Source organism: Sediminicola luteus (genome assembly GCF_002514735.1).
In the GTDB taxonomy this organism is placed as follows: Bacteria; Bacteroidota; Bacteroidia; order Flavobacteriales; family Flavobacteriaceae; genus HQA918.
In genome coordinates, this window is the sequence record NZ_KZ300476.1 from 115,343 (window position 1) to 230,685 (window position 115,343).

The 115,343-nt window shown below is 44.4% G+C and carries 82 protein-coding genes (2 of these 82 running past the window's edge); 44 read left to right on the forward strand and 38 right to left on the reverse strand.

Annotated elements, in window-relative coordinates:
• From B7P33_RS00345 to B7P33_RS00360, 4 genes are all read right to left on the reverse strand, one after another.
• On the reverse strand, nt 1–266 hold the 5' portion of the coding sequence (locus tag B7P33_RS00345; RefSeq protein ID WP_097439985.1) for an efflux RND transporter permease subunit. The gene continues 2,929 nt to the left of window position 1, outside the view; 266 of the gene's 3,195 nt are visible here — the first part of the coding sequence; it begins with the start codon at nt 264–266; the stop codon falls past the left edge of the window.
• 9 nt (nt 267–275) lie between these two features.
• Nucleotides 276–1,358: an efflux RND transporter periplasmic adaptor subunit gene (locus tag B7P33_RS00350; RefSeq protein WP_097439986.1), complete on the reverse strand. Its 1,083-nt coding sequence runs from the start codon at nt 1,356–1,358 to the stop codon at nt 276–278.
• A 36-nt stretch (nt 1,359–1,394) separates the two neighbouring features.
• Complete coding sequence (locus B7P33_RS00355) at nt 1,395–2,708, reverse strand: TolC family protein (RefSeq protein WP_097439987.1); 1,314 nt, start codon at nt 2,706–2,708, stop codon at nt 1,395–1,397.
• Nucleotides 2,709–2,792: 84 nt separating this feature from the next.
• Entirely contained in the window at nt 2,793–4,241 is a 1,449-nt protein-coding gene (locus B7P33_RS00360) for a hypothetical protein (protein WP_097439988.1), read from the reverse strand.
• Between the two features lie 142 nt (nt 4,242–4,383).
• Between B7P33_RS00360 and B7P33_RS00365 the strand changes: the two genes are divergently transcribed.
• The 6 genes from B7P33_RS00365 (at nt 4,384) to B7P33_RS00390 (ending at nt 16,384) form a co-directional block, all read left to right on the forward strand.
• Nucleotides 4,384–6,189 (forward strand): pyruvate kinase, encoded by a 1,806-nt coding sequence (locus B7P33_RS00365; RefSeq protein WP_097439989.1) that lies wholly within the window; start codon nt 4,384–4,386, stop codon nt 6,187–6,189.
• A 231-nt stretch (nt 6,190–6,420) separates the two neighbouring features.
• Nucleotides 6,421–9,522: a sensor histidine kinase gene (locus B7P33_RS00370; RefSeq protein ID WP_097439990.1), complete on the forward strand. Its 3,102-nt coding sequence runs from the start codon at nt 6,421–6,423 to the stop codon at nt 9,520–9,522.
• Nucleotides 9,523–9,608: 86 nt separating this feature from the next.
• Nucleotides 9,609–12,617 (forward strand): sensor histidine kinase, encoded by a 3,009-nt coding sequence (locus B7P33_RS00375; protein WP_141402355.1) that lies wholly within the window; start codon nt 9,609–9,611, stop codon nt 12,615–12,617.
• Between the two features lie 316 nt (nt 12,618–12,933).
• Complete coding sequence (locus tag B7P33_RS00380; RefSeq protein WP_097439992.1) at nt 12,934–13,674, forward strand: LytR/AlgR family response regulator transcription factor; 741 nt, start codon at nt 12,934–12,936, stop codon at nt 13,672–13,674.
• A gap of 10 nt (nt 13,675–13,684) precedes the next feature.
• Nucleotides 13,685–14,848 carry a hypothetical protein gene (locus B7P33_RS00385; protein ID WP_141402356.1) on the forward strand — a complete coding sequence of 388 codons (1,164 nt, stop codon included), beginning with the start codon at nt 13,685–13,687 and terminating at the stop codon, nt 14,846–14,848.
• A 99-nt stretch (nt 14,849–14,947) separates the two neighbouring features.
• The gene (locus tag B7P33_RS00390; protein WP_172435811.1) at nt 14,948–16,384 is read left to right on the forward strand and encodes an amidohydrolase family protein; all 1,437 of its coding nucleotides are present in this window, start codon (nt 14,948–14,950) and stop codon (nt 16,382–16,384) included.
• Here B7P33_RS00390 and pdxR read toward each other — a convergent pair.
• A complete protein-coding gene (gene pdxR / locus B7P33_RS00395; protein WP_097439995.1) occupies nt 16,381–17,844 on the reverse strand; it encodes a MocR-like pyridoxine biosynthesis transcription factor PdxR in 1,464 nt (487 codons plus the stop codon). The two genes, B7P33_RS00390 and pdxR, sit on opposite strands and share 4 nt — an antisense overlap.
• Nucleotides 17,845–17,923: 79 nt before the next feature.
• On the opposite strand from pdxR, the gene B7P33_RS00400 reads away from it, so the two are divergent.
• The 7 genes from B7P33_RS00400 to argE all read left to right on the forward strand — a co-directional run bounded on the left by B7P33_RS00400 (nt 17,924) and on the right by argE (nt 23,656).
• Entirely contained in the window at nt 17,924–18,214 is a 291-nt protein-coding gene (locus B7P33_RS00400; RefSeq protein WP_097439996.1) for a DUF1272 domain-containing protein, read from the forward strand.
• A 56-nt stretch (nt 18,215–18,270) separates the two neighbouring features.
• Entirely contained in the window at nt 18,271–18,930 is a 660-nt protein-coding gene (locus tag B7P33_RS00405; protein ID WP_097439997.1) for a pyridoxamine 5'-phosphate oxidase family protein, read from the forward strand.
• A gap of 71 nt (nt 18,931–19,001) precedes the next feature.
• Complete coding sequence (locus B7P33_RS00410) at nt 19,002–19,466, forward strand: GNAT family N-acetyltransferase (protein ID WP_097439998.1); 465 nt, start codon at nt 19,002–19,004, stop codon at nt 19,464–19,466.
• A 65-nt stretch (nt 19,467–19,531) separates the two neighbouring features.
• A complete protein-coding gene (gene bla / locus B7P33_RS00415) occupies nt 19,532–20,260 on the forward strand; it encodes a subclass B1 metallo-beta-lactamase (RefSeq protein WP_097439999.1) in 729 nt (242 codons plus the stop codon).
• 100 nt (nt 20,261–20,360) lie between these two features.
• Complete coding sequence (locus B7P33_RS00420) at nt 20,361–20,864, forward strand: YciI family protein (RefSeq protein WP_097440000.1); 504 nt, start codon at nt 20,361–20,363, stop codon at nt 20,862–20,864.
• 127 nt (nt 20,865–20,991) lie between these two features.
• Nucleotides 20,992–22,404 (forward strand): YfcC family protein, encoded by a 1,413-nt coding sequence (locus B7P33_RS00425; protein ID WP_245871576.1) that lies wholly within the window; start codon nt 20,992–20,994, stop codon nt 22,402–22,404.
• A 100-nt stretch (nt 22,405–22,504) separates the two neighbouring features.
• Nucleotides 22,505–23,656, forward strand: coding sequence for an acetylornithine deacetylase (gene argE, locus B7P33_RS00430; protein WP_097440001.1), 1,152 nt, complete (start codon nt 22,505–22,507; stop codon nt 23,654–23,656).
• 140 nt (nt 23,657–23,796) lie between these two features.
• On the opposite strand, the gene B7P33_RS00435 is transcribed toward argE, so the two are convergent.
• From B7P33_RS00435 to B7P33_RS00450, 4 genes are read right to left on the reverse strand one after another with little or no spacing between them, the layout of a single operon-like run.
• A complete protein-coding gene (locus B7P33_RS00435) occupies nt 23,797–25,563 on the reverse strand; it encodes a TIM-barrel domain-containing protein (RefSeq protein WP_097440730.1) in 1,767 nt (588 codons plus the stop codon).
• The gene (locus B7P33_RS00440) at nt 25,553–26,995 is read right to left on the reverse strand and encodes a PHP domain-containing protein (protein ID WP_097440002.1); all 1,443 of its coding nucleotides are present in this window, start codon (nt 26,993–26,995) and stop codon (nt 25,553–25,555) included. The genes B7P33_RS00435 and B7P33_RS00440 overlap by 11 nt, the downstream gene beginning before the upstream one ends.
• Complete coding sequence (locus tag B7P33_RS00445) at nt 26,988–28,475, reverse strand: sodium:solute symporter family transporter (protein WP_097440003.1); 1,488 nt, start codon at nt 28,473–28,475, stop codon at nt 26,988–26,990. The genes B7P33_RS00440 and B7P33_RS00445 overlap by 8 nt, the downstream gene beginning before the upstream one ends.
• A gap of 8 nt (nt 28,476–28,483) precedes the next feature.
• Nucleotides 28,484–29,389, reverse strand: a complete 906-nt coding sequence (locus B7P33_RS00450; protein ID WP_097440004.1) for a dihydrodipicolinate synthase family protein — start codon at nt 29,387–29,389, stop codon at nt 28,484–28,486.
• A gap of 316 nt (nt 29,390–29,705) precedes the next feature.
• Between B7P33_RS00450 and B7P33_RS00455 the strand changes: the two genes are divergently transcribed.
• Nucleotides 29,706–30,554, forward strand: coding sequence for an AraC family transcriptional regulator (locus B7P33_RS00455; protein ID WP_097440005.1), 849 nt, complete (start codon nt 29,706–29,708; stop codon nt 30,552–30,554).
• Between the two features lie 11 nt (nt 30,555–30,565).
• Here B7P33_RS00455 and B7P33_RS00460 read toward each other — a convergent pair whose 3' ends face one another.
• A complete protein-coding gene (locus B7P33_RS00460) occupies nt 30,566–31,831 on the reverse strand; it encodes a hypothetical protein (protein WP_097440006.1) in 1,266 nt (421 codons plus the stop codon).
• Nucleotides 31,832–31,995: 164 nt separating this feature from the next.
• On the opposite strand from B7P33_RS00460, the gene B7P33_RS00465 reads away from it, so the two are divergent.
• Both B7P33_RS00465 and B7P33_RS00470 read left to right on the forward strand, forming a co-directional pair.
• Complete coding sequence (locus B7P33_RS00465) at nt 31,996–33,651, forward strand: ribulokinase (protein WP_097440007.1); 1,656 nt, start codon at nt 31,996–31,998, stop codon at nt 33,649–33,651.
• A gap of 2 nt (nt 33,652–33,653) precedes the next feature.
• The gene (locus tag B7P33_RS00470; RefSeq protein WP_172435812.1) at nt 33,654–35,435 is read left to right on the forward strand and encodes an L-fucose isomerase; all 1,782 of its coding nucleotides are present in this window, start codon (nt 33,654–33,656) and stop codon (nt 35,433–35,435) included.
• 105 nt (nt 35,436–35,540) lie between these two features.
• Here the strand turns inward: B7P33_RS00470 and B7P33_RS00475 are convergent, their stop codons facing one another.
• The 5 genes from B7P33_RS00475 to B7P33_RS00495 all read right to left on the reverse strand — a co-directional run bounded on the left by B7P33_RS00475 (nt 35,541) and on the right by B7P33_RS00495 (nt 45,182).
• Nucleotides 35,541–37,706, reverse strand: a complete 2,166-nt coding sequence (locus tag B7P33_RS00475; RefSeq protein ID WP_141402357.1) for a hypothetical protein — start codon at nt 37,704–37,706, stop codon at nt 35,541–35,543.
• A 109-nt stretch (nt 37,707–37,815) separates the two neighbouring features.
• Nucleotides 37,816–38,994: a sialidase family protein gene (locus B7P33_RS00480; protein ID WP_097440009.1), complete on the reverse strand. Its 1,179-nt coding sequence runs from the start codon at nt 38,992–38,994 to the stop codon at nt 37,816–37,818.
• A 76-nt stretch (nt 38,995–39,070) separates the two neighbouring features.
• Nucleotides 39,071–40,729, reverse strand: a complete 1,659-nt coding sequence (locus tag B7P33_RS00485; protein ID WP_097440010.1) for a SusD/RagB family nutrient-binding outer membrane lipoprotein — start codon at nt 40,727–40,729, stop codon at nt 39,071–39,073.
• A gap of 11 nt (nt 40,730–40,740) precedes the next feature.
• Nucleotides 40,741–44,139 (reverse strand): SusC/RagA family TonB-linked outer membrane protein, encoded by a 3,399-nt coding sequence (locus B7P33_RS00490; protein ID WP_216359336.1) that lies wholly within the window; start codon nt 44,137–44,139, stop codon nt 40,741–40,743.
• Between the two features lie 50 nt (nt 44,140–44,189).
• Nucleotides 44,190–45,182 (reverse strand): PKD domain-containing protein, encoded by a 993-nt coding sequence (locus B7P33_RS00495; protein ID WP_097440011.1) that lies wholly within the window; start codon nt 45,180–45,182, stop codon nt 44,190–44,192.
• Nucleotides 45,183–45,717: 535 nt separating this feature from the next.
• Between B7P33_RS00495 and B7P33_RS00500 the strand changes: the two genes are divergently transcribed.
• The 7 genes from B7P33_RS00500 to B7P33_RS00530 all read left to right on the forward strand — a co-directional run bounded on the left by B7P33_RS00500 (nt 45,718) and on the right by B7P33_RS00530 (nt 54,127).
• On the forward strand, nt 45,718–47,073 hold the full coding sequence (locus B7P33_RS00500; protein WP_097440012.1) for a PhoPQ-activated pathogenicity-related family protein: 1,356 nt from the start codon (nt 45,718–45,720) through the stop codon (nt 47,071–47,073).
• Nucleotides 47,060–47,965, forward strand: coding sequence for an alpha/beta hydrolase family protein (locus tag B7P33_RS00505; RefSeq protein WP_172435813.1), 906 nt, complete (start codon nt 47,060–47,062; stop codon nt 47,963–47,965). Before B7P33_RS00500 ends, B7P33_RS00505 begins: the two co-directional genes overlap by 14 nt.
• Before the next feature lie 21 nt (nt 47,966–47,986).
• Entirely contained in the window at nt 47,987–48,997 is a 1,011-nt protein-coding gene (locus tag B7P33_RS00510) for a polysaccharide deacetylase family protein (RefSeq protein ID WP_097440014.1), read from the forward strand.
• A gap of 144 nt (nt 48,998–49,141) precedes the next feature.
• On the forward strand, nt 49,142–50,002 hold the full coding sequence (locus B7P33_RS00515) for a bile acid:sodium symporter family protein (protein WP_097440015.1): 861 nt from the start codon (nt 49,142–49,144) through the stop codon (nt 50,000–50,002).
• A 42-nt stretch (nt 50,003–50,044) separates the two neighbouring features.
• Nucleotides 50,045–51,124 carry a sialidase family protein gene (locus B7P33_RS00520; RefSeq protein ID WP_097440016.1) on the forward strand — a complete coding sequence of 360 codons (1,080 nt, stop codon included), beginning with the start codon at nt 50,045–50,047 and terminating at the stop codon, nt 51,122–51,124.
• Between the two features lie 6 nt (nt 51,125–51,130).
• Nucleotides 51,131–52,537 (forward strand): neutral/alkaline non-lysosomal ceramidase N-terminal domain-containing protein, encoded by a 1,407-nt coding sequence (locus B7P33_RS00525; RefSeq protein ID WP_097440017.1) that lies wholly within the window; start codon nt 51,131–51,133, stop codon nt 52,535–52,537.
• 30 nt (nt 52,538–52,567) lie between these two features.
• A complete protein-coding gene (locus tag B7P33_RS00530) occupies nt 52,568–54,127 on the forward strand; it encodes a hypothetical protein (RefSeq protein ID WP_097440018.1) in 1,560 nt (519 codons plus the stop codon).
• A 130-nt stretch (nt 54,128–54,257) separates the two neighbouring features.
• Here B7P33_RS00530 and B7P33_RS00535 read toward each other — a convergent pair whose 3' ends face one another.
• The 10 genes from B7P33_RS00535 to B7P33_RS00580 form a co-directional block, all read right to left on the reverse strand.
• Complete coding sequence (locus B7P33_RS00535; RefSeq protein ID WP_097440019.1) at nt 54,258–54,860, reverse strand: toxin-antitoxin system YwqK family antitoxin; 603 nt, start codon at nt 54,858–54,860, stop codon at nt 54,258–54,260.
• Between the two features lie 37 nt (nt 54,861–54,897).
• Nucleotides 54,898–56,040 carry an aldose epimerase family protein gene (locus tag B7P33_RS00540; RefSeq protein ID WP_097440020.1) on the reverse strand — a complete coding sequence of 381 codons (1,143 nt, stop codon included), beginning with the start codon at nt 56,038–56,040 and terminating at the stop codon, nt 54,898–54,900.
• A gap of 12 nt (nt 56,041–56,052) precedes the next feature.
• Entirely contained in the window at nt 56,053–58,476 is a 2,424-nt protein-coding gene (locus tag B7P33_RS00545; protein WP_097440021.1) for a glycoside hydrolase family 2 protein, read from the reverse strand.
• A gap of 4 nt (nt 58,477–58,480) precedes the next feature.
• Complete coding sequence (locus B7P33_RS00550; RefSeq protein ID WP_097440022.1) at nt 58,481–59,458, reverse strand: exo-alpha-sialidase; 978 nt, start codon at nt 59,456–59,458, stop codon at nt 58,481–58,483.
• A gap of 2 nt (nt 59,459–59,460) precedes the next feature.
• Complete coding sequence (locus B7P33_RS00555; RefSeq protein WP_097440023.1) at nt 59,461–61,218, reverse strand: glycoside hydrolase family 2 protein; 1,758 nt, start codon at nt 61,216–61,218, stop codon at nt 59,461–59,463.
• A gap of 84 nt (nt 61,219–61,302) precedes the next feature.
• Nucleotides 61,303–62,922, reverse strand: coding sequence for an alkaline phosphatase PafA (gene pafA / locus B7P33_RS00560; RefSeq protein WP_097440024.1), 1,620 nt, complete (start codon nt 62,920–62,922; stop codon nt 61,303–61,305).
• A gap of 115 nt (nt 62,923–63,037) precedes the next feature.
• On the reverse strand, nt 63,038–66,244 hold the full coding sequence (locus tag B7P33_RS00565; RefSeq protein WP_172435814.1) for a TonB-dependent receptor: 3,207 nt from the start codon (nt 66,242–66,244) through the stop codon (nt 63,038–63,040).
• A gap of 177 nt (nt 66,245–66,421) precedes the next feature.
• Nucleotides 66,422–67,531 (reverse strand): FecR family protein, encoded by a 1,110-nt coding sequence (locus B7P33_RS00570; protein WP_245871645.1) that lies wholly within the window; start codon nt 67,529–67,531, stop codon nt 66,422–66,424.
• A gap of 156 nt (nt 67,532–67,687) precedes the next feature.
• The gene (locus B7P33_RS00575; protein WP_097440027.1) at nt 67,688–68,293 is read right to left on the reverse strand and encodes an RNA polymerase sigma-70 factor; all 606 of its coding nucleotides are present in this window, start codon (nt 68,291–68,293) and stop codon (nt 67,688–67,690) included.
• Between the two features lie 184 nt (nt 68,294–68,477).
• Entirely contained in the window at nt 68,478–69,542 is a 1,065-nt protein-coding gene (locus tag B7P33_RS00580) for a substrate-binding domain-containing protein (protein ID WP_097440028.1), read from the reverse strand.
• Between the two features lie 336 nt (nt 69,543–69,878).
• Here B7P33_RS00580 and B7P33_RS00585 point away from each other — a divergent pair, with 336 nt between their 5' ends.
• From B7P33_RS00585 to B7P33_RS00635, 11 genes are all read left to right on the forward strand, one after another.
• Nucleotides 69,879–70,700 (forward strand): SDR family oxidoreductase, encoded by an 822-nt coding sequence (locus tag B7P33_RS00585; RefSeq protein ID WP_216359337.1) that lies wholly within the window; start codon nt 69,879–69,881, stop codon nt 70,698–70,700.
• Nucleotides 70,701–70,728: 28 nt separating this feature from the next.
• A complete protein-coding gene (gene uxuA / locus B7P33_RS00590; RefSeq protein WP_216359353.1) occupies nt 70,729–71,922 on the forward strand; it encodes a mannonate dehydratase in 1,194 nt (397 codons plus the stop codon).
• Nucleotides 71,915–73,318, forward strand: a complete 1,404-nt coding sequence (gene uxaC, locus B7P33_RS00595) for a glucuronate isomerase (protein ID WP_097440030.1) — start codon at nt 71,915–71,917, stop codon at nt 73,316–73,318. The genes uxuA and uxaC overlap by 8 nt, the downstream gene beginning before the upstream one ends.
• A 52-nt stretch (nt 73,319–73,370) precedes the next feature.
• A complete protein-coding gene (locus B7P33_RS00600; RefSeq protein WP_097440031.1) occupies nt 73,371–74,411 on the forward strand; it encodes a sugar kinase in 1,041 nt (346 codons plus the stop codon).
• A 12-nt stretch (nt 74,412–74,423) separates the two neighbouring features.
• The gene (locus B7P33_RS00605; protein ID WP_097440032.1) at nt 74,424–75,095 is read left to right on the forward strand and encodes a bifunctional 4-hydroxy-2-oxoglutarate aldolase/2-dehydro-3-deoxy-phosphogluconate aldolase; all 672 of its coding nucleotides are present in this window, start codon (nt 74,424–74,426) and stop codon (nt 75,093–75,095) included.
• Complete coding sequence (locus B7P33_RS00610; RefSeq protein WP_097440033.1) at nt 75,092–76,069, forward strand: TRAP transporter substrate-binding protein; 978 nt, start codon at nt 75,092–75,094, stop codon at nt 76,067–76,069. The genes B7P33_RS00605 and B7P33_RS00610 overlap by 4 nt, the downstream gene beginning before the upstream one ends.
• Nucleotides 76,069–76,533 carry a TRAP transporter small permease gene (locus tag B7P33_RS00615; RefSeq protein ID WP_097440034.1) on the forward strand — a complete coding sequence of 155 codons (465 nt, stop codon included), beginning with the start codon at nt 76,069–76,071 and terminating at the stop codon, nt 76,531–76,533. Before B7P33_RS00610 ends, B7P33_RS00615 begins: the two co-directional genes overlap by 1 nt.
• Nucleotides 76,533–77,828 carry a TRAP transporter large permease gene (locus tag B7P33_RS00620; protein WP_097440035.1) on the forward strand — a complete coding sequence of 432 codons (1,296 nt, stop codon included), beginning with the start codon at nt 76,533–76,535 and terminating at the stop codon, nt 77,826–77,828. The genes B7P33_RS00615 and B7P33_RS00620 overlap by 1 nt, the downstream gene beginning before the upstream one ends.
• A gap of 25 nt (nt 77,829–77,853) precedes the next feature.
• Entirely contained in the window at nt 77,854–79,224 is a 1,371-nt protein-coding gene (locus B7P33_RS00625; protein ID WP_097440036.1) for a 3-keto-disaccharide hydrolase, read from the forward strand.
• Nucleotides 79,225–79,230: 6 nt separating this feature from the next.
• Nucleotides 79,231–80,559, forward strand: coding sequence for a Gfo/Idh/MocA family protein (locus B7P33_RS00630; RefSeq protein WP_097440037.1), 1,329 nt, complete (start codon nt 79,231–79,233; stop codon nt 80,557–80,559).
• Nucleotides 80,560–80,768: 209 nt separating this feature from the next.
• Nucleotides 80,769–82,112, forward strand: a complete 1,344-nt coding sequence (locus tag B7P33_RS00635) for an alpha/beta hydrolase (protein ID WP_172435816.1) — start codon at nt 80,769–80,771, stop codon at nt 82,110–82,112.
• Here B7P33_RS00635 and B7P33_RS00640 read toward each other — a convergent pair.
• Both B7P33_RS00640 and B7P33_RS00645 read right to left on the reverse strand, forming a co-directional pair.
• Nucleotides 82,109–84,322 carry a DUF7133 domain-containing protein gene (locus B7P33_RS00640; protein ID WP_097440039.1) on the reverse strand — a complete coding sequence of 738 codons (2,214 nt, stop codon included), beginning with the start codon at nt 84,320–84,322 and terminating at the stop codon, nt 82,109–82,111. The two genes, B7P33_RS00635 and B7P33_RS00640, sit on opposite strands and share 4 nt — an antisense overlap.
• Before the next feature lie 14 nt (nt 84,323–84,336).
• Nucleotides 84,337–85,014: an NUDIX hydrolase gene (locus B7P33_RS00645; RefSeq protein WP_172435817.1), complete on the reverse strand. Its 678-nt coding sequence runs from the start codon at nt 85,012–85,014 to the stop codon at nt 84,337–84,339.
• A 407-nt stretch (nt 85,015–85,421) separates the two neighbouring features.
• Between B7P33_RS00645 and B7P33_RS00655 the strand changes: the two genes are divergently transcribed.
• The 5 genes from B7P33_RS00655 (at nt 85,422) to B7P33_RS00675 (ending at nt 95,104) form a co-directional block, all read left to right on the forward strand.
• On the forward strand, nt 85,422–86,231 hold the full coding sequence (locus tag B7P33_RS00655) for a universal stress protein (protein WP_097440042.1): 810 nt from the start codon (nt 85,422–85,424) through the stop codon (nt 86,229–86,231).
• A gap of 71 nt (nt 86,232–86,302) precedes the next feature.
• Nucleotides 86,303–87,922: a phosphoenolpyruvate carboxykinase (ATP) gene (gene pckA, locus B7P33_RS00660; protein ID WP_097440043.1), complete on the forward strand. Its 1,620-nt coding sequence runs from the start codon at nt 86,303–86,305 to the stop codon at nt 87,920–87,922.
• Nucleotides 87,923–88,083: 161 nt separating this feature from the next.
• The gene (locus tag B7P33_RS00665; protein ID WP_141402358.1) at nt 88,084–90,300 is read left to right on the forward strand and encodes a LamG-like jellyroll fold domain-containing protein; all 2,217 of its coding nucleotides are present in this window, start codon (nt 88,084–88,086) and stop codon (nt 90,298–90,300) included.
• A gap of 152 nt (nt 90,301–90,452) precedes the next feature.
• Nucleotides 90,453–91,721, forward strand: a complete 1,269-nt coding sequence (locus B7P33_RS00670; protein WP_097440045.1) for a Gfo/Idh/MocA family oxidoreductase — start codon at nt 90,453–90,455, stop codon at nt 91,719–91,721.
• An 11-nt stretch (nt 91,722–91,732) separates the two neighbouring features.
• Complete coding sequence (locus B7P33_RS00675; RefSeq protein WP_097440046.1) at nt 91,733–95,104, forward strand: DUF1080 domain-containing protein; 3,372 nt, start codon at nt 91,733–91,735, stop codon at nt 95,102–95,104.
• 188 nt (nt 95,105–95,292) lie between these two features.
• Here B7P33_RS00675 and B7P33_RS00680 read toward each other — a convergent pair whose 3' ends face one another.
• The 7 genes from B7P33_RS00680 to B7P33_RS00710 form a co-directional block, all read right to left on the reverse strand.
• A complete protein-coding gene (locus B7P33_RS00680; RefSeq protein ID WP_245871578.1) occupies nt 95,293–96,699 on the reverse strand; it encodes a Gfo/Idh/MocA family oxidoreductase in 1,407 nt (468 codons plus the stop codon).
• A 182-nt stretch (nt 96,700–96,881) separates the two neighbouring features.
• Nucleotides 96,882–98,330 carry a tagaturonate reductase gene (locus tag B7P33_RS00685; RefSeq protein WP_097440047.1) on the reverse strand — a complete coding sequence of 483 codons (1,449 nt, stop codon included), beginning with the start codon at nt 98,328–98,330 and terminating at the stop codon, nt 96,882–96,884.
• Between the two features lie 86 nt (nt 98,331–98,416).
• Entirely contained in the window at nt 98,417–100,717 is a 2,301-nt protein-coding gene (locus tag B7P33_RS00690) for a GH92 family glycosyl hydrolase (RefSeq protein ID WP_172435818.1), read from the reverse strand.
• Between the two features lie 5 nt (nt 100,718–100,722).
• Nucleotides 100,723–102,006 (reverse strand): sulfatase, encoded by a 1,284-nt coding sequence (locus B7P33_RS00695; protein ID WP_172435819.1) that lies wholly within the window; start codon nt 102,004–102,006, stop codon nt 100,723–100,725.
• A gap of 110 nt (nt 102,007–102,116) precedes the next feature.
• Nucleotides 102,117–103,688: a Gfo/Idh/MocA family protein gene (locus B7P33_RS00700; protein WP_097440050.1), complete on the reverse strand. Its 1,572-nt coding sequence runs from the start codon at nt 103,686–103,688 to the stop codon at nt 102,117–102,119.
• The gene (locus B7P33_RS00705) at nt 103,685–104,155 is read right to left on the reverse strand and encodes a DoxX family membrane protein (protein WP_216359338.1); all 471 of its coding nucleotides are present in this window, start codon (nt 104,153–104,155) and stop codon (nt 103,685–103,687) included. The genes B7P33_RS00700 and B7P33_RS00705 overlap by 4 nt, the downstream gene beginning before the upstream one ends.
• A gap of 37 nt (nt 104,156–104,192) precedes the next feature.
• Complete coding sequence (locus B7P33_RS00710) at nt 104,193–105,281, reverse strand: DUF6807 domain-containing protein (RefSeq protein ID WP_216359339.1); 1,089 nt, start codon at nt 105,279–105,281, stop codon at nt 104,193–104,195.
• A 212-nt stretch (nt 105,282–105,493) separates the two neighbouring features.
• On the opposite strand from B7P33_RS00710, the gene B7P33_RS00715 reads away from it, so the two are divergent.
• The 3 genes from B7P33_RS00715 to B7P33_RS00725 all read left to right on the forward strand — a co-directional run bounded on the left by B7P33_RS00715 (nt 105,494) and on the right by B7P33_RS00725 (nt 108,641).
• Complete coding sequence (locus tag B7P33_RS00715; RefSeq protein WP_317042816.1) at nt 105,494–107,119, forward strand: UxaA family hydrolase; 1,626 nt, start codon at nt 105,494–105,496, stop codon at nt 107,117–107,119.
• A gap of 82 nt (nt 107,120–107,201) precedes the next feature.
• On the forward strand, nt 107,202–107,825 hold the full coding sequence (locus B7P33_RS00720) for a Crp/Fnr family transcriptional regulator (RefSeq protein WP_097440054.1): 624 nt from the start codon (nt 107,202–107,204) through the stop codon (nt 107,823–107,825).
• Between the two features lie 75 nt (nt 107,826–107,900).
• Nucleotides 107,901–108,641 (forward strand): cysteine hydrolase family protein, encoded by a 741-nt coding sequence (locus B7P33_RS00725; protein ID WP_097440055.1) that lies wholly within the window; start codon nt 107,901–107,903, stop codon nt 108,639–108,641.
• An 81-nt stretch (nt 108,642–108,722) separates the two neighbouring features.
• Here B7P33_RS00725 and B7P33_RS00730 read toward each other — a convergent pair whose 3' ends face one another.
• Genes B7P33_RS00730 through B7P33_RS00745 form a run of 4 tightly spaced genes read right to left on the reverse strand, consistent with a single transcriptional unit; the run spans nt 108,723 to nt 113,852 of the window.
• Nucleotides 108,723–110,117, reverse strand: a complete 1,395-nt coding sequence (locus B7P33_RS00730) for a TolC family protein (protein ID WP_097440056.1) — start codon at nt 110,115–110,117, stop codon at nt 108,723–108,725.
• Nucleotides 110,114–111,466, reverse strand: coding sequence for an HlyD family secretion protein (locus tag B7P33_RS00735; RefSeq protein WP_097440057.1), 1,353 nt, complete (start codon nt 111,464–111,466; stop codon nt 110,114–110,116). The genes B7P33_RS00730 and B7P33_RS00735 overlap by 4 nt, the downstream gene beginning before the upstream one ends.
• A gap of 4 nt (nt 111,467–111,470) precedes the next feature.
• Nucleotides 111,471–113,132 (reverse strand): peptidase domain-containing ABC transporter, encoded by a 1,662-nt coding sequence (locus B7P33_RS00740; RefSeq protein ID WP_097440058.1) that lies wholly within the window; start codon nt 113,130–113,132, stop codon nt 111,471–111,473.
• A 51-nt stretch (nt 113,133–113,183) separates the two neighbouring features.
• Nucleotides 113,184–113,852, reverse strand: coding sequence for a TetR/AcrR family transcriptional regulator (locus B7P33_RS00745; protein ID WP_097440059.1), 669 nt, complete (start codon nt 113,850–113,852; stop codon nt 113,184–113,186).
• A 166-nt stretch (nt 113,853–114,018) separates the two neighbouring features.
• Between B7P33_RS00745 and B7P33_RS00750 the strand changes: the two genes are divergently transcribed.
• On the forward strand, nt 114,019–114,720 hold the full coding sequence (locus B7P33_RS00750) for a TetR family transcriptional regulator C-terminal domain-containing protein (RefSeq protein WP_141402359.1): 702 nt from the start codon (nt 114,019–114,021) through the stop codon (nt 114,718–114,720).
• Nucleotides 114,721–114,754: 34 nt separating this feature from the next.
• A protein-coding gene (locus B7P33_RS00755; protein ID WP_097440061.1) for an ABC1 kinase family protein crosses the window boundary here: on the forward strand, nt 114,755–115,343 show its 5' portion. The gene runs 725 nt beyond the window's last position; the window shows 589 of its 1,314 coding nt (coding positions 1–589); the start codon lies at nt 114,755–114,757; the stop codon falls past the right edge of the window.

Sequence of the window (115,343 nt, forward strand, 5' to 3'; positions counted from 1 at the left end):
GAGGTCGAGTACACATATTCTACCCCTTTGATGTTGGAAATCAATTTTTCCAAGGGTTTGATCACCCGGGATTCTACTTCCGTAGGACTGGCACCGGGGTACCCGACAAAAATATCGGCCATGGGCACATCGATCTGGGGTTCTTCTTCCCTCGGTATTAAAAACGAGCTATAAACCCCTATGACCATAAACACGATCATAAGTAAGACGGTAAGCTTAGAGCCTATAAACGCCTTGGCAATTTTACCTGCTATTCCTTCTTGCATATGCTTGGTTTATTGAACCGTTATCGGGGCTCCGTTATACAATTTCCCTTCTGATGATGCGATATAAGTCTCGCCTTGGGTAAGGCCCGAAAGTACTTCTGCCTTACCATCGATACGTTTTCCTAGACGTAACCATCGTAGTAGGGCGGTATTTTGACTGCTCGCCACATACACACCGGTTAACTGACCACGTTTTACCAAAGCCGATTCCGGCAAATAAAGCGTTGCGGCCCTGTCGGCTTCCAAACTGTTGAAATGGGCATTTACGAACATGCCGGATTTTAAATCGTCACTTGGTTTTTCAAGACTGATTTTTACCAAATATTGCCCCCCGGTATTCTTGGCCGAACTACTGGCCGCCAATACTTTTCCGGCAAAGGTCTTGTCTAAAGATTTCACAAAGATGGATACGGGGCCCTGGGCATCGAATTGGTTTACCTGCGACTCTGGTATACGCACCACCACCTGAAATGCTCCGGGCGCCTCTACTTCGAATAAAGGCACTCCTGGCTTGGCCAAATCACCAACTTTTACAAACTTATTGGTAACAACCCCATTAAAAGGGGCCCGTAAGTCGCTATAGGCCAAATGGCCCATTACTTCCTTTTCCATTTGTTTTGCGGCTTGCCATTGGGCCTTTGACGCCTCGAAATGTGTAGAAATATCGTCCCATTCTTTTTTAGAGGCACTATTGGCGGCTACCAAAGCCTCGAAACGCTTATAATCTTTCTCCGCGTTTTTATAGGCTGCCTCGGCGGCCACCACATTGGCTTTTACTTGGGCCAACTTGGCAGACATATCGGTGTTACCCACTTTAGCCAATAATTGCCCTTTGGTTACTTTTTGACCGAGTTCTACCTTTACGGCCTCTACATGCCCCATAATCCGGGTACTGATATTGGCACTTTGCACCGCCTCTACCCTACCACTGGCCGAAAGATTGGCTTGGTCGGTATTCGCCCCGATTCTTGCCGTTTTTACAGCAACTACCGATTCATTTTCTATAGCTCTGTTTTTGGCGGCCTTATCTGAACAGGAAGCCAACACCAACAAACTGGCGATTATGCTAAGTTTTACTGTTTTTGCTTTCATGATATTCACTATTGAAACCGTTTAATAGCTTCCGGTTTATTGGTTTTCCGTGTAGGTTTTCGTTAAAAAAATCAAGTATTCTTGGGCCAGATTATGACCATAAATGGCCCTATGGTAGGCCAACTGTTTATTCGCGTACTGCATTTCGGCCAAAAGAAAATCGGTGGTCTTCTCGAGACCTTCCTTAAAGCGATTGGTACGTATACGAAGGCTTTCCCCCGATTGTTCCATGGCCAAGCGGGCTAGGTTCACGTTATTCTGGGCATCATCGAAGGCCCGTAGGGCTTTTTGGTATTCCAACCGGCTTTGATCTACATACTGTTCGTATTGGATCGAGGCCTTTTCATAAGCTGCTTTACTATGTTGCTTTTTACCGATTCGTTTGGCTCCATCGAAAACGTTCCAACTTAATTGGGCCCCGAATAAATAGCCTGAAGCATCGGCCTGGAAAATTTGGTCATCGTGCATTTCAAACCTTCCAAAGGCGTTCAACCGTGGTAAAAAGCCCATTTTATCGGCCTTATGGTTATAACCATAGGCCGCGGCCACATCTTTAACCGCCAAGATATCGGCCCTAGATTCGGTAAAACTACCGATGCTATCCAAAGCCACGGCTTGTAAGGAATCCAACGGAATTACTTGACCTTCTTGATCCAATCCCATCAGTTCTTTTAAGAGATCCGATGTATTGGCTATTTGGCTTTTGGCATATTGCACTTGGTTGGCTACCTCTGTGGCCCTGACCGATACGGCCAGCACATCGGCCTTTTGCAACATACCCTGATTAAAATAATCTTGGGCCATTTTCTCATTCTCTTTCACCACTTTTTGGGTGGTTTGCAATACGTGTAGCGTTTGGTGGGCCAATTGCAGCTCCATATAGGTTTTGGCCACTTTAAGTTGCATACCATCTACCGTACGTTCTAGCTGTTTTTCAGTCGCTAGCCACTTTTGTTTCGCGGCCTTGCGCTGGTAAATACCATCTAAATTCACCAAAGGTTGGTTTACCTCTAATATGGTAGCGAAATCTTCAATTTGATCCGGATCGTTCAATCGGTTTGGATCAAAATCGGCCGCGGTCAAAATCTCTTGGTTCAATTTAGAACCAAAGGCCATTAAGGGGTTGGTAGTGGCCATGCCGGTATGCGATACATTAATATCCGGCAATAATACCGCATTGGTCTGGTTGTATTCCCCTTTGGCCATGGCCACATCTTGTTGGGCCATTTTAACAGATCGATTCTTTTCTGCAACAGCGGCCTTAGCCTGTGCCTTGGTCAACGGAATTTCTTGTGCCACAGTATACTGACACAAAAACCCTAGTAACAACACGAATATATTTCTGTACATGTTTTTCGATTTAACATGGCAAAAATAGATAGGTGAAGCAGGCGGGTCAGTAACCAATGTTACCTTTTAGTACCCTATCAGCGACTAGTAATCTTTAAAAAGAAGCATTTTGTAGTTTGGACTGTTCCCTTGCTTATGAATGACATAAATACCTCCCCTGTATTTAAAAACAGTTTGAATTTCAACCGCATTATCGTCTAAATAGGTGTCGATTTTATCGTACATATTAACGGGCACTTTCCCTTCTATATGCTCAAAATCCATATCGAGCACTGTAGTAAAATAGGTCGATTTTGTATTGGCGTAGGAATTATATGCCATAAAGGCCGGGTTAAAAAAGGCATTAAAGGTAAGTCCGCCTACCGCGAATGAGCCTAGGGGAATTCCTCCGAAAGGCATCATCATTGGGGCCTGGGCCGTTTCCTTCACACCGCCAAAAGTTATGAGATGCAGCCCATTTAAAAAATAAGGTGAAATACCTAGTTTTGAGCCACTCAACTTTCGTAAATATTGTTTGGTCTTATCCAATTCCCTATACTTATCATAGGTACCCCCTTCCTGTATTATCGGGGTATTCATAAAGGTAATTTCTTCGTCTCTATTGGCTTTGAGTTCTTTAAGTAAATTACCCGATTCCCGTTCAATTACCTGAAAGATCATTTGCTGACTATTCGCATTGAGTAAATACAAATATTCCGTGGTCAAAAATGAATTAGAGGTATTCTTAAAACCTGTCGTAATTAGATTGGGGTGGTAATACTGCTTTAGGTTATATGAAAACGAATCCAAGTCGATCTCGATCAATTGGCATGCCGCTCGGTTCATATCGAGGGTAAGATAAAGTTTGTTGTTGAAAATATAGAACTTATTATCGTTTGACGACTGCTCAATAGAGTTCGGCGTACTTGGTTCTATTTTTGTAGCTATGGGATTTGTTAATGCCGATCCAAATGCCCTATACAAAGATGTACTCTTAGAATTTTCATCCATAAATAGTTCTCCGGACATATCCATTTTTACCACGGAATAGTCACTACCATTAAACTTATGAAACTCGACCACCGACGAATTCTTGGCCAATGTCATTATATAAAAGACATTTTCATAGGTAAAGGTTTGGATTATCTTACCTTTGGGTAATTTAAACTTTACGGGTCTATACCCCACGGTTCGGGTTGTAAAGTTGAAGTCGGCAATGGCAAAACTGTTTGTTTTATCGTTGGTCAGATATGCCCTAAAATCTCGTCCGTTCGCAATGCTATACCCTAATATTTTTTTATACTTTCTTTCCCTGTCTTCAGTGGCTAAAGAATCTACCAAGTTGTGATTCTCATCAAAAAGGTAAGCATAGGCCCTTTTTGTATCTAAGATAACCACATTATAAAGCCCGTTTATCGGGTTTTCAAAGGGCACTATCCCTAGCACATCGCGTTGGGTGGTTTTAAGGGAGTTTTTAAAATCGTTGACAGTAATTTGTGCAGATACAGGTAAAAAGGCAAGCAGTAGTAAAATACAGTAGGTGAGTTTCTTCATTGTTGGTTTGTTTTGGTTAAAAGTAGCAGATTAACCCATTTTTTGAACATGTACGGATATGAATTCGTAGCATGACAATTTTTGGCTAATTTAACTCCTTGAAACCAGTTCGCAATGTCCTATTCGCTTAAGTGCACTATTTATGAAAACCAAACAGCTTAAAAAGCTGCATGCCCAACTTGAGACCCTTATTTTCTTTTTGGAAGAAAGCCAAAGGGCCTATCGAAAAAAAATCAAAAAAACACATCCTTCACATACCGAAAGTACCAAAAATCTAGTGCATTATTTGGCTTTGCGAAAGATCGATCTTGCCAAAACCCAAGGCAAACTTGAAATATTGGGCCTATCTAGATTGGCGCGTTCAGAATCTTATGTGCTGGATGGACTTCGAAAAAGCCGTGAACACGTTTCGGCACTCTTGGAAAAGGAAAAAGTTAATTTAAATTTTGAGATACCAAGTGCTAAAAACAGACTGAAGCTGCACCATAACACCACTGATCTTTTAGGTGATATAGACTCGAAAAGAAGGGTTGGTATTATGGTTACCATGCCCAGCGAAAGTGTTACGAACCCCAAAATAATTTCCGCTTTTATGCAGCAGGGTATGGACGTGGCCCGAGTAAACTGCGCCCATGATACTTCGGCGGAATGGAAAGCTATAATCGATCAGATCAAATCGCTTGAAGACAAGTTTGATAAAAAAGTAACCATAAGCATGGATCTCGCCGGGCCCAAAGTGCGTACGGGAGCCATGACCCCTGGCCCTGCGGTTCGAAAGATCAAACCCATGCGCGATGTTTACGGAAACATTAAAATTCCGGCAACGGTGCGGCTAACGGAGGCGCCAATGGCACACAACGATATTCCCGTACCCACAAAATGGATTAAAAAACTCCAAATCGGCGACACGGTTAAACTTTGGGATGCTAGAGGTAAAAAGAGACGTTTTATAGTTACGGAGTACCATGGAGACCATGCGGTAATACAAGGTATGCAAACCACCTATTTTGAAACCGGTCTGCGTTTGCAAAGTCATGGTCAGGTTACCCAGATTTTGAATCTCCCAAACTTGGAAACGGCCATTCACTTACAAAGTGGCGATCTTTTGGTGCTCCACAAAGAGCAAATCTGGGGTAAAACTGCCCGTTTACATGAATCGGGGCAACCGATTCCGGCGCAGATCAGTTGTACTTCGCCGGTACCTTTTAAACATGTTCGAATTCAAGACAGGGTGTTTTTCGATGATGGTAAAATCGAAGGCAGGGTCATACGCGCCTCCTCAAAAAAAATGATAATCAAAATAGAGACTACCAAAATCGGCGGGGTTAAACTAAAAACCGATAAAGGCATTAATTTCCCGGATACGGATTTGCCCTTGGTCGGACTCACCAAAAAGGATCGACAAGACCTCGATTTTATTACCGACCATGCCCATGTCATAAACTTTTCATTCGTGAACTCTGCCCAAGACGTAAAAGAATTGCAACAAATTTTGAGGGAGAAAGGGGTATTACAAAACATAGGGGTGGTACTAAAGATAGAAACCAAAACCGCTTTTAACAATTTGGGCGATATTCTTCTTGAGGCCATGAAAATGAAGAAAGTAGGGATTATGATAGCACGAGGTGACCTGGCGATCGAAGTGGGTTGGGATAAAATCGGCTGGGTACAACAAGAAATTCTTAGTATTTGTGCCGCTGCCCATGTACCCGTTATTTGGGCCACCCAAGTTTTTGAAAACTATGCCAAAAACGGGCTACCATCACGCTCTGAGATTTCCGATGTAACTATGGCACTGAAAGCGGAATGTGTTATGTTAAACAAAGGCCCCCATATCTCCGGGGCCATCAAACTTTTGGATCAAATGCTGGGCGGTATGGAAAAATACCAGTCGAAATCGCATAAAATGATGCCTAGTTTAAAGAAATTACCCAAAAGTAATCGGTAGACTACCATTTCTAAAAAAAAACACCAGAAGTATGTAGGAAATATTTGAGGTTTTTGTACGCATTTAATATCTTCACTGCTTGACATAAAAACGAAAAATCGAATTTTTGCTCAGGTCCATTAATATCTTAAAAACTTACCCTTGGTTTTTAGCCTATAACCGGGGTTTTCATTTACCAAAATTGCAACTCGATACGGAGTTTGGTATGCTAAACACAGCCTTTCCAGTATCATGAGAGCAACAACCTCCTATCTTGGTAATAGATCAGCCTATAGTGAATGTCACCCCTATATACCGGAGGCAAAGAATTCAATATACCTTCGGTTTTGGTTATTGAACATCTTGTTTTCTATAGGTAGTTTTATTCCCCTTCAAGGTCAAAACCATACAAGTTTTACCTATCAAATCAAAGCGAAGGAATATCAAGAAATTTTAAGCAAAATAGTAGTCGACAAAGATGGTTTTGCATGGTATGTTACCGAAAAAGGTCTTGTAAAAGATTATGGCAACTCGCAAATATTGATTCCATTGGAAACGGGTAGGCCCAATGCCAAAGAACCCATTTGGTCTTTAATCATTGATCAAAAAGGGTACATCTGGTTCAATTGTTTTATGGGTACGTATCGCGTAAATCCGAACACGCTTCAACACAAACTGTATCCTTTTGATTTCGGCACCGAAAAAAATCCAGTATTCTTAACACTTAATCAAGGCGACGACCATGATCTATGGGTTCCTACCTCAAAAGGGTTTTTCTTTCGGTTTACTTCTGATTCCATACCCAAACGAGAAAAGATTTATACGCCCAAATCAAAAACTGTTGTTGATGCTCCCAAAGCCAATGAATTACCAAAATTTGTGGTTTTTGATACGAATGTGTATCGAATTAGAAAACGGAAACTAGAGCTAATTCGAAGCTTAGATCACGTCATGGGCTTGGCAGCGGCGATTACCAAAGATCAAGCTAAAAAATTTAAACTCAACACGGAACAGGATGGCTTTTATAATTACCTAAATATAAAACGACCGTATTATTTTATTCCTGAATTGAATCGCTACCTGATTAGGTTCTACAATAACCATCAAATCCATTTAAGATCGAAAACAGCCGACTTTGCCGATGTTATATTATTTAAGGTTTTGGATCACGAAATCGAGTTTTTAGATTTTAACCGTAACCCAAATGGCGAATTAAATCTTAATGTTAGAAAAAAAATCGATCACTCTTACAATTCGAACCATGTTTCATACGACCCCATTAGGTCTATTATTTATACCGCAAACAAATCAAGTGTAACCAAGGTAAAACTGAGTCCGGAGATATATTCCTATTTTCACCCAGACGACAAATTGCGTATAAATACGAGACGCTTACAAATTCAAAACGATCAATTATACGTATCGTCTTTTTATGGGGTAAACAAATACCCATTACCAAAAAGCGACACAGGGTATTCCCAACACGATTCTAAAGGTTTCTATCCGAAAACCAATCTTAAGCAAGGTGATTCATTGATTATAGCGAATTCATTTCCGCATATATCCAAAATGGACCCGGAAACACTTGGTTTTAAAAACATTGGCGAAAAACTGGGTCATTATACTTTCGTTAGACCTAAAGATAAAGGACAATCTTGGGTGGGTTCGAACAAAGGGCTTTATGTATTAGACCACAAGTCAGATAAAATTACCAAATGGCATATCAAAACCCGACATTCAAGGCAATTGGCACAAGAAGTAGTGCATGCTGTCTTGGATAGTAAGTTGAACGATAACCTCTATGTGGGTACAACCAATGGTTTATTTGTTTTTGATCAAGTTCGAAACACCAGTAAACACTATAAGTTAAGCCCAATGGAAACCGAGACTTTAGCAACTGCGGTTGAAGATCTTTATGAAGACGATGTAGGCAACCTTTGGATAGCCTCTACAAGTGGGTTGGTTAAGTTAACATTAAACGGGAAGCTTAACATGTATACTGAATTCGATGGTTTACCCGACAATCATATTCATTGCATTCTACCGAACCCCGACCACCTTTGGGTATCTACCGATAACGGTCTGTCCCGTTTAGACCTGGCTTCATTAAAATTCGACAATCTATTTGTTTCCGAATTAGAATCAGAAAACGTATTCAATTATAACTCCGCTCTAAAAGTTAGCGAATCGCTGTTGTTATTTGGTAATAGCAACGGTATTATTGAAATACGACCAAACCTCTTTCGGCCAAAGCCGAACAATTCTAAACTAATACCGGTAAAACATCTTGATTTTAAAGACAATGGCTTTGAAAAAAACAATACCCCCCTAAGTCTAGATAAGCTATCTGAACTCCAATTGGATTACGATAGCAACAGTTTCTCTATGGAGTTTGCCATTCAGAATGCCTTTAATCATAGTAAGCACCGATTTTTATATAAAATCGATGGATTAATGCCAGATTGGCGCGATATCGGGAACGACAATATGGTGAACGTTTTTGAATTACCCACTGGCAAGCATATTCTCGAGGTTATGGCCTACAATGAAAATGGACAGCCTACCCCCAATGTCTACAAAATCAACATAAAGGTTGCCGAGGTTTTCTATAAGGAATCATGGTTCCAATTCCTAGGATTAACGTTTTTGACCATTATTATTTACCTTATCGCTTTACTTTCATTTAGAAGAAAAAAGGAACGTCTAGAAGCCATAGGTACCATTAAAAAGCTGGAAATAGGTGCATTAACCGCTCAAATGACCCCACATTTTATTTTCAACACTATTAACGGGATACAAAATGTGCTTTTGTTGAAAGGAGAATTGGCCGCAAACCGATACATCACCAATTTTTCTAAACTTATGCGTTCGACTATGCAGATTAGCCGAGATTATTATTTAAGTGTAGAAGAAGAGGTCAACTACCTTGAAGCCTATATAAAACTGCAACAATACCGTAACAACCATAGTTTTGACTATGCCATAAGCTGTTGTGAACTCGCCAAAGCCTCCGACATACAGATTCCGGGGCTACTGATCCAACCCATTGTTGAAAATGCCATTATCCATGGTTTAAACCATAAACCTGAATACGGTTTCCTCGAAATTCAATTCGGGATGAGAGGGACTAAATTGTTTGTTACGATTGCCGATAATGGTATCGGCCGAGAAAAAGCAATGGCCAAGCAAAAGGACAGAAATTATAAGTCATATTCTACCGAGGTAATTCAAAAGCGTATTGAATTAGGGAGACAACTGGGTGATCAAGACATAAGTTTCAGCATCAAGGACAAAGACCCCGGAGAGTTTTACCCAGGCACTCAAGTAGAATTTTTAATCTTGCCACTGAAATAGCTTCTAAAGAATGAAAGCCTTAAATAAACTAACCCTGCATAAAAACATTTTGTAAATTGAACCAAGCTTTAAATGAAATCCTGGTTTTGAAAACGATTATAAAATTCTTTTGCTGTTCCATTCTTTTTGCTGGCTGTCTTTTTCTAGGCCATTCCCAAGAAGGAAACGTTTTCACATATAATGTAAAATCGGATTATTTCAACAATATTTCAGGTACCCCGAGTATGGATGCTGACGGTTTTCTATGGTACCCGACCGATAAGGGCATTGTAAAAGACTATGGCGAGTCGCAGGTTTTCATATCTATACCTATTAACCCAAACAACCCTCACAACGGGGTTTGGTCTAGTGAAATAGACCAAAAAGGATTTTATTGGTTTATATCGACAGAAGGTGTACATAAGGTAAACACCAAGGACTTTACTTATGAAAAATTCGATTTAAAATCAGAGTTAACAGGTAAAAAAGTATATCCTCAAATTTTCTTTGGCGACGACCATGACATTTGGGTAAGTACCGGCAAGAATTATGTTATTTATTTCCCTGATGGGGATATGGAAGCGGTGGCCTTTATTCAGAAACCTACTAGAAAGTCTACCCTAATAAAAGAAAGCGAAGTCCCGCGAAAATTTATCAGGAGTGACAATAAAATCTACCTAATAGATAAAGATAAAATTCATTACGTTGATGATTGCAGTTTTCAGCTCCAAAAAATAAGGTACCAAAACGAGCAAGATGGACTTGATTTAGGGTTTAAACCTGTTAGAAAAGGGGTTTATAGGTACGAAAACTATATAGTTCCCTACCAATATATACCCGCCATTGGCCAATTCGCCATCGGGCTTCATGAGCAAATGAAATCGCCCCGGCTTCATGGAAAAAAACTCTTGGACACCGTTGTTATCTGGGAAAACACCATACCTAAGATAAATCTGTGCAAATTCGAGACAACGGATAAAGACAGCTTGGTCCTAAAAATTAAGAAGAGTCATGCACGTAAAGCCCGATCGCAAACCGGCCTGTTCGATCGTTCTCGAAAAACCATGTATACGGCCAATTGGAACAGTATTACCAAATTTTCATTCCAGTCCTTGGCCCATAAGAATATTTTTAAAGACCTAGATTCTGATATCAGTGTCAGGACCATGGCCGAAACCGATAGTACTTTGTTGGTTTTTACCTACTATAACGTACATCGCTATCATAAATATTCGGATACTAGAGACACCTTGGCCAAAAACATACTACCGGCCTGGGATATTATTTCCGATAAAGACAGTATGCTTTTTGTAAGAAATAGGCACTGGATTGATGTCAGAAACAAAAAAAACTTTAAGGGCCGTACTTACGAAAAACCGGGGCTTATGTTCTCGAGTATAACCCATGATTCGGGATCGAATTACTGGATTGGTAGCGATAAAGGGCTTTTTGTATTCGACAGGGTATCAGGTCAAATTGATTTATGGAATCCTAGTCTTCAACCGGTTGCCCTTCGCAATAGTGCCATTTTTGACATCCATTTCAGTTATAGTCGAAATCAAATGTATTTGGGAACGAACAAGGGATTGTTCATTTTCAATCCAACAGAAAAAGCATTTACCCAAATCACCAAGGAATCGGACCCCGATGTAATACCAGACAATTATGTTTCTAAAATTCATGAAGACGAATATGGCACCTTATGGATGGCCACCCAAGGGGGCATAGTTAAACTGACAACGGACAAAAAATGTAAGCTTATCAATTTGTCCAACGGCCTACGAAGCAATGAAATACTCAGTATTCTCGAAACCAAAAAACATATGTGGTTCGGTACCGGATACGGTATTAGTAGAATTGCAAAAAACAATGGAAACATTTTTAATGTCACGGTTTCGGATATAGAACAAAACAACGCTTTTAATCCTAATTCAGCCTTTAAATCGAACGACAGCATCCTGTATTTCGGTAGTTCTAAAAGTGCCTTCGAAATCAATATCAACAAATTGGACAAGGATATAGAAAAACCTGAATTGGTTTTTGTAAAACTTACTGAATTTGTTGGCAATGAAAAAATAGAACAACTGAATACTACCCTTTTTACTGGCGGTTTGGAGCTACCCTACGACCGAAACAGTTTTTCAATGGAATTTGCGGTCAAAAACACCTTTAACCACTCCAAAAATGGTTATATGTATAAAATAGACGGACTCATGAGCGATTGGCGCGATTTAGGTAGCCAGAACATTATCAATGCCTTTGAAATTCCGCCTGGTAACTATACCTTACAAGTCAAAGGTGTAAGCGATGCTGGGGTACTCACCACCAATACACTACGTTACCCTATAACTGTTACCCCTCCTTTTTATAAGCAAATATGGTTTATTCTCAGCCAAATCTTTTTAGGCATAACCATAATCTATCTCATTTTACACCAAAGATTTGAGCGTAAAAAAGAACGCCTGGAAGCGAAAAGTAAAATCAAGAAATTGGAATTGAAGGCATTGACGGCACAAATGTCGCCTCATTTTATTTTTAATACCATCAATGGTATTCAAAACGTGTTAATGCTAAAGGGTGAGCTAGCCGCAAACCAATACATTAGTCACTTTTCGCGTTTAATGCGCTCTACCTTAAACATTAGCCGGTTCAATTATTTAACCATTCCAGAAGAAATAGGTTTTTTAGAATCTTATATAAAACTGCAACAACAACGTTTTAACGAAACATTCACTTACACCATAACCCAGTGCGAGCAGTGCAAAAAAACAGAACTTAAAGTTCCGGGGCTATTATTCCAACCTATTGTAGAGAACGCCATAATTCATGGGCTAACCCATAAACCGGAAGAGAAACATTTGATGATCGATTTTAGGTTCAATGCCGGTGATCTCTATGTTACTATTGTAGATAATGGCATAGGCAGGGAACTGGCCAGCCAACAAGCCTCGAAAACCAACCATGAATCTTTTTCCATGGATGTGGTTAAAAAACGTATTACCATAAATAGGCAATTAGAACACCCGGGTATAGAAATGGACATTCAAGATGCTTATCCGGGTCAGAAATACCCAGGTACACGGGTTAGTTTTAAAATCAAGTTTAATAAAGCTTAAACAACATTTACTAGCCAACAATTTATTGGCAAGATATTTCGGCAATCCAATGAAGGCCATGCCAAATGTTGATTTGTTATTTAAAATACTGCTTTAAATCACCCGCCCATCTTCAAAAACAAACAACAGCCTTACTAAAACCATGGGGTGTATGGTCCAACTAAAGTCACCCCAAATAAGTTTTTCTTCTTAGGTGGTCACCAACTTAAAAATACTATATTTACCCTTGCGGATTTTTATACACGTAAACACTATCCTAATAACCAAAGTATCTTTTGCCCATATCAATATGGTCATATAAAATAAGTACGCATTCATGAAAAGCTACAGAGCGGTTATTATCGATGACGAACAGAAGAACATAGAACTTCTATCACATTTTGTAACCAAGTACTGTACTGAGATACAGTTAGTGGGGTCGGCACTCACCTTTGAAAAAGGAAAAGAAGTTATTGCTGAAAGCAATCCGGATATTGTGTTTTTGGACATAACCTTAGATCGGGATACGGGTTTTGAACTTATAGACGAAATAAACCAGAATTTTAAGGTCATTTTTGTGACCGCACACAAGGAATATGCCTTAAAGGCTTTTAAATATTCGGCCGTAGACTATCTGTTGAAACCTATTGACATTATAGAGCTACAAAAAGCCGTGGCCCAAGCCGTAGCCCATTTAGACGGGGAAAAAGAATTGAACGGCAACACAAAAGAAGAAGCCAGTGTTTTACCCGATGGTATTTTGGCGGTACCTACCCTACAATCTATTGAACTGATCGACATGGATCAAATTCTCTATTGTATGTCTAAGGGAAAATATACCGTTTTCCATCTCGATAGTGGTAGCGAAATCGTTTCTAGTAAAAATTTGGGTGAATATGAGAAGAAATTGAACGACAAAAATTTCTTTAGAATACATAACCGCTATTTGGTTAACGTAAAAAAAGTACGTAAAATCAGTAAGTCGGATGGTTTCTTCTGTGAATTGCCAGGCAATATCCATTTAACCGTATCTGCCAGAAAACAGGCTGAATTTCAAAAATACTTAGGGCTTCATTAAGCCGATTTCCATGTGGAGACTCCCCCCGTTCCGTATACAGATTATAGTGGCCTTGCTCTATTTTTTGGTCTTGGGAGGTTTAGGGCTCTGTCTCCGTTTGTTCCCTTTGGTCGAACTGCACATCAACTATAAATACTTTATTCACACCCACTCCCATATTGCTTTGTTAGGTTGGGTCTATCTAGGTCTAACAGCACTTGTAACCAGAAAAATCAAACTCGCCCCTAAAGGAGAAAAGTCCTTGGGAAGTTTGTATTGGTTTACCCAATTCACCCTTATTGGTATGCTCTTTAGCTTTCCTTTTCAGGGTTATGCGCTTTTTTCTATTATTTTTTCTACCCTGTTTTTGTTTGCCTCATATCGTTTTGCCTATCTGGTGTTCCGGTATGCCAGCCCCAATATTAAACAGAGGCCTATGTATTGGTGGGTGCGGCTAGGCTTATTGTGCTTGATCATATCTTCACTGGGCCCATGGAGCTTGGGCTATCTAATGAAAACCTTTGGCCCCACCTCGGTCTGGTACCGTCATGCCATTTATTTTTATTTACACTTTCTATACAATGGCTTTTTTATCGCTACCCTGTTCGGACTATGGTTCAAATCGGATGCCTCTCAAAACTTTAAACACAAATTGAGTTTTTGGTTGTTTGCTTTGGGTACGATGCTTAGTACCTTACTTTCCTTTGTTTGGGATAGTGGAAACCTTTTATTGGTACTACCCGGACTGCTTGGGGTAATCTTACTTATGATTTCATTGTTTTTTATGGTGAAAACCACAAAAACTACCCGAAAACCCAAGCCAATCGTAGCCATTTTATTGGGATTGTATGTTTGTAAGCTCATCTTTCAATTTGTAGGTGGTCTTCCCTTACATGACCTGCAATTAAACCGAAGCTTGATTATCGCATACCTACATTTTGTTTTCCTCGGCCCGATCAGTTTGACCCTGATACACCTTGTTTATAGGGAATTTAATAAGCGAATCCCATCGTTTTTTTTATGGTTTTATGCCCTGGGGTTTTTGGGTAGCGAATTTTTATTGGCATATAAGGGAGTCTTAGCTTTTTTCCAAGGGCCAAGCCTCGTTCAATTTGACTTTGTTTTACTAAGTTTCAGCACAATAATAGTTTTAGGCATAATCTCCCTTTTATATGATAATAAGGTAAACAAATAAGATCTGAAACCCTTTATCAAAACACCACCAAAAAAATCTTTGTTATCTTCGCTTGTCAAATAATGGTTCCTAATCGGAATGGATTAAATGACACTGCCTATGCCCAAAGGGTTACTTTCCTTACTTTTTTTTTACCTCCTATTGTCCGGATGCGTTTCTACTAAACAGGTATCGCAAACTACGGAAATCGAAAGATTATTTGCCCAGATTAAAAGTGATTCCGTCACACTGCATGCTTTCTTTTCGAAAATGCCCAAAGGAGGTGATCTTCATCACCATGCCAGTGGCACGCCCTATGCCGAACAATATATAGTAAATGCCAAATCGGATGGCCTTTGGGTAGATACCCTAAATTATTCTTTACAGCTTCCGAAAATCAGCGATTCTAACCGCCATAGTGTGTCGATAACTCAATGGACGAACGATAAATCATACGCCAAAGACTCACTAATTAACTACTGGTCTACCAGGAATTATAAAGAACGCGGTTTGGACGGACATCAATTATTCTTCTCTAGCTTTGGCCGATTTAAACACGCCTTTATAGGTCATGAGGCTGCCTTGCTATCGGCCATGTGCCAAAAAGCCCAAAAAGACCATATTTCCTATTTGGAAACCATGATACGTGTGGCCAATATACAAGATAGTATAGCCCAAATAGCACCATCCAATTTCAATTTGACCACACAAGAATCAAGAGAACAGCGATTGGAGCGTTTGTATCAAACCCTAAAGGACAAAGGAATGGATACTTGGGTAAATGCCAATGTAGATTCTTTGGCCAGTTATTATAATAACACGAATAAAAATGGTATCACGCTGCGATTCCAAACCTATGGTATACGGGTATTGGACAACCCGGCCCTAACATTTGCCCAACTGTTACTCGGTTTTGAGACCGCCCAGAAAAGTCCGTATTTGGTGGGGGTAAACTTTGTGGCCCCTGAAGACCATCCGAAAGCCTTGGCTAATTACGACCTTCATATGGCCATGTTCGCTTTCTTAGGTAAAAAATTCCCGAAAGTACCCATTGCCATTCATGCCGGGGAACTGGCCCATGGTAAAGGGGCAGCTCAAAACGATGACTTTAAAGACCATATCGAAAAAGCAGTACGTATGGCCGGTGCCCAACGTATAGGGCATGGGGTTGGCATATTAGAGGAGGAAAATGCCCAAGAAACCTTGGCATATATGCGTAAAAAGGGGATTGCCGTAGAAATCAATTTACGGAGTAACGAGGTAATATTGGAACGTAATCCTAAAAACCATCCGATTCGGGCCTATTGGAAAGCCGGGGTACCTGTGTGCATTTCAACAGATGATGAAGGGGTACTGCGCACCGATCTTACCGCCCAATACCTACTGTTAACCCAATACTTACCCGAATTGGGGTATGCCGATATCAAATCTATTGTTTTGAACGGCATACAATACGCCTTTTTGGAACCGAGGGTAAAAAAGGAATTGCTCCAAAAATTAAAGAACGATTTTACCCGATTTGAAAAAGATATTCTAAGCGCTAAAGCAATATATTAATTAAAACCTTGCTTCAATAGGCGAACCATTCCTGCAAATTCTTCCGGATTCTTAGAGGCAAAGCCGATCCGGATGCCCCCATGCCCTTTTTGAGCCCTATCATATCTCATCCAATCGCCAATCCCTAAACCTAACTTTTCGAGTTTAGGAGCGATCGTCGACCATTGATAGGGGGCCTTTAGAACCGCCCAAAACGCCATACCTCCCTTTGGCAAATCGAAATCAAAATAATCACCCACCTCTTTCTTTAACAAGGCATACCCCAAATCCCTCCGTAATTTGTACTCCCTAGAAACCTTTCGTATATGCCCCTCCAAATGACCTTGAGCTATAAATCTAGCAAAGGCATGTTCGAGAACGGCATCACCCTGGCGGTCTATATACCGTCGAACCCGGGCTGCTTCTTCGATTACTTGCTCGGGGCCGATAAAATAACCCACCCGAAAAACAGGGGCCACCGTTTTACAGACCGAGCCCATATACAGAACATTACCCTGGCTATCGTGACTGGCCAATGGTAGAATGGGAGCATGATCATAATGGAAATCGTAATCGTAATCGTCTTCCATAATGGCGAAGCGGTATCTTTGGGCCAAATTCAACAACTGCATCCTACGCCGGGCATTTAGGGTTACCGTGGTCGGATGATGATGGTGTGGTGTTAGGTATACCGCCCGTATTTTATTCCCTTTTAAAAGTTCTTCCAATGTTTTGGTATCCAGTCCATTTTCGTCTACAGGAACACGCATTAGGGTAGCGCCGGCCTTTTCAAAACTTATATCGGCCGCACTATAGTTGGTCTCCCCTACTACTACCACATCTCCCGGACCAACAAGTATCTTGGCCGACAGATGAATACCCATTTGGCTTCCCCGGGTAATCAATATGTTTTTCGTAGAAATGTCTAAACCTCGGGTTTCATTCAAGTATCCGACCAATACTTCCCGGAGGTATTGATTTCCTTTGGGGTCGCCATATCCCATTAGATCGGGTAAGGTAGGATCCAATAAAACTTGCCTATACAATTTTCCCAATTGGGCATTGGGAGACCATCTACTATCGGACACCCCATCATCGATATGGTATTTCAAGTGTGCCTTCACTTCAAAAGGCATCAATCTCGGATCGCTACACCAATCAAAATTAGGTGTCGTGGAAACTTTGACTGAAGTTTTCATTCTTTTACCGGCCCCTTGTAACTGGGGAATATCAAAAGCCACAAAAGTTCCTTTCTTGGGAATAGTCTCTACCCAGCCCTGCATAATCAATTCGTCATAGGCCGCTACAATGGTTTTACGATGCACCCCTAAGGTTTCGGCCAATACCCTAGAGCTGGGTAGTGGCGTACCAACGGCCAAATGCCCTTGTTTTATCAATCCGATCAATTGATTGGCCAATTGTACGAAAAGGGCAACGGAACTGTTCCGCTCCAATTGGATTAAAGAGTCAAACGGAATCACTGGACTACTTGTTTGAGTATTTCTGGACTATCTAAGTAGACCAAATGTACGATAATTTTGAAACGAAATAACGAACCTTATGTTAGCATTACGACCTAGTTGCGAAAATTGCAACAAAGCTTTACCCCCTCATAGCACCGAGGCCATGATCTGCACCTACGAATGTACTTTTTGCCGGGATTGTGTTAATGATATCATGCAGAACGTCTGCCCCAATTGTGGCGGCGGATTTACTCCTAGACCTATTAGACCCAAAGATGGGCTCGCAAAATACCCACCGTCCCAAAAAGTGGTTCATAAACCCGTCGACATGGAGTCTTTCCAAGAAAAGTTAAACCGATTCAAATCAATTCCGCCAGAAAAGCGATAGCAACATAACCAAGCGTTAAACCATCATTAATCCATAAAAAAATCAAATATTGAACCATGCAATACCCAAAAACACCTTTGAACAAAGTAGTACGCGGCAACAATAGGGCCCGGTACGACCAAAAAACCGTATTCGACATTCTAGATGCCGGCTTTGTAGGCTTCGTCTCCTACAATTACGAAGAAAAAGCCATGAGTATCCCGATGGCCTATGCCAGGCTGGGCGAATCGGTCTATTTACATGGCTCTAGAAAGAACAGAATGCTCACCAGCTTGCTCCAACAGCAAGACGCCAGTATGACGGTTATGCATTTAGATGGTTTGGTCTTGGCGCGTTCGGGTTTTCACCATTCTGTGAATTATCGGTCGGTCACCTTATTCGGCCCTTTAACAGAAATTACGGATTCCGATGAAAAAAACACTGTATTAAAGGCCATCGTAGATCAAATGATACCAGACAGATACGAAAGTTTGCGCCCGATGAACGACAAAGAACGCAACGCAACTTTGGTTGTCGAACTAAAGATAGCATCGGCTTCGGCCAAGGTTCGTGATGTGGGGGTGTTGGATGAAAAGGAAGACATGGATTATCCGGTTTGGGCGGGTGTAATACCCATTAAACAAGTGGCATTACCCCCTATTGCAGATGAAAACCTTTCAGAAACGCTTCCTACCCCGGCCCACATTACCGATTATTACGAAAAACACCGCATATGATCATGTAAACAAGCCTAGTTCCTGGCTCTCGTAAATTTTTCGTAACTTATAGAACACCCAAACCAACAAGAATGGAGAACTATAGCATGGAAGAAGCTGTTTACTTAAGAAGATTAAATGAAAACGATGTCGAATCCCTAAGACAGCTTATCGGGCTTTTCCGAATGGTCTTCGAAGAGAATCCGAATGCCCTTCCTTCTAAAACATATCATCAAAAATTATTGGCCAACCCGCATTTTTTGGCCTTTTGTGCCTTTGACCATCAAAAAGTCGTTGGGGGCATTACGGCCTATGAGCTTCAAAAATACGATCAAGAAGCCTCTGAAATTTTTGTTTATGACATCGCCGTACATCCTGACTTTCATCGCAAGGGATTAGGAAAACAGCTGGTAGAGGCTTTGACCGAATACGGCAAGGCCCATAATGTACAGGTCATTTTCGTTGGTGCCCATGAAGAAGACCAACATGCCCTCGACTTTTACCAGGCTACAGGGGGTAAAGGGGAAAAGGTGGTCTTATTCAATTACCAGCCATAAACCTTTTAAATTTGTTGGAATAAAGTAGGATTTGGTTTCTTTTCATTCGATCCACCATAAAGTTTATGCGTTTTTACAGCTTACTCAGCGCCATTATTTTTCCATTAACTATTCTTGGACAGGATACGGCACCAATTCTAGATTCAGATACACTTCGAATACGTCAACTAACTGCTAACACCTATGTTCATATCAGTTATTTACCTACCGATAGTTATGGTAAAGTGGTTTGTAACGGCCTCATTTACGTTGATGGAGGCCAAGCTTTGGTTTTAGATAGTCCCACATCTACCGAGGCCACCCAAATGTTGCTCCGTACTATTGAGCAGCAAATAAGGGCTAAGGTCATTGGCGTAGTGGCCAACCATTATCATGAAGACTGCACCGCGGGTCTTACCGTATTTCATGAAAAAGGAATTCCCTCCTATGCCCTGAACGAAACCTTGGTATTGGCAAAAGATAAAGGGAAGCCGGTACCCCAGCATGGCTTTGATGAAAACCTGACCCTTAAAGTGGGCAACAAAGAAGTTCGTAACCGATTTTTTGGGGCAGCACATTCCAGGGACAATATCTGCTCATATCTTCCTTCTGAAAAGGTGTTGTTCGGTGGATGTCCGGTAAAATCCCTTGGAGCGGGCAAAGGCTATTTGGGCGATGCCGATACTGAACAATGGCCTAAGACCCTTACATTGGTAAAACAGGCCTATCCCGATATTGAAGTGGTCGTTCCGGGACATGGCAAATCTGGAGGGGTAGAACTTTTGGACTTTACCATCCAGTTATTTAAGAATTAAATGCAGTGGTATTGTTAGTATCAGATTATATGAATCCATTGTTTTCAGATTACCCTAATTGATTTTTTGTAACTTGGAAATTAGTAACCATGTCCATGTCATGAAAAAGTTTTCCATTTTCCTTGTTCTTATAATTGCCTTTTCCTGTAAACAAAAAGAAGCCCCAACACCAAAAGAGGTTCCTGCCCCTACACCAATAGTTGACAAATCAGCCTATAATGCCGAAAAAGCCAAAGCCTTTGGTGCCGATGAGTACGGAATGAAAAAATACATTTTCGCCTTTTTGAAAAAGGGTCCTAATCGTGATCAGGATTCCATTACAAAAGCGGAGTTACAACGGGCACATTTAAAAAACATCAATCGCTTGGCGGCCGAAGGAAAATTGGTCTTGGCCGGACCCTTTTTCGGGGAAGAAAATTTGTTGGGACTCTATATTTTCAATGTTCCTGACCTAGCCACTGCCGAAGCCCTTGCCAATAGTGATCCTGCCATAAAAGCCGGCAGTTTAACCTTAGAGCTTAAAGAATGGTACGGTAGTGCCGCTTTAATGGAAGTCAATGAAATCCATGGCACTTTGGAAAAAAAGGACGTGGCCAGTGAATAGGACTAACATTCTCTAAGTAAAGCACTTAATTCATGTACACTTTTTCAATCATCGTGAAAAGGCAGCCCTTTACGCTTTTGAACCCTTAAAATTACGTACATTATCGGCCGTTATACAAAACCGGCCTATGGAAAAACCCATGTCCCCCAAAACGAACAACACCCCTTGGTACCTACGATTACCCCATTCGGTGGCCATGTTGTTCGGTATTATCCTTTTGGTTACCCTTTTTACTTATATTTTTCCGGCAGGCACCTATGAACGCATCATGGTAGCTGGTAAAAGCAGGGTGGTTCCGGGTTCTTACCAAACCATAGCCAATACCCCTGTTGGTTTTTTAGATATGTTCCGGGCCATTCCCTTAGGGTTTAAAGAGGCCGTAGAGATTATCTTTATCGTGATCGCTGGGGGCATTATGTTCAGTGTCATGGAAAAGACCCATGCCGTTGAAAATGCGGTTGGTTCGTTAGTGAACAAATTAGGGGTTGAAAAAAAATACTTGATTATTGTTTTGGTCACCTTTACCTATGGTCTGCTTGGTGTAGCCGTAGGTTACGAGAACAATATCGCCTTGGTGCCGGTGGCGGCCGTTTTAAGTCTGGCCTTAGGGGGCGACCTAATCTTGGCGGCCGGAATATCGGTGGGGGCCATGACCGTCGGCTTTGGCCTATCGCCAATTAACGCTTACACCGTGGGTACAGGTCATAAAATTGCCGAATTACCCATGTTTTCCGGGGCTATTCTTAGAACCTTACTTTGCATGGCCGGACTCTCTGTTATGGCTTGGTACAATGTGCGCTATTTTAAACGTATTACCAAAAACCCCGAAAAGAGTTTGGGTAAAGGACTGAATATTGATGGGATATCACTTTCCAAACCCCTAGACCAATATCGGATGGATGCCAAAAGTATTACCGTGGTCTCCATTTTCTTAATCGGTTTACTGGTTATTATCTATGGGGTGTTCAACTACAAATGGTATATCAACGAACTATCGGCCGTGTTTCTAATGATTACTTTGGCCGTGGGTCTGGTAAGTCAAATGAACGCCACCGATTTTAGCAAAACCATATTGGCAGGCGTGGCCCTAGCGGCTCCGGGTGCCTTTATGGTTGGCTACGCCACTTCGATAAAGGTGTTATTGGGTATGGGCAATATTAGCGATACGATCTCCTATACTTTATCGGAGTTGTTGCAAGACTTGCCCCTGCATGCCTCGGTAGTGGGTATGGCCGTGGCCCAGGGCATCATCAATTTTTTTATCCCTTCGGGTAGTGGGCAGGCCTTGGCCACCCTTCCGGTAATGATTCCCATGGGCGATGTGTTGGGCATTAGTAGGCAAACCACCATTTTGGCCTTTCAAATCGGCGATGGCCTTAGTAATTTATTAAATCCTACTTTGGGCGGACTTATAGCCATGCTCAGCATGTGCCGCGTGCCCCTCGACCGTTGGTTCCGGTTTATTTTTCCGCTTACACTTATGCTGTTCGCCTTAGCCACTGTGGCTTTGATCATTGCGGTTAGTATAAATTACAGTTGAAAGCGTTTTAAATAGCGTATAGAATATAGAACATAGAAAATAGAGGATAGACAAGTAGGAAAGCAGAACCTTCAAAGTTCCCATAAGAATACAAAACAACATGCACGTAGAAGACATACTTAAAAAATTAGTTTCCTTCCCGGTTTTGGGCGGGCAATCGAATTTGGCCATTTTGGAATGGATCCAAAGTTATATTGAAGGCTATGGGATTACCACCACTTTGGTACCGAACCAAGAGGGCAGCAAGGCCTCATTACATTGTCGTATTGGTCCGGCCGTAGACGGTGGAAGCATTCTTTCGGGCCATATGGATGTGGTTCCGGTGGAAGGCCAAGACTGGCATACCGACCCCTTTGTTTTGACCGATAAAGGCGACGGCAAACTCTACGGTCGCGGTTCTTGTGATATGAAAGGCTTTTTGGCCTGTTGTTTGGCCGTATTACCCGAAATGGTGAAAGCTACGTTAACCAAGCCTATTTACTTTGCCTTTTCTTATGATGAGGAAATCGGTTGTTTGGCCGCCCCTGAACTGGCCGAACATATCAACACCTTTTATACCGAAAAACCCAAGTACGCCCTAATTGGCGAACCTTCGTTGATGCAACCCATTGTGGGCCAAAAAGGCATTTATATTATGAAGGTTACCGTTGAAGGCTCTGCCGGGCATAGTAGCCGTATTCGACAAGAAGTCAGTGCGGTTCACGAAGCGGCCCGACTCATTTTATGGCTCGAAGACCGTATGAACCGATTGGTAGAGGCCGGTCATTTAGATGAAAGGTTCCACCCGCCCCATACCTCGTTCCATATTGGTATGGTTCAAGGGGGTGTAGCGCCCAATGTAATTGCCGATAAGGCCCATTTCTTTGTGGATATTAGAACCATTCCACAAGATAAATTGGCGGACTTGATAGCAGAGTTCGAAGCACATTGTAAAATTGAGGAAGCACGTTTACAAAAAACATTTGCCGGTTCACGTATCCGAATTGAAGAAGACCACCCACCCGTACCGCCATTAGACACCACCAACGATGCCGAAGTGGTAGCGCTGATCAAAAGCATTTCGTGCCGACAAGATGTGGGAACAGTAGCCTATGCAGCCGAAGCCGGACAATTTGCAGAAGCCGGTTTCCAAAGTGTTATCTGTGGTCCAGGTTCCATTGCCCAAGCCCATAGGGCCAACGAATTCATCGCCAAAGACGAATTGCAAAAAGGCGTGGAAATGTTGCAAAAGCTGGTAGCCCTTTCGAGTTAAATCAAGTTGTAAGGCATCCGAATACGGGACAACCATACTAGAAAGCTAGCTTGAGCATCGACCTTGGCTATTTCTAGCAAATAGTGGCAAATTGCCATGGTATTACTCAAATGTATCACATCGGAAACAACCGACATAAATCAATATTGGATCAAATAACGTAAGGCTTGGTGTTGCCCGCAGGTTTTGACGACTACTTTTTGGGCTTCCGATAAATACTCCCATTCCGAAACGTCCAAAAATTGACCGTTCATACGGATGTTTTTTGGCGGTTTGGCCGAATGCCACCTTAAAATATGGGGCGAAATGCCCCCCTGCATATGCACTTCCAATTCATCGTTGTCTAGACGATACGATATTTCGGTAGAACCGCCATGCTCTTTATAATCGGTAAAGCGATGCGTGCCAGCTTTCGGATACATCAAATACGTACGGAAACCCTCGGACGCCTTATCCCCAAACCCCGTATAATCGCGGGAGACATTCATGGGTATGATCGCCCCTTCACGAACATAGACCGGAAATTCATCCATGGGATAATCCTTCTTTATATTTTGATTGCCGCCCAAGAGCGCCGCATCGTCAAAGAGGTATCGCCATTGCCCCTCAGGAAGGCTCACCTCCCTAAAGGTATCATCGACATAAATAGGGGCCACCAAAAAATCTTCCCCGAACATATAGTGATAATCCCCATTCTCCAAAGGGGTCTGTAAGCGCCTTCCCCCGGTATGGGCCGTATGTACATAATGGTACATATAGGGGACCAATTCGGTATGTAACCAAGAGAATTTCCGGATTACCTTCAATTCTTCCTGCGATCGCTTCCACAGCCTGCGTTCTCCATGGCCGCCATTCATAAACAACCCACAAAAGGCAGAGAACTGGGCCCAACGCATATAGAGACGTGGCGGAATGGTACCCCCGGAAAATCCGGCCACATCGGATCCGATGACACTATAGCCTTTCTTGGCACTTCGTAATATACTTTTAATGGCCGCTTCAAAGCCTTGTACCCCATCCAATGCCTTATCCTTAGCATCTCCTTCCCCACTTCCCTTCCATTGGTGTTCTTGGTCGCCCACCCAGTTTACCGGAGAGGCATCTATAGGTGCAAAGCCTTCGGGATGGTAGCCCCTATCCATAGATCGGCTCAAAGTCACAAAATCGGGACTAGACTTCAACCCGTTTTCGTATTCCTTTCGGTAATACAGATTCATATACTTACGGGTACTGATAATACCTTGATGGCTTTTTTTATAAAACAAGGGTAATGGACCTAGCTCGGTCCAGAACAAGGTTGCCGCACCGTCCAGTTTCCAACCATCTATCCCCCAATCCAGAAGGGGTTGTTGTTTCGCATGCCACCATTGGCGCGCTTCAGGATGGGTATAATCTAAAAAACCACCTTTTCCTTTCCACCATTTGTTCGGCTTGGATCCCCCAATCACATAACCTTTTTCCGCAATGGAATCGAACCAAATTTTTGAATTGGTAATATGGGTGTCCTTACTGCTTTCATTGACCATGGAGGTCAACCAAAGTACCACTCGATAACCGTCGTTCTGCAGACGGCCGAACCATTTTTCGGACTCGGGATAACGCAAGGTATCTACTTCAAAATCGTTATAACGTAAAGACCACGGACTATCGATTATTATGGTGCGTACCGGAATATCGTGTTCGGCATACCCGGCCAGTAATTCATCTACATATTCCGCCGTATTCACATCGTCTTCCCAAAGCCAACATTCCAAGGCCCAAGCCGGGGTCAATGGCGGATTGCCCTGACGCTGTCCATTAAACGGTATCCCCAAAAACGGATAAAAAAACAATACATAGGAAAGCAGGGCCAAAACCAGCAACACCCCAAAACCCCACTTGATTATGCTGCGAAACTTAGGGCGCATGTTTTTTCTTTTTAGGCCGCCAATACCCCAAATACAACAAGGCAAGGCCATACCCGAACAAAAACCCGCCTACCGCTAACAAAATGCCGCTGTACTCGGTATACACCTTGCTATAGCCTGGTATTCCGGTAGCACGACTTCCGTACAACAATCCCAAAGCCAACATAAACCCGGCACTCAACAAGGTCACTAAAGGAAAAAGTGTTTTGCTATGCTGGGTCTTGACAAAGCGTTTGCGTAGCGTAAAGCCCATAAAAAGCCAACCCCACCACGACAGGATTTGCCACGTATTCAACGTCCTGAAATAATTGAACAGCGTATGCCAAGGTGACCAGAACAGATTTTGATTTGGGTAATAGGGTCGGTCTATATATTTCAAAATACGTAAACGGGTGGTATCTGCGCTACGTATAATATCGAGTACCGACTTTTCCTTTTCCTTGGGATTCAGCTTGTCCCATTCAGGAATTTTAAAAGCATTCCATAAGGAGCATGCCCTACCGTAGCCATGGAAGTCAGCCCCGCCCACCATAGCCAGACCATGGGCTTCGCAAAAACTTCGTATATCGTTATGGATAGCAGGGTCGTAGAACAGGTCTTCTGCCGTGTTTTCGAGTTCAAATCCGTCTGCACCTAGGGCCAAGTAGCTTTCTTTACTATTTCCTTTCCCATCGAACCAATGGTTCATGAGCACTACTCCACCATGGGCATGCGTAGAATCGATGGCTTGTTGATCGGTAAACCCCTTCGTTGAAAAACTACCGTTCAGGCCTAACAAGCTCATATGGTTCGTGCCCGAAAACTCCTGGCCTACGAACACCAATGGCACCATGGGAAACCCACCTTGGCGTTGTGCTTCTGCAAAAGCCAAACTTTCCTGATGGTTTTTATGATCGGTAATAAAAAAGGCATCGAATCCGTTGCGTTTATGCCATTGCCACATGCCCTGCTGATCGATCAAACCATCATGACTAAAATCGGTATGGCAGTGGGTGGTCACCAAAACCTCTTGGCCACTGTTATTCACAATGGTGTTATTGGGCCATAGAATGAACAAAACCGCCACGAACACCGCAAAGCAAATACCCATTAGGGCCGGGATACGGGCCAAAACCCGACCGATATACCCTTTACGACCTTCCTTGGTAAGCATACCAAAACGAAGGGTTTTCACCAAAACATAGATACCCAAAATCCAGATGGGATAATACACCGATTCCTCCAAAAAATACAAGGAGCGATCCAAGAACAAGATTAGGCCGATAAAAGGCTCGAATACCATTCGGACGGTTTCGATCTTAACTGAATACTCAGCCGGGGCCGTTTTATGGAGTACATCCCAAATATGGACTTGAAATGGCAGGAAAAAGGCAATGAAACCTATTCCCAAACCCAGCCAAACTATCGGTTTTCGTATAAAGGCCTTAATCATCTTTTGGGCTCGATTTACCCAACAACACAAAAATCCCCGCCATTACCAATAAACCTGCCGTACCTACGGCCCCAACGATTATAGGGTCTAATTGGCAAGAAAGCCATTCGTAGGGCGCCCCGAGGTCCCGAAGGAAAGTCCCCCAAACAATAAGCAGTATACTAAAACCTACTGCGGTTATGCCTTGCCACTTCTTCAACTTAACCCCACTAAGGGCCAGTAAGAACAGACCGAGGATTCCGCCACCGAAAATACCGGAAATTTGCCACCAGACATCCAAGGCACTTTTGGCATTGATCATCAATAAGGCGAAAAAGATGCCGAAAACGCCCCAAATAACCGTAGCCCCACGTAAAAAACCTAGACTGCGTTTTTCGGTAGCATCCGGTTTTATGTATTTCTTATAAAAATCGATGAACAAAACAGTAGCCGAGCTATTCAAGGCCGAATCTACCGTACTCATAGAAGCCGCCATAATAGCCGCAATGATCAAGCCTTTGATTCCCACTGGTAATTCTTGGGCGATAAAGTGCGGAAACACCTGGTCCCCTTTGGTAACGGCATCGGGCAAGCTATGTACATCGCCCCCATAGTAAGCGAACAGTGCCGTGCCTATATATAAAAAGATAGCGGTTAAGGGTAAATACAGTAACATGGCGAACCAAACCGATTTCTTGGCTTCCTTTGTAGTAGCTACCGAGCTATATTTTTGGGTATAGTTCTGATCGGCAATCAAATTCCGGATGTTTTCCGTTATCCCATAGATAATCATCACCCAAATGGTGCGGGAGCTAAATGAAAAGTCGGATTCACCCAAACTGAACTTGTTTTCATCAAAGGCCCGTTGTATCAAATAATCGGGTTGGGCGAATACTTCTGATGTTAACAAATAACCCACAAAAATGATACCCCCAACCATAATGATGGATTGCATCACATCGGTCCAGATTACCGCTTCCATTCCCCCCATTAAGGTGTAGATAATGGTTACTACCCCAATGATCAGGATAACGGTTTCAATATCGACCTGAATAAATGAAGTAAGTAATAAAGAGGACAAGTACAGTATTACCGCCACACGGCCTATCATGAACAAGAGAAAGGAAAAGGCCGCATAATTGCGCCCCCAAGCCCCAACTTTTTGTTCCAAATAATTATAGACCGATATAATCTTATGTTTCCGATAGTGTGGTATTACATATTGGGCCACGAACCAGGTAACCGGAATCGCGGTCAAGGCAAAAATCAAGGGATGCCAATTGCCATCAAAGGCCTTACCCGGTACCGCTATGTACGAGATACTGGAAGTATAGGTACTCATTACCGCCAAACCAGCCGCCCAAGAAGGCACTCCCCTACCGGCCACCATAAAATGTTCCGAAGAACTACTCCGCTTAAAAAAGTAGACCCCCATAGCTACCAAAACCAATGCGTAAAGCACGATTATGGAGATATCGAGGGTTCCCAATTGATAATCCATGTTGTAATTTAATGGTATTCGTTAAATAAGGCTACATAGCTTTCCATTTTCTTTTTATCGGTACCGTTAAATGCCTTTAAAGGGGAGGCCATGGTATCGTCGCAAATCCCTAAAATGGAAAGCACACATTTGGTACCCACCGTAAATCGGGAGCTATTCTCTCCAATATTATATATGGTATGGTACACTTCAAGCACTTTTTCACGCAGCAAGCTTATCTTTTCGTTATCATTCGCCCGGGCCGCATCGTACAAAGCCACATACAGTTTCGGAAAGAAATTCGCACCACCGGCCACGGCACCATGCCCACCATTATGTATGGTCTCACCCAAAAACAATTCTGTTCCCGTAATTATCGCAAAATCGGGCTCATTTTTAAAGGTGTCGATCAAATTGTATAAATACCCCATATCGCCGGAACTATCTTTAATGCCAATAGCCCCCAGCTCTTGTGCTTTTTTAACCGTGGCCAAATCGAGGTGTAATTTGGTACAACTGGGCATATTGTAAATAAGATAGGGCAAGGGCAGTTTGGGCACCAAACGCTCTAAATACCCAACCATTTCGGCTTGGGAAATAGGCATATAATACGGAGGGGCCAACACCAAGGCATCGGCACCACTTTGGGCTGCGGCATGGGCGATTTCCAAACACCCTTTTTCAGAGGTATCGGTTATGCCCACCAAAAGGGGTACCCGCTTAGCGATAATACGGGCCGATTCTTGTATAAGCTCTTTTCGTAGCCCATAACTTAAACTGGGGCCCTCGCCATTGGTACCCAAGGCAAATATGCCATGGACACCCCCCGTTATCATGTGTTCTATTAGATTGGACAGCCCTTGAACATCGAGTTTACCGTCGGGTAACAACGGGGTGATCATGGGCGGAATAATGCCTTGTACAGGTAATTCCATTAGTTTGGTTTAGTTTAATGTTGGTTGAACTGATGCGACCTCTTTAACCCACGGAATTCGGGCTGGTTAACTAAAGGATGCCGCTCTATACAAAAGAAGCCCTATTTCGCCCAGATTGCCACTGTAATATTGTTATTATTACATCAAATATTGACTTCGAATTATTTAATTATCCGTATTTTAGGCAAATCATGTCAAAATACTTACGAAGTGGGGTTATTTTCTATGTATTGCTAAAATGATAGCCTACCCCCTCTAATCTGGAAGTGTTTTTGAGATGTACCAAACCGAATAATAGCCAAAACCACCAAACCAAATGGAATTCGTTTTTGAAAAAATCTTCGTTCCCAACAAACACTCGTTTATTTCGCGAAAATTACCATTAGAATCAAACGAAAAAATACATAGCCACAAGAATTTTGAACTGAATTATATCGGTTCGGGAACCGGGAGAAGGATCGTTGGGGACAATATTTCCGGCTTTGAAAAAGGCGACTTGGTTCTCATGGGGCCTAACCTACCCCATTGCTGGGAAGTATTGGACACGGAGAAAAACACCATACCCTATTGTATAGTCACCCATTTTTCAGAAGAAATAACCAATGCGGAGTTTTTTAAACTGCCCGAACTCGAAGGTGTTGTGGAGTTACTTAAAGCGGCCAACCGGGGATTACGTTTTAAGGTAGAAGACGATAGCCGTATCCGTTCTATTCTTGAAAAGACTACCACCCTGCACGGACTGGAGTATTATATAGAGTTGTTGAAAATCTTCAACATACTTATGAATACCGAAGAAAGAGAACAGCTCTCTAACCCTATGGACCAAACCCAAAACTTTTCAAAGAATCTGGAAAAGATCAATAAGGTATACGAATATGTTTTCCAGAATATACAGGAAGGCATCAAGCTGGAGGAAGCCGCCTCGGTAATCAATATGGCGCCAAGCTCGTTCTGCAGGTTCTTTAAAAAGAAGACCAAAGTTACCTTTATGGAGTACGTTAAGAGTGTACGCGTAGGTATCGCAGCCAAATTATTGGCCGAAACCGACAAACAGATTACCCAAATCTGTTTTGAATGCGGCTATAACAATTTGGCCAACTTTAACCATTACTTTAAGAAAAGTATGGGAAAGACCCCTTCGGAATACCGTAAGAGTTTCCGATAGTTAACACGACCCTACATAGGAAACCTATCGTGGGCCCCAGGTAATGACTCGTGAAGGTTGATGGACAGCACACACAATAAGGCCAAAACAACCAATATACCCAATCCGATAGCCCAAAACTTTTTTACCTCTACGACATTGACCCTATTTTCAAAAAAGGCCACCAAAGGCTTACGGAGCAAGAAGCCCAACAGGAGCAGGTTCAACAAATACAAATGGTGGTTCAGATGCAGTTCTCCCTGTAATAACCCGGTTTTCAAATAACTGATTACCGTATAACCCGTAAGGTACACCAATAGGAACCATACGCCTTGTTTATAATTCCATGCCTTATTCCAAAGGCGATATATCAAAAAGACGGTCATGACCACCAAAACCAATAGGGATATATGGGCGTTAAATCTCGCCAGATCAACCGCATTGGGTAAATCTTCCAAAGCCCTAATAAACTTTGATGGGGCTAAGCTTTCGCGATAAATTATGGCCGGAATGAATAACAGCAACACGACCAAGGCCAAATGTTGTGTCCGCATTGGTGGCTCCACCGAGATTTCCCATTCCGAACTGAACACCCCGTAAGCCATGCCCAATCCGCCAAAGAACCCGATACTATACTCCATTACATTCCACATATTAAAGGCTATCTCATAGGTATGCCCCATGGTTTGCAAGAAATTCCCAAAAGCAAACCCAAAGCCACCCCCGAACATACTGAACAGCGCAACCCTTAAGGCATTGGTCCTGCCCTCACGTGCCATATACCAAAGCATAGCCAAACCTATTCCCAAACAAACCGCCCAGGCTTCAGAACGTGGAGGTGTCATCTTAAACCCGATCTGTTCCACCAAAAAGTAATAGGCTATTACCCCGCCGGCGGTCAATTGAGCGGTAAGACTACCCCATTGCACTTTTTTCTTTGGCGTATCGTCCAAGGTCAAACCGACCAGACCTCCCCCAATCAATCCGAATAAACCTCCGATTACGAAAAGCATACCCAAACCATAAAAGGCATTCGGAAAATTATCGGCGCGACCATAACCTACGACCTGACCGTAACTGATCATACCACCAACGCCCCAACCTATACCACTCGCCAAAGCGACCAAGGGCAATTTGGCCCACCAATCTTTTCTGCCCGAGACCAAGATCAAAGCCAAACCACCGATGGCCCCGGCCCAAGTAGCGCCCTGCTCATGTCCGAATTGACCACGTATGGCCCAAGCTGTTGCCAAAGCCATAGCCACTACTAAAAATCCGAGTCTTTGTTGTTTGTCCATTGGTTTGAATTTAGTTGGTTTTTACCCTTTGTTCCAAAAATACAGAAGGGGACCACTCTATTTTTCAACAATCTTACGGCATACCTAAAAGATATTAGCCTTCAACCAAATAGAGGTCGCCTAACTTTGTATAACAGGGTAAAAAACCACCAAATCATCTGCAAATGAACAACTATTCTTTAGGTATCGATTTTGGGTCTACCGCGGTTCGGGCCCTATTGTACAATATCACCGAGGGCAGCATTTTAGGCACTACAAGTAGCCCATATAACATGGGAACAGATGGGGTAATCCAAGACCCTGACCAGCCCTTATTGGCCCGTCAATGTCCGATGGAATATCTACATGCCATGGAAAGGGCCGTTACATCCTTATCCGAAAAGCATGACCTGAAATATGTGGTGGGTATAGGTGTCGATGCCACGGGCTCTACCCCTATTCCCGTTGATGCCGAGCTACGACCTTTGGCAAACCAAGCGCGCTTTGCCAACAATCTAAATGCCCACGCCTGGATGTGGAAAGACCATACGGCACACAAGGCCGCGAATCAAATAACTGAACTTAGCAGAAAAGCAAGACCCGATTATTTAAAAACTGTTGGCGGTGCCTATTCGTCGGAATGGTTTTGGGCCAAAATCTTGCATTGTGCCCAAACAGATCCGGAAGTTTATGAGGCTGCGGCAACCTGGATTGAATTCAGTGACTATATTCCCGCTGTGCTTTGTGGCATCTCGCATCACGATCAATTAAAGCGTAACAGTTGTGCCGCTGGGCATAAAGCTTTGTATCATACCCATTGGGGCGGTTTCCCGGATGCGGAATTCTTGGATAAGCTGCACCCGGGTTTATCACAAATTTTACACAGTTTACCCAAAACCACGCAAGATATTTCGGAAACCAGTGGCAATCTTTGTGCCGAATGGGCCGACAAACTCGGTTTAGCAGCCGGTATACCTGTGGCCATGGGTATGTTAGATGCACATTCGGGCGGACTGGGTGCTGGGATAAAACCAGGCACTTTGGTTAAGATCTTGGGGACATCGAGCTGTGACCTAGCCCTTGGCAACAATCAAAACATGGGCCTAACAGGTGTGGCCAGTGTGGCCGAAAACTCCATCGTACCCGGGCACTTGGGTATCGAAGCCGGTCAAAGTGCCGTAGGCGATCTATTGGCGTGGTATGTAGATACACTTTTGGAAAAAAGGTGGACACATGCCGAACTCACCGAAAGGGCCAATTTGCTTAAGCCCGGGGAAACCGGACTTATGGCCCTGGACTGGAACAATGGTAACCGATCTATACTGGCCAACCCCATGCTATCGGGATTGGTAGTCGGGCAAGACCTGAGTACCCAAAACCATGACATCTATCGCGCCTTGATCGAGGCCTCTGCCTTTGGGGCCCGAAAAATTATAGACACTATGGAAATACAAGGCATTTCTATTGAAGAAGTGGTTTGTTGTGGCGGTATCACGCACAAGAACCCCCTATTTATGCAAATCTATGCCGATGTAATCGGCAAACCCTTAGTGGTTTCCACGGAAGCCGAGACCGTAGCCCTTGGTGCCGCCTGGGCAGGCGCCTATGTGGGGATGCATGGTGAAATCGGATTTGAAGCCCTTCAGAAATCGGTTAGTGAGGCGGAACCCATCGTTTACCAACCCCAATCGGACAGCCGAATTATATATAACCAATTGTATTCCGTTTACAACCAATTGCACGACGTTTTCGGCGGTGTTACCGACCCCGATAAGTTAGACCATATCATGAAGACTTTGAGGACATTTAAAAATGAAGCAAAAACCAAACAAAAACCATAAAGATGAGTTACAGATTAATCGGAAGCCTACCGAAAATAGGCATCCGTCCGGTTATTGACGGACGTGAGGAAGGGGTTCGCGAATCGTTGGAGGCCCAATGCATGGAAATGGCCCAAAACGCGGCCCGTTTAATCGAAGGGAACTTACGGTTTCCCAGTGGTGAAAAATACCAATGTGTTATTGCCGACACTACGATTGGTGGAGTGGCCGAAGCGGCCCAATGTGCCGAGAAATTCAAAAAAGAAGGGGTAACCGCCACCCTGACCGTTACCCCGGCCTGGTGTTATGGCACCGAGGTAATGGATTCCGATCCAAACTTACCAAAGGCCATTTGGGGGTTTAACGGTACTGAAAGACCAGGAGCCGTTTATTTGGCGGCTGCCCTGGCCGGTTATGCCCAAAAAGGAATTCCCTGTTTTAGCATCTATGGCCGTGAAGTACAAGATGCCGGAGACACCGAAATACATGACGATGTCAAAGAAAAAATATTGCGCTTTGCGAAGGCCGCCATGGCCGTTGGTCAAATGCAAGGCACCAGTTACCTATCGATAGGTTACGGATCTATGGGAATCGTGGGTAGTATGGTAGACCAAAATTTCTTTCACGATTATTTAGGTATGCGTACTGAGTTCGTGGATCAGATGGAAGTACTGCGACGTATCGAAAAAGGCATATTTGACCAAGACGAGTACCAAAAGGCCCTAAGCTGGACTAAGGAAAACTGTACGGAAGGTACCGATTATAACCAAACCCAATCCGATGCTGAACGTAAAGCCTGGGAATGGGAGACCGTGGTTAAAATGACCTTGATCATCCGCGACCTCATGATCGGAAATCCCAAACTAAAGGAAATGGGTTATGGCGAAGAAAGCTTGGGTAGAAATGCCTTGATATCCGGTTTCCAAGGACAACGTCAATGGACCGACCATATGCCCAATGGCGATTTCCCAGAGGCCATTCTCAATTCCTCCTTTGACTGGAACGGGATAAGGCAGGCCTATATGGTGGCCACCGAAAACGACAGTTTGAACGGGGTATCGATGCTGTTCGGTCATTTACTGACCAATACCGCCCAGATCTTTTCCGATGTGCGTACCTATTGGAGTGCCGAATCGGTGCAGCGTGTAAGCGGAAAGACCCTTACGGGTAAGGCTGCTAACGGCATCATACATTTGATAAATTCGGGCTCCACCACCTTAGATGCCACCGCCGAACAACGCAATGCACAGGGTGATTCCTGTATGAAGCCTTATTGGGATATCAGTGAAGCCGAGGCCGAGGCATGTCTAGAGGCTACCCGTTGGCCCCAAGGTATTAAGGAGTATTTTAGGGGAGGTGGTTATTCCTCCCAATTCAAGACCCGGGGTGAAATGCCGGTAACCATGTGCCGTATCAATCTGATTAAAGGTATTGGACCCGTGTTACAATTGGCCGAAGGTTGGACAGTGGATCTCGATAACGATATTCACGAAATACTCGATGCCCGAACCAACCCTACTTGGCCCACTACTTGGTTCGCACCCCGCATTAATGGAAAAGGGCCGTTTACCGATGTGTATTCCGTAATGGCCCATTGGGGAGCCAATCATGGTGCCATAAGTTATGGCCATATCGGGGCCGACCTTATTACCCTGGCGGCCATGCTTCGCATTCCGGTAAATATGCATAACGTGCCCCAAGACAAATTGTTCCGGCCTGCCCTTTGGAACGCCTTTGGAAGTGAGCCCGAAGGAGCCGACTATAGGGCTTGTGAAGCCTATGGGCCCCGATATGGTATTAAATAACAGGGGAAACATCCCTAATAACACTTGCCAATAATCGTCTAACAACAAAAAGCGGCCCTTTTACTTGGGCCGCTTTTCATTTCTAACAGAATCATTGATCCAAATCTATTCTTCCGGGGCGGAAATGGCCCCCACATACCTACCGGCCCAATATGGCAATAAATAAATATAGGCTGGATGCTCCCATTGGCCATCACTACCACCGTTGTTCCTATAGGCGTTATTGTGCAAATGCATGGGGCGCTCATCCCTTGGTAGTACCTCACTATATTCTTGTTTCCTAAAATTTTTGGCCACTTTATCCAAGTCTTTACGATGGGCATTCTCAACCTTCCAGTCGATTAGATCCATCGGAAACTCTTTTAACCACCAAATCGATTCATCCAAATCGTAATCCGTTCCGCCGATCATGGCATATAGAAAATTCCAAAGCGGGTTCTTTTCGTTTCGTTCTATTTCCCAATGACTCTTGGCCGCCTCAAAATGTTTGGCCTTACTCTCTTCGTCAAAGGCATAGTTGACATAACCGGGGATGGTCAAAAAGTACATCTCGTCATCGGAATGGTTCCAGGCCGAGCTTAAATACTGACCCTCTACAAAACCAATTACAGAAGCCGGACGGTTGGCATTTTCCTCATAACCAAACTTATTGGCCAGTTTCTTGTAGTGTTTGAGGTATTTTTTGTCTTTGGTAAAATGATAAGTGGTCTGTAGAAAAGAAAGGATCAAGGTTGAATTCAACCTACGGTCGCCTACATTTATGGGAAACTGGTTTACATAATCCGGGTTCCATCGGCCCCATTGGGTGGGTTTACCGTTCCAGGTAACCAAATACCAATCGTTTTCAATTAGGTGATCCATTTCAATCTTAAGCTGGTGTATGGCCCTATCGCGCCACGATTTATCCGGCGCCAACTCTGCGAACAGGGCGTAAACAAAAAAGTGTCCGCATGATTCGTCGCTACTTGTGGTAGATTTCCAACGCCAACGTTTATCGTCCGTAAGTCGCCATATTTTTTCATGCTCTGGTTTATCGGGTTCCCTGTCGGAAGATTGATAGGTATCTATTTCATAGGTTCGGGCAGGAAAACCATCAATCTTACTGATTTTGGTTAAACGCTCCATGGCCTCAAAAGCTTCATAGGCGTTTAATTTGGCGTCTTCGGATTTAGTTGCCGCATAGCGGAACAACTCCCCTGCCAAATACATTGATGTCCATAGCCCATCGTTATCGGTATCCCAAAGGATAGCGGAAGAAAGGTCGCCGGGGGTCTGTAACCGGGTAGCCGAACTAAAGCCATATCGGATATGTCGTTGTCGTTGTACTTTTTGAAAATGCATGGCCTTGTCGTGTAAGGTCATGGGGGTAAAATCGATTTGAGATAGACCAGTTTCCGTTAACACCAGTACACTACCTTCGGGCCCAGCTTCAATGGCCACCACCTTATCGTCGGTCAACCAACGTTTTGAGGCATAATAATCGAATTTGCCATCGCTACGAAGCTTAAAGGCCCCTTTGGTGCTACCCAACCATTTTTCGCCATCTATAAATTGTACCGAAGTGATTTCGGGCCAAGGTAATTTTGCTTGAAGTGGTGAAGCTTCCTTACCGTCTAAATTCAAGGTCAGGTATCCCGATTGGGTTCCTACCAAAACCTCTTTATCCGATACGGCTAAGGAAGTAATACCCTCTCCCGCGTAAATTTTGGTCAAAGTGGTTTCCGTTTCCCCAAGGGTATACACCCCAAAGGCCGTCGCGATTACAAAACGCGCACCTTTTGCGTCATACACCATCTTTTCTACTGGGGCATTCAGCACGATATCGGTAAGCACCTTTCCGTTTTTGGCCAGTCGTAAATTTTCCTTATTCGCAACCAGCATAGTAAAATCGGCACCTAAGGCCAATTGGGTAGGATTTTCCAAGCCATGCTCCCAATACAATTTGCCTGCCCAAGCATTACTAAGGATGGCTGTATCTGTCAAGTAAACAAATTGACCTTGGTAGGCCACCATATCCAATACCTTTTGATCACTTATAGGGCGGTATTGCAATTGCGGTTTTAACTCTTTTTCCCAGGGATGTAGTACACCTTGGGAAGACAACACTTGCACTACCCCATTCCTATCGATCGCCAGATTACGCAATGCCGCATCGGTCGTTTTTTGAAATTTGGTAGCCTGATCTTGTTTGAACGCCTTATCAGAATAGGTTTTTTGCGAAAAACCCATCCCACAAAAAAGTAGGATGGGTAACAGCCATAAAGACTTCATATATAATTAGTTTGGTTTGGTGTGTTAAAAATACATCACAATGGTGGCAGTCGCTTCGGGCTTCTTGATCGTTACCAATGGTAAATTGACCCGAATTGCACAATTCAAACTATTTCTGCATCCATTTAGGTAAAAATGACACATGCTTAATGGCTTCTTGGCCATTTATGCTATGGGAATAGGTAATATGCACCTTACCGTCTTTAGCCTGTATGGCCGTTGGATACGAAAAAGACCCTTGGCCTTTTTCCTTCTTCTCCAAATATTTGGGTTCAGACCAATCCTTACCTTCATTTTTTGATAGAGCCACGGCCAAATTATGACGCCCATCTTCAGTATTATTATAGACCATGAGCCAGTGGCCATTGGATAAGGTTAAGACTTGTACACTGGTACCGGGATTTTTAAGCTCCGATTTTTGGGCGAAACTCCAGCTATCGCCTTGGTCTTTAGAGGTACTCACCAAAATACGGCCAGGGGCGTCGCCATTATCGCGCATATAGGCCACAATTTCGCCATTGGATCTACGCACCAAACTGGGTTGGATATTTCCATAGCCCACTATTGGTATACTAGGCCGCCACGTTTCCCCATTATCATCAGAAATGGCAACCAGAGAAAAGTTAAAGCCATCGGAATATAGGGGCAAAAGCATGCGCCCGTTGGGTAACACCAAAGGCTGTATCCTAGACATCCATCCGGTTTCACGTTTCTTTTTGTCTTGGGCCGCCTCGTGTACCATTGACTCATAGCGTGGGGCATATTCGGCCCAAGCCAGTCCCCTTCCCCCTTGGGCCTTGAATTGGGTTTCTACTTGGTCGGCAAAGGCCTCGCCGGGTTTCAATAAAATTACATCTTGCCAATCCCATTTCGGAGCTCCATCTCCTAAGAAATCAGAACTTCGGCGGTATTTTAACACCGAGGTTTCCCATTGATTGGCCTGTACCACTATCCAATATAACACCAATCTTCCTTTGGGATCTACGAACAAAACCGGGTTACAATCGGGTTGGCCGGGCGTATCCGCCAAAAGAAATGGTTTTCCCCATGCCTTGGAATTTTTGTTAAGACGAGCCCCCATGATCTTTACATCGTTGGCCTTACGCTCTCCAGAACCTTGAAACCAACAGGCCAAAAAATCGCCATTGGGCAATTGAACGACAGAACTACTATGGGTATGCTGTTCCTGTGGCGGGAAAATTAAATGATTTTCGGACAGGCCTTTTTGGGCATGGATTATCGACATTCCCACTAACATCAAGAGAATAACCTTAAATAAAAACTTCATAAAACTAAAGTATCAAAAAGGGGCTTCCGAAAAAGCCCCCTTCCTGAAAATTACTAAACTAAAAACAAACTTGTCATTAATACGGTTTACCCGTTCCCTGCAATACCCAGGTTTTAGACCAAGCGCTATTGTTACTGGTATCACTACCTTTAAATTCGGTAGGTTCCAATTTCTGGATAGCCGCATTGGCATTATCGGTATTGTTGGCAATCTCATCGTTAAAATGATAGTAGAATCGCAAAGGCAAGGCATCGCGCATGGCTGTTGGCCCTGTGCCCAATACGGGCAAACCGGTCCTTTTCCAATCGGCCCAAGCTTCTGTAGAGGCTGACCAACTGGCAATCCATTTCTGTTGTATAATGCTCTCCAATCCGTCAAAAGGTGCCCCTGCCAAGTAATCGCCTACTTGGTCGCCTACACCCCAAGCTTCGAAAGATTGGCGTACCCCTTCGGTATAATAGGCGGCAGCACTACCCGAGGCCCAACCTTTGGTAGCGGCTTCGGCCAATACAAAGTTCACCTCTGCAGCAGACAACAAACGGGCCAATAATAAATCGCCAGATGTTTCTTTGTACATCGAATTTAACTGACTGGCATGTGGGTTATACAAGCCTTGACCTATATTCGGGGTCAGGTTAAAGTATAAGGTAGCTTTGGTAGAAGTCGGCATTCCGATAAAGTCTTTATCGTAATCAACGGCCAATTCTCCGGTAGCTTCATAATCGTCGGCAATGTTTTGGGCAATATGCCTTTCGCCATCGATCATTTCATCGCGATCATCGTCCCAAGAAGGTTCAAGAACCAACGGAATCTCAACCGGGTCGGCCCAAACCGCCAAACGGGGATCGTTAAGGGTCTGCATTTGCTCCACCAATGTGGCACACATCTTCACCCTAAAATAACTACCCGACACACTGTTATCAAAAACCGTGTTGGTAGGCCAAGAATCTACCGTACTCGTCCCAGGGAACGCCATACTGGCATCGTCTGAAGTAGTCAAAATCAACGGATACTGACCTGGGTTACCTGTAATCTTCGCAATACCCGATTGGGCAATGGAAGGTTCCTTTTCCGAAAGACGCATATAATAGCGTAAGGCCAATGAATTGGCGAACTTGCGCCATTTAGAGGCATCGCCTTCAAAAAGCACATCTTGGCTCGGCACTACGTTCAAATAACTATCCTGAGGCTTGGACAACAGGCTATTCGCCTGTTCCAATTTCGAAAGGATATCTAAATAAATCTCACGTTGGCTATCAAAAGGCGCTTTAAAGTAATCGGTACCTTGATCTCCTTTAACCGCTTCAAAATAAGGAGCGTCTCCCCATAAATCGGCAATCTGGCCAAAAGTATAGGCATGTAGTACAAGCCCAACCCCTCTATGGAAATCCAACTCATTTTCCTCGGCCTTGGCCAAGAAATCACGGTTGTTACGGATAATACCGTACATGGCCTTCCAACTGTGGCTGTTATCGTCCCAGTCGTAATCGTTATGGCCACCCGACCAACCGTTCTTTTGGGTATGTTGCATGACCCCGGCCATTTCCCCAATGCCCATATTGACCATGGTCTTGGACAAATTGGTGATCACCGTGGGCAATAATAGGTTCAAATCCGCCGCCTCTGGATCTACCGCATTCGGATTGGCCCTATATTCATCCAAATCTTCACAGGCCGTAAAACTTCCTAAAAGCAGCAGCCCTAAAACAAAATATTTTATACTAAATCGATTCATGATTTCTACTTTTAAAATGCTAGGTTCAATTTAAATCCGATTGGGAATACCCATGGTTCTACATTATAGCGTTCAATACCCTGAAGGAACCTACCGCTAGATTCTGCCTGGAAGGCGCGTTCGGGATCCACCCCAAAACTTGAATCTTTGGTCCACAACATAATGTTACGGCTATAGATAGATACACTAAGAGCATCTAAACCGGCCTGCTCTACCCATTTAAAGGGGAAGTTATAGTTGAAGGTAATCTCGCGGAGCTTAATGTAATCGGCATCGAACATATGGTTGGTTCCGAAATCCCAAGGGTTACTGGTTACGAATGGTCTTACCAAAGTACCTTCGCCCCCTAGGTTCTCTTGAACCAAAACAAAGTTTCCGTTGTCATCATGATAACCTATTACACCAGGCGAGAACACTCCGTCGTGTACTTCGGTACCTGAAAAACTTTCTGGTAACCCTCCGTATTCCGGAGTTGGTCCACCGACATTGATAAAGTTTTCTGACAACAACAACTGATCTCTGTTATCCAATACCCATTGACGCATTTCCGGTCCTAATTGACGTCCGCCCGGATTGGCCAAACGATCGAATACGGTCGCCGAAGTAATATCTTCGGTCATATACCTGTGGGTCTGTGACATATATTGTCCGCCAGAACGCCAGTCGAAAGTCATATTTACACTGAAATTCTTGTAGCGTAAACTGGTTTGTAAACCTAAAATGAAATCGGGGTTATAATTACCAACCTTAACATACTCACTTTCGGCTTCCCATTCCGGGTCTTCACCAGAGGTTATGATCGGGAACCCAAAGTACTCTGAATTGGGATCGGTAACCCTTTTGATCTTTCTAGAGTAGATATTCCCCAAAAGTCCGTCTTCACCGGTTTCGGAATTTTCAACGAAACCACGGGCCTTACTTTTATTGGCTGACCAGAACTCCAAGAAATCGACCCCTTCCGCCAATTCGGTAATCTTGGTCTCGTTGGCCGTATAGTTAAAATTCAAGTCCCAAGTCCAGTTTTCGTTCTCGATTGGGGTAAAGCCTAAGTTCAATTCTATACCATCGCCCTCCAAAGTCGCTGCATTCAGATTTACACGATCAAATCCGGAAGAAGCCGCCAATGGAATGGTTAGGATCTGGTTTTCGTTTTTAATCATATAGTATGTACCTTGAAAACGTACACGGTTATTGAACATATTCAAATCAAGACCAACTTCTGAAGAAGTCAATTGCTCGTTCTGTAGACTTGGTGAAAGCAAGTTACTCGGTACGAACAAACCGGAAGCATCGCCCCACTGACCTGAACTTTGGTACACTTGCTGTAAGTTGTATGGCGCTGTATCGTTACCGGTCTCGGCCCAACCTCCACGAAGTTTGAACAAACTTACTTTAGGAATATCTACTACCTCACTCAACAAGAAACTTAGCGAAGCCGAAGAATAGTCGTATTGATTATCGTCTTCTGGCAAGGTACTAGACCAATCGATACGGTGACTTAAATCTAAGTACAACATATCTTTAAAACCTAAACTGGCCAGACCATAAACCGAATTTATACTTTTTTCCCTTAGACTGCTGGAATAGTCCAAAGCATCTGGGGCTATATTACCCACCGTGAACACATTAGGCACGATTAAACCAGAGCGGCCTTTAGAACCATTACGTAGCGAAGTACCACGTTGGTACATGGTATTGGCACCACCGGAAACTGAGAAATCGAAATTTTCGAAATCCCTTTTGTAGGTTGCCAAAATATCTATGTTACGTTCCAAGAAATCAGACTTGGCAATACCGTAAGCACCATTATTGGCCTCCCTAGAATATCCAGGAGCAATTTTGGTCTCTTGGGTTTGATCTGATTTATTCAAGGTATATCTACCGCGAATGCCAAAGTTATCGGTGAACTGCCAATCGGCCACAATGTTACCGAAAATACGGAAGCGGTTAAAACTGTTATTTACTTCATTGGCCAAAAAGTATGGGTTATCGTGCTCTTCGGATACGCGAACCACCTGACTACCTTCGGCACCTGGCACCCAATAATCTTCCAACATACGGATATCTATATTAGAAGGATTCGCATAGGCCCATTGCAGTGGGTTGGTACCTCGGTTAGAGGCCGGACGGTTATCGGCCCAGGTATGACCAAAGTTTACATTGGTACTGACCGTTAACTTATCGTTTAGTTTAGACGAGGCCGATAAGGTATATGAATTTCGATTTAAATCGGAATTCGGTACCATACCCGTATGCTTCATATTGGTATAGCCCATCCTAAAATTCAAGATATCGGAACTATTGGAAATCTCGATGCTGTTGGTGGTGGTCAAGGCGGTCTTTACAAAGTTCTTTACATTGTCTTCGTAAGACACCAATTCAATAGGAATACGGTTACCATTGGCATCTAGGGGAGAATGCCATTGTACGGCCCAATACCCTTTATCGTTCTCTGGACCGGCACCGGCATAAAAGGCCGGATTAACCTCAGGCAAAATGTTACTCCCAACATCTTCGGGTCGGTATGAGAAGTAACCCGTTGATAATTTGGTATTGGTTTCCAAGAAACGGAAAGGTACATCGGCCACGGTATTGGTGGTAAAACTCACCTTCATTTTTTGCTTGTCCTTAGCACGTTTGGTGGTGATCAAAACCACACCATTACCCGCTCGAGACCCATATAAGGCGGCAGCACTACCTCCTTTTAGTATCGATACATCTTCGATACTCTCTGGATCTAAATCAGAGATGGCATTACCATAATCCACAGGGTTTCGACTACCAAAGCCCCCCACATTGTTTACGGTACTTTCTACCGGAACACCATCAATGATGAACAAAGGTTGGTTATCTGTACTCAAGGAAGTGGCTCCACGAATTACCATACTCACCGTAGAGGCTGCACCTCCTGTAGAGTTAATGGTTACCCCAGATACTTTACCCGACATGGAATTCAATACGTTTTCCTGTACTACACGGGTCAATTCCTCTCCCCCAACGTTCTCAACGGCATATCCCAAGGATTTCTCTTCACGTTTCAGCCCCAAAGCGGTTACCACCACTCCTTCGAGTTCTTCAGCGCTTTCATCCATGGTTACATTTAGGGTGTTACCGGATGTTATGGCCATATCTACGGGTGCATACCCGATATAGGAGAAACTTAAGGTACCTCCCGTGTTTGGCACATTGATCGAATAATTACCATCGAAGTCGGTACTGGTACCGTTCGTGGTTCCCTTTAGCACCACACTAACCCCTGGCATGGGAATACCATCGGCACTAGAGGTAACCACCCCCGTTATGGTGCGCGATTGGGCCCAAAGCTGCATAGGAGCCAGAACCAGCATGGCAAAAAACAAACAACCACCAAAGAAACGGGCTGTCCGATTTGCTTGATTTTTTGATTTCATTGTGTTCAAGTATAAAAGTTTGGTTTGGTCTATTGTATCAAATACCCCCATTACTGCACGGCCTTAAAGGTTAAAACCAATGCATGTGTATTCAATGGAATCGGTGTATTCGGCGGCATAAAATCGGCGCTTGCCAACACGAACAACACCAACTGCATACTGGTATCGCTTACATTTCTAACAATGGCACGGGTCTCAAAGTCGCGATATCCCACATAACCATTACCTGAGAAACTTAGGGTGGTTACATCGTTATAATCGACAAAGCCCGTAGGTAAACCGTATACAGAAGCCACACTGATGTTGTCATTTTCGGTAAAAGTGAAAGTAGCATCGGCATCTAGGTTGAAAGTAGCATTCACAAAAGGGAAGCCTGCATTAGGCCCTGCCAAAATATCGGCGCCACCAGAGGTAGCCAACTGATAGAAAACATTACTTAACCCACCACCATCGGCTTGTAGGTCCATATCGTAATTACCATCGAAATGAAAGGTAAAGGTATCGTCGTAAACCTCGGAAATACCCAACGGGTTACCGAACACCCCTGTTGGCAATGGTTTTAAGCCATCGAAAACACTAAGATCGGCATCGGAATTGGCAAACCAATCCTCGCTATGGGCCGGATCTAATTTCCAGGTCTTGCCATTGGCCGCGGTTGGCCCACCGGTCAACAAAATATAAGGCGTAAGGTCTATAGCTAATTTCACTTCTTTGGTAATAGCATTACCCGAAGCATCCGTGGCCGTAAATACCACATCGTAATAGCCGCCATCTTGATACACATGTACCGGATTCTGCTCAGAACTGGTGTTACCATCACCAAAGTCCCATGACCAGCTACTGGCACTATGGGTAAGGCCCTGAAAAGCAACCTTTTTACCGTCGACCGTATTGAATATCTCCGCAGTTAACGGAAAAACGGTCTCACTATCGTCATTGGTCTCACAAGAGACCGACCACAAGAGAAGAAAAGCCCCCATAAGGTAAGGCAAGCTTCTTTTGGCCCTCAATAATGATGTTAATACTCTTTTTGGAATTTGCATAGAATTCTGTCGTTTTGGTTTGTTATTTAGTTGATCCCTGGATACAAATTACCCATGGGTGTCAACAAAGCTATCCCATCACCTTTCAAAACATCTCAAATATCTTGTTAATAATGCGTTATATATTATCACATCATTAAAGGAAATAGGGATATTTTTACGAAAAATGTTAATATAAACTTAGTATTGGAGATTTGGGCAATTCTTAGAATTTGTAGAATATGCATGCCGAAAACAGAAAAAAGAACTAAAAACCGAATATCGCTTAAGACCTCTAAAACAACCATTTAAACACCATAAAACAGCTTTTAAACATCTATAATCATCCGCCGGAGACTTACAAACAAAACAACCCATCAAAATAACCGAAAACGCAATACAACTACAGTTTCAGTATCATTTTAAAATTAATTTAAAGAGATCGTTACGAAATCGTAAATAATCAATTCGAAACAAAAAGTCAAAATACGGCAACAACTTGAACTCAAAACGTCAAAAAACCATCATAACAAAATCCAAACTTTAAGAGACACGAATGAAATTAACACTGAAATATGTTCTGACCCTCTCCCTATTTGTAATGGGACAACTCATCTATGGTCAAACAGAAAGCAACACCCAACCAGAAAACGCACTACGTCATTACTTAAACAATGGCGACACGCATTATACCTACGAAGTCAAAAAGAAATACGAACTAGGTACGGTAACTGCCTATGACTTATTATTGACATCGCAAAAATGGCGCGAACATCTTTGGCAACATCAATTGACCATATTGGTGCCGGAAAAACTAAAATATACAGGAGCCTTACTTTTTATTACCGGAGGTAGTGTTAATGAAGATGGCCCAAAATGGAAAAAAGAAGATGATGGTACCACGAAGCGCTTTGCCCAATTGGCCGAGATCAACCAAGCCGTAACGGCTATTGTTCGACAGACCCCGAAACAACCGCTGTACGATGGTTTGGTAGAAGACCAGCTTATTTCCTTTACCCTTCATAATTTTAGGAGCAGCAAAGATTACAGCTGGCCCCTTCTGTTCCCTATGGTAAAAAGTGCCGTTAGGGCCATGGATGCCGTACAGGATTTCTCCAAGAAAACCTTTAAGCATAGCATAGATGGCTTTACGGTTTCCGGAGCCTCAAAAAGAGGATGGACCACCTGGCTTACCGGTGCCAACGACCCCAGGGTCAAGGCCATTGGCCCCATGGTGATCGATGTATTGAATATGCCGGTAAGTTTAGATTACCAACTGGAGGCCTGGCAAGAATACAGCATTCAGATCGAAGACTATACCAAACTGGAAATCCCCCAACAGGTTAGCTCGCCCGACGGCAATGCCTTGACCACCATGATCGACCCGTATTCGTATCGCAAAGATCTAACCATGCCTAAATTGATATTTATTGGCACCAATGACGAATATTGGCCGGTAGATGCCATCAAAAACTATATTGAAGACATTCCAGGTGATAATTTTGTGCACTATACCCCAAATGCCGGACATGATCTGGCCGGTGGTGAAGAAGCCTTAAAATCGTTGAGTGGCTTTTGGGCAAACACCTTACGTAAAAACGATTATCCGGATTTGAACTACAAAATAAATACAACTGCAACCTCGGCTACCTTAGAGGTTGAGGGCAGTACCGATGCCCTTATCGGAGCCTATGTTTGGTCGGCCACCTCTACCGATCGCGATTTTAGGGACGAGGAATTCAGTGCCCAAAAACTATCGGTAGGCAAATCCAAGTCCATCAGCCATACTTTTAATTTCCCCAAAAAGGGATACAAAGCCCTATATATAGATTTGGAATACCAATCGCCAAGCGGAGGTACGTATACCAAAAGCACCCGAATGTATTTAATGGATGACGATGAAGTCCTTTAAAAAAGTACTTTTTATAGGCCTATTGTTAATAGGTCTTACCGTTGCAGTAATTTACGTTTTCGCCCAACCAGCTACGGCCTTACCTGTGCTTTCTTATTACGATTACGATAAGGCCCTCCCCCTTCAGGTTAAACAAAGCCCTTGGGATACGCTGGCTACACATTATCAAAAAAAACTGGTTTATACCAGCGTACATAATAAACAGGTAACGGCCCTGTTGAGCGTACCCAAGGAAGGTGATGGCCCCCAAAAGACCATTATGCTTTTACATGGGCTAGGCGATCATAAGCAGGTAGATTATATTGAGGCGGCCCATAACCTATTTATAGACAAGGGTTATGCCGTTTTCCGAATAGATATTGCCAACCACGGGGATCGTTTTGAGCAGGATCTGAAATTTGATCTAACCGGCCCACATAGGTACTGGACCCGAAATATGGTAGCCCAAACCGTTTTTGACTTGCGCCGAGGGGTAGATTTACTGGAGCAACATAAAGAAATTGACCCCAACCGTATAGGCTTTTACGGTATAAGCCTTGGGGGAATTACCGGGACCCTCTTCTCGGGGGTTGAACCTAGAATAAAGGCAAGTGTGATCGTTATCGCCGGAGGGCAATTGAACCTATTATATGGGGAAGATGCCCTGGATTCCGAAGCCAAAGAATTTGTTAGTGTCATAGAACCCTTGAATTTTGTGGAGGCTATTTCACCCCGTCCCCTATTGATGCTCAATGCGGAAGAAGACGAGGTAATCCTGCCCATGATGAGTACATTATTATACAACAAAGCCAAAGAACCCAAGAAGATCATCTGGTATCCGGCCAAACATAAAACCATACCCCAACCCGATGTTTATCTGGAAGGGGTAAACTGGTATAACACACATTTATAATCCATTACAAACCCAACGACAATGAAATTTGTTACCCGAAAACCTGTTCACTTTTTATTCGCCCTAGCCATGGCCGCCCTTTTAGGAAGCTGTAAAACCGAAAAGAAAGAAACGAAAAACACCATAGCCGAAACCACGGAAGCACCAGCCAATTGGGCCGAACGCTTGGGGTACCCCAAAGGCGCCAAAGTATTAATGCTACATTCCGATGATGTTGGTATGTGTGAGGAAGCCAACCAAGCGACCGAAGCCTATTTGGACAAAGGACTGATACAATCGGCGGCCATTATGATTCCATGCCCCAATGCCAAAGCCTTCGTAGATTGGGCCATTGCCAACCCCAAACAAGACGTAGGCCTTCATTTAACCTTGACCAGCGAATGGAAGACCTACCGTTGGAGCAGTGTAACCCCAAAAGATTCGGTACCCGGTTTACACGACCCCGAAGGAAAAATGTGGCGTAGCGTACCCGAAGTGGTTATGAATGCGAGTCCGGCCGAGATTGAAAAAGAGGTACGTGCGCAAATCGAACAATCTATCGCTTGGGGCTACCGCCCCGATCATATCGACACCCATATGGGTACCCTATACGGCCATCCTGCGTTTGTAGAGGTGTTTTTTAGGGTAGCCCAAGAATACGGTATTCCGGCCAATGCCATAGACCTATCGAACGCCAAGGTGGTAGAAAAATTCAAGGGTCAGGGCTATCCGTTGACCGACGAGGTGGTAGCTTTGGCCAATGGGTACACGCTACCGAAATTGGACGACTTTACCAGTGTGCCCAAAGGAGACACCTATGAAGAAAAAATACAGAACTTTAAAGATTTGGTCATGGGCTTGGATGCAGGGATTACCGAAATCATCTTTCACCCATCGGTAGAAACCGAGAACCTAAAAACCATTACCAACTCTTGGCAACAACGTTCTTGGGAGGCCCAAATGTTCGCCGATCCTGACTTAATCGCATTTTTTAAGGAACAAAACATCATTTTCACGAATTGGAAAGAAATGATGGCCCGGCATAACAAATAACCTACAGCAAATGGCCTACAGGTACAAGTTAGTGAAATCGACCCTAGATAGATGTCAATAAACCATAAGATTCTTCTAAGAAAAAAGTGGTTGGTCTTGGCCCAAAAAGAGTATTTTGTAGCACACTAAAACCTAAAACAAAGCATGAATAGTACTTCAGGTATCATCTTGGCGATTTCGCTGATCATTATTATGTTCGGTATGGGGCTTTCCCTGACCCTCAACGATTTTAAACGAACCTTAATTTACCCCAAAGCCGTTATCATCGGACTGATCAGTCAAATGATTATTTTACCCCTAATAGGCTATGCCATTGCCGTTGGTTTGGGACTTTCGGCTACATCCTCTATCGGAATCATGCTTTTAGCGGCTTGTCCGGGTGGGCCTACTTCCAATATGTTGGCTTATTTGGCCAAAGGTGATTTGGCGCTATCGGTATCCCTAACAGCCATTTCGAGTATCATTACCATTTTTAGTATTCCCTTGATCGTGCAATTGGCCCTGATTGAATTTGCTAACCAAAGCCAGTTGATCAATGTAGATGCCATAACCATGATCAAGCAGTTGGTCGTTGTGGTAATCCTTCCCATTTCCTTGGGGATGTTAATCAATGCGAAAAAACCGGAATTCGCAGCCAAAATGGAACGCCCCGTTAAAATCGCTTCGGCCGTCATATTTGTCTTGGTAGTGATTGGGGTAGTCATCAGCATACGAGAGGTGTTTATGGATTACCTTAAAGAAGCTGGTATTCCTGCCATTTTACTCAACCTAACTACCATGGCCATCGGATTTACCCTAGCGGTATTGTTTAAACTTAATCGCCCACAAGCGGTAAGTATCTCTATTGAATCGGGCATACAAAACGGCACTTTGGCCATAACCTTAGCTACCATTGCACTTAACAATGCCGAATACTCGATTGTTCCGGCCATTTATAGCCTGCTCATGTTCGGTACGGCAACATTGGTCATTGTATTCCGCAAAAAGCTGGGTATAACCACTTAATCAACCCAAGACAATCAGACACCAAACCAAACGCATTACAATATGAAATCAATTACCACAATCCTCTTAGCCAGTTTACTGATACTGTCTTGCAAAACGGAGAAAAAGAAAGAAACCGAATCTCCCCAAGAACCGAAAACCGTGGTTTTGGAAGAGTTTATCTACGCCCAAGACCAAGCCCCTACCCCAGAATGCCATGCCTCTACCATAGCCGAAAGCAATGGGGTATTGGTGGCCTCGTGGTTCGGGGGTACCAAAGAAAAAAACAAGGATGTGGGTATATGGGTCTCCCGTAAGACCGATGGGGCCTGGAGTACACCTGTAGAGGTGGTAAACGGCATTCAGGAAGACGGTAGCCGACACCCCTGCTGGAACCCAGTATTGTTCAAACCCAAAGATGGCCCTTTATACCTCTACTACAAAGTGGGTCCAAACCCAAGGGAATGGTGGGGGCTTTATGTGACTTCTACCGATAATGGGAAAAGTTGGTCGGAGCCTGTGGCCCTACCGGAAGGCATATTAGGCCCAATAAAGAACCAACCTATACAATTGGCCGATGGAACTATACTCTCCCCTTCGAGTACCGAAAGCAAGACCGAAGGCTGGAAAATACATGTAGAGCGTTTGGACCAAGGAAGTACGGAGTGGACCAAAACCGAATCTTTAAACGATGCTGCTGAATTTGGGGCCATTCAACCGGCCATACTCGATTATGGCAATGGCAAATTACAAATGCTAAGCCGTACCAAAAATGAAGTGGTTACCGAAAACTGGTCCGAAGACCACGGAAAAACCTGGGGGCCCATGACAGCCATGGAATTACCCAACCCCAATTCGGGAATCGATGCCATGAGCTTGGCCAATGGCACCCAAATTTTGATCTACAACCCCACCAACAAAAATTGGGGCGATCGTGTACCCTTAAGTGTGGGCACCTCTACCGATGGCAAAAGCTGGAAGCGGGTTTTAGACCTAGAACCCCTAACCGAAACCACGGACCGCGAAGGTGAAGAGTACTCCTACCCCACCGTTATACAATCTTCAGACGGCTTGGTACATGTAGTCTACACCTACAACCGAAAAACGGTAAAACATGTGGTCATAAATCCCAAACAATTATAAACCCCAATGAAAAAGCTGCTTCGTATTGGGTTAAGGTTACTGGGCGTATTGGTCCTTTTATTGCTGATAGTGGTTTTCGTTTCGGTGGAAAAAATCGAGACCGACCCTTATTTTGAAAGCCAATATTACGAAAACACCCAAGCCCGCTTGGCCGATATCAAAACCAACCTAAACTTGGAAACCGCTCCCCTGGAAGTTGGGTTTGCCGCGATAGATATCACCCCTAAACTCACCGAAGGACCTGAAAACCCCTTGTCTGGCAGTTTTAAACAAGTGCGGTTGGCCGGTTATGGCGATGGACAAATGGCCACCGGCACCCACGATTCCCTAATGGCCAAGGCCACTGCCCTTAAAGTAGGTGCCGAAGTTACGATTTTGGTCAGCGGCGATTTGTTGCTAATACCCGAGAATGTTGTAGACAATATTATGGAGCGGCTCAGGGAAACCTCTGGCATAAAACGTGAGCAGCTATTTTTTGGGGCCACACATACCCATGCCAGTATAGGTAATATAGTGCCCGGTTATATCGGAAAACAATTCGGCGGCGACTATCAAGAAGGTATGGTCGATTGGTTGGGCCAACAATTCAGCAAGGTGATACTTGCCGCCCTAGACGACCTAAAACCAAGTAAAATGGGCTATGGGCATACCAAAATCCCACAATTGATCCGTAACCGTATCATTGGGGAAACCGGGAGGCTTCACGATCAACTCGATGTGGTACGATTGGAACAAATCGGGGGAAAAAAAGGCATCATTGGCATTTTCGGGGCCCATGCCACCAGTATCAGTACTTGGAACAGTGAATTCAGTGGCGATTATCCCGGGGCTTATCAAAGGGCATTATTACAAAAAGGTTGGGACCATAGCCAGTTCTTTGCAGGTACCGTAGGCAGCCACTCCAACAAAGGGGAAGGCAAACGTTTTGAAAAAATTGAACGGATGGCCCAGATCTTGGCCGATTCAACCCAACGCATTGCCTTACGAACCCCCTTAGATTCGTTGGTAACCAGTGCTAGGATAAGCTTACCCCTTGAAATTCCCAAGATCCAAGCTATAAAAATAGCGGACAGTTACCGCTTGGCCCCTTGGTTGGCCAACAAGATTATGCCCGAACGAAAAGCTCATTATCTACAAGCCCTTCGCCTAAACGGACTCATTTGGCATACCTCGCCCGTAGAACTCAGCGGTGAGTTTGGAATAGATATGAACAACGCCCTCGAAAATGCGGGTTACAGTTCTGTCATCACCAGTTTTAATGGCCAATACCTCGGCTATTCCGTACCCGGAAAATATTATTATTACGACACCTATGAAACCGCCCTCATGGGATGGTTCGGCCCTAGTATGGGGGAATATATAATGGAGCTCAACTATAGTTTGGCCAACCTTTTAACCGAATCTCGACATTAACGAATTACCAACTGACCAAAACGCATTCAAATGAAAAAATGGCTTAAACGCATCGGACTATTACTTCTTTTGGGCCTTGTCGCACTTACCATTATGGTATTTTATAATTGGCGCGACCGTTATCCGGACTACACCCTCGACCTTCACCTAAAATCGAAAGGGAATGCGGTAATGCAGGTTGGTTTTGCCAAAAAACCGATTACCCCGACCATTGTCGATACTTGGAACGATGCCGATGGCAACTTTAAATACGATGAAGATAAAGGCGACACCTATAACGATAACAACAATAACGGTAAGTTCGATGCCTATTGGATTGCCGGGATGAGTAATGCCAAACCTGCACAAGGCGTGCATGACGATGTGTGGTCGCGTGTCGTGGTTATGGACGATGGCAATACCCGAATGGCCTTGGTCTCTTTGGACGCCATAGGCTTTTTACATGACGATGTTATCGATATTAGACAAAGAATACCCCAAAATCTAGGGGTAGACTATACGCTGATCGCCTCTACGCATACCCATGAGAGCAACGATTTAGTAGGAATATGGGGGCCAGACCCACTACATTCTGGCGTAAATCCGGAAATGCTGGAATATGTAAAAACCCAAACCGTAGCCGCCATTACCGAAGCCGTGGGCAAGCTAAGACCAGCCGAGTTGGTCTTTGCCGAAGATCGTTCGCAGCGCGACTCCATTCTTATGAAGGATACTCGTAAACCCATCGTAAAGGCGACCGGGGTACATGTTATGCAGGCCATTGATGCCCAGACCAAGACCACCTTGGGCACTTTGGTCGACTGGGCCAACCACCCCGAAACATTGTGGAGCAAAAACCTATTGATCAGTTCAGACTACCCGCATTATATCCGTGAGGCTATGGAAAATGGTATCAAAAGCCAAGATAGCCTGATTAAACCCGGCTTGGGCGGAATCTCAGTATTTTTCTCCGGAGCCATTGGCGGACTAATGGCCCCCCACCCCAGTATCTCCATACCCGATATTGCTAAGGACACCCTCTATGCCGAACCCACTTATGAAAAAACCCAAGCCGTTGGCGAACATGTGGCCCTTATGGCCTTGGAAGCCTTGGAACAAAAGGGAGATACCATTGCTAAGAGCGGTATAGATTTGAGAGCACGTACACTGGAGTTTCCGCTGGACAATACCATGTTCAAGATCGCATCGGCCATTGGTTTGATCAAAATGGGAATGCCTTCCTATTTTAGCAAACGTTCTGAGGTCGGGGCCATTCGTGTGGGTCCGGCCCTATTTTTGAGTATTCCCGGTGAAATCTATCCCGAAATCGTTTATGGCGGTGTGGAAGCGCCCCGTGGACGTGAATTTGAGATTGACCCTATTGAAACCCCAAGTATTGAAAGCTTTATCAAGGATAAATACAAATTCTATCTGGGGTTGGCCAATGACGAGATTGGCTATATCATCCCCAAAAGTGAATGGGATACCAAAAAGCCTTATTTATATCATGACGAACGGGACACCTATGGGGAAGAAAACTCTCTAGGCCCTGAAACCGGACCCTTGGTGTATTATAACTTATTGGAGGTTATCCGGGATTTGGATGAGTAGTTTAGAACGGACAAGAATTTAAATGTGAGTTAAGGGATTTCAATGGTGAAGTTACTATTGAAGTTTGTGGTTTGAAGTTTTTCAGATTATCACAATTCAGATTGAATGTGTCTTTGAAACATTACATCACCTATTCCCAATATAGAATCCCGTTTAATGGCACCATTTTGACCAACCCTATATCATTTATTATTTCCACTTTTTGCCGTTTTACTATGGTGTCAGTTGTTACAATATCATCATAATCAATCGGAATTTCCTTTACTAAACCAAAAAGCAAATCATCACCACCATCACAACTCGTTTTTATGCGTAACTCGGTCGGGACAAATTCCAGTTCATAGCATAATTCACCATTTACGTCATAATATTTCCATTTCCCATATCTATAGTGGTAATACCAATGGCAAGGCCCAGCATAACAACATTGTATATAACTTCCAATTTTATAAGACCCTTCAGCTTCAATCGTGCCATTTGCCCGAAATTCCTTCCAATGACCTACTTTAAGATTACTAGGGGTTCTACCTTCTAGGGCTACTCTACCAACACCTTTGACTATCTTATTTTCGTAATAAAAATAAACCAGTGAATCCTTACTTGCTTTTCCGTTAGAGGTATCCCCGTATTTTTTGTAATCAAAGGCATGTTCTTTTTTCCATTGACCCAAACCTTGACCAACATAAAGGAACATTATAAACACCAAGAATTTGCGGCTTAAGTATCGTCTCATAACTCAACTAAAGATAGACCATTCTTCATGAATCAACCTAATCTTCAACTGTAAACCGATACACACAAACCGAAGTATAAGCCTCCCCGGGGTCTAATCGAGTGGTGGGGAACTGCGGCTGGTTGGGACTATCGGGAAAATGCTGGGTCTCTAAACAAAAGGCGCCACGATGACCATATATTTTAGCTTGCTTCCCCTGAATACTGCCATCGAGAAAATTGCCGCCATAAAACTGTAGGCCCGGCTCATTGGTATACACCTCCATTACACGTCCGCTTTGGGGTTCGGTTACGGTTGCCGCCCAACGCATTTTATCGGAGCTTGGCTCCAATACGAAATTGTGGTCATAGCCCAATCCATATTCCAGTTGTTGATGTTTTTCATGCAATCGGCTACCTATGGCTTCCCCCTTTCTAAAATCAAAGGGCGTATCGGCCACTGGGGCTATTTCTCCCGTTGGGATAAGGCCGGCATCTACGGGGGTATATTTTGAGGCGTTTATCTGAAGTATATGATCATTAATAGAGCCCTTTCCGGCCCCTTTTAGATTAAAAAAGGAGTGATGGGTTAGATTAACTACGGTGGGTGCATCGGTAGTAGCCCAATATTCAACCTTGAGTGCATTGGCCTCGGTCAAGGTATATAAAACCTTGATTTTTAAATATCCCGGATAACCTTCTTCCATAGCTGGAGAGGTATACCGTAATTGCAAGCTGTTCTCGTTTAGTTGTTCTGCCTCCCAGACCACGGCATCATAGCCTTTGTCACCACCATGCAAATGATTATCACCATTATTGGTGGCCAAATCATAGCTTTTACCATCCAAGGAGAACCGTCCTTGGGCTATACGGTTACCATATCGTCCAATAAGGGCACCAAAGTATTTTTCGGGTGAATTCAGATAGCCTTCCAAGGAATCGAACCCCAAGACCACATCGGCATAGTTCCCGTTTTTGTCCTTTACCCATAGCGACACCACCTTACCCCCATAATTGGTAATTTGGGTAACCATACCCTGGTTATTACATAAAGTAAACAGTTTTACCTGTTTGCCCTCCAAGATTTTTTCAAAATCTTTAGCATCGTATAAAACGATATCGGGATGCGTTTTCTGGGCAGCCATCTCGCCGATGAACAAGCCCCCGAATAAAAATAATAAGAACCGTAATGTAGCCCTCATAACTGTTTTGGTTTAAGGCTCTAAAGTAAGGAATGTAGTCTCTAATGTACCTGTTTGGGCACTAACAATTCCGTTTTTCTTAGCCAAACGCACCCAAATACGGGCCCTGCCATTGTATAATTGTAAGTAACGGGAACCTTCGGAGGTACCTTGGTTATCGATTAAGATAGCCCCTCCAATACTATTGAAGCGTAGATATTCTTTGGCATCTAAACAGGGCACCCCATGGGTATCGAATACCTGGGCTTCTACCAATACCTTATCCCCTTGGCGTTTTACTTCTTTTAGCACCACTTTAGATGGGCTACCCCATTGCCGGGTTTCATACTCAAAACTTATCTCATCGGTCAGAGTCTGGCCTTTGGCATAGCCTATGGCTTTTAGGGTATTCTTACCGGGCTTTAACAGGGTTTTCCAACGAAGACCGGCCGCTGGGAAATTCTGGGAATCCCGTTTTCGTTTTCCCAGGGATTTCCCATTCAAGAACAGCTCTACCGTTTTACAATTCGAATACACCTTGAGCAGTTTTTCTTCATCGGCGCTACCCCAACGAATGGGCCAGGTGCTGCCATAGATATGCAACATGGGTTTTTCAGTCCAGTACGATTGAAACACGTAATAACTCTCCTTTTTGGTCATATCGCGTTCGACCACCCCTTTCTGGTTTACATACGGCAGTGGGTTGCGCGGCCTAACCGCAGTGCTATAATCTTTAAAAATCCATGTGGCCGCGCCCGTTAACCAGGGCATGGTCTCCTGTTCCTTCAGGGTCCAATCGAAAAGGTTGATAATGTATGAGGTGGTCCAATCGCTATCTTTGGACACCCGGGCCTTGCCGCCTTTCATTAAAAAATCGCCATCCTTTTCGGCGGCATCACCGGTGGCGGCAACGGCTTCCAAACCTTTATCAGGGTCTTCGGAATGACGGTACATATGGCTACTCCCGCCCCACTCCATATGGAAAAAATGGTCTACTTTTTCCATTTCACGTTTACTTACTTCTTTATACTCGGTGAATTTACCGCCATACCAACCGGCCCAAATCGATGGGGAATACACATCTACAATATCGGCACAGAATTTACACCGCCGGATACCCGTTTTACGGGATGGATCTAAATGATGCGACAAGTCGTTCAATTCGGACATAAACCCACGGATGGCTTCTTGCTCGAAAGTCTCGAAATCGCCCTTCCAATCATTTTCATTACCCAAACCCCAAATAATTACGGAGGTATGGTTATAGTGCTGCTCGATCATATCGGACAACATCTGCCTGGCCTGATGTTTATAGGTCTCCCCGCCCAATCCGCCACGGCACCACGGGATTTCTTCCCAAACCATAATACCCAAGGAATCGCAAACCTGCAACACTTTTTCCGATTGTTGGTAGTGCCCTAAACGTACAAAGTTCACCCCCATATCCTTCATAAGTTTGAACTCTTTCTCTATTAAGGAATCGGGATCTACAAAACCGATTCCGGCTTGTTCCTCGTGGCGGTGGGTACCGCGAATCAACAAACGTTTTCCATTAAGGTAAAAAGAGCCTTTCTTTTTGAATTCAAAAGTGCGGAATCCAATTTTCTCCGTCCGTTCCTGCCCCTGCCAGCTAACTTTAAGAGTATACAGGTATGGGGTATCGGGGCTCCACAGCATAGGCTTATTAATGTTGGCCTCCGCAAAAACAAATTCTTTATCATTCAGCCGAACCTCACCTTCAACCACTGTTTTCCCTTTAGGGTCGACCAAACGGTATCGGGCGACTTCTGATACGCCCTTGCCCAAAGGATCATAAACGGGCAATTCGATTCGCAACTGGCCCTTTTTTAAATTGGCCGAAAGACTGGGGGTCAATTTGGGTCTGCGTAAGCTGGTCTCCGGTAAATACTTTATATGTAGTTTTCGATAGAGTCCGCCATAAAGGTTGAAATCGCTCATATCCGAGGGAATCATTTCCAAATCGCGACCATTATCGGTACGGATGGCCAAAGGTATCTTTCCCTTATATCGTTTCAAAACATCGGGGCGTTCGGTTCTTAGTTGAGACACGGCTTCGGTAATATCTACCCAAAACTCATTATAGCCCCCAATATGCTCATCCACCTTAATATCGTATACATAGACGGCTGTTTTATGGCCACTGCCTTCAAAGTGCAATACCGTACGCCCATTGGGGTGTGGGTTATCAACATCTAAAAAATCGCGGTACCAGGCCGGACCTTGATAATAGACCACATCAGGGTCTACCGTATCTTCGGCATTGTAGGTATGTGGCAGCGCAACGGAATCCCACTGCAATTGAAAATTCTGCCGCCATACTTCCCAAATCCCACCTATTCCCCCTTTATGGAATTCCATTTGGGTGAGTTGACGCGATTGGGCGGTAAGCTGTAAGCCACTTAAAAACAGTAACAGAACAAAAATTCTATTTTTCATATTATTATTCTTTTCCTGGCCAAGACCAGTTTTGTAAATCGGTACTCCAAGCTATACCAATGGAGCTATGGTTATCGAAGTACCAACGTTCATCCTTGGGTCCGGATCCATGGAAAAACATTAGATATTTCCCTAGTGTGGGTTCATTTTTCATATTGACTATGGTAGCAGCGGTAATGCGCCCCTGGGCCCAAGGCCATTCGGACTGTCCCAAGATTATCAGGCTACCAAAAGCTTCCCATTGTTGTAGGTCATTCGACCTTTTCATTGCGATACCGTTATGGGGCGAATGCACCAATAAATAGGTGTCATCTTCGACCAATACGGTTACGTTTTCCCCTGATTCGGTATGCCCGGCATAAGTCCAGTGTTGCAAATCATTTGACCAAGACATGCTTACGCCGTTCTGCTTATAAAAACACCAATACTTGCCCGGCTCGTCTTTATCTTCAATCAAATAGGGGTCGATCATCCTACCCATTTCCGATTCCGGTACGTCATCCCCTTTTACACGAAGTAGTTCGGGGGCTGACCAATGCTTCAAGTCTTTGCTTCGCATAATAAAGATCCGTGCACTGTCATCTCCGTATCTAGGAATATCGGCCTGGGTATACCCGGGGCGTGGATAGGTCTGTAAACACAAGATCCACTCTTTACCAAAACGGATGACATTTCCCGGGCTCGAATAGTTAAGCCTATCCCCTTTTGGGGTGATTTTCTCCGGTTCGGACCAATTTTTCAGGTCTTGGCTCCTACTTTGGGCCGTATAACTAAAGATTTTACCATCGTCTTGTATCTCTACCCAAGTAAAGTACAAATGAAACACCCCATCATGGTATACCACCGCAGGATCTCGAAAGGCATTTTGAGCATCGCCCTCGAAAAGTATTGGCTGCTCCAGTCCTGATAACAAGTTATTCTGGGCTTGTGCTATAGTTCCGATAAAAAATAAACTACAAACAAATAACCATGTCTTTCGCATACTTATTTTTTTGAATAGTATTCTTGAAGCGTATAAAAGGCCTTCTTTTTAATGCCTTGTTCCGAAATAAGCCCCTTTCGGTTGTAATCGTTTTGGATCAATCGGTTCGGGCGAATGGGCGAACGGAAATCCATCAACAACCAAGGGGTCATACCATCTACAAACGGCATTTGTTTTTCTACCATTTCAAGATTGTACTTGAATACCTCCTCTTGGTAATCTTCGGTCCATTTTTCATCTTTGCCCCCGTAATGTCCTTGTAAGGCCCCTGCACCGAATTCACTAAAGATTACCGGCTTATTAAAATCGACCTGCCAGCCCATATCGGGGCAATCCGAAGGCTTGTTAAAATACCAACCACAATAACAGTTGATTCCGATGACATCTAATTCGGCCGCGATAACATCGTTGATCACCCGAACCCCATCTACCACTTTATAGGCTTCTATGGCCGCCGTGGTCAAGCGGGTGTTATCCAACTCGTTTACCGTTTGTAATAGTTTTTTCAGGTAGTTTTGACGGGCCTCACTCTCCCTCGTCTCATTGGCCACCGACCATAGTACCACAGAAGCCCTATTTCGGTCTCGAATAATGGTCTCGCGCAACATACGGTCGGCATTTTTAAATGAGGCCTCGTTTTCAAAATCGATATTCCAATACACGGGTATCTCTTCCCAAACCATGAGTCCCATTTTTTCCGCCTCGCGCACCATGAGCTCATTATGCGGGTAATGGGCCAAGCGTACCAGATTACAACCCAACTCCTTGGCCCAGCTCAATAAAGTACGAGCATCGGAAGCATGGGCGATTCGCCCGCCTCCCATGGGGGCTTCTTCATGAAGGTTGATGCCCTTTAAGAAAAGTTTTTTCCCGTTCAACAATATATCGCCACCATTAACGGTAATAGTCCTAAACCCAATGGCTTCCGTAAGGGAATCCGTATCGGTGGTAAGGTTCACTTCATATCGGAATGGATCTTCCGGGGACCATTTTCTTACTTTTTTGGAAGTAACGGAAAAATGGGCCCTTCCTTTGCTATCCGTCCTTAATGTCTTTTCTATGCGTAAACCAGGAATATTCAAGTTTACGGCTTGTTGGCCTTGGCTATTGGACAACTGTACCCAACCTTGGATAACGGACGGTTGTTTGGGATCCAATCCTATGGCATAATCTTTAATAAAGACTTCAGGTACGGCCACCAACGATACCGAACGGGTTAGGCCCCCATAGTTCCACCAATCGAATCGCAGGGTGGGAATCGCTTCCTTTTTACGCACATTACTTACCCGAACTACCAGAATGTTATTTCCTGACTTAAGCTGATCGCCCACCTCAAAAGCAAATGGTGTAAAACCACCGATATGATTGCCAATCGTTTCCCCATTTAAATAGACCTCAGCCTCGTAATTGGCCGCACCAAAATGGAGAAAGTACTTTTTACCCGCCTCTTTTGCTACTTTGAAATGCCTTTTATAAAATACCGCACCTTCAAAATAATACAGTTTTTCAGCTTGGGTATTCCAGTCTTTTGGCACCAACAAACGGTCCATGAAATTGGGGTCCGCCTCACCTTCCGGACCTAACGATAATTTGGCATTACCCTTATCATTAAAGGGTGCATAACGCACATTCCACATACCATCTAAAAATTGACGCTCCCGTTGGCTGACCGTATTAATGGGAATCTCAACACTTTCTTGTGCCCATATGGCAGGAAAGAGCAATACAACGGAAACGAACAAAAGGGCGAACTTGGTCATAATCAGGGTTTTATTGGTTTATTTTTTTATGGGAACAGAAAAAGGAAGGGTACAAAACAATTTCTTTAGTGTTAAACCCATTGATCACAAATTTTTAAAAAGTTCATATAAAGGCAAACCTGTGGCCGCCGAGGGCAATGGTATGCCCAATTTCATGCTTACGGTCGGTGCGATATCGGTAATGGACACCTTACGCACCGAACTTCCGGCCGGGATTCCGCTGCCATAAAACAGTATCGGGATATGGGTATCGTAGTTGTAGGGCGTACCATGCGAAGTGCCCCTATCGTCGTGCTGTCCATGTAAATAGCCCGATTTCATAATGGTAAACACATCACCCGATCTTTTGCTATGGTAGCTACGTTGCATCATTTGGGCGAAGGCTTCGGTTTGATTTCGTTTTCTAAGTTCGGTTGCCGTAAAGGCTTCGGACACGAACGGTAATTCCAGCAATGCACTCGCCAAGAAATCCTGGAATTCCTCAAGATCAAGCCCTTTTTCTGCAATCAACTCCCGATCTAAATAAATCTCATGTACGGAAACACTTTTGAACCAATCGGCCTTACCGTATTTGGCGGCTACCTTTTCGTATACCTGCATGGCCGTTTCACGTTGAAAGCGACCTCCCGGATACCGGTTATCGCTCAAATACTTGGGGTTATCTACCGCACCATGATCGGCCGAGAGAAAGACCATATAGTTCCCCTTACCCACTTGGGCATCCAAACGATCTAACAAGCGTTTAATATCCAAATCCAATCGCAGATACATATCTTCCATTTCTACGGCACGTGGGGCCATGGCGTGCCCGGCAATGTCGGTAGAGCTATAACTAATGGCCAAAAAATCGGTCTGTTGCCCTTTACCCAACTGCTCTCCTTCTAATGCCGCCAAGGCAAAATCGGTTAGCATTTGGTTGGCAAAAGGAGTGCCGGTGAAACGGTTCAAAGGTTCTTGGTCATTCGATAAATCGTAAGGAAAGGCAGCTTCTTTTTTACCCCATTTTATTTTTTCATAAGCGTTGGCATCAGCAATACTGGCCGTATAGGTTTCGATCGGATGCAAGGTCTCCCAAGTTCTGGAAGCATAATCATGTGCCCTTTTTTCGGCATTGAATTTCTTGACCCATTTGGGTAATTCCTCTATAAAATAGGTACTGCTACCCATTTCGCCGGTTTTTCGATTATACCAAAACGCCCCAGTAGGATTGTGTCCAGCAGGCAAAGTGGCCCCGCGATCTTTAAACGACATAGAAACCACTTTAGACCTATGGTTACCAAACAATCGCAGTTCGTCGGTCACTGTGGTTACCTCTAGGCGCGAAGGGGCCACATAACTGTTTTCCCCCGAACCCATGACCACACAATTCACCTTGGCCTCCGTGGCTTTATCGTACCAAGAATTGGAGATGATACCATGTCGCGAAGGCGTGGTGCCCGTATATATGGAGGCATGGCCCGGCCCTGTGGAGGTTGCCTTATAATTGTAATGCGCATTGGCAAATTGATAGCCTTCATTCAACAGGCGCTTAAAGCCCCCTTCCGTAAAACGGTAATAGTAGCGCGATAAATAGTCGTTTCGCATTTGATCCACTACAATACCCACGACCAATTTCGGTTTGTCTTGCCCCTGCTGTGCCCGTACTCCTATTCCGCTTGTTACCATTAGCAAGACAACTAGCAGGGTTGTTTTTAAAATTTTCATTTTCTGTGTTTATTTTACACGGTTCTAAAATACATAATAATTCCTAAAAGCCATGGGCCCTTAACAAAAAAGGCACCGAAATATTCCGGTGCCTTCAACTCAAAACATATAACTACTAAAACACATTATATATCACACCTAAAAGGTATTGCCTTCCGGCAAATTCGTAATCCGAGAAATTGCTTCCGTTGTAGTCCCTGCTTAGATCATCGGTCAAAACATCTTCCAAGAAGGGCTTGTTACCAATATTCACCACATTGAAGGTCAACTTTAACTTATCTTCCAAAAGATCTACATAGGCAGAACCATCCCATAGTCCGATAGGCTTTCTGAACTCGTTACCATTACGGTACTCATCGCGATAATTGTGGGCAAAACGTACACCCCAATTATTTTGCTCGTAGAAAATGGTGGCATTGAACGAGTTTTTAGAAGTACCATCGAGACTTAAACCGGTTTCATGGGCCTCACTATCGGTAAATGTATAGTTTAAAGAAGTACCCAAACCGCTCAAAAATCCGGGTAAGAAGGTGAACTGTTGGTTATAGGCCAATTCGAAACCTTTTACAGTCGCACCTCCACCATTTACGAAGGTCTCCACACCAACCCTAAGGGTTTCCGGGTTACCGTTCGGATCTAGAACTTGAACATCGCGTGCCTCAATGGCATCGGTAATAAAGTTTTGAACGTCTTTAAAGAACACCCCTCCAGAGATGATACCTCCTCCTTTTAGGTAGTATTCCAAAGAAACATCCAACTGGTTGGCCACAAACGGATCTAATTCCGGGTTACCAGCCTCACCATCGGTATTATCGGGATCCAAAACTACTTCATCTGTTAGTTCATCGCGGTCGGTTCGTAACTCAAAATACGGACTCATCTCACGTATCTCTGGCCTTCTCATTACACGACCGGCACCCATACGGGCCACCAAACGATCACTAATATCGTAGGCGAAGTTCATACTTGGTAACACCTCCAAATACTTATTCTCTACCGTCTGCTCTTCAAAACCGTCTACCGAACCGTCCGGATTGATCTCTAACCTACGGTCGCCCCCAAAAGCGGCAAAACCTTTGGTAGTCGTATTGGTGTATACCCAGCGGATACCAAAGTTACCTCGGTACCGCTTTTCACCACCTCCAATATTGGCCATTTGGTAGACCGAAAAGATCTTACGTTCAGCGAACATCTCATCGCCGGCATCACCGGTTTTGGCCACATATTTAGAGGGATCTGAAAAGGCATCCTTTACGAACGGACGCACATTTACACCATAATACTCAAAGCCTGGTAGTATATCATTATCATTATACTCGGTAATTCGGGTCAAATAATCAGCGACATTCGATGGAGGCGTACGATCGATCAACTCCCTGCGAATATTGGTCTCGCTTTCGGTTCTTTGGGTGTATTTAGCACCGTATTTGATAGACTCAAAAAAGTTGTCGCTGATCTTGGTCGTAAAATCGGCACGTACGGAATATTCCTTGGCCTCGGTCTCTTCGAGGGTACCTGAACTACCCAAACTACTACCTAAATAATAGTTGTTGATGTCACCATGACTTGGAATCCCTAAAAGATCAGTAAACAAAACTCCAGAACCGGTTGGATTACCAAAGGACAGCTCCGCTATAACATCATCTGGGTTTTCGGGGGTTGGGTCAAAAACTCCACCTTCACCAAGACCTAGCGAACCACCAAAACCAGGTAGGTCATCGTTGGTCTTACGGTTAAATGAACGGGCGCCTTCTACCAAAAGATGGGTCTTTTCGGAAAGTTGAACATCTAAACCTAATGCGGCACTGAACAATTCGTCTTCGGTATTGTTGGTAAAACCACCAAAACCTAATGACCTAAAATCGCGTAAACCAACACTAGTACCAAAACCGGTCTCATTGGTCTCAACCGCATTGGGCACTACATGACTGGTTCTGTAGCGGATATCGGCATCGTAACGGGTATCAAAACCTTTTACCCGACCATAGGTAAGATCGACATAGGCATTTACCTTATCATTGAACTTGTATTGAATAGTAGAAGCCAAAGAAAGGTTCTTATCATTATCGCGGTTTAGTCGCGGACGGATCCTATCTTGAACAAAAGCCTCCGACCCATCGGCCAAGGTTACCGTTTCGGGTGAGCTTTCGCCGCGTACTCGGGTACGCTCAAAATCGCGATCAAAGTAAAAGGCATTCAAAGACACCCCTAGCTTGTCGTTAAGCATGGTGTTAAAAAAGGCTTCGAACCGTGGATTCACAGCCTCGGCCTCAACTTCGTAAACCGGCTTGGCCGCCAAGGTTAATTTGGTCTCCCCAATATCGAACGGACGTAGCTTTTTGATGTTTACAGTACCTCCTACACCACCTTCTTCCATATCGGGTGTTGGCGATTTGATCACTTCAAGCGAACTCGCAACCGAAGAACCCAATACCGAAAGATTAAACCCGGTGTCCCCTGCCCTAGAACGCGCTGCGGTCTGTGATTGCCCATTAATGGTCACCTTGGTAAAAGTTGGATCCAAACCACGGATACTCACAAAGGCGCCAGCAGCATTATCGCGTTGTATCTGAACCCCGGTAACCCTTTGCAAAGCTTCGGCAATGTTTGGATCTGGCAATTTACCAACATCTTCGGCAGAGATAACATCTACCACTCTATTCGCCTTACGCTTGGCCTGGTTGGCCCTTTGAAAACTGGCACGATAACCCTCTACTACCACCTCGCTCAACTGCTCGGCATCGGGATCTAATTGTATGGTCATACCCGTTCCTGCGGCGGCTACCTCCTTTTTCTTGTACCCCACATAAGACACTTCTAATGTTGCCCCTTGGGTTACGTTAATAGAAAAACGACCATCGAAGTCCGTCGTGGTTCCATTATTAGTGCCTTTTTCAACTACAGTAGCTCCCATTAAAGGCACGCCGTTTTCGTCTTTTACGGTACCAGACACCCGCTCTTGAAACGCTAAGGCATCTTCTAAAATAGCAGGCAGGACCGACGCCTTCTTAATTCCTTTTCGTGGGTCGTGACGTAGTATAATCTGCTTATCTACCACTTCATAAGCAATGGGCGTATCGGCGAATACCAAATAGAGTACCTTTTCTACACGCTCCTTTTTCACTTTGACGCTCACCTTACGGTTTAGATCGATTTCATCGTTCATATAGAGCAATTTGAAATCTGTGGTCTCAGTCAACGTATCGAATACCTCCGAAACGGTTACGTTATTGAGATCCATAGACACCTTAGTCCGTTGCGAATACGAGTTCGCATTGGTCTTGAATAAGGCTATAAAAAGCAGAAACAGTGTTAGTCTCATCTTTAAGTCTATCCTAGGAAAGATCCTGGTATTCCCTACAATACCTAGATAATTATTCATAATTTTGAATTGATTTAAATGTTACCTAATCGTTTAAATTGTCTTTTATCAGGGAGTGTTGCAGCATTCCCTGATTGTTTTTAGAGTCATTTGGTCAGTTTTTCATGTTGAGTTGTTTTAAGGTGTTATCCTGATAGTGTTCTTCTTTGGTTCGAATTTATAATGGAAGGGTCGGTGCTTATGAAAAGCATGCAATATCTGCCCAAGACTCTCCACATCGAAAGTACCGGTATATCTATTATCGGCTATGGCTTCATACTCGTTGATAATGGTTACGTTAAAATGCCGTTCAAGCTCCTTAAGTATGACCGACAAAGGTTCGTTTTCAAAATGAAGTGCCCCATTTAGCCAAGCCACATACGATTTTACGGAAACCTGGGCCACGGTTTTGGTTTCATTGGCAACAACCACCCGTTCATTTGGTACCAGCACCACTTCGTCGTCGTCAAGACCCTGACGCACCCCCAAAGACCCTTCTACCAGTACGATTTCGTCCCGGCCGTCTTCGGCATAGGCATTTACGTTAAAGGCCGTACCATATACCCGGGCTTCACTGCGATCGGTACGCACGATAAACGGACGACTTTTATCTTTGGCCACCTCAAAATACCCCTCACCTTGTATATAAACCTCTCGATTACCATTGGCAGGAAAGGCTGTAGGATAAGTCAAAACACTTCCGGCATTTAAATGCACGGCCGTACCATCGGAAAGTTTGACATAAAACCGTTTTGCCTTGGGTATGCGTAGTGTATTCATGACGATTTCACCCCCGATTGCATATTGCAGACTGTCTTGATGCTGCCGTCCAATGATTTCGCCATGTATATTCGTAATATCACGACTTCTTTCAGGCTCTAGAATACGTTTGGTGCCATCTTCCAATTCCAATACAATACTGTCTTCTGGCAAAAGATCCACTGATGCTGAATTCATCCAATAGGCCAAACCACCGATTAGAGCCACCACGAGTAGGGCCGCATATTTCAAATATTCTTGATATCTGTTCTTTTTTGGAATTACCGCTGTTCGATTAGAGATAGTTTGCCATGCGGCTTTTTTATCGGCACCCAAGCTTCCTGTTAAAACAGCATCTTTTTTAAGTTTAATGAAAAGGGATTTATTTTCCTCTGATTCGGATAACCACTCGAAAACCACACGCGTTTCCCTCTCGGATGCGGTTCCGTTTAAGTATTTTTTTAAATAAGCATGGGTTTTAATATCCACTTTTTCCAAATCAGGTTATTCTACCCTACTTCAAGGGCTTAAACCCACGACATAAAGTACGGGCTTCACAATAAGCACGTTTTAAAACGTGTTTACCCTACCTGATTAGTCAAAAAAAATCAATAAAAATACAAGTTGCTGATAATCTAACACATACTACACAGAAAACAAGAACAGCAAGAGGCCAACAAAATAGGAGAGCGCATGTTTGAGCCCCTTTATCGCCCGCGCCATATTGGCTTCAACCGCCTTTACCGAAATATTAAGCTCCTCGGCAATTTCACGATTCTTTTTGTTGCCTTCGCGTTTTAACAGAAACACTTCTCGGCTACGTTCGGGCAAATTGGCGATAGCCCGTTGCACCTGTCCTTCCATCTCGGAATAAACCAAACTATCGAAATCCAACGATTTTAACACCTCTAGATTCATTTCTTTTTCTAGACGGTACAACTCGGCATCCTTATACCGATTCACCACTTTAGAATGTCGCAACAAATCTATACAGCTACATTTAGCCGATGTATACAGGAAAGATTTTACCCCAGCCAGCGTCTTTATTTTATCCCGCTTCATCCATAGGGACACAAAAGCATCTTGGGCCAAACTTTGGGCTTTGTCAGCATCATATACGAACTGTTTGCAAAAACCAACTAACATTTCATAATACGAATCAAATAAATACCGGAATGCTCCCTGATCCCCCGCTTTAAAGCGTAAGAAGAGCTTTTCATCTAACCGTATTTCTTTATGGGGCTTTATCACAAGTACAGACTAATACTACATGGCCCGGAACAGCTTTCCCGAACCTCTACTTCATGTTTAAAATCGTGTTAAGATATAAAAAAAATTAAATGCGTATAAAAAACACGGTATTCAAAAATAATAAAGCCTCTTTTTACAAATACGATAAAAAGGTTTATGAAAAGGTTAATAAGCCAACCAAATACTACGAAAGAATGGCATGGGCTTTTCGCTGAAGATATCCTACGTTTTCTTTGGTCACTATCTCTATTGGGGAAAATATCTTTTCTGGCAACTCGCGCTTATACAACAAGTACTCTGACATGGACTCTACAGCCCTATACCCTTGATCATAAGATTTTTGGGAAATCAACATAGTAACCCGCCCTTCTTTTAAAGCATCTATATTACCAGGCGTGGTATCGAAACCGATTATCTGTAAATGCGCCAGAATGTTTTCGGAAAGTTTTTTCGTTAAATAAGAAACCCGGCTTGTTGGCACGAATATGCCCCGGATCGCCTTATCGTTGCCGATAATCGTTTCCAAATCGGCCAGCGCCACATCATCCATTTCAGAAGGTAATTGCCAAGAAACCGTAGAAACCTGACCCCCACATGAATGCAGATAATCTTGGAACCCACGAATACGCTGGGTAATGTTATGGAAATTGGACAGATCAGTTCGGGAATGTGCAATCAAGACCTTTCCCTGCGCCCCGACACACAACTGCATTAATTGTCCGGCCACGGTACCCCCTTGATACGAATGCTGCCCCACATAGCTAATGTTCGAAAAAGCATCCAAGTCTATGTTCAGAAACACAAAAGGTATGCCCTCACTATCCATTCGTTTTACCAACAAGGCCGTTTCCTTTTTAAAGGTCGGCACCAAAACAATGGCATCGGGCTTTTCGTCCAGCATAGTGGCAAATGCATCCATATAGGATCGGGTATCGGACTGATCAAAAGTAAAGGTATGCACCATTACCCCAAAACCTACTACCTCTTCACTGGCTTTTTGAACGCCTTCCAACGGCGATGCCCAAAACGACTGCGCCCGAGAAGCGGCCGGCATCAGCACACCCAAAACATATTTCTTTTTAATAGCCAGGGAACGGGCAATTTTATTGACCGTAAAATTATGATCTTCCATCAAGGCCTTGATCTTGGCCTCGGTTTTTTTAGAGACGCCACCCCTACCATGAATCACCCTATCTACGGTACCAGGAGAAACCCCGGCCAATTGCGCTATCTCTTTAATCGTAATCATAAATCTTGCAATAGTATAACCAAATCCTCCGACCCTTTTCAACAAAAGAAATCTAAGAGAATTTGCTAGAAACCCAATTTTGATGAAAGTCCCGACAGCGATATCGCTTCATTACAATACGGAAAACGACCACCAAAATCCGTTTCGCCGGTAAACCTACCGTATTCCTTTAATATAAACAAACAATAACCCAAAATGCACCCTATATATTAATAGGTATACCAGACCTTAACCGTACCTCTACATACAAATATTCCATCCCCTTTTCTTGGCCAAACCAATGCTTTTGCATACTTTAGCGTGTGCGCACACGAAAATTATAGAAACCGATATATATTGAAAACGAACAATACTTTTGACATTAATGGCAAAGTCTGTGTAATCACTGGCGGTGCCGGGGTTTTGGGCTCAACCATCGCTCGACATCTTTTAGCCGAGGGGGCCCATGTTGCCATTCTATCCCTTGCCCAGGATGATATTGACAAAATAACCCAGGAATTAGATTTCCCAGACGATCGCTTGGCCGGTTATGTCTGTAACGTACTCGATGCCGATATGGTAGCCGAGGTAGCCCAACAGATTGTTACGAAATGGGGCAAAGTAGACGCCTTATTGAATGCAGCCGGGGGTAACATGGCCGGAGCTACTATTGGACCGGACCAAACCATTTTGGATATGGACCTGAACGATTTTGACAAGGTTTCGAAACTAAACCTTACTGGATCCCTAATTCCTTGTATGGCCTTTGGTAAACATATGGCCGGACAAGGGTTTGGAAGCATTATCAATTACTCTTCTATGACGGCTTATCGTACCATAACCCGTGTAGTTGGGTATTCTGCCTCTAAGGCGGCCTTAAGCAACCTTACCCAATGGTTGGCTGTGGAATTCGCCTTAAAATTCAGTCCAAAAATCAGGGTCAATGCCATCGCTCCTGGATTTTTTATAGGAAACCAAAACCGTAGGTTGTTGACCAACGAAGACGGTTCCTATACCGAGCGGGGCAACACCATAATCGCCAACACCCCTATGAAACGTTTTGGGGAGGCCGAAGAACTGAATGGAGCCCTACACTGGCTGATCAGTGATGCCTCTTCTTTTGTTACCGGTACGATATTACCGATCGATGGCGGATTCAATGCCTTTAGTGGGGTATAAACGAAATAAAGAACAGTAGATGGAAAAAATGGAACAAACTTGGCGCTGGTACGGACCAAACGACCCAGTAAGCTTAGCCGATATCAACCAAGCTGGGGCTACCGGAATCGTATCTGCCTTGCACCACATTCCCAATGGGGAGGTCTGGACGGTAGCCGAAATCGAAAAACGTAAAAAAGAGATCAACGATAGTGGCCTCTGCTGGTCGGTCGTAGAATCCGTTCCGGTACACGAGGCTATCAAAACACAATCGGAAGGTTTTGAAACCTATATTGAAAACTACAAAACCAGTATCAAAAACCTAGCGGCCTGTGGGGTAAACATCGTTTGTTACAACTTTATGCCCGTTCTCGACTGGACACGTACCTCTTTGGATAAAACCATGCCCGATGGTTCCAAGGCCTTGGCATTTGAACAGGATGCCTTTAGGGCCTTTGAACTTTTTATCTTAAAACGAAGAGGTGCAATGGCCGACTATTCCGAATCGGAAATACAGGCGGCAAAAGCCCGTTTCGACAAGATGACGGCAGATGAAGCGGCCCTATTGACCAAAAACATTATCGCGGGCCTACCCGGCGCCGAAGAAGGCTATTCCTTGGCAAGTTTCCAGCAAATACTGGACACCTATGCCGATATAGATGCAGCTAAGCTACGGCAACATCTCATTTATTTCTTGGAACAGATCGTACCCGTGGCCGAGGCGGCTGGGGTTTTGCTTTGTGCCCACCCTGACGACCCTCCCTACCCCATTCTAGGGCTACCCAGAATATTGAGTACCAAGGACGATTACGATGCTATTTTCGAGGCGGTTCCCTCAATCCATAACGGCATTACCTATTGCACCGGTTCCCTTGGGGTGCGTGAGGACAATGACCTACCCGCCTTGGTCGAGCATTTTGGGCCTAGGATCCATTTCTTACATCTCCGCAACGTCAAACGGACCGGAAACGGCAATTTCCATGAAGCCGACCATTTGGAAGGGGATACCGATATGTTTGATATCATAAGCCGGGTTTTGGCCGAACAACAGCGTCGTAAGGCCGAAGGCAGAACGGACACCCATATTCCCATGCGACCCGATCATGGCCATCAAATGATAGACGATCTAACCAAAAAAACGAATCCGGGCTATTCCTGTATCGGTAGACTTCGAGGTCTCGCCGAACTCAGGGGATTGGAACTCGGTATCGCCAGACAATTAGAAAAACAACAACATGCCTAAGCCGACTTTTATACACGACGATTTTCTGTTGCAAAACGATTTTGCACAACAGTTGTACCACGATTATGCGAAAGACCAACCCATAATCGATTACCACTGTCATTTATCGCCAGCCGATATTGCCCAAGACCGTGTCTTTAACAATATAACCGAGGCATGGATCCATGGCGACCACTATAAATGGCGGGCCATGCGAACGGCAGGTATCCAAGAGCACTTTATTACCGGTGAAGCTTCGGACAAAGATAAGTTCTTGGCCTGGGCCAAAACCGTACCCCAAACCTTGCGTAACCCGCTTTATCATTGGACGCACCTGGAACTGGCCCGGTATTTTGGCATTTATGAGTTGTTAAACGAAAAGAACGCTTCGGATATCTACGAGGAGGTCAGCCGCCAGTTGCAACAACCCAAAATGGGCTGTCGTGGCCTTTTGACCGGAATGCAGGTGGAAGTAGTCTGCACTACCGAAGATCCAACCGACACCCTCGAACACCATAAGGCCATGGCCCAATCGGACAGCGCGTTAAAAATGAGCACTTCATTTAGACCTGACAAGGCCATTTTTATCGCTAATGCCGATTATAACAGCTATATCGATGCCCTGGGTGCAACCGAAAATACCGTGATCAACTCCTATACCGACCTCTGCGACGTATTGGAAAAACGGCTCGATTTCTTCCACCAAAACGGATGTCGTGTTTCGGACCATGGTTTGGAGCGCATTTCGTATGCCGAGTTTACCGATGCCGAGATCAACGCCATTTTCGATCGTAAAAGACAAGGTTCTGAACCTACGGCGGAAGAGGTGGAAAAATTCCATACCGCCATTCAGATCTTTTTATCGGAAGGCTATCACAAACGTGGTTGGGTACAGCAATTCCACTTGGGCGCTTTACGGAACAACAACCAACGGATGCTAAGCCAATTGGGGCCTGACACCGGATGGGATTCCATTGGCGATTTCCCCCAGGCCCAAACCCTTTCCAAATTCTTGGATAGGTTAGACACCAACGACACCCTATGTAAAACCATTTTGTACAACCTGAATCCGGGCGACAACGAAGTCTTGGCCACCATGGTGGGCAACTTTAACGACGGCTCGGTTCGCGGTAAGGTACAGTTTGGCTCGGGCTGGTGGTTCTTGGATCAAAAAGATGGTATGACCAAGCAAATGAACGCCCTTTCCAATATGGGCCTCATTAGTTGCTTTGTAGGCATGCTGACCGATTCACGTAGTTTCCTTTCCTTCCCCAGACACGAGTATTTTAGAAGGTTGCTCTGTAACCTATTGGGTACGGAAATACAAAACGGTGAATTACCACAAGACCTCGAATTGATCGGAAATATGGTCAAGGACATTTCTTATGGTAACGCCAAGGGATATTTTAGTTTCTAAACCATCCCTCAAAACGAATAAAAGACAATACGATTTATAAAAACATTGGAATATGAAAAAAGTAGTAACCTTCGGTGAGATTATGTTGCGCCTATCGCCTCCGGGCTTTTCGCGCTTTTCTCAAGCCAACCAGTTCGATGTGGTCTATGGCGGGGGCGAGTCTAACGTGGCCGTCTCTTTGGCCAATTATAACATCCCGGTAGATTTCGTTACCCGATTGCCCGAAAACGATTTAGGCCTATGTGCCATGATGGAAATGCGCAAACGTGGGGTTGGCGTAGACCATATTGCCTATGGTGGCGATCGCTTGGGCATCTATTTCTTGGAAACCGGAGCGGTTAGCCGAGGTAGTAAGGTGGTTTATGACAGGGCCCATTCGGCCATGGCCGAGATCCAACCCGGTATGATCGATTGGAAAACCGTATTTGCCGATGCCCAGTGGTTCCATTGGACCGGTATTACCCCGGCCATCTCACAAGGTGCGGCCGATGCCTGTTTAGAAGCCGTAAAAGTGGCCCGTGAAATGGGCATCACCATCTCCACCGATTTGAACTACCGTAAAAAACTTTGGAAATACGGTGGGGATCGTGAAAAGATCATGACCGAACTCACCTCCTATTGCGACATTATCTTAGGCAATGAGGAAGATGCCGAAAAGCATTTTGGCATCAAACCTGAAGGACTTGACATAACCACACAAGGGGAGCATGTAAAAGCGGAAGCCTTCTTATCTGTCTGCAAGCAGATGATGGCCAAATTCCCGAATGCCAAAAAAGTGATCACTACCCTTCGCGGATCCATTTCGGCCTCGCATAATACCTGGGCCGGTGTATTGTACGATGGCAACAAAATGTACGATACCCGTCAATACCAAATTACCCACATCGTAGATCGTGTAGGTGGTGGGGATTCGTTTATGGGTGGCTTGATATACGGCCTGCTTACCTATCCGAACGACGACCAAAACGCCTTGGATTTTGCCGTGGCAGCCTCTTGCCTAAAACACACTATTAAAGGCGATGCCAACTTGGTAACCATAGACGAAGTAGAAAAATTAATGGGAGGTGATGCCTCGGGCAGGGTCTCTCGATAAACAATATTGAATATGGCACAATTTAGTAGACTAGAGGTGGCACAGGTTATGAAGGATACGGGTATGGTACCCCTGTTCTTTCACCCAGACCTGGACACCTGTAAAAAAGTGGTCAAGGCCTGTTATGACGGCGGGGCCCGATTATTGGAGTTTACCAGCCGGGGCGATTTTGCCCATGAAGTATTTGGTGAGCTGGTAAAATATGCCAACAAAGAACTACCCGGAATGATTATGGGGGTAGGCTCGGTTACCGACGCCGCTGCGGCCTCTTTGTATATGCAATTGGGCGCTAACTTTGTGGTAACGCCCGTGCTACGCGGTGACATTGCCTTGGTCTGTAACCGACGTAAGGTTTTATGGTCGCCCGGTTGCGGTTCCCTGACCGAAATTGCCAAGGCCGAGGAATTGGGGTGCGAAGTGGTAAAACTATTCCCAGGGGGGACTTATGGTCCTAGCTTTGTAAAAGCGATTACCGGCCCATGTCCCTGGACCAACATTATGCCCACAGGCGGTGTGGCCCCAACCGAAGAAAACCTTTCGGCCTGGTTCGATGCCGGCGTGTACTGTGTAGGCATGGGTTCTAAACTGATTTCTAAAGATTTGGTGGCCGAAGGACGTTTTGCTGAACTTACCCAAAAAGTTGCCGATGGTTTGGCCATTATCCAAAAACTGAAGGGCCAATGAAACGGCTCGCTTATATAGTTGCTGTATTTTTCCTTCTCGCCCTCAGCGGATGCGGGGAAGGCACGGGCCCTAAAACCATTAAACTGGCCCACGGACTCGATGTTAACCATTCGGTGCATTTGGCCATGGTAGAAATGGGCGAAGAGCTTGATAGATTATCCGATGGGCAACTAACCCTAGAAATCTATCCGAACCAACAATTGGGTACCGAAAGGGAATGTTTGGAACTTTTACAGATCGGAAGTTTGGACATGACCAAGGTCTCGGCCGGGGTCATGGAGAATTTTGCACCGAAAATGAAGGTATTGGGACTCCCCTTTCTCTTTAGGGACCGCGCCCATGCCTTTGAGGTACTCGATGGTAAAATCGGACAAGCATTGCTGAACGATGGTGAACAATACTGGCTCAAAGGCCTCGGGTTTTACGATGCCGGAAGCCGTAGTTTCTATACCAAGGAAAAGCAAGTAACCACCCCTGACGACCTCAAGGGAATGAAAATCCGGGTAATGGAAAGTGTTACCGCCATGAACATGGTGAGTAGCCTCGGTGGCTCCCCTACCCCCATTTCCTGGGGTGAACTGTACACCTCGCTACAACAGGGTGTAGTTGACGGGGCCGAGAACAATCCGCCTAGTTTTTACCTTTCACGCCATTATGAGGTATGTAAATACTACACCCTCGACGAGCACACCGTACTACCCGATGTTTTGGTGGCCGGCACCCAATTGTGGGAACGCCTGAACGCACAAGAACAACAGTGGTTATCTGAAGCCGTAAAAAAATCGGTGGTATACCAACGAGAACTATGGGCCAAGGCCGAAACCGAAGCTTTGGAAGCCGTTGAAAAGGCGGGGGTAACCATTTTACGTCCTGACAAAGTCCCCTTTGCAGAAAAGGTAAGTACGGTATACGACAGTTATGTTACCGATCCTGATATAGCCCAATTGATCGAACAAATCCAAAAGATTGACTAATGAATTTTCGAAAGACTTTAGATTCCGTATTGGCCAAGGTTTTGATCGTAATCATGGGGGTTATGGTACTCAACGTTTTATGGCAGGTATTTACCCGTTTCGTACTGGGTACCCCTAGCTCGTTTACAGACGAACTGGCGCGCTACCTTATGATCTGGGTGGGCATTTTGGGTGCCGCCTATGTTTCCGGTAAGAATATGCATGTCGCCATTGATGTTTTACCCCAAAAACTGGGCGGTAAGGCCCAAAAACGCATGCATATTACCGTACAGCTATTGGTTATGGCCTTTGCCTTATTGGTCATGGTAATCGGCGGAGGCCGACTGGTCTATATCACCTATATCTTGGGCCAACAGTCCCCCGCCCTGCAATTGCCTTTGGCTTATGTGTATGCCGTTATCCCCCTAAGCGGGATTCTGATTGTGTATTATAAAATGTCGGATCTTTTAAAACCGAACGCCTAATGGAATATATCCCAATTTTAGTTTTAGTACTTAGTTTCGTCGGATTGCTTTCCATTGGTACCCCGGTTGCCTGGAGTATTTCCATATCCGCTATTTTGACCATGTTGGTAAGCATACCCTATATGCCTGCTGCTACCACCGTTGCCCAACGTATGGGTACCGGACTCGATAGTTTTGCTTTACTCGCCATTCCGTTCTTTATTTTGGCCGGAAACCTTATGAACAAAGGGGGTATGGCACACCGCCTGATCGCCTTTGCCAAAACCTTGGTAGGTTCGTTACCCGGTGGTTTGGCTTTGATCAATGTAATCGCGGCCATGCTTATGGGTGCCATCGCGGGCTCTGCCATGGCCTCTGCCTCTGCCATGGGCTCTATTTTGGGCCCTGAAATGGAAAAGGATGGTTATAGCCGTGAATTCGGGGCCGCCGTAAATATTACTTCGGCTACTACCGGTTTGGTTATACCGCCTTCCAATGTTTTGATCGTGTATTCCTTGGCCAGTGGCGGGGTTTCGATCGCTGCTCTATTCTTGGCCGGATATATCCCTGGCATACTCACCGGATTGTTCTTAATGATCGTAGCCATGGTTTGGGCCAAGAAAAAAGGCTACAAACGTGGTGAGCGTTCCAACTTTTCACAAGTGGTTAAAACCTTTATCGATGCTGTTCCCAGTTTATTACTGTTGGTTATCGTAATCGGAGGTATCGTAGGTGGTATTTTCACCGCTACCGAGGCTTCGGCCATTGCGGTTTTGTATACGGTAGTACTCGGTTTTGCCTATAAGGAAATCAGTTTTAAGACCCTGCCCCAGATCCTCCTGGATTCGTCGGCTACCACGGCCGTGGTTATGTTGCTGATTGCGGCATCCATCAGTATGTCATGGATGATGTCTTACGAGAACATTCCGCAGGCAACCAGCGATGTATTATTGGGTATTAGCGATAATAAAATCGTAATCCTGTTGATCATTAACCTAATCCTACTTTTTGTAGGGATATTTATGGATATGACCCCAGCCGTTTTGATCTTCACCCCCATTTTCCTTCCGGTGGTGACCAAATTGGGCATGGACCCTATCCATTTCGGTATCATTATGGTGCTTAACCTCTGTATCGGACTTTGTACCCCGCCGGTGGGCTCGGTACTGTTCGTTGGTGTCGGGGTGGCCAAAACCTCCATCCAAAAGGTAATCAAACCCTTGATTCCCTTGTTTTTGGTGATGATACTGGCCCTGTTTTTAATAACCTATATTCCGCAATTGACCTTATGGTTACCGGAATTATTCGATCTATAATCACGTTACTCTAAAATCAAACAAAATGAAGTTTACTAAACTTTTAGCGCTAGGATTATTGCCGGCTTTAAGCCTGATTTCCTGCCAAGACCAACCCAAGGACACCACCCCTTGGGAGCCCTTATTCGACGGCAAACAAATTGCAGAATGGGGAAAAGTAGGTGGTGAGGCCGATTACAAAGTGGAAGATGGTGCCATTGTTGGTATTACCAAACACAATACACCCAACACCTTTTTGACCAGTTCTAAAAAATATGGCGATTTTATCTTGGAACTTGAGTATTTGGTAGACTCTACCATGAACTCCGGTATCCAGATCCGCTCGAACAGTTTACCACATTATCGCGACGGTCGTTTTCATGGCTACCAGGTTGAAATAGATCCTTCAAAAAGATCGTGGAGTGCCGGTATTTATGACGAGGCCCGTAGGGGTTGGTTGAATAATTTGGAAAATAACGAAGCCGCCCGTAACGCCTTTAAACAAAATGAGTGGAACCACTATCGTATTGAAGCTATCGGCGACACCCTTAAAACTTGGATCAACGGGGTACCCGCTTCTTATTTGATCGATGACCGTACCGCAGAAGGTTATATTGGTCTACAGGTACACAGTATCGGTAAGAACAAAAAGGCCGGAACCGAGATCAAATGGCGTAACGTAAACATCTTGACCAAGGATTTGGACAAGTACAGTAAAAAATCGCCTTTGACGCCTATCGTAACATTAAATAACCTTACTCCAGGCGAAAAAGGTAGTGGTTGGAAAATGCTATGGGATGGCGAAAGCACCCAAGGTTGGCGTGGCGCCAAACTGGATCATTTTCCAAAACAAGGTTGGAAAATTGAAAACGGCGAATTATCGGTACTCGCTTCAGGCGGTGCCGAATCGGAAGCCGGTGGGGATATAGTTACCGATAAACGTTATAGCGATTTTGAATTGAAATTGGAGTTTAAGATTACCGAAGGGGCCAATTCAGGTATCAAGTACTATGTAAACACCGATTTGAACCAAGGTAAAGGATCTTCCATAGGATTGGAATTCCAAATCTTGGACGATGCCAAGCATCCGGATGCCAAACAAGGTAACCACGAAGGTAGCCGTACCGTGGCTTCTTTGTACGACTTGATCCAAGCCGATACTTCCAAGCACATGAACCCAATTGGGGAATGGAACGAGGCACATATCAAATCCAAGGACAACCACGTAGAGCATTGGTTAAATGGTAAAAAGGTTTTGGAATACGAGCGTAGGAGCGACGAATACCGCAAACTGGTATCGGAAAGTAAATATGTAAAATGGCCCAAATTCGGTGAGGCCGACGAAGGGAACATCCTATTACAGGATCATGGTGATCTGGTTAGCTTCCGAAATATAAAAATCAAAGAATTGAAATAAGGTATTATGGACAATAGAAGGAATTTTATCAAAAAGACGGCCGCCGGAAGCGTAGGCCTTGCTGCGGGAAGTCTACTAATGCCCAACAGTGTATTAGGTAATGTATTGGGAGCCAGTGACAAATTACAAGTCGCCGTAATCGGGGTAAGGAGTCGCGCCAAAGGTTTGATCTCGAGCATCAACCAAATCAAGAACGTCAAGATCAAGTACAGTGTCGATGTCGACAAAAATATCTTAAAGGAACACAACGCCTGGTGCGAGAAAAACATCGGTTACGTACCCAAAAACGAAACCGATTTCCGCAAGGTATTGGACGATAAGGACATCGATGCCATTTTCGTGGTGACCCCAGAACACTGGCATGCGCCCATGGCCATTGCCGGTATGCAGGCCGGTAAACACGTATATGTAGAAAAGCCTTGTAGCCATAACCTGTTCGAGAACGATTTGATCGTAAAGGTGCAAAAGAAGACCGGTATGGTATGCCAAATGGGTAACCAGCAACGTTCGGGTAAATCGTCCATTCAGGCTATTCAAGAAATCCGTGAAGGGGTAATAGGCGACGTTTATAAAGGCGAGGCCTATTACAACAGTAACCGCGAGTCCATAGGAAAAGGTAAGGTGGTTCCCGTTCCCGATTATTTGGATTGGGAACTTTTTCAAGGTCCGGCACCTAGAGAGGAGTACCGAGATAACATACACCCCTACAACTGGCACTGGTTCCGCACTTGGGGTACCGGTGAGATACACAATAATGGTACCCACGAGATCGATGTATGCCGTTGGGCCCTTGGGGTCGATATTCCGAAAACCGTATCGGCCTTTGGTGGCAAATACACCTATGACGACGATTGGGAGTATGCCGACAATACCCATGCGGTTTTCACATACGACGATGGTAAATTCATAACCTGGAACGGCCATAGCCGTGGTAAAATGCAGCCCAACCAACCCGGGCGTGGCATTACCATTTACGGTAGCAAGGGGGTTATGACCCTAAGCCGAAACGAATATCGTCTGTTCGACCTAGGTGGTAAACAGATCAAGGAAGTTACCGAAGCCGCCAAAAGTGGTACCGTAGATAAAGTTGGTGGTGGTATTTTGACCACCTACCACATCCAGAACTTCTTCGATGGCATTCGTATGGGAACTAAGTTGAACGCCCCAATTGCCGATGGCGCCATTTCATCTATGCACTGCCATTTAGGTACCATTTCACAAGATTTGGGCCGTACCTTGAACATCAACCCTAAAAACGGGGAAATTTTTGATGATGACGAGGCCATGAGTTTCTGGAAACGGGAATACGAACCCGGCTGGGAACCAAAATTATAAGTTGCCATACAACACAACAACTAAACCGAATCTCTTTGAGGTTCGGTTTTTTTTTTGATTTTGAGTTTTCTCTTTTACAACTTAGGGCCTTGCCACCAAAATACTCTGGATATTATTTACATATCTTAGTCCCAAACCAACAACCTTACAAACTAATGCGTCCATTCCTTTTCATATTTTTCGCCTTTTCCCTCCTATCATGCTATCAAATGTCAAGCGATTCCATAGTAGAAGGCACACTCGAGGTTCCTGAAAATCGGAATGACCCAAATTCAAGAAGTTTATTTTTAAAGTATAAGGTATTAAAAGCCCTATCACCCGACTCCTTAAAAGCTCCTATAGTCTATTTACAGGGTGGCCCCGGCGGTGCTACCTTGATTATGGAAAAATACTTTTTAGAACATCCCTTACGAAAGGATCGTGATATTGTTTTAATGGATCAACGCGGTACCGGGGAATCTAGTGCCATATGTACTGATTTGGGTCAGTCTGTATTTGAGCTTATGCGTCAAAACCTCAATTTGACCGAAAATGTGAAAGCTACACAGGCCCTGTTGGCATCTTGCAAAAAGTATGCTGAAAATAACAATGTGGATCTAGCCGGCTATAATAGCCGGGAAAATGCAGCTGATTTTGAAGATCTTCGAAAATCATTGGGATACGAAGCATGGAATATACACGGTTCATCGTACGGAACCAGACTGGGTCTGACCTTTATGCGTGATTTTCCAGGTGGTATCCGTAGTGCCGTATTTGCAGGTGTGCTACCCATAGAATCGGGTGATCTTGCCAGTAAAGTATTGAATATTGAACGATCTTTAGACTTAGTATTTGAAAACTGTACATCGAACCCGAACTGTCATTCAAGATTTCCCGATTTAAAAAACCGTTTAAAGACAGTCTTGACAACATTGGATGAAACCCCTTGGCATTTGAAATATAAGGGAAATGATTTCGTGTTGAATGCTCACGATGCCTTCTCCCTAATTATCCTTCAACTGTATGACCGCCGTACCATAGGTCAAATTCCCTCCTTTATAGAAGCTCTCGAAAACAAGGACACCAAACCCATAGTTCATAGTTTACAAGGATATGAGCCATTCATTGGAATGGTTAATATCGCTATGCATTATTCCGTTATGGCCTACGAAGAATTCCCTTTTAGTCCTATGGAAAAAATAGATGAAGCTATAAAAAACGCACATTTTAAAAATGCTTATGCTTCGACCCTTCCTTTTTATGAAATCATCGCCGACTGGCACCCATATCGAGCAGCTCCAATAGAGAATGAAGCCGTGGTTTCGGATATTCCAACCTTATTGATATCAGGTGAATTTGATCCTGCAACCCCACCATTTGATGCGCTTAGCACACAAAAACATTTGGTAAATGGCTATGCCGTGGTGTTCGAAAACGAAAGTCATCATTTCTCCAACCCCTGTCTCACCCAAATCATAACCGATTTCATCGATTCCCCTTTTCAAAAACCCAATATGGATTGTAGCTCAAAAGTGGCACCTATACCATGGGATTTAGAACGCCAAAACCCTTAATCCACCCCGTTCAACTCCTCCTCGGTATACTCCCCTCCACTTTTTGGTAAGGTAGCCCTGATTTCTTTTATCTTTTCGGTGGACAAGCCTTTGCCCCCATCGGAAAAGGCGTTGGTCACAAAAGACAATAACGCATTGATATCGGCATCGGATATTTCCGGATTGTCGCGCAGCCCGGGCATTACATGTCCGTATTCATAAGTAGTGCCGTTTACGGTAACCGGCCCAGAAAGGCCATGTAAAAGTACCTTGGCCAACCGTTCGGTATCCCCAGATACATATTCAGAATCGAGTAAGGGCGGAGCCATTTGGGCTATACCGGCCCCGGTACTACCATGACAGGCGCTACAGATTTTACTGTATAATAAAGATCCCCGGGTACGGGAATCCATAGTATGTGACTTTTTTCTGTAAATGGGGTTTAACCAGGCCATTTCTTGAGAAGCCAACACTTTTTGATATTGGACATAAAACCCTTCAGCCAACTCCAATGTTTGTAGTCTATCCGTTTCCAAAGGCACTTCCAGGCCACTAAAAAAGGCTTCGCGATATAATGGACGCCCTTCATATCGATGTAACAGTACGCCAACAAGCTCATAGAATCGGGCATCAATATGGGCCCATCGGGCCATGGTGGAAGCCAAATACAAATCAATAGTGGGCTGAGCTTTAGATGAAAGCTTTGAATAAGCGGCAAAGACCCCTGAACTTGAATTACTATCAACAAATCCTTCCAAGGCATGAATGGCCGCAGCCACCAACTCAGCATCCTGATTATCTAAAACTTTAAGAAGGCTATTCAGTTCTAATTCCCCCATACCCTTTAAAGTATACAGGGCGTGTAATTTCGCCTTATCCTCTGTATCTGAGCGCAATAATCCGTTAAGGGTCCCGATTATATCTTGGTCATTCCGAAGAATCAAATGCCGTTGGGCCCTATCATGGACCCAACCATTGGCATGGCCCAACAACTCAACCAATTCAGACGAGGCCATGTCCGAAAAATCGGGAATTGGGGCCGTAATCGCCCCTTTGGCCTGAACCCTTAAAATACGGCCGTAATCGATTATAGTATCCAAGCCTTTTTCTTTGGAACGTTCGCGTAAATACGGACTCAAATAGGCATGGTGTTGTATTACCCCCCTATGCATGTCTACTATATAAAGCGCCCCATCGGGGCCGTTGTTTAGGTTTACCGGCCGAAATCCTTCATCGGTAGAAGCCAAAAACTCTTTATCGGGCCAAGCAAAACCTGCCGAAATACTATCCCCATGAAAGCCCAATACGGTACGTTTTATCAAATTAGCCTCGGGAATACAACTAAAGGCATTTTGGGCATAGCCCTCTGGAAACACCCCGCCCCTATAAATGGTTGGCCCACAGGCCGCGGTTACTTTTTGCAACAGACTGTCGGCATTTAACACTCCCGGGATATAACCCCGGTTGACCGAAGCCGCATGTTTGGGAAATACGCGTTGGGTCTCGGTTAGCACCTCTCCTATACCGTGTTTGGGTGCAAAATGCCGGTTACGCACCAAAACATTGGGCAACATATAATCGCCCAATAATATCTTGGAGTTGTTATTGTAGTAGAGACGGCCAAAATCGTCTTGGGCTATGCCCCATTGCCCCCTATGGGAGGTGGGTTCTTTAAGCCATTCCCCATCTTTTCTCTGGTAGCGGTAGTTACTTTTAGCACTATAGATCCAGTTGTCTATATTCAAGACCAGACCATTGGGCTGATGTTCCGGATTTCCTTCCGGGGCATATTCAGCATCTACCAGCACTCGATTCTTGGGTTGGTCGTTCTCGATCTCTACGAACCATAATCTTGGGGGCTCGGCATACAATAACCCACCATAAACATGGGCCAAGGCACGTGGCATGACTAAACTATCCAAAAAAACCTTGGCATGATCCATGACCCCATCGCCATCGCGGTCTTCCAGAATTTTTATGGCACCACTGGGGTTTTCTTCGGTAGAGCTTTCCAGGTTCTCCATAAAACCGGTCATCTCTGCCACCCACATTCGTCCTTGATCGTCGAAGTCCATGGCCACTGGGGTATCCAACAAGGGTTCGGCCGCTAAAACGCTCAACTCAAAACCATCGGCCAAAGAATAGGGCTCCAAGGAAACTTGGGTCTCTTTGTAATCCGTGGCACAACCCCACAGTATTATCAGTGCCAAAGCACCTACTACATATTTCATAGGAAAAACATCACTTAGGATCGAGACTGCTTCTTTATTCGATACAATTCAGGGCCTCCCCGAACTCCAATCTTTTTTTCACCCGTAGCTTCCAAAAGATCCAGTTGCATCATTTTTTTTCTAAAATTACGACGATCCAACTGTTCATTAAGAATACTCTCGTAAAGATCCTGCAATTCTTTTAAGGTGAAGGCATCGGCCAATAATTCACCGAACAACAAACGCCTTTTCAGGTTTTGTTTTAAAGTCTCATGGGCATCGGAAAACAAAGTGGCATGATCAAAAGCCAAGGAAGGCAAGGGTTCGTTTATTGGAAACCAGGCCACTTCAGATATATGGTTCTTGGCAATTACCGGATGGTTCTCTGGCTTAACCAATGCGTAAAAACAAACGGTAACCACACGTTTGGCCGGGTGGCGGTCTACCTTACTGTATATCTTAACCTGTTCTTGATGTATATCGGACATGCCCGTAAGATGGTACAATACCTGATTCACGGCCTCTTCCAAGGTCTGGTCCTTTTCCATTATACCACCTGGCAACAGCCAATGGTCTTTATAGGGCGCTATAGATCGTTTGACCAACAACACTTTTAAAACCCCTTCATGGAAACCGAAAACCGCACAGTCTACGGTAATGGAAACCTCATAGGAGTCCGATACTACGGTCGGGGTTATTAACTTTTCCGTCACTTCTATTCTTTTTATCGCGAAAACGATAGGCGGCCTATCGTGTTTACCTGCGTAAAATACACACATTATCCCGGACACCAAAAAAGAGGCCCCATTGTTTTACAAAATCGGCTTGTATAGGGTAAAAATATCTCGAATACACCATTACTTCCCCAAAATCGGTATGCAGATATATGCAAAAAAACAGTGGCGAAAACCATTTCCTAAAAACCAAAAAATAGTCGCAATCGTTTTCGGTTTCAACGATTTTCAAGAAAAAAGAAGAAGCGATACAGATTCGTCAGAACGGTCAAAACATGACTTTGGTCATATCTTTCCTGCCCCTCTCGGCCTAACTTTACAATACACTGATCATCAAGGTAAAAACCTACGATATCGGTGTCGCAAACCCCTTAAAACCACCGCCTATGAACACTATAAAAGAAATATTGATTCCGTTCAATTTCATGCCCAGTTCCAAAAAAGCATTGGTTTATGCCTTGAACTACATAAACAGGGACGAGGATGTAAATATTAGGGCCTTAATGGTACTTGACCGTAAGATCAATGAAACCCTAATGAATGATTATCAAGAGGACTTTCAAAAGTTTTTGGAACCCCATCTAAACCCTCTAAAAAAGAAACCCAGTCTACATTTTGATTATGGCGATTTGACCGAGCGGGTATTGGACAACCAAAAAAAATGGAACTCAAATTTGGTTATTATGGGTACCCGGGGCGATATGGATTACGGCGCCGTATTGGCCACACGTACCTCGCACTTGGTCTTGGAGGCCGATTGCCCGGTACTCAGTATTCCGTTGATCTGCCATAGGGAAGACCAAGAACCGAAAAAGATCGCCTTGGTGTTGGGACATGAAGAAATTGAGGACAAAAACCTATTGCTGACCCTTTTGGAGGTAGTAAGGCACTTTAATGCCAAACTATATGTACTCACGGTTTATCCGGACCAGATTTTCCACGATGCGGAAGAAAGACAGATTGATGCAAAAAACGAATCTACCTTGGAGTACTATTTAGAGCATTTTTATGAGGCACATACCTATAAAAAAAGTACGGATTTGGAAGAAGAGATACAGCGCTACATCAAAGAACATGATATAGATATCTTATCGATACTACCCAGAAACCACCTGCACAGGGGCAAAGCCTCCAAGGGGAAACTTACAGCACTTTTGACCATTCATTCAAGAATTCCGGTTTTGGCCCTTGATTGAACCTAAAGGCCCTAACGGCCTACTAATAAAAACATAGACAGTATTAAAAACAAACCCATAATTGCGAAAACATGATTACGGAAACCATCTCACTTGAAAAGTACGGTATCAAAGACGCCAATGCCCATTGGAACATGAGTGCCGAAGACCTGCAGAAGAAAACCATCGAACTAGGACTGGGAACCGAGACCGATAATGGGACCTTGGCCATAAACACCGGAAAATTTACCGGACGTTCGCCAAAAGATCGCTTTTTGGTAAAAGACGATTACACTAAGGATCGTGTATGGTGGGGACGTATCAACAAACCGATATCCCCAGAAAATTTTGACATCCTTCAGGAAGAAATCGTAAAATACCTAAGCGGTAAGGAAATATATGTAAGGGATGCCGCCGTCTGTGCCGATCCCAACTATACCATGAACGTACGTACCATTACCGAATACCCCTGGTCCAACTACTTCATCAAAAACATGTTCCTACGCTTAAACGAAAAGCAACTGGAAAATTTTGAGGAAGAATGGCTGGTGCTTTGTGCCCCAGGATATGAAGCCCCAGACCCACAAGCCGTAGGTATTATCGCCGGTAACTTCTCCATTTTGAACTTTACCAAAAAAATCGCCTTGGTAGGAGGTTCTGCCTATACCGGGGAGATGAAAAAAGGCATCTTCTCTGCCCTTAACCTTATATTACCCGTAGAAAAGAACGTATTGCCCATGCACTGTTCGGCCAATGTAGGCGAGTTTGGCGACACCGCTATTTTCTTTGGTCTTTCCGGTACTGGTAAAACCACGCTTTCCGCCGACCCTAACCGTAAACTTATCGGGGACGATGAGCACGGTTGGACCCCAGAAAACACCATTTTCAACTTTGAAGGCGGTTGTTATGCCAAGGCCATAGACCTTACCGAAGAAAAAGAACCGGATATTTATAGGGCCATTAGACCCGGTGCCTTGTTGGAGAACATCGTTTTCAAGGAAGGTACCAAGGAGGTCGATTATTTCGATAGCACCATTACCCAAAATACCCGGGTGAGTTATCCGATAAACCATATCGACAACATTCAAATGCCACAGTATGCCGAGAATATCAAAAACATATTCTTCCTTACCTGTGATGCCTTTGGGGTATTGCCACCCGTTTCCAAACTGAATCCGGGCCAGGCCGCTTACCACTTTATTTCGGGCTATACGGCCAAAGTGGCCGGTACTGAAGCCGGAATCAATGAGCCCGTACCTTCGTTCTCAGCTTGTTTCGGGGAGCCTTTTATGCCATTGCACCCTACGGTTTATGCCGAAATGCTCAGTAAAAAAATGCAGGAGGCCGGGGTAAATGTTTGGCTGATCAATACCGGATGGAGCGGTGGCCCCTACGGTGTTGGTTCTAGGATAAAACTGAAATATACCCGTGCCATGATCACGGCAATCCTCAAAGGCCAATTGGATGATGTAGAATACCAAGAACACCCCATTTTTGGCTTGAACATGCCAAAATATGTACCCGGTGTGCCTATGGAAATCTTGGATCCGATGAATACTTGGCTACAAAAAGGAGGTTATATCAGTAAGGCCATACAATTGGCCCATGCCTTCCACATCAATTTTGACAAATTTGCCAGCGAGGCTTCTGAAGAAATCTTGAACGGTGGGCCACTAATCGATTCACACCACGGATTGGATGACCATGTATAAGGACTAACTTACCAATTCAACCCTGAAAAGGTCGCTCTCCTCCCCCGGTAGCGGCCTTTTCAATTTTTAACCCAAACTTTATTTGCTAAGTTTGTAGCTAGTCTAATTTTTTGGTATTGCGATTTTTTCCCTGCTTTTTATCGGCCTTCCTATTATGGGCCATGTCCTTGACGCCGCTAGTAGCCCAGACCTTTTCCGAATTGGACGAAACCCAACAGCGAAAAATCTTTTCAACGGCCTATCTATACCTGGCTTCAACCGAGGCCAACCCTGAATTCGATCGGCTTGTACAACAATACCTGCCCCCACTGGCCCTAGAATCGAGTTCGGTATCGGAATCATACCAGAAGATAAGGGACCTATACCAAGTGGACACCTTGCTTCTGATCGGAAAACCATTAAGACCGCCACATACCAAAACGGGCTTAATCTTTATTGGACTAGAGGAAACCGATCAGATAGATTTTTGGAGCGACGCCCAATTAGACCAAGTAAAACTATCGGTCTTACCCCAAGAACCAAGAACCCAAGCATGGAAAGCATTGATGACCCATTGGAAAAAACGGGGCCGTATGCCCAACTTGATCCCATTTGATCCTGAAAATCCGGAAGCAAGTTTCGAAATCGTTGAAAAACTGAACCGTACCCCAAAGGTGGCCGGTTTGGTCCATGAACAAGGGGTCGCAATTTTCGATGTACATTTCAAATATTTTGAAAACAGTACTGTGGGGGGCTATTTCTGTCTTCCGATGGATCGGGGTTCGGCCGCACCTGAGCTTATACCCCAAAAAGCAGGCTACTATTTTTCGCCTGACATCGTAAATATCACATTCGAGAACAAAACGCGCCCAAAGACTTTTGAAGGTTTTAAAATACCCTTGGCCTATGGTCTCTCCCATCGCTTCGGTTTTACAAATAAAGATGATATCCGTGCCCAAGGTGCCATAAACAATCGTGTGCACTTTACGGAAGACGATAGTTTGGGATTGGTCGGTAATTACGACAAAGGCGCCTATATCGATGCCGGTCTGGAGAGCCGTTTGGCCCTCCGATCGAGCTTTTCTATTATCGCCCGTATAAAACCCACCCAATACAGTGATCGAAATAGCATTCTTGGCAAGGGCAACAATTTTGTACTCAAATTGCATCAAGGCTACCTTACCTTCACGGTCCCGGGGGTAAAAGATTACCAATCCTTTCAATCCCCGATCCCGCTTAACGAATGGAGTCAAGTAGGTTTGGTCCTCAGTGAATCGAGGCGCGAGATCCGTTTTTTCGTCAACGGTAAACTTACCGAGAGCATAACCCTAAAAGCAGATTTTGAGGGATCTGATTACAACCTGATGATGGGTAGCAACCTTTGGGAGGAATACTTTATAGGGCAGATCAAAGACATCTATATTTGGGACCGCGAACTCGACGAATCGGATGTTGGCGCATTACACTTGCAACCTAACGCATTACAACCAAGCCCAGTAGATAATGGGATTTCCCTTTGGTGGTTACTTTTGTCTTTATTGCCGATTGCCTTGTTTTACTTTTTATGGAAACGAAACCGAACGGATATTGTAGCTAAGGCCATCCCTGATTTTACCCTGACCCAAATACACCTGGAGGACAGCCCCAAAAACCACATCCGTTTATTTGGTCGCTTCAGTCTTTTCGATCGCGACGGAAATGATATCGCCTCCCGTTTCTCGCCCATGCTCAAACAAATATTCCTTGTGGTACTCTTGCATAGCGAATCGTCCGGTAAAGGTATTTCTACCAAAAAACTCACCGAGATCATCTGGCCAGGGCTTTCCCCGGCCAAGGCCAAAAATACACGGGGTACCAATATTCAAAATCTTAGGCAGCTCTTAATCGATTGCGACCAAATTGAATTGGTTTTTAAAAACAAACTTTGGGTTATGGAAATCGGAGCCCCCTCCCAATGTGATCTGGCCGAGGTCCGTCGATTGTTCCAAGCCTTTGCCAAGGCTCCGAAGCTATTGCAGAACCGGGATCTTGTGGAAAGAGTGACGGTCTATTTGGCCCATGGGGTATTTCTCTCCAATGAAACCCTATTTTGGCTTGAGAACCAAAAAGAACATATCGGCAATTGGGTCATTGAAAACGGGCTAAAACTTGCGCAAAGTCTAAGGCTGGAAACACAAGGGGAGACCTTGTACAAAATCGCGGAAATCATTTATCAGTACGACGATCTTAATGAGGAAGCCCTTCGACTTAAACTACAGGTATTACATAGCCAGGGCAAGCACAGCATGGCCTTAAAAGTTTACCAAAGCTATTGTAGCCTCTATAAAAGCCTTTATGGCACCGATTACCAAACGCCCATGGAGCACCTTTCCCACAAAAACACCTCTAAAAACCTCTAAAACAGTATTTTGACAACTAAAACAAATGAAGTCAATTTATGTGTTTTATTGAAAATATTTTAGAACTTACCCCATACATTACCCCATAATTTATCCGCCGACTGTTTTATTTGTATCCCTATTTGCATTACAAACCAAAACAGCATTCCTATATGAGTATCGACAATAAAGGTAGGCGGAGTTTCTTGACCAAATCGGTTGTGGCCGCGGCAGGTATCTCCATTATTCCAAGACATGTTCTAGGCGGGCCCGGATTTTTGGCCCCAAGTGATCAACTGACCAAGGCCATTATCGGTTGCGGGGGCATTGGCCAGACCCACATCAACAAAGAAGGCACAAGATTATTGGCGATTTGTGACGTAGATCGCAACCATTTGGCCAGTACCAGTGCCAAGGTTGGCGCCCAAGTAGAGACCTATACCGATTTTAGGGAGCTGCTACTCAATAAAGATGTCGATATCGTTCATATATGCACACCACCCCATTGGCACGGGCTTATGTCGATCATGGCCGCTGAGGCCGGGAAAGATGTATGGTGCGAAAAACCCATGACGCGTACCATAGGTGAAGGAAAACGTGTGATGGAAGCGATGAAGTTACACGGTAAAATGTTCCGTTTAAATACTTGGTTCCGCTTCCGCAGTAATTTCTACGGCTTGGGCACACCCGTCAAAAAACTAAAAAAGGTAGTAGACAGTGGTGTTCTGGGATGGCCCCTTAAAGTAACTGTTAGCGGTGTCACCGGTTTTAACTGGAAATTCTATTGGGTGGGCAAAGAAAACTTGGCGCCCCAACCCGTTCCCCAAGAACTCGATTATAATATGTGGTTGGGCCCGGCCCCCGAAAAACCCTATAACCCGCATCGGGTACATTCTACCTTTAGGGGCTATTGGGACTATGATGGTGGCGGACTTGGCGATATGGGGCAGCATTATCTAGACCCCGTGCAATATTTCTTGGGCAAGGACAATACCAGTCCCGTTAAAGTTGAAGTAGATGCCCCACAACAGCATTACGATGCCGTGGGTACTTGGCGTAAAATCACCTATACCTATGCCGATGGCTGCCAAATAATTCTCGATGGTGCAAATGCCGATAAAAAGGCGGCCTATCTCGAAGGCCCCAACGGAAAAATTTATAACGGTTTTAAATCGACCATACCCAATTTAGAAGGATTGATCAATAGCCTTCCGGATCCGGAAGAACAGATTACCTCATTCTCCGAATCGGTTCGTACCCGTAAAAAGTTCGCCCTGAATGAAGAAAACGGTCATCGTTCCTGTACCATTGTCAATATGGGGGTAATCGCACTCCGCTTGGGAAGGACCTTGGAGTTTGACCCGGTAAAACAAGAATTCATCAATGATGAAGAAGCCAACCGATTGATCGATCAACCTATGCGTACCAGCTGGGCCAACTAATTCACTACATCATGAAAAACATACTAAAACAACTTTTCTTAGTCGGTTTCCTTAGCATCGGATTCGGACTAAATGCACAGATAAACCGAACCTTGGACACCAAAGTAGCCGATATTTTGGCCCAATTCCCGGTATCGGATGCCAAGCATAACGACCAATTGATGGAGGATATGCTGTCTTTAAACACAGCAGGACTGCAAAAATTCACACAAATGTTGGTGCCTGCCGGTACTGGCGACGACGCCGCTGTTCGCTACGCCTTAAATAGCTTGGCCACCTATGTCAGTAAGGTCGATTCACCCAGCAGGGAGCTGGTAGAACAAGCCATACTTCAGGCTTTAAACACTGTACAAGACCAAGAGATACAATCGTACCTTTTGGGTCGTTTGGCCTTTTGTGGTACCGACAGATCCGTAACCGCGCTAACCCCATTCGCCAACCACCCAAAACTGTATAAAGATGCGCTGGCGACACTACAATCCATCGGGACCGAAGCTGCCGCAGCCGAAATTTTGAAAGCGGCTGAAAACAGTCCGACCGAAACGGCCACCTATTCGGCCGCCTTGGGTGCTCTAAAATACAACAAAGCCCTGCCTTTTATCTCTAAAGAAGCCAACAGTAAGCTGTCCACCCACAGAAAAGAAGCCCTGGCCGCCTTGGCTCAAATCGCTTCGCCGGATTCCTATGCCTTGCTCAGCGAAAAAGCCCAGCAAGCCAATTACCTTGGGAGTAACGACAATGCCACAATAACTTTACTGCACTACGGATACAACCTGAATAAAAAGGGAACAAAATCTTTGGCAAGCACTGTGGGACATGAACTTTTGGAAAATTGTACCCAACCCGAACAATTGCATTTTCGTTCGGCGGCACTAGCCATTTTGGCCGAAAGTGAAGGAGCCGATTTTGGAAGAACTTTACTGAAAGAAATCAAAAACCCTGACCAAGCCTATCGTGGTGCCGTTTTGGGGATAGCCCAACAGGAACAATTCAAAAACCTGGAAACCAAATGGATAAAGGCTTACAAAAAAGCCGATGATGCCACCAAAGCCCAATTATTGGCCTTTTTAGCCGATAGCCAGAACCCCAAGGCCCAGGCCTTGTTGCTGAAAGGATTTGAGAGTAAAAGCGATAATGTACGTGTTGCCGCGGCCAAAGCCATGGCCTACCAACCCAAAGCGAAGGCGGTCAGCCAATTGCTTGACCAGTTGGAAAAACCACAATCAGATCAGGTTTTGACCAGTATTCAAGAAAGTTTGGCCCGTACGGCTTCCCAAAAAGAAGGTGGGCTTTTATTAGCAAAACTGAACACCGTTCCGGAGCACAATAAATCGGCCATCATTAAAACCTTGGGACAAAAAGAGGTCGCTGCCTCCTTTGACGCCTTGGTCGCCCTGACATCGTCCCCAGACGAATCCGTTCGAGATGCAGCCTATGACGCCATAGCTTCCGTAGCAGCTGCCGATGATATCGATTCACTTTTAGCGGTTTTAGATTCCGCAGCCACCGATAAACAGGCCCAACAAACACAAAAGGCCATTACTGGTTTAATAGCTACTTCCGAAGCTAGTTTAGACGCTAACATCCTTACTGGATATAGAGCCAGTAAAAAACCCGAACGTTATTATCCGTTGTTCTCTGCCCTGGGAAGCCCAGAAGCCCTTGCAGCGTTGGAAAAGGCTGTTAAGACAACACATAGCTCCCAAGCCCTGGAAGCTTTGGGTAAATGGCAAGGTAGCGAAGCCCTACCCATACTACTTGAAGCAGCCAAAGCCCAAACTACCCACGACACCGCTTTTTATGGGTACCTAAACCAAGTGGACAAAAGTGGGCTTCCAGCCGACCAACGCCTTTTACTAGCTAAAAAGGCCATGCCCTTGGCCAAATCAGGTCGGGAGAAGATGCGTGTACTTAAAAGTGTTGAAAGAACCAAGACCTTTTTGGCTTTGGTATATGCCGGTGAATTCCTTGAAGACAGTGAAATAAACAAAGCGGCTGCTGGGGCCGTAGTTCATATCGCCCTTCCCCAACCCGGCAAGGAAAACGGACACCAAGGGACGGTGGCTCGTGAACTTTTAGAAAAGAGCAGTGCCCTGTTGACCGGGCCCGACAGTCAATATGTGAAAATCGATATTCGCGAGTATCTCGAAAATATGTCCAATGAGCAAGGGTTCGTTTCCATTTTCAACGGGAAAGACCTTAGCGGATGGGAAGGTTTGGTTAAAAACCCTATCGCCCGATCTAAAATGTCGAAACGCCAATTGGCCCGTGAACAAGAAAAAGCCAATGCCCAAATGATGCGAGACTGGTTCGTTAAAGACGGTATAATCGGGTTTAAAGGTGAAGGATACAACAATATCTGCACGATTAAGGATTATGGTGATTTTGAAATGTTCGTCGATTGGAAGATTACCCATGGTGGCGATAGTGGTATCTATTTACGGGGAACCCCTCAAGTGCAGATTTGGGATATTGCCCGTACCGATGTTGGGGCCCAAGTAGGAAGCGGTGGTTTATACAACAATCAAAAAAATGAGCGTATACCTTTGACCGTGGCAGACAATCCGGTTAATGAATGGAATACCTTTTATATAAAAATGGTTGGCGAACGTGTAACTGTTTACCTCAACGGGGTATTGGTAACCGATAATATAGCCCTAGAGAACTACTGGGACCGGAAGCTTCCTATCTTTACCAAAGAGGCCATTGAACTACAGGCCCATGGCGAAGACCTTGGCTTTAGAAATGTATATGTTCGTGAAATACCCTCAGGTGAAGAATTGTTGACCGAAGCGGAACGAAAAGATGGTTTCACAGCTTTATTCAACGGTTCCGACCTGTCGCATTGGATTGGGAACAAAACCGATTATTACGCCGAAAACGGAGTTATTCACGTAAACCCGAAACGTGGCGGACACGGGAACCTATTTTCTGCCGAAGAGTACGACAATTTTGTTTTCCGTTTCGACTTTAAACTAACCCCCGGGGCCAATAACGGCTTGGGTATACATGCCCCATTACGTGGAGATGCCGCTTATGTGGCCAAGGAACTACAGATTTTAGACAATACCGCGGCCATTTACGCTAATTTAAAGCCCTACCAGTACCATGGCTCTGTCTACGGTATAATTCCGGCCAAAAGAGGGCATTTAAATCCGGTTGGGGAATGGAACAGTCAAGAGGTAATCGTTAATGACGATACGATAAAAATCACCTTAAACGGAACCGTAATCGTTGATGGTAATATAAAAGAGGCTACCAAAAATGGCACCTTGGACGGAAAAGACCATCCTGGATTACAAAGGCATAACGGTCATATTGGCTTTTTGGGCCATGGTTCTGAACTTTGGCTAAGAAACATACGGGTGAAACGCATAAAATAACCCAAAAGCACCAAACCATTCAACCAAATGGTAAAAGGCCGCTCTCCGATTATGGAAGCGGCCTTTTTGTTGACCCGATCAACAGATTAGGGCTTCGCTAGCACCCCTTCGAAACCGTTGCCTGTTTCTAGGTTTTCCTATGGAATAGGTGCCAATTCGCCCTTTAACCTAATCAACTACACAAAAAATTAGATCAATCGTTTGGCGCGAGGCTCTAAATCGGTTAATTCGGCAATTCGGATGGGCTCGCCACTTTCTATACTTTTTCTGGCAGCCACCCCAATTAAAATGGACATGGCCCCATCGCGTACCCCTGCAGCTCTATCAAAGGGATCTTTGGCCCCAGGGTTTTTAAATATCTTATCGTGCAAACGTTTATCGCCCCCACCATGACCTCCCCGTTCGTAGGGCACTTGAATGGTTTCGTGTTTGTTCCAGATTTTATGTACCACAACCGGTTCGTATTTGGCCACTTCCTTGCCACCTTGACTCATTTCCAAGGCATGCAACTCTTCTTGCGACAATACTTCTTTTTGATGGTACGGAATATCTAACCAGGCCTCTATCCTACCCTCGGTACCGTTAAAGGCCACACGCCAGCCTTCAAAAGGCGAATAGGTAGTTAAGGAATAATTGACCACCACATTGTTCGCATATTTTACTTGGGCCGACATTTTATCGTAAATATTTATCTGATCCCGGAACAAACAATTATCACGTACGTAGCCATCGTGCTTTTCGTTGTTTACATACAAGGCCATATCGCGTTTGCTTTTGGTAATATCCCAATGAAACTCGCAATTGGCGGTATGGGCACAATCGCGGCAATTGTTACCTCGGAAATCATTGGCGCTGCCATAGCGTTCCAAATCGCCATAAGCGAATACTTCATACGGATCCGAATCGAGCCACCAGTTCAGCAAATCGAAGTGGTGGGTAGATTTGTGTACCCATAATGTGCCGCCCATTTCGCGTTGGCCATGCCATCTTCTAAAATAAGACGCGCCATGATGGGTGTTTAGATACCAATGAAAATCTACCGAGGTTACCTTACCGATCGTGCCTTTTTGCAACAACTCCTTTACCTTGGTGTTGTAGGGGCTCCAGCGGTAGTTGAAGCCTACGATTACCTTACGGTCGTATTTACGTTCGGCATCCAAAATTTGCTGACATTTTACCTCATCGGTGGTCAACGGCTTTTCGGTAAGCACATCGCAGCCTAATTCGAGACCACGAATAATGTATTCATGATGGGTGGCATCCGTGGTGGTTACTATGACCAAGTCAGGCTTGTTCTCCCCAATCATGGTGTCAAAATCGGTATAGGTATCACATTTGACCCCCATGTATTTTTTGGCATAGGCCAAACGCCCCGGATTAATATCGCAGAGTCCTACGAATTCAAGACTATCTGAATAAACCTCTACCAGGCGTTTTCCCCAAAAGGATGTTCCCCTTACCCCAGTACCCACTAAGGCTACCTTAAGCTTACGCCCCATAAAGGAGAAGCTTAGTGGTGCAGCAGCCTGAACGGCAGTACCGGCGGCCAACATAGAGATGGCCCCCAAGAATTTTCGTCGCGTTTGTTTTTCCATGCTTATATTTTATTGTTATTATTTGAAGCGGTTTAAATTTTTTCTATTTGTTAAGAAATTGCGCTTTCGAGCCTGTATTTTGCCTTTTTCTCCTTACGTATCGATGCTATGCAACTCGAAAAAGACTTCATCCAGACTCAAAATCATCAATTTCCACTTAAATCTTAAAAGTTTAAACCACTTCATTGTTTTGAGTTCATAAATTGTTTGTATGCCTGTGCCGTATCGCCGCATTCCAAACTTTGCAGGGCATTACTTAAGCCAAAGCGCAAAAGTTGGTTATCGGAGAGATCTTTCCCCCAAAAATCGGATTGGGCCAAGATCTGTTCCGTAAAATGATATACATCGCCTGCTTTCCAAAGGGCTTGAATTTTAGAGACTACCTCAGTATTGTCCTTAATGGGCATATCTTTCCCTTGCCATTGGCCTTTATACATGCGCAACAAACAGGCCCAGGCAAAAACAAGGCGTTTGGGAAGTTCGCCGGTGGCATCAATATAAGCCAATGTACTCGGCAGCACTCTTACTTTGTACTTTGAAATGGAATTAAGGGCAATAGTTTCTAAGCGGTGTTCTATAAACGGATTCTGGAAGCGTTCAAAAATAGCTTGCGCAAAACGCACTCCTTCCTCCTGATCCAATCCTAAATAGGGCACGATTTCTTGTAATACCGCCTCCCTTACGAAGGCACCCAACAGGGCATCGTCCATGGCGCCACTAACCGTTTCAATGCCATGCATAAGTCCAAAAGGAACCATGGCTGTATGGGCACCATTAAGAATACGCACCTTCCGGGTTCTATACGGCTGTTGGTCGGTAACGAAGCGTACATCCAAATCGGTTTTTTCAAAAGGTAAACGCTCGGCTAGGTCATCTTTGGTCTCAATAACCCATAAAAAGAAATTCTCGGCCGTAACCATTAGTTTATCGTCATAAGCTAAACGGTCGGCATAGGTTTGGGTATTGCTCCATGGGTAACCCGGCACAATGCGATCTACCAACGTATTGTAAAAGTAATTGCTTGCCAATAACCAGTTTTTAAAAGCTTCGGGCAATTGCCAAGCTACCGTCAATTTTAAGAGGCATTCACGAAGTTGTTCCCCATTGTTTTGGATCAACTCACAAGGGATTATACGCAATCCTTTTTCAGGATCCCCTTTAAAAAAAGTGTAGCGTTCGAACAAAAGGCGTAGCAATTTGGCCGGAAAGCCATTAGGGGGCTCCATGGCGAAAGTATCCGTTGGGTCGAGAGCGATACCGGCTTCAGTGGTATTGGATACGATATACTCCAATTCCGGAGCATGGGCTAGCTCTAAATACCCATTAAAATCGGTATAAGGGTCATTGCATTTAACAATAGTGTCTACACATTGGGCGGTATCGATTTTTTCACCTTGGCTTATACCTTGTAAAAAGACGGTATACAAACCATCTTGTTCCGCCAAGACCGGCACCATTCCCTTGGGCAATGGCTGTACCACAGCAACTCCATAAGGGCTGCTTGTGGCTTTACCCAGTTTGTAAAAGGCATAATCTACAAATGCCCTTAAAAAATTGCCTTCGCCAAATTGTACGACTTTAATGGCCGGACGGCTTTTTCTATATGTTGATCCTAAAGGTGGTTTTGACATGATTTTGGTTTGGAATGCATAACTGCGTAATATTTACACGGTTTAAAAATACGATTCTTTTCCAGTTTTACAAACCCCTATAAAATTTACTTGGCCCCACTCATCGAATAGGGCCTATCTTTTTTGGATACGCCCCATAACATATTGGGCATATCCCCCATATCGAACACTATGGCCCCGCCTTCCAATAACTCAAAATGATCAAAATAAGTTTTGGTATAGGGTTTCCCATTCCAACGTATGGCCTGAATGTATTTTTTACCCTCCGAAGCACCCGGAGCCAAAATTTGAAGCTGGTTCCCGTTTTCGAATTGGATTTCCATCTTATCGAATTTGGGACCAGAGATTACATACTGCGGTACCGAAGGCGCAACCGGATAAAACCCCATTTGGGCAAAAACCAACCATGCCGACATTTGTCCCGCATCGTCATTGCCGCTCAAACCACCCGGGCCAACCCCGTATTCCGTAGACACGATTTCGTGTACCCAGTCTTGGGTTTTCCAGGCTTGCCCAGAAAAATTGTACATAAAGGGGGTTTGATGCCCCGGTTCGTTGCCATGCCAATAATGGCCTTCTTCCCGAAAACTATCTAAAGTTTCATTAAATACATTATCACCCCCCATAAGTGCAATAAGTCCGGCTACATCGTGGGGTACATACCACATATATTGCCTAGGTGTACCCTCGGTAATAAAGAATTGCCTTTCGTTTATCGCCAAACTATCTATAAAACTTCCGTCTCGGTACCGCCCTCGAACCGAAAGATCGGGCTTGCTAAAAACATGCGCATAATTGGCCGCCCTTTTTCGTAACCGCTTCGCATTCTCGATATCACCCATTTTTAGTGCCGTTTGGTATAAGGTGTAATCGTCGAAGGCGTATTCCAATGTCCGTGACACCTGTTCCCTTTTATGGAAGGACTCATTAACTGGGTCTTCCAACGGAATATATCCGTATTTCAAATACGATTTTAGGCCCCTCCTACCTTTACCGGCTTTATAGTCGGAAAAATCCTGTGGCGATTCAAAGGCATTTTTAAGCAAATATTTATACTGATTGGGGTTCAACTCCAAGGTTCCCTTGGACAGGGCATCGGATATGGTTGCTGAGGCATGATCACCAATCATGGCCGAGGTATAACTATTCCATACCGGAAAAATGGGCAACCAACCGCCTTGTTCGGCCATTAGCAATAAAGACTCCATCATAGCCCTGTTCTTAGACGGAATAAGCAGATTGAACAACGGATGGGAGGCCCTATAGGTATCCCACATCGAAAAATCGGAATAGTAGGCCCCTGAATTCTTCGTCATGGTTTGGGCATTGCCATCAAAGGCCGGGTAAGTACCACTAAGATCGCTAAACGTTCGCGGATGCAAATAGCTATGATATAAACCTGTGTAAAACTTCACCTTATCGGCTTCTACCTTTCCTTCTACCTGAACCTGGGACAACAAGCTTTCCCATTGATCGTCCAAATCCAAGATTATTCTCGCTATGCCTTTATCACCAATTTCCCCTGCCAGATTTTTTCGAGCTTCTTCCAAACTCACGAAAGATGTGCCCACCGTTAGCTTGATACGTTCTTCGGGCTGCACCTGAAAACTGACATAGGCGCCCAAACCATTTTTATTTTTATCGGTTTTTACACCTGCCTTGACGCCGTCTTGGTCATATACCCCAAAACCGAGGGGAGTTTTCTCAATTTTAACCACAAAATAGCCTGAAAATCCTGCTGCTTCGCCATGGCCTTGATAAATACGATGCACCGGATTATAGCCTTCTATTTCGCCGGCCTCTGGAATCACATTTACATAACCTTGACCTTCATCACTATTTACATCGAACAACATATGGGCCTGGCCCTCTTTGGAATAGGTGAATTCGAAAATTCCGGCCCGGGTAGTGGCCGACATTAGTGCCCGGATGCCATAGCGTTCTAAATTTACCTGATACGAAGCGACCTGGGCTTTTTCTTTTTCGCGTTTAAAACCGGAAGCTCTTTTTTGGGGGTCGGTCACCAAAGACCCCATGGTAGGCATAAGAGTCATGGTACCATAGTCTTGCACACAAGAACCACTTAACCAATGACTAGCTCGGAAACCTTGGATCAACGAATCGGTATAATAATATGGGGCCAAACATTTTTTTTCCGTATTTCGGGTTTGTGCCACCCAATTGGTCATTCCGAACGGAGCCGTAACAAAAGGCACCACCTGGGCATTGTTCTCGCCATGTATGCCATGTTTTATGGCGCTTGGGGTAGTAGCAACCCCGGTACCGATCAAAGGATCTACAAACCGGGTTAGTTTTTTAGGGTTTTGCTCGCTATTACAAGCCCATAAGACCATTACACTTATGACTACAACAACATTTCGCATCATACTTTTTAGTTTAATACAGGTTCTTGGGCGCCCACCCTGGTTTTCCATGCCTCAAGTTCAGCCCTCATTCGTTTTAGTACTTGGGGTTCTTTCAAGGCCAGATTGTCCGTTTCACCCCCATCCTTTGAAAGATCGTAGAGTTCATAACTGTTTAACCGGCCCATTAGTTTAGGCTCGTACCACTGGATCAATTTATATTGACGGTAACGCATGGCCGCAGCCGGTGGCATTCCCGATCCCTTATGGTAATGCGGATAATTCCAAAACAACCGATCTCGTTTTATTGAGGTATTCTTTTTTAAATGTGAACCCAGGTCTAAACCGTCAAAAGGCAACCCTTTTGGTAGTGGCACATGTGCCAATTGGGAAAAGGTGGGAAAGAAATCGGTAGTGGTAACCAAGGCATTCGAAACCCTTCCCGGGGCGATTACCCCTTTCCAAATCATAATCAAGGGCACACGGATGCCCCCTTCATAGAGCCAACCTTTTCCTTTTCTATACGGTTTTTGTGAAGCTGCTTTGTGCAACCCTCCATTGTCCGAATAAAATATCAACAGGGTATTTTCTTCTTCTCCCATTGCTTTAACCTTATCCCAAATTTGTCCCACACTATGGTCCAAGGTTTGCATCATAGCCCCCAAAACAGGGTTGTTTTCCGCTCTATCGGCACCTTTTTTTTGTGTATAGGCATCTACCAAAGATTGCTTTTCCATTAAAGGATCGTGTATACTATTATGCGAAAGCACCATAAAAGTGGGGCGCTTTTTCATGTTCTTTTCCATAAACACCAGCGCCCGTTGGGTAAGGGTATCTACATTATGGGCATCTTTCTCTGCATGCTGCCAAGGTTTTACAGGTAAGCCCCGGGCCGGTTTGTAGGTTATAAAAGTATCATCAAAACCCTGCTTATCCGGATTGGCTTCCAAGCTCTCTGGCGGTATTTTCGATTTGCTCAGATGCCATTTGCCCAACCATGCCGTGGCATAACCGGCCTTTTTTAATATCTCGCCTATGGTAATGGTTTCCAAGGGTAAATGTTTTTGCCAATCGGGGGCTTGCAATGGTTTGGCTTTAGGGGTATTCCCCGGTATAAAATCGGTAAGATGCAAACGGGCCGGATGCTGACCCGAGACCAAAGCCGCCCGGGTAGGCGAACATACAGCGGCCGAGGCATAGGCATTGACAAACCGAATACCCGATTTGGCCATGGCATCGATATTAGGGGTTTGGTAAAAGGTACTACCATAGCAACCCAATTGGGGTTGGCCCAGATCATCGGCCAGAATCATTACAATATGAGGTTTTTCAACAGTAGCCTGGATTGCAGTATCGGACTGTGACCAAAGATTTCCCCAGAGCACTAAGGCCAAGATTAAGAAGCAACGCCCAAAAACCATAGTCAGACAATAGTTTTGGTTTTGGCATCCCAGCGAACTTGACGTTTTTCTAAATAGGCTTTTTTGGCCATTTGAATAGTAACCGCCTCTTCAAAAGCCCTGTCAATCCCACAACTTACCGGACTGCCATAACGAATGGCATTAATCCATTCGCGTAAATGCAGATGGGTAACATCGCGCGATACGCCGCCGACATTGACCGAGGTAAGCCCTCTTTCTTCATAATAACTGGCCGTGGCCCCACTATTGGCATCGGTACTGGACTTTTTGCCCAAACCTACCGATAACATGGGTTCGTTTTTCGCTATTTTTTTATCGGCAAGCAACTGCTTGTATTTCTCGGAACTCCCGTCAGGGGTAATCGACAGGCCTTTACCTATCTCCATGGACGCATCACGCCCCATAATCACACGCCCCCTGTTTTTACTATTGGCCAAGGTGGCGCTATATATCATAGTCATTTTACGATGGGGATATTCCAAAACCACTTGCATTAAATCGGGTATCTCACGTCCATCTTGGTAATAGTAGATGCCCCCGCTACAGACTACCGATTCCGGGATACCGCAATGTAATACACCATTGGCCGCATCGAATTCATGGGAAAACAACTGTCCCAACAAACCGGTACTATAGTCCCAATACTTGGTCCAGTTGTAATAGCGATCTATGGAAAACGGCACTTCCGGACTATCGCCTAACCATTGTTTCCAATCTATGCTATTTAAATCCCCAGCTTTGGGTTTTCCATTTTTTAAATGTCTCACCCAGGCACCATGGGCCGAATTCCGGTTAGTAGTAACCTCTACCAAATTTACCTCGCCCAACACCCCTTGTTTTACCAAATCGGCAGCATAGGGATAAATGGGATTATGACGTATTTGGTGTCCCAGCTGATACACCTTATCCGATGCGCGCACCACACGTTCCAGTTCAAATGTCTCTGCCTCGGAATGGCTAGGTCCCTTTTCGCAATACACATGTTTACCCGCCTGTATGGCCGCTATGGTCATAGGGGCGTGCCAATGATCTGGGGTAGCAATGATAACCGCATCTACCTGGTCGTCTTCCAAAAGATCTTGGTAATAGGTATAGCGCTTGGGTTTATGTTTTCTTTGTTCTCCTTGGGCATCCTTTACACTAAACAGTGCCTTAGCCATGGTATTTTCGGCCCGTGAATCGAATACCTCACAAACTGCGGTAAGTACTACGTTTAAATCGCCATAGGCCAACCAGTTATTTTTCTTGTCGTCAGACCACTGTTTCGCATCATTTTCAGTAGCAAACCCTAAATGATGCAATAGGGCATTAGAACGACTTCCTGCACCGATTATTCCAAGACGGATAGTATCTGTAGATCCCGTACCCGGAGCACTGTAATCTTTAAAAGCCGGTTCCGATGAGAGACCCAATTCTTTTACAATATCATAGGTGGCCTCTGTTTTTTTTGTATATCGAGTATGCTGCCAATAACCAACACCCAAGGCTCCCAAAACTGGAAGCGATGCCAAGGATTTGATTAAATCGCGCCTTTTGTTAGAGGTACCGGATTCATTATTAGGGGAAATACTCATGATTCGGCTGTTTTTTTATTTTGGAATAAGGCATCTAACCCATAGGGCGCACCAGAAGGGAATAATGCTAATACCCATAAGGCCAGGCATTCGATTAGATTTTTATTCACTAATAGATAGTTGCCTTCAAAAGCGGCCGGATATTCCAAACCGGGCCATGACGGTGTAGCCAAAAAATACAGGAACACCAAAGCCATTCCGGCATAGGCCCATATTCGGGTAAACCAGCCTAAAATAAGCCCTAATCCAATGGCCAACATACCCCATTGGTTCAGCAAATCGACCAAGGGCATCAGGGCACTATCGGCCAACGCATGAAAGGCTCCCGAAAACGGTCCTTGGGAGGCTTGAAGATAGTAATAGGCCGTCCAGTCGGGATTTTCAATTTTAGAAAGGGCCTCAAAGGCGAAATGCCAGCCGATGGCCACCCGTAAAAAAAAGAGGGACAACCGTCGGGGTTTGGTCATGGAAATTTGCATAGGGACTTCTTATTTATATAGGATTTTACTTTTTTCCAAAAGCATCAAATTCAGCATCGATCTCGGTCTTTCCTAATGCTTTATTGGCCACTATAATCCTATGCTTAAAGGTAGTGGTTTTACCTGCTTCAAGAAAGAAATCCAAGCGTTCTTTTCCCTTGCTGAACTCATGTTGTCCCAAGGGGTTGGCCGCAAAAAGGCCATAGCCCCTGGCGTGCCAATAGGTAGGATAACCCACATTGTCTTTATGGTCCAAAACCACCAAGGAAATAGGCTCGCCTTCAATCTCGGAACGCAGGTTTACCCAATTGGAACGTTTGCCCCAAACGTCGGTACCTTCTACCCCTTGGGCATTGAGGTAATTTCCTTTTACGGTACTATTATCCAAGGCCTCTACCTTTGTAGGTATACCATTGGCATCGGTGAATACAGATGGCTTATCGGACGGATGCTCCAAGGCCCTAGTCACTCGGATGCCCAACACTCCTTCTTTATTGTCTTTAAAATCTACGTTCTGATCTTGCGCGGTCAAAGAAGTAATACGATCGATATAATACCCATTGGCATCGGCACCAAATACGAATTCGGTGTTTTCTACCAAAAGTACTGTACCGTCAGGTGCTTTCCAGTCCATACTAACCTTCAAACTTCCTGAATCTTCTCCATTGGATGTAGATATTACTTGGTTATGGCGTATCGTTCCATATTTATGGCGTTTCTCTACTTTAATGGAATCGGAGTTGTTCCAAAAATCCAGTCCGTTTACGTCGCCATAATTAAACCAAACCCCTACATGATGCGGATGGTCTACCCGCTCCCCTACCGATTTTTCCAGGGGGAATTTTCGTGTAATCTTGGTGCCTTTTGGGGTAACCAACGGATACAAGACCGGTTTTTTAATATTATCTGGATAAACATAGGCCGTGAACAACTTGCCGTCTATATGAACATCGACCCTTTTCTCTGCCGGATTATCGGTGAGCACTACCCTTTCTTGGCCTGTTTTTTCCGTGGAAACATTGGCCATGGATTCTGTTTTAGGTTTTTCTTTACAAGACCACACTATACTTAGCAATACCGTGGCTATCATCATTTTCAAGGCACCTTTTTTCATTTTTGATTTTTGGTTTTAGTTCGTTGATTTTTGAGTTTTCCCATCACCCCGACCCCAGATTTTTTCGGTTGACATCTAAAGTAAATGGGCCATGAAATTACAAAAAAGCTTATTCTGTGTCAAAAAAACATAGTATTAATTTTGTCATTTTGGTTACGAGAACAGTAATTGAGCAGAAAACACTACCTTTATTCCGTGTAAATGAAACACAGATGATGGACCAAAGTAACCATATACTTGTACTAGACCCTAAGGATAATGTTGGGGTAGCTTTATTCGATCTTCAAAAAGGAGATACCGTTACATATAACAAGACGGAAATTGAAATACAGGAAACCATACCTGCCAAACATAAATTTGCTTTATCGGCATTGCCAAAAGGTGCCCCCATGATTATGTATGGCCAATGTGTCGGTGAATTAAAATTCGATATGGCACCAGGAGCCAGACTCTATCCGGAAACCGTAACCAATAAAACAGAAAATTATAGTCTTACTGACACCGAATACGCCTGGCAGGCACCAAAGCCGTCACAAACACTCCCGAAAACATTTTTAGGATATCATAGGTCCGACGGACAAGTAGGCACCCGTAATGTATGGCTGGTCTTTCCTTTGGTGTTTTGCGAGAACAAAACCATTGAGACCGTAAAAAACGCCATGGAAGACGCCCTTGGCATATCTAACCACGCCCATTTTAGTGATTATGCACGTTCTCTTTGGGACAGGAAGCCTATGCCCACAGCTAGGGAAAGCCACTTATTATCAACCTCCAAACTCACCCAAGTAGAGCTTCGCTTTATCACCCATCACACAGGTTGTGGAGGCACCCGTAGCGATGCCCAAATGTTTTGTAGGCTAATGGCGGGTTATTTAAACAATCCGAACGTGGCCGGCGCAACAGTTTTAAGCCTAGGCTGCCAAAATGCACAGGTATCATTACTTAATGAAGCCTTAAAAACCACCAACCCTAATTTTGACAAGCCCTTGTTGGTATTTGAACACCAGCAATCTGGTGATTCAACGGCCTATATCAAATCTATCATTGAAGGAACCCTGAAGCAACTACGGTTACTTGATTCTATGGAACGGCAACCAGCTCCTCTGTCAAAACTTAGCATTGGACTGGAATGCGGGGGTTCTGACGGATTTTCGGGTATTTCTGCCAACCCTATGTTAGGCATGGCCATGGACAAGTTAGTTGGTTTTGATGGTAAGGCTATTTTAGCTGAATTCCCGGAGCTGGCCGGTACCGAAGCCTCTATTATCAAACGCTGTGTAAACCCAGAAGATGCCAAACGATTCGTGACATTAATGCAGGCTTACGAATTTAGGGCCGAAGCGGTAGGTTCTGGTTTTAAAGACAATCCTTCTCCCGGAAACATTCGCGAAGGCTTGATTACCGACGCCATGAAATCTGCCGGAGCCGTCCGCAAAGGGGGCACTTCACCGGTAAACGCCGTTCTTGATTATGGAGAATATGCCCATAGCATCGGATTAAGTTTACTCTGCACCCCGGGCAATGATGTTGAGTCTACCACTGCCTTGGCCGGTTCTGGAGCCAACCTGGTAGTCTTTACCACGGGACTGGGTACGCCTACAGGGAATCCGGTAAGTCCGGTAATTAAAGTGTCGTCTAACACCGATATGGCCCAACGTATGGCCCAGATTATCGATTTTAACGCCGGTACCATAATTAGTGGTGAAGACAACCTAGACTCTGCCTCCGACCGTCTTTTGGAACTAATTGTAGCCGTGGCCAGTGGTAAAACCCTGACAAAGGCAGAGCTTAGAGGGCAACACGACTTTATTCCTTGGAAAAGGGATATTTCATTGTAAACCCAAGGATATATGATAACGGAAATCATAATTCTTTTTCTATGGTTTTCGTACATTCCCAGGCGTCTTAAAACCTCTGGACATGGAATTCCCGCCTTTACCCCTTTTTACGGAAGTCGAACTGAAATCTGAAATCGCCCGGGTAGCTACTTTTAAAAAAGTACCCAAAGGCGAGACCTTAATTCGTCAGGGACAATACCTCAAGGTCCTGCCCATTGTTGTTTCCGGCGCCATACGTGTATTCCAGACCTTTGAAGACCGCGAAATACTGTTGTATTATGTACGCGCCAACGAAACCTGTATCATGTCTTTGACCGCCTGTCTTTTCAACAATGAAAGTGCATCCTACGCCATAACCGACGCCCCCACCCAAGTGCTTTATATTCCCTCCGATTACATTACCGATTGGCAGACCCGGTACCCTTCATGGAATAAATTTATCTTAGCTGCCTATAGGAATCGCTATGACGAGCTATTACATGAGTTCACAGATGCCGTTTTTAAAAAAATGGACGAACGTGTTTTGGACTATCTTAGAAACTACAGGGACACCCATTCGGTGCACACCATTCCAATCTCCCACCAGGCCTTGGCACTAGAACTGGGTACTACTAGGGTAGTCATTTCTAGAATCCTCAAAAGCTTTGAACTGGAAGGGCTTATTGGTCTTCATCGTGGCAGCATCACCCTTAAAAAGCCGTTTTAGGTATCTTTTGATACCGTTTTCCAGAGGAGCCAGGTCGGTTCTTTGCATTATGTTAATCTTAAAAACACATATGCAATGCAGACCAAAAAAAACTTTTTCGGCACTTTAGTAATCGGATTATTAGCGCTTGGCCAAACCCTTTGGGCCCAATTACCCGATCCAGGTTTTACCATCGACAATAGGACCGCCATAGTCATCACCGATCCCCAAAATGACTTTTTAAGCGAAAACGGGGTGGCGTGGGGGCTGGTGGGCCCAAGCGTAACCCAAAACGGCACCATAGAAAACATCGCCACTTTATTTGAGTTGGCGACAAAACACGAAATGCCCGTGCTTATTTCTCCACATATGGTAAATGATCACGATCACCAATGGGAATTTGCCGGGGCCATGCTCACTTTTGCAAAACAAGTGAACCTAATGAAGAAAGGGAAATCTACCGAAGCTGGTGTTGCACTGGGTACTCATGGGGCCGATATCTTTACGGGCTACCACAAATACCTGAAAAATGATAATGTTTTTGTAACATCGCCCCACAAGGTCTTTGGTCCCGAAAGTAACGACTTGATCCTTCAACTTCGTAAACGGCAGATAGACAAGGTAATCTTGGCCGGAATGTTATCTAACCTATGTACCGAAAGTCATCTACGCGAACTTGTAGAGCAAGGCTTTGAAGTAGCCGTAGTTAAAGATGCTACAGCGGCGGCCATATTACCTGATATGGACGGCTACAAAATAGCCCAAGCGAATTTTACCTTAATCGCCAATCATGTGTTTACCACGGAAGAATTAAAAGCCGCATTCTTAAAACTGTAGGAGTGGCAGGTATGATCCCGGAGGGTTTCGGTTGCCCTTCGGGATTTTTGTTTCAAACCCTAATTCTTGTTTGAAATAATATTATAACTCGGGATTAAGAGCCAGACTTTTGAACAATTTAGCCTTGGTACCAAAGAATTTATTCTGCACCTCTATTTGTTTTAAACGGGCATCGATAAGTTTGTTTTCCCGAGAATTGACCAAAAAGAGTGAACTTTCGCCAAACTCAAATTTTCGTTCTTCGGCATGCAACAAAGTATTATAGTTTGCTACTATACCGAAGATCAATCGATTCTGTTCGGTATAAGATTCCAATTCGTTAAACAACCCACGCACCTTATTACGAATGGCCACATGGGCATTGTCGCGATCGAATTCAACATCCCTTAGCTTGAATTTGGCTAGCTTTAGGTCACCTCTTTCCTTACGCAAAAACAACGGGAAACGGAAAGAGACCCCGCCTTTATATTGATCCGAATCAAAATTTCGAATACCTTGCACCTCTTCCATCAAAAAATTGTATTCCACATCAATTTTAGGCAATAACTTATTGGCCTTTAAACGCTTGTCCACCATAAGGCCTTCGATTTTATAATTTAAGGCCAAGAGCTTCGGATGGTTCTCCATAGCTACACTATCCAATGGGATTTCGGCAATTCCCAAGCCCAGATCAATATCGCCTTCGGGTCGCATATCGGGTTTGATATGGGGATGCAATTCCACAGGCACCCCGTTCATCCATAGAAAATTAGACAAGGTCAGGGCTTTATGAACGAGGGTAACTTGGGCTTGCTCCCACTCCAATTGGCGGGTTTGTACCGTTATTTGGGCCTCTACCGTATCAATTTGGGCGACATCGCCGTTTTTGGCCCTTGAAACTACCCCTTGAAAGCGTTGATCCGCATTTTTGAGAAAATCTTGATACACTATTTTGGTCCGATATGCTTTTAACCAATCAAAATAGGAGATAGCTGCCTCGAACAAAATTCGATTGACCAAAATATCTTGTTCGGCCTTGGTCTGTTCCCTAAAATACTTGGCCTTACGAAGTGTGGCCATACGCTCATTGACCCAAAAGCCCTGGCCTAGTGACATAGAGACGCCCGCACTGTATAAACCATCATCCGGCACGGTCTCATCCGGATTGATATACATCCCTTCATTTTGGGCATAGTTACCTTTAAATTCAATACCGAAATAAGTAGGCACCTTGAACGTGGCACTCAGCCGATCCCAATATTCGGTATCCTTAAAGTCCTTTCGTTCATAATCGACCTCCAATTTAGGATCAAACCCACCGCGCGCCTTCATCAAATTGGCCTCGCCTACACCAATGGTCAATTGGGCCTGTTTGGCAATGGGATGATGTTTTTTCACATAGCCCAAATACTCCCGAAACCCCAACACCAAACTGTCGTTCTGTCCGTATAAAAAAAGTGAACAAAAAACACCTATGATTAAAAACAAGCTTCTCATTTTTTGGTGGTTTTGGCCGCAGCCTTTTCAGGTTGATAGTAATTGGGCGGAAAACCATTCAGCTGGCGCCACATCTCGAACCATATGGGCACATCTTCCAATAGGGCAATGGTATTGGCACCAGAACCCACACGTAATTCTTTAGGCCAAGCGTGATCTTCGGCATCGGGCGCCAGTAATACCCGATACTGGCCATTTGGACTAATAAAGGTCTCCATGGCTACTACCTCACCACCATAAGTCCCATAAGAAATATTAGGCCAACCGCTAAAGAAAATGGCGGGCCAACCATCGAATTGAATACGGACTTTTTCACCGATGTGGATCAAAGGTAGATCAATGGGATTTACAAAAGTCTCTACCGCCATATCGAATTCGGCTGGCATAATCCCTACCAATTGTTCGCCTTCCTTAAACGTCTCCCCTATACCCCCTTTTACAGCCTTGTTAATGTAGCCACTTTGGGGGGCCTGAATATAATACATGCCGGTTCGAATGTTATAGTTAGACCATTGGTTCTCCAATTTACTAACCTGGGCCTCTGAATCAAACTGGTTCGATTGGGCGGTAAAACGATCGCTACGCGCCTTGGCTATTTTATCGGTATACGAAGCCCTAACCCTATTTATCTCTACCTGCGCATTGACCACATCATTTTTACTGGCTTGAAGCTTATTCTCTTGGGAAATGCGTTTGGCCTGAGCCGATTGTAGTTTTAATCGCTTTTCCTCTACATCGGTCATCGCTTTTAGCCCCTCGGAACGCAATTGCACCACACGATCGTACTGCCTTTGTGCAATATTCAGATTGGTCTGGGCAGCCTCGAGGTCTATACTATCGCTCTGTACTTTAAGTTTGGACTGATACAGCTTGTTGCGGGCCTGCTCTAATTTAAGCCCGCGTTCATTTTCCAAAGCCGTTATCTGTACCGCCAGGGCTTTAACTTTTTCACCATAGGCCTTTACCGCCATTTCCTTGGCAGCAATCTGCTGGCCCGTACGTTCTAGGAGCTTTGGGTCGAAGTAGTCATTCTTTACTTCTGAAATATGCAAAATGGTATCGCCTTTTTGCACATAATCGCCCTCTCTGACATACCACTTTTCAATGCGCCCGGGAATTGGAGACTGTATGGTTTGCGGGCGTTGATCTGGCGTTAAAGTGGTCAAATAGCCCTTACCGGTTACATTTTGGGTCCAGGGCATAAACAACATCACGAAACCGATACCTGCGAAAATGAGCAAGAACTTGTTGAACATACCGTATTGTTTCGGACGATCTACCTCTTTAAAAGAGTGGTAGCCATCCAAAGACACTTTTTTATTCAATGCATTTTTAGTGATATTCAGCATGGTCTCACTTTTTAATCAATCGCTTGTCCTTTATTTCATACACCTGGCCACATAGTTTTTCCCAAATGGGGCTACCTCCAGAAACCACCAAAGCCCAGGGCCTATCGGGATGGGTTAAATAGCCTGCGAGCTGTTTGGCCATAGCCGGCTCAAAATGCTCCAAAGGCTCTTTTAAAAGCAGTAAACACGGGTTATTGATTATGGCCCTAGCCAATAGAATACGTTTCGAAATGGTAGTAGGTATGTGCTGTCCCTCCGGATATAAGATTGTATGGATACCCTTGGGCTGCTCTTTAATGAACTCTGTCAATTCCAATTGACGAAGTACCTCAAAAACACGTTCTTGACCTATCTCCGTATTCCCGAAGGTGATATTCTCCAATATACTGCCTTCAAAGGGCAATTGTTCGGGTAACACCTGCCCGATTCCCATGCGATAGGCATTGGGTCGTAGCGCTTGTAGAGAGGTATTGTTAACATAAACCCCACCTTGACTGGGTTCCAACAAGCCGGACAACAATTTCAAAAGGGTCGATTTACCGCTACCCGACTTACCTTGAAGCAAAATGCGATCACCGTGCTTGATATGTAAGAAGACATCGGAGAACAAGGGCCTACCCTGTGGGGTATTGAAATTTAGATTTTCGACCTCGAGCAATAAATCGGTCTGAGAATCCCAGGGATTCAAACCCGATTGGGGCTCCAGTTCCTTGTCTACCACCTGTCCGATCTTCTCCAAAGAAGTAAGCATATCGTATACGGTCTCTAATCCGGTAACCAATTTTTCAACGGATGCGATAACCAATAGAATTACGATTTCGGCCGCCACGAACTGCCCAATATTCATCTGTTGGTTCAGCACCAAGAGCCCACCAACCAACAATAAACCAGCCGTAACCAACACCTTGAAGCCGATCATTTGCATGAATTGGAGAAACAACACCTTAAAATGGCTTTCACGCGCCTTAAGGTAATCGGTGGTAAGCCTGTCGTTGCTCTGCATAGCCAACTGGGTCTTGCCCGACAGTTTAAAACTTACGAGACTCCGGGCCACCTCCTGTATCCAATGGGCCACCTTATATTTCGACTTACTTTCTTGTAGGCTGGTTTCCAATCCCCGTTCGGCCGTAAACTTAAAGACCACATAAATCAACAAGATCAGCAACAGGCCGTACAGTATAAAAAAGGGATGGTAGAAACTCAATAAGGTTATACCAAAGAATATCTGCAAAATAGCCGCAGGAAAATCGAGCAACAGTTTGGGCAAACTTTTTTGCACGGTGAGGGTATCGAAAAAACGGTTGGCCAATTCTGGCGGATAGTAGTTACGCAGTTCGCTCATTTTTATTTTGGGAAAGCGATAGGCAAACTCAAAAGACGAACGCATAAAAATCTTTTGCTGCACATTTTCAAGAATTCGGATCTGCATTAATTGCAAAGCCCCCTGAAAACCTACACCTAAGGTCACCATAACTACCAGCACGATCCAAGAGGTGCTTATCTGCGCCCCCTGTATCAGGTTAATAATGGCCTGAACACCCAAAGGCACCGATAAGGCGACCAATCCGGCAAAGACCGCATAAAAAATAATCTGTTTTATTTCGCGCTTGTCTGGTTGCAACAATCCGATCAGTCGTTGCAAAGGGGTCATCTGTTTTTGCTCCATATGTTATCTAAATAACAACCAACTCATTAAAACTTAATTCCAGCCGATGATTTATTGAATGGTTTTAAAAACCAAATCCTTATAAAATCGGACAATATTGTTTTTACCTTCTTCAAAATCCGTCAATGACGGCAAGTGTTTCGAAAAATACCGTTGATGGTGCACCCCCTCTATCACCGTGGAAATCAACATATGAGGAAATTCGAAATCGGGGTTAATCAGAAGCACCATATCGCTCACCCGTTGCACCACCCGTTTATAGGTACGATAAAAGCCTTTTTCATTTTCGGCATCTACATCTTTGGTATGATAGGCCTTAGACGATTCTGCGATAATGATTTGGTACAGCACCTCCTCATCTATATAATCGAAGCGTTGATCTACCCGTACCGGCTCGGTCAATATACTAAGGGCCTTTTCCAGTTTTCTCTTGGGATCCACCATACTATGCGTACTCAGCACCAATCGATATTCGGTCCAACTCCAATACCAATTCACCAAATAGACCAATAGGGTATGTTTACTATCAAAATATCTGTAAATAGAACTCTCATTTGAGCCGATCTCCTTACCTAATTTTTTAAAAGTAAAATCTTCATACCCCAAGGACTCAAGCATTAGAATCCCTTGTTTTAAAATCTTCTTGCCAAGCGCGGAAGACTGCGGGTCTTTGGAATACAAAGCCGCATTAACTTTAATATCAAAATATAGATTTTCCATAATACAACTACGCAAATATAATAGTATTACTATCATTATTTAACACGATAACTCGCTTTAAAGAAATTTTAACATCTTCGATACCTTTAAAATCCTTTTCAAATGATGTATTATAGCCGTTTCAATCATAATTTTTGGGGTAACCTGATTAACCCCATACATCACTTTGTTTAATTTTTTATTATTTTTGTTAGACACAATAAAAATTATCATGGCAACAAAAACTAAAAATCCGACAGCAACAGAATGGATGGGTTGGTATATGGACTGCCAACTAAGTAAGCCTGAAAAATTGCATTCCATTTTTACATTCACAACGCATTTTGGGTATGAGGAAATGGAATTCTATAAACATTATGCCAGTTTCGAAGCCTTGGAGAAAGACATCTTTGACCAGTTTGCCAAAAACACCATCGCGCTCTTAAACAAAGACGAGTCTTATGGCACATTGGGGCCAAAAGATAAATACCTTAGCTTTCTTTTTACTTTTTTTGAAACACTGACGGCGAACCGCTCTTTTGTGCTCTTGTGTCTTGACCTCAAAAAAAATGGTTTTGCCACTCTGGGTAAACTAAAAAAACTCAAATCTACTTTTGACCACTACATCACAGGTTTAGATATCGAAACTTGGGATACCAAGCACGAGAGGTTAGAAAAGCTCCAACAAAAAAGTAAAACTGAAGTTGCCTGGACACATCTCTTGACCATTCTACGTTTTTGGATGACGGATAGCTCTCCCGCCTTTGAGAAAACCGATCTTTTTATTGAAAAATCGGTCCGGGCTTCATTTGATCTTCTCGATATTTCGAAAACAAAAAGCGTAGTTGACCTTGCCAAATTTTTGGTTAAGGAAGTACGACATTCGTAAAACCCTGATTTTTTTTCTTTAAAACAGCATCGAAATGAAAACCTTAGACCGTATACCTACAAGTAAAATACAGCGCGCTGGCACCCTTATAGGTACCGGACTAAAAGTAGGTGTTAATTATGCCAAGTTTTATGGTGAAAAAATAATAGGCTCGGAAATCGAAGCCAAGGAAAAGCTAAACGAATCGAATGCCACCGATATTTACGATGGCCTAAAATCTTTAAAAGGCTCGGCATTAAAAGTGGCCCAAATGTTGAGCATGGAAAAGAACATTTTGCCACGGGCTTATGTCGAGCGCTTTTCCCTATCGCAGTTTTCCGTTCCCCCTTTGTCCGCCCCCCTGGTAAAAAAAACCTTTAAATCGCATTTTGGTAAAAATCCGGAAGAAGTCTTTGACCGGTTTTCATCTAATTCCGTTAATGCGGCAAGTATTGGCCAGGTACATAAGGCTTATAAGAATGGAAACGAATTGGCGGTTAAAATCCAATATCCGGGCGTAGCCGATAGCATTTCTTCTGATTTGGCCCTAGTGAAACCGATAGCTATCAAAATGTTCAATTTACAAGGTGAAGGGTCCGAAAGTTACTTTAAGGAAGTGGAAGATAAACTTACCGAAGAAACCG

Bases quoted from the DNA above. Each gene is read 5' to 3' on its own strand.
- B7P33_RS00555 (WP_097440023.1), bottom strand. From the start codon at position 61,218: ATGACCAAGTTCGCCCTTTTGTTCGTTTCCGTTGTATTGCTCTTTCCT.
- B7P33_RS00510 (WP_097440014.1), top strand. From the start codon at position 47,987: ATGAAATTTGTTACCCGAAAACCTGTTCACTTTTTATTCGCCCTAGCC.
- B7P33_RS00400 (WP_097439996.1), top strand. From the start codon at position 17,924: ATGTTAGCATTACGACCTAGTTGCGAAAATTGCAACAAAGCTTTACCC.
- B7P33_RS00505 (WP_172435813.1), top strand. From the start codon at position 47,060: ATGAAGTCCTTTAAAAAAGTACTTTTTATAGGCCTATTGTTAATAGGT.
- B7P33_RS00605 (WP_097440032.1), top strand. From the start codon at position 74,424: ATGGCACAATTTAGTAGACTAGAGGTGGCACAGGTTATGAAGGATACG.
- pckA (WP_097440043.1), top strand. From the start codon at position 86,303: ATGATTACGGAAACCATCTCACTTGAAAAGTACGGTATCAAAGACGCC.
- B7P33_RS00350 (WP_097439986.1), bottom strand. From the start codon at position 1,358: ATGAAAGCAAAAACAGTAAAACTTAGCATAATCGCCAGTTTGTTGGTG.
- B7P33_RS00370 (WP_097439990.1), top strand. From the start codon at position 6,421: ATGAGAGCAACAACCTCCTATCTTGGTAATAGATCAGCCTATAGTGAA.
- B7P33_RS00680 (WP_245871578.1), bottom strand. From the start codon at position 96,699: ATGGAAAAACAAACGCGACGAAAATTCTTGGGGGCCATCTCTATGTTG.
- B7P33_RS00490 (WP_216359336.1), bottom strand. From the start codon at position 44,139: ATGAAATCAAAAAATCAAGCAAATCGGACAGCCCGTTTCTTTGGTGGT.
- B7P33_RS00500 (WP_097440012.1), top strand. From the start codon at position 45,718: ATGAAATTAACACTGAAATATGTTCTGACCCTCTCCCTATTTGTAATG.
- B7P33_RS00740 (WP_097440058.1), bottom strand. From the start codon at position 113,132: ATGGAGCAAAAACAGATGACCCCTTTGCAACGACTGATCGGATTGTTG.
- B7P33_RS00535 (WP_097440019.1), bottom strand. From the start codon at position 54,860: ATGAGACGATACTTAAGCCGCAAATTCTTGGTGTTTATAATGTTCCTT.
- B7P33_RS00455 (WP_097440005.1), top strand. From the start codon at position 29,706: ATGGAATTCGTTTTTGAAAAAATCTTCGTTCCCAACAAACACTCGTTT.
- B7P33_RS00635 (WP_172435816.1), top strand. From the start codon at position 80,769: ATGTCAAGCGATTCCATAGTAGAAGGCACACTCGAGGTTCCTGAAAAT.
- B7P33_RS00720 (WP_097440054.1), top strand. From the start codon at position 107,202: ATGGAATTCCCGCCTTTACCCCTTTTTACGGAAGTCGAACTGAAATCT.
- B7P33_RS00670 (WP_097440045.1), top strand. From the start codon at position 90,453: ATGAGTATCGACAATAAAGGTAGGCGGAGTTTCTTGACCAAATCGGTT.
- B7P33_RS00530 (WP_097440018.1), top strand. From the start codon at position 52,568: ATGAAAAAATGGCTTAAACGCATCGGACTATTACTTCTTTTGGGCCTT.
- bla (WP_097439999.1), top strand. From the start codon at position 19,532: ATGCGTTTTTACAGCTTACTCAGCGCCATTATTTTTCCATTAACTATT.
- B7P33_RS00730 (WP_097440056.1), bottom strand. From the start codon at position 110,117: ATGAGAAGCTTGTTTTTAATCATAGGTGTTTTTTGTTCACTTTTTTTA.
- B7P33_RS00460 (WP_097440006.1), bottom strand. From the start codon at position 31,831: ATGGACAAACAACAAAGACTCGGATTTTTAGTAGTGGCTATGGCTTTG.
- B7P33_RS00640 (WP_097440039.1), bottom strand. From the start codon at position 84,322: ATGAAATATGTAGTAGGTGCTTTGGCACTGATAATACTGTGGGGTTGT.
- B7P33_RS00610 (WP_097440033.1), top strand. From the start codon at position 75,092: ATGAAACGGCTCGCTTATATAGTTGCTGTATTTTTCCTTCTCGCCCTC.
- B7P33_RS00550 (WP_097440022.1), bottom strand. From the start codon at position 59,458: ATGCGAAAGACATGGTTATTTGTTTGTAGTTTATTTTTTATCGGAACT.
- B7P33_RS00440 (WP_097440002.1), bottom strand. From the start codon at position 26,995: ATGATTAAGGCCTTTATACGAAAACCGATAGTTTGGCTGGGTTTGGGA.
- B7P33_RS00690 (WP_172435818.1), bottom strand. From the start codon at position 100,717: ATGATGCGAAATGTTGTTGTAGTCATAAGTGTAATGGTCTTATGGGCT.
- uxaC (WP_097440030.1), top strand. From the start codon at position 71,915: ATGCCTAAGCCGACTTTTATACACGACGATTTTCTGTTGCAAAACGAT.
- B7P33_RS00365 (WP_097439989.1), top strand. From the start codon at position 4,384: ATGAAAACCAAACAGCTTAAAAAGCTGCATGCCCAACTTGAGACCCTT.
- B7P33_RS00565 (WP_172435814.1), bottom strand. From the start codon at position 66,244: ATGAGACTAACACTGTTTCTGCTTTTTATAGCCTTATTCAAGACCAAT.
- B7P33_RS00665 (WP_141402358.1), top strand. From the start codon at position 88,084: ATGTCCTTGACGCCGCTAGTAGCCCAGACCTTTTCCGAATTGGACGAA.
- B7P33_RS00700 (WP_097440050.1), bottom strand. From the start codon at position 103,688: ATGAGTATTTCCCCTAATAATGAATCCGGTACCTCTAACAAAAGGCGC.
- B7P33_RS00710 (WP_216359339.1), bottom strand. From the start codon at position 105,281: ATGAAAAAAGGTGCCTTGAAAATGATGATAGCCACGGTATTGCTAAGT.
- B7P33_RS00435 (WP_097440730.1), bottom strand. From the start codon at position 25,563: ATGCGCCCTAAGTTTCGCAGCATAATCAAGTGGGGTTTTGGGGTGTTG.
- B7P33_RS00355 (WP_097439987.1), bottom strand. From the start codon at position 2,708: ATGTACAGAAATATATTCGTGTTGTTACTAGGGTTTTTGTGTCAGTAT.
- B7P33_RS00470 (WP_172435812.1), top strand. From the start codon at position 33,654: ATGAGTTACAGATTAATCGGAAGCCTACCGAAAATAGGCATCCGTCCG.
- B7P33_RS00655 (WP_097440042.1), top strand. From the start codon at position 85,422: ATGAACACTATAAAAGAAATATTGATTCCGTTCAATTTCATGCCCAGT.
- B7P33_RS00580 (WP_097440028.1), bottom strand. From the start codon at position 69,542: ATGATTACGATTAAAGAGATAGCGCAATTGGCCGGGGTTTCTCCTGGT.
- B7P33_RS00715 (WP_317042816.1), top strand. From the start codon at position 105,494: ATGATGGACCAAAGTAACCATATACTTGTACTAGACCCTAAGGATAAT.
- B7P33_RS00600 (WP_097440031.1), top strand. From the start codon at position 73,371: ATGAAAAAAGTAGTAACCTTCGGTGAGATTATGTTGCGCCTATCGCCT.
- B7P33_RS00410 (WP_097439998.1), top strand. From the start codon at position 19,002: ATGGAGAACTATAGCATGGAAGAAGCTGTTTACTTAAGAAGATTAAAT.
- B7P33_RS00625 (WP_097440036.1), top strand. From the start codon at position 77,854: ATGAAGTTTACTAAACTTTTAGCGCTAGGATTATTGCCGGCTTTAAGC.
- B7P33_RS00450 (WP_097440004.1), bottom strand. From the start codon at position 29,389: ATGGAATTACCTGTACAAGGCATTATTCCGCCCATGATCACCCCGTTG.
- B7P33_RS00390 (WP_172435811.1), top strand. From the start codon at position 14,948: ATGCCCAAAGGGTTACTTTCCTTACTTTTTTTTTACCTCCTATTGTCC.
- B7P33_RS00725 (WP_097440055.1), top strand. From the start codon at position 107,901: ATGCAGACCAAAAAAAACTTTTTCGGCACTTTAGTAATCGGATTATTA.
- B7P33_RS00445 (WP_097440003.1), bottom strand. From the start codon at position 28,475: ATGGATTATCAATTGGGAACCCTCGATATCTCCATAATCGTGCTTTAC.
- B7P33_RS00735 (WP_097440057.1), bottom strand. From the start codon at position 111,466: ATGCTGAATATCACTAAAAATGCATTGAATAAAAAAGTGTCTTTGGAT.
- B7P33_RS00675 (WP_097440046.1), top strand. From the start codon at position 91,733: ATGAAAAACATACTAAAACAACTTTTCTTAGTCGGTTTCCTTAGCATC.
- uxuA (WP_216359353.1), top strand. From the start codon at position 70,729: ATGGAACAAACTTGGCGCTGGTACGGACCAAACGACCCAGTAAGCTTA.
- B7P33_RS00495 (WP_097440011.1), bottom strand. From the start codon at position 45,182: ATGCAAATTCCAAAAAGAGTATTAACATCATTATTGAGGGCCAAAAGA.
- B7P33_RS00385 (WP_141402356.1), top strand. From the start codon at position 13,685: ATGTGGAGACTCCCCCCGTTCCGTATACAGATTATAGTGGCCTTGCTC.
- B7P33_RS00745 (WP_097440059.1), bottom strand. From the start codon at position 113,852: ATGGAAAATCTATATTTTGATATTAAAGTTAATGCGGCTTTGTATTCC.
- B7P33_RS00485 (WP_097440010.1), bottom strand. From the start codon at position 40,729: ATGAATCGATTTAGTATAAAATATTTTGTTTTAGGGCTGCTGCTTTTA.
- B7P33_RS00420 (WP_097440000.1), top strand. From the start codon at position 20,361: ATGAAAAAGTTTTCCATTTTCCTTGTTCTTATAATTGCCTTTTCCTGT.
- B7P33_RS00360 (WP_097439988.1), bottom strand. From the start codon at position 4,241: ATGAAGAAACTCACCTACTGTATTTTACTACTGCTTGCCTTTTTACCT.
- B7P33_RS00480 (WP_097440009.1), bottom strand. From the start codon at position 38,994: ATGAAGTTTTTATTTAAGGTTATTCTCTTGATGTTAGTGGGAATGTCG.
- B7P33_RS00620 (WP_097440035.1), top strand. From the start codon at position 76,533: ATGGAATATATCCCAATTTTAGTTTTAGTACTTAGTTTCGTCGGATTG.
- B7P33_RS00695 (WP_172435819.1), bottom strand. From the start codon at position 102,006: ATGATTCTGGCCGATGATCTGGGCCAACCCCAATTGGGTTGCTATGGT.
- B7P33_RS00525 (WP_097440017.1), top strand. From the start codon at position 51,131: ATGAAAAAGCTGCTTCGTATTGGGTTAAGGTTACTGGGCGTATTGGTC.
- argE (WP_097440001.1), top strand. From the start codon at position 22,505: ATGCACGTAGAAGACATACTTAAAAAATTAGTTTCCTTCCCGGTTTTG.
- B7P33_RS00520 (WP_097440016.1), top strand. From the start codon at position 50,045: ATGAAATCAATTACCACAATCCTCTTAGCCAGTTTACTGATACTGTCT.
- B7P33_RS00615 (WP_097440034.1), top strand. From the start codon at position 76,069: ATGAATTTTCGAAAGACTTTAGATTCCGTATTGGCCAAGGTTTTGATC.
- B7P33_RS00540 (WP_097440020.1), bottom strand. From the start codon at position 56,040: ATGAGGGCTACATTACGGTTCTTATTATTTTTATTCGGGGGCTTGTTC.
- B7P33_RS00705 (WP_216359338.1), bottom strand. From the start codon at position 104,155: ATGACCAAACCCCGACGGTTGTCCCTCTTTTTTTTACGGGTGGCCATC.
- pafA (WP_097440024.1), bottom strand. From the start codon at position 62,922: ATGAAAATTTTAAAAACAACCCTGCTAGTTGTCTTGCTAATGGTAACA.
- B7P33_RS00425 (WP_245871576.1), top strand. From the start codon at position 20,992: ATGGAAAAACCCATGTCCCCCAAAACGAACAACACCCCTTGGTACCTA.
- B7P33_RS00685 (WP_097440047.1), bottom strand. From the start codon at position 98,330: ATGTCAAAACCACCTTTAGGATCAACATATAGAAAAAGCCGTCCGGCC.
- B7P33_RS00545 (WP_097440021.1), bottom strand. From the start codon at position 58,476: ATGAAAAATAGAATTTTTGTTCTGTTACTGTTTTTAAGTGGCTTACAG.
- B7P33_RS00465 (WP_097440007.1), top strand. From the start codon at position 31,996: ATGAACAACTATTCTTTAGGTATCGATTTTGGGTCTACCGCGGTTCGG.
- B7P33_RS00405 (WP_097439997.1), top strand. From the start codon at position 18,271: ATGCAATACCCAAAAACACCTTTGAACAAAGTAGTACGCGGCAACAAT.
- B7P33_RS00380 (WP_097439992.1), top strand. From the start codon at position 12,934: ATGAAAAGCTACAGAGCGGTTATTATCGATGACGAACAGAAGAACATA.
- B7P33_RS00475 (WP_141402357.1), bottom strand. From the start codon at position 37,706: ATGAAGTCTTTATGGCTGTTACCCATCCTACTTTTTTGTGGGATGGGT.
- B7P33_RS00515 (WP_097440015.1), top strand. From the start codon at position 49,142: ATGAATAGTACTTCAGGTATCATCTTGGCGATTTCGCTGATCATTATT.
- B7P33_RS00630 (WP_097440037.1), top strand. From the start codon at position 79,231: ATGGACAATAGAAGGAATTTTATCAAAAAGACGGCCGCCGGAAGCGTA.